This window comes from Nocardia sp. NPDC052001 (assembly GCF_040680615.1).
Lineage (GTDB): Bacteria > Actinomycetota > Actinomycetes > Mycobacteriales > Mycobacteriaceae > Nocardia.
In genome coordinates this window covers 1-115,343 of sequence record NZ_JBFAXC010000006.1, presented here as the reverse complement: position 1 = coordinate 115,343, position 115,343 = coordinate 1, and the positions used below count along the sequence as shown (strand labels likewise).

The window sequence follows — 115,343 nt, the reverse complement described above, 5'->3', positions numbered from 1 at the left end:
GATGCAGGTGCCCTCACCGCTGTGCGCCCGTTCGACCAAGCCGCCCAGCAGTTCCCGGGATTCGATGGTCGACATGGGCAGCGCCTCGGTGGAGCCGTATCCGGCGTGCACCTCGGAGTCCTCGGACAGCACCTGCCGCAATCCGGCGATGCACCAGTCCGGGACCGGTGCGCCACCGGAGTAAATGCTGTGCAGCGTGGGGATTTTCGTCCCGGTGCGCTCCAGATACCGCAGCAGCGGGATCAATACGGCGGGCGAGGCGAACATGGTCCGCACCCCGAACCGGTTCACCGCATCGGCCACGAACGCCGGATCGGTGGAACCGACCTGACTCGGCACCAGCGGCGGCAGTACGCACCGCGCGCCCAGCAGCATGTCCAGAATGCCCACCAGCGGCAGAGTGATCAGCGAGGTGTCCGGGGCCACCCGGCCGCGCGCCGCGTGCACCTGCTCGATCATGGACGACAGATTCCCGTGCGTCATCTCCACGGCCTTGGCGGGACCGGTGCTACCCGTGGTGTACGCGATCAGCAGCAGCTCGTCGGCGGGCGCGGGCACCCGATCCGCCAGTAGCGCCGAAGGGGCCACGGCGGCAACGGATCCTCCGGCGACCTGTTCCCAGCGCGCCCGTGCGCCCACGGTGGTGTCCCGCAGCGTGCGCAACCGCGCACCCACCACCGGCCGCAGCCGATCAGCGGTAGCGGCCGCCCGCGCGACGGCAACCCCGGGCTTGGACTCCGAATTCTCCAGCGAGACAAGCAATTCGCGCACCCGTGCATTGATCGGCCCGGCTACTCGCGGGGTTCGGCCCGCGCCACCGGACCCATCGCGCGCGGCGGCCGCGGCCGGGGTCGGAATGCCGGTGGGATCGGTGCCCACACTCGACGCTTCAGCGCTATCACCATGGGCGGCAACGGCTTCCGTGCTCGCGGGTGCACCCCAGCTCTGTAGCGTCTGCCCGCCCCAGAGCCAGCGCGGGCCGACGGTGATCTTCACCCGCACATCGCGGAAGTACTTGCGGAACAGCACGCGGGCGGCGTGCGCCTGCGGAATGCCGATGAAGGCCTCGGCATCGGCGGCGCGCAGGCAGTTGAGCATTTTGCGCAGGCCCATACCCGGGTCGATGACCACCGGGACCGCGCCGATCTTCAAGAGCCCCAGCATGATCGCGTAGAGCTCCGGGCTGGGCAGCACCAGCACGATGGTGCGGGTGCCGCGGCCGACCCCGGCCGCGGCCAGATGCGCGGCGATGGTGTCGGACCAGGCGTCGAGTTCGCGATAGGTGAGCTGCCGGTACTCCGGGAGGCCGGTGGCGGTCTGCCCCTGCGGGAAGATCACCGCCTCCCGGTCCGGCTGGTCGGCCACGACCGCGCGGAAGCGGTCGATGGCCTGCCAGTAGGTCGCGATGGTCACGCCGCGGCTCCGACGGCGGCCGGGAGCCGGTAGAGCACCGCCGCGGCGGACGGTCCGGCGCCGGCGGCGACGAACAGTACATGGCTGAAGGCGTCCAGGGAACGGTTCGCCACGGCCGCGTCGTACGCCAGCGGCAGCGCCGCGGTGTGCGGATCGCCCTGGGACAGATCGGGGGTGAAGACCGCGTTCGGCGCGATGCCGAGCTCGGCGGCCAGCAGCTCCGGGAATCCGGCGGTCGGGGTGGAGGCGATGAGCGCGGTGCTCGCCTGCTCCGGATCCGACTCGGACAGCGCGAGCCGGGCGGCGTCGGCGGCGAGCGCCAGCAGGCGCGCCTCGGCGTCGGGCTCGCGGACGACGGTCATGAGCTCACGACCGTTGGTGCCCATGGTCGCCACATCCACGTACGACTCGATGCCGGGGGTGCCGCCGCCGGAGACGGTGTGCACGCGGCCGAAGCCCTCTTCGTCCTCGCTGCGCGCCAGCAGCAGCGCCGCACCCGCTGTGGCATAGGGGAATTCGTCATCCGCCGCGCCCCGCTTCAGCGAGGGGTGGGTGTCGCCCGACACGATGAGCACGTGCTCGGCGCTGCCGGTCTCCAGGATGGACTGCGCCACCTGCACCGCGTTGAGCACGCCGACACCGGCGTTCATGAGATCGAAGGAGAACGACCGCGGATCGTCCTTGGTGTAGTCCAGCCCGATCCCGGCTTCCTTCTGAATCAGCGCCGACACAGCGGGTTCCACGGTGTTGGTATCGCGGAAGATGCCCGCGTTGATGAGCACGCCGACCTGATCGGGGCGAACCCCGGCCCGCTCCATGCTCTGGCGCGCGGCCGCGCCGCTGTGCTCGACAATGCTGAAAGTGCTTTCGGCCCGGCTGATTCCGGTGGATTTGATGCGCACGCCCATGATCAGACCTTCAGGGATGAAATCGTGGTGGACAGGAAGCCCCCGACGACGCCGGAGGCGGCCGGGACCATCAGGATCTTGGATCCCGCGGCGATGTTCTGCTGGCTGAGCTGATCGTGCAGCACGATGAAATGCGAAGTGGTGGAAGTGTTTCCGTACTTCTCGATGACGTTCAGATCCGGCGGCATCGGCGCGCCGAACTCGCGCTCGGCGATCGCGTTCATGAACGGGATCGCGGCGGCGCCGAACTGGTGGTGGATCATGTAGTCGAAGCCCTCGTCCGCGAAGGTCTTTCCCTGGCCCGCCATGAAGTTGCCCTGGGTGTCGGTCCACAGCAGGAAGCGGGATTCGTTGTGCATCTTGCGGTTATCGGTGTACAGCGACACACCCTGTGACTTCTCACTGGGCATGCCCAGGCACAGGTGCGAGAACTCCGACGCGGTGGCGAGTTCGATGTAGTGGATCTTGTCGTTGTCATCGACGGCCTCGTCGAGAACAATGGCCGCACCCGAATCGCCGACCGTCAGCGATGCGAATTGCAGATCGTATTTCTCGGTGATCTCGTTGACGGCCGTTTCGGCAATGGGCGTAATTGCCTCGCCGCTGACCACCATGCCGCGTTTCACCGCACCCGAGCGAATCATTCGATCGAGAATGTAGGTGCCGGTCATCATTCCGGCGCAGGCATTGGAAAGGTCGAAAGAAATGGTGTCCGGGCGCGCGCCGAGTTCACGGGCGAGGGAACCGGCGAATGACGGCTCCATATACATCCGGGTGCCCTTACTCCGCGTGATCGAGGTGGAGATGATCACGTCGAGATCCGAGGCCGCATACTGTGACCTGGAAAGACAGTCCTGCGCGGCATTCATCGCGAGAATGTAGGAGTCTTCGGCGTTTTCGGGGGTAGTATCGCGGAAGCGTCGTTCCTTGACGCCCGTGATTTTTTCGAGATCGAAACCCGGCGCCGTCTTCAATCGGGCGACGAGATCCTCGGTGGTTACACGATTTGATGGCAGATAAGCGCCTATCGACTCGAATCGAGAATGCGACACGGGGACTCCTGAAAGTACGAAGAAATGCAATCTGAATCGGTGACGGGCAAGACGCTACCCGACGGTAACTATCGCGGCGACCGGACACAGTGGCACGAAACTGTCTGAGACATTGTGGTTGGCAACAGTTTTCGCCGGTGAGAGCATCGTCCTATGAATAGCCGCGAATGCGCGCTGTGAGGGACTTCACGCGCCACACTGCGCGCTTGTGATGTAACTCGAAGTTACACATACTTCCAAGTGAAACTGTCTGGGCGACAGTGGATTTCGTATGCGGAGTACGGCATGGTTGTGCCCATGCGCATACGGAAAGCCCTGGTAGGTGGCCTGGTGGCCGCGCAACTCGGCGCGGGATTCACGCTCGGCGTGCCCGGAATGGCAACTGCCGCACCGGAATCCACGGTCTGCGGCACTTGGGCGGCCGCGACCGTCGCCTCCGGCTTCGGCAGCCTGGAGAACCTCGCCTTCGATGGCGGCGGCGGCCTGCTGCTCTCGGAGATCTCCCTCACCGGTAGTGGCGGCGGCCTGTATCGGCTCACCTCCGACGGCACGCATACGCTCGCCGCGGCGGTGGAATCGCCCGGTGGCATCGTCGTCAATGCGGGCAAAGCGTATGTGAACTCCGGTAATACATTCGCCAGCGGCGTCACCAACAGCCCGGACGGCAAGATTGTCTCGGTCGATCTGGCCACCGGGACCGTGACCACCGTCGCCACCGGCCTGCATATGCCCAATGGCCTGGCCCAATTGCCGGACGGCGGTTTCGCCGTGAGTCGCGATCTGGGCCCGGATGCGGTAATTACCCGGGTCGCCGCCGACGGTTCCGGGGCGCACGCGCTGGCCCCCGGACTGAATTCCACAAATGGCCTGGCCTACGACCCGGTGCGGCGCGAATTATTCGTGTCCACCACGTTCGATGCCGTCACCGCAATCGCCGCCATCGATATCGATCGTCCCGACGCCGCGCCGCGGCGAATTACCCTGCCCGGTTTCGGTCCGCTCAATTCCGCGGACGATTTGACCGTCGGCCCGGACGGCGCGGTGTATGTCGCGCTGAATGCCGCCGGTCAGGTGGTGCGAGTGGATCCGGACGCCGGAACCTTCTGCACCATCGCGACCGGCCTGCCGTTCGCCTCCTCGGTGCGTTTCGGTTCGGGTCCCGGCTGGGACCCGAACTCGTTGTACGCCACCGGTTTTCTCGGCACCGTCACCCGGTTGACGCGTTAGTTCCTGGGCTCCACGTACTTCGGGAACACCACTTCCGGATCCGGCAGGGCGGTGCCCGGCTGGATCGGGGTGGCGATATCGGCGAAGTCGCGGCCGGTCTGACCCAGCAGATCCAGGATCTTGGCGGCCGAACCCGGAATCACCGGCTGCGTCAGCAGCGTGACGATGCGGACGACCTCCATGGTCACGTAGAGGATGGTGCCCTCGCGCGCGATGTCCTCGGGCGTACCGGCTTTGGCCAGCGTCCACGGCGCCTGCGCGGAGAAGTACCGATTCGCTTCGCGCAGTGTGTTCCACAGGTGCTCGAGCCCCAAATGGATTTGCTGCTGGTCGAATTCGGCGCGCACCTGACCGAGCAGTTCACCCGCGAGCGCCAGCATGGCGTTGTCCTCATCGGTGAATTCGCCGGGGGCCGGGACCACACCGCCGAAGTCGCGAGCCACCATCTTCAGGCAGCGCTGGGCCAGATTGCCGTACTCGTTGGCCAGATCGGTATTGATCCGGCTCACGATGCTGTCGTGGCTGTACGCCCCGTCCTGCCCGTAGGAGATCTCGCGCAGCAGGAAGAACCGCACGGCGTCGAGCCCGTAGGTGTCCACCAGATCGGTCGGCGACACCACATTGCCGGTCGACTTGGACATCTTCTCGCCCTTGTGGAAGACGAACCCGTGCGCGAAAACCCGCTTGGGCAGCTCGATTCCGGCGGACATCAGGAAGGCGGGCCAGTACACCGCGTGGAAGCGCGTGATGTCCTTGCCGATGATGTGCACATCCGCGGGCCAGAACTTCCCGAAGGCGGCCGAATCCGTATCGGGGAAGCCCACACCGGTGAGGTAGTTGGTGAGCGCGTCCACCCACACGTACATGACGTGCGCCGGATCGCCCGGCACCGGCACACCCCAGTCGAAGGTGGTGCGCGAGATGGACAGATCCTTCAGCCCGGCCTTGACGTACGAGACGATCTCGTTGCGCCGGGTCGCGGGACCGATGAATTCCGGCTTGGTCTCGTACAGTTCGAGCAGCTTGTCCTGGTAGTTGGACAGCCGGAAGAAGTAGTTCGACTCCTCGGTCCACTCGACGGGGGTCTTGGTGTCGGTGGAGACGCGGGTGCCGTCCTCGAGCAGGGTGGTCTCGTCCTCGTTGTAGAACGCCTCATCGCGCACCGAGTACCAGCCCGCGTAGGTGTCGAGGTAGACGTCACCGCGCTCGGCCATCCGCTCCCAGATGGCGATGGAGGCGGCCTGATGGTCCGCGTCGGTGGTCCGGATGAACCGATCGAACGAGACATCGAGTGCCTTGTCCATGGTCTCGAACACGTCCGAATTGCGCGCCGCGTACTCCGCCTCGGATTCCCCGGCGGCCTTGGCGGCCTGCTGCACTTTCTGACCGTGTTCATCGGTTCCGGTCATGAAGAACACGTCGAATCCGTCGAGCCGCTTGAAGCGGGCCAGCGCATCGGTGGAGATGTACTCGTAGGCGTGCCCGATGTGCGGGGCGCCATTCGGGTACGCGATGGCCGTGGTGACATAGAAGGCGGGGCGTTCGGATGCGCTCATGGTGTGTCTACTCTAATCTGCGTGCCCGTAGTCGCTCGCGTGAATATCCCCGTGGCAGGTGTCGCCCATGCGTAACAGCCGACCCGCTCCCGAACCGCCGGAGCCGCTGTTCCCGCTCATCGACGCGCATACCCATCTGGACGCGTGCGGTGCCACCGACGCCGAATCGGTTGCGGCCATTGTGGATCGGGCGCAAAAGGTGGGCGTGCGCGAGGTCGTGACGGTCGCCGACGATCTCGACGCGGCGCGTTTCGCGGTACAGGCCGCGAACTGGGATCACCGGGTATTCGCGGCGGTGGCGTTGCATCCGACCCGCGCCAATGCCCTCCACGAGGCCGCCAAAGCCGAGCTCGAGCGCCTGGCCGCGGATCCGCGCGTGGTCGCGGTCGGTGAGACGGGTCTGGATTACTACTGGCCCGGCAAGCTGGAGGGCTGCGCCGATATCGAGGATCAGGTGGAGGGTTTCCGCTGGCATATCGATCTCGCCAAGCGCCTGGGCAAACCGCTCATGATTCACAATCGCGAGGCCGATCACGATCTGCTGACCGTGCTGCTGGATGAGGGCGCGCCGGAAACCGTTATCTTCCACTGCTTTTCGTCCGATGCGAATATGGCGCAGGCGTGCGTCGACGAAGGCTATGTGCTGAGTTTCTCCGGAACGGTGAGCTTCAAGAATGCTCATGAATTGCGGGAGGCCGCGAAAATCGTTCCGGAAGATCAGATTCTGGTCGAAACGGACGCGCCGTTCCTGACTCCGCATCCGTTCCGCGGTGCGCCGAACGAGTCGTACATGCTGCCGTACACCTTGCGCGCGCTGGCCGAGATTCGGGAACAGGATCCGGTCACACTGGCCAAGGTCACCACCGCGAATGCGCGCCGGGTCTACGGAATCTGAGAATCCGACCGCCCCGCTTTGCGGATGTGGTCCCGCTCACTATGATCCAGTGCGATCGTGATTTACCTGCGACTCGATATCGGTTCGTGATTTCGGTATCCGCCGGTCCGGGTGAAACGGTTGTCAATCCCTGACCGCCTCGTTATCGTACTGTGACCATGCCGGGATTTCCGATGAAAGCCATGACGAAGATCAACTCGTCGCGGTCGCCGATGCTGTACGGCGCCATCGCGGCGATGCTTGTCACGCTCATCGTCGGCGCGGGCCTGGCCATTGTGAACAAGAAGACCATCACGGTCGTGGTGGACGGGCAGGCCACCGTGCACGACACCATGTACCTGAATGTGCGCGGCATTCTCAAGGACGCCGGGTACGCCATCGACGCGCGTGATGACGTATCCCCTTCGCCCGGTTCACGAATCGGCGACGGCGCGACCATCCGGCTCAATCGCGCGCGCGAGGTCTCGCTCATCGTCGACGGCACCCGATCCAAGGCGTGGACCACCGCGCTCACCGTGGCCGAGGCCATCGTGAAGCTGAATCTGCCCCGCGACGTGTTCAGTTCGCCCTCGCGGCCCACCCCGCTGCCGCTCGAGGGCGCGCAATTGCTCATCACCAATCCGCGCACCGTGGAGCTCGCCGATAACGGCAGCGCGCCGTCGCTGGTGCGATTGGCCGCGCCGACCGTCGGGCAGCTGCTGGAGGTGCAGGGGCGTCCGCTGGTCAATCAGGATTCGGTCGAACCGTCTCCGACCACACCGCTCACCGACGGTATGAAGATCGTGGTCACCCGCAAGGTGATCGAAAAGCGCACCGAGCGGGTGCCTTTGGATCCGCCGGAGAGCATCATCCAGGATCCGACGCTCAATATGAGCCGCACTATCGTCGAGAATCCGGGCGTACCGGGCACCCAGGACGTCACCTTCGCCGTCTCCATCGTGAACGGCAAAGAGGCGGGCAAGGATCCGGTGCAATCCACCGTGGTCGTCCCCGCCGCACCCAAGACCATTCGCAAGGGCGCGAAACCCGGCACCGAGGTGCCCGAGGTCAAGGACGGCCCCATCTGGGACGCCCTCGCCAAATGCGAATCCACCGGCAACTGGGCCATCAACACCGGTAACGGCTACTACGGCGGCATCCAGTTCGACCAGAGCACCTGGGAACGCCAGGGCGGCACCCGCTACGCCCCGCGCGCCGACCTCGCCACCCGCGAAGAACAGATCGCCATCGCGGAGGTAACCCGCGCCCGCCAGGGCTGGGGCGCCTGGCCCGCCTGCACCAGCCGCCTCGGCATCAGTTAGCGCACGAGATATGGGTAAGCGCCCGAACCGAATTCGGGCGCGACCTTCGGGGGTTCGGGGGCTACATCAACGCGCCGCCGTCGACGCGCAGTTCGGTGCCGGTCATATAGCGACCGTCATCCGACGCCACCATGGCGACCGCGCCCGCGACATCCTCGGGCTTGCCCAGCGCGCCGCCCTCGATCCATCCGGGCAGTCGCGCCAGCAGCGACCAATCCGAATCGGCGGGCAGGTCCAGTCCTGCGGTGAGGCTGGTGCCGATGCCGCCGGGCACGATATTCACCGCGCGCAGACCCTTTTTCACGTATTCGAGCGCGATGGCGTGGGTGAAGGCGTTCACGCCCGCCTTGGACGCGGCGTACGCGGCCATGTACGGCACCGAGCCGAACGCGGAGGTGGAGGAGAAGTTCACCACCACACCGCCGTGCGGTGATTCGAGCAGCGTCGGCAGCGCGGCCTGGGTCATCAGGAAGGTGCCGGTGAGGTTGACCGTGAGCACCTGATTCCAGGTCTCCAGGGGCAGTTCGTGGGTGTGCCCGGCGCGCATGATGCCCGCGCCGTTCACCAATACGTCCAGCCCGCCGAGGAATTCGACGGCCTGCCCGAGTACCGCGCGCACGGATTCGGGATCGGCGACATTCAGATTCAGGGTGTGCAGCCGGTCCCGGGAATCGGCCGGGGTGGCGTCGATGGTGGCCTGCAGGCCGCTGTCATTGATATCGGCGGCGACCAGCTGGGCGCCTTCGGAGAGCAGGCGCAGGGCGATGCCCTGGCCGATTCCGGAGCCTGCTCCGGTGACGAGTACTCGACGTCCGTCGTATCTGCGCAACATGGCGCGAAATTAGAACAAGTTTCACTACGCGTCAATGGTTGGCCGAAATCGCCGATCACAGAGTTTTCTCATACTGGACGGTTGATCTAATAGCTAAGCTCAATCCCGCTGTCGAATTGTTCCAGGGTCGGGCCTGATGGAGGATTAATGCGGTTGTTCGGTTGGCGCGCGCGGATTTTCACCGCCGCCATGGCCTCGGCGGGTTCGCTGCTCATGATCCCGGGAGCCCCCGCGCACGCCGCGACGGCGGGCACCGTGATCGATACGACCGCACATCCCGACGGCTGGCGCGGTATGTCCAACGGCTCCAGCGTGGACTACTGGACCACCCGCTCCAACGGTGAACCCGTGCAGGCCAGCGGCGCGCTCATCATTCCGCCCGGCCCGGCCCCCGCCAACGGCTGGCCGATCATGGCCTACGACCACGGCACCTCCGGCCTCGGTTCCGGCTGCGGCGGGCAGAGCGATGTGAGCCGCTTCAGCCGCCCCAAGGAGGACGCGATCCTCCAGTACTTCGTGAACAAGGGCTTCGCGGTGGTCGCCCCCGACTTCCTCGGACTCGGCAAATTCGATACCGGCCCGCACCCCTATCTGGAGACCCGCACCGAGGCCACCGCCACCATCGATCTGGTGCGCGCCGCCCGCGAAGCGCATCCGGAACTGTCGAAAACCTGGGCGCTGACCGGATTCTCGCAGGGCGGGCACGCGGCGCTGGGCGCGGCGAACCTGCAGGCGAGCTATGCCCCCGAGCTGGATTTCCGCGGCACCATCGCCTCGGACCCGGCCTCGGATGTGGAGAAGTTCGTACCCCTGGCCGGTCCGTACGTGCCGGAGATTCCGGGCCAGAACGGTAATGCCATCGACGGATTCGTCGTCAGCATGCTCGCCGGATTGCGCGCCACCCATCCCGAACTCGATCTGAACAGCTATTTGACCCCGCGCGGTCAGGACGTGCTGGATCGCGCCGGGAGCCTGTGCTTCAACGACATCATGAAGGTTGTGGACGGCACCTCGGTCGGTGATCTGCTCGCCCGCCCGCTCGGCGACGATCGTTTCCGCGCCGCCATCAACGAGTACATGACCCTGCCGACCTCCGGCTACAACGCGCCGATCCTGTTGCTGATCAACGTGACCGACATGGTGGTGCCCTCACCGCTGCACGCCGCGCTGATCGCACAGCTCGCCGCGAACGGCCAGGACTTCGGCCTGGTCACCGGCACCGGCGGTCATACCGAACTCAATCCGGCCATGTGGTCGGCCATCGACGCCTTCACCGCGCGCGTACTCGCCACACCCACCGAATCCTGACCGCCGGATCCGGGCCACCGCGCAGCCCGGGACCCGCGGTCCGCCGGACGCCCGCCCGCCTCCCCTCGGCAGGCGGGCGTTCTCCATTCCGCCCGAATTTGTCCAGCAACTGCCAAGCAAATAGTTTGTCTGGTGAACACCTCGGAAGGGCAATCCCGCTTCCGAGGCGCAACCGGTGGAGGATTTGTGAGATTTACCAGCACTTTTGCTCGAAGGCTTACGATGACCGCCGTGGCGTTCAGCGCGCTGCTGATGCTGCCGGTGACCCCGGCGCAGGCGGACGCACCCGGGTCACTGATCTCGGCAACCCGTCAGCCCGATAGCTATCACGGCATCGCGAACGGCTCCCTGGTGGAGTACTGGACCACCCGATCCAATGGCGAACAGGTCCGGGCCAGCGGGGCCATGTTCGTCCCGGCGGGTCCGGCTCCCGCGGGCGGCTGGCCGATCATGGCCTACAACCACGGCACCACCGGCCTCGGCGCGAACTGCGGCGGCCAGTCCGATCCGGCGACCGCGCCGATGCCGGACGCGCTAGCGGCCGACGAGACGCTGATGCGGTACTTCGTCTCCAGGGGATTCGCCGTCGTCGCCCCCGACCATCTGGGCCTCGGCGTATTCGATACCGGCCCGCACCCGTATCTCGAACTGCGCACCGAGGCGACCGCCACCATCGATATGGTGCGCGCCGCGCGTGCCGCGAATCCCGGGCTGTCGCGCACCTGGGCGGTGACCGGTATGTCGCAGGGCGGTCATGCCTCACTGGGCACCGCGCACCTGCAGTCGTCGGCCGCACCGGATCTCGATTTCCGCGGCACCATCGCCATCGATCCGGCCTCGGATGTGGAGAAGGCGCTGCCCATCGCCGGTCCCTGGGTGCCGCGGCTGCCCGGTGAAATCGGCAGTGGCGTAGGCGCTTTCAGCACCAGCATCCTGGCGGGTATGCGCGCCGCCCGCCCCGACGCACAGGTCGACAGCTATCTGACCGAGCGCGGCCGACGACTGCTCGATGACATCGGGACCCAATGCCTGCCCGCCATCTCCAAGCGCATGTCGCAGGTGTCGATGGGCGAGCTGCTCGCGCGCCCGCTGTCCGAGGGCCCGTTCCCGGCGGTGCTACGGGACTATATGACCGTTCCGGTCCGGGGCTATGACGCGCCGATCCTGCTGCTGCTCAATGCCACCGACACCACCGTCCCGTCCCCGCTGCACGGTGCGCTCGCCGCACAGTTCGCGGCCAATGGCGTCGACTTCGACACGGTCGTCGGCACCGGTACGCACTGCCAGTTGAATCCGGCGATGTGGGCCGCCATCGAGGACTTCGGCAACCGGGTGCTGGCCACTCCGGTCCAGTCCTGACCGCCGCCCGCCCGATGCGGCCTGGAGGGGATCGCATCGGGCGGGCGCGTGTCGGCCGCGGGGCGAGGCCGGAGCGGCGCACGCGGGTTGATAGGTTTCGCAGGGTGTCCGAACCCGAAATCGCCGCTCGTGGAAAAGCCGCCCTGCTAGGTCCCGCCGAGGTGCGGGCGATGGCCGAGCGATTCGGTGTGCGCCCGACCAAGCAGCTCGGACAGAACTTCGTGCACGATGCCAACACCATGCGGCGCATCGTGTCGGCGGCCGGGGTCACCGGCGATGACGTGGCCCTCGAGGTCGGTCCCGGACTCGGCTCGCTCACCCTGGCCCTGCTCGATGTCGCGGATCGGGTGATCGCCGTCGAGATCGATCCGGTGCTGGCCGGACACCTTCCCGGCACCGTCGCCGACCGCGCCCCGGAACTCGCCGACCGGCTCACGGTTGTGGAGAAGGACGCCCTGCGGGTGCAGGCCGCCGATCTGCCCGCCGCACCCACGGCGCTGGTCGCGAACCTGCCCTACAACGTGGCCGTTCCGGTCCTGCTGCATCTGCTGGCCGAATTCCCCAGCATCCGAACCACTCTCATCATGGTGCAGCTCGAGGTCGCCGACCGCCTCGCCGCCATCCCCGGCGGCCGCATCTACGGCGTGCCCAGCGTGAAGGCGGGCTTCTTCGGCACCGTCCGCCGCTCCGGCACGGTCGGCCGCCAAATCTTCTGGCCGGTACCGCAGGTCGAATCCGGTCTGGTGCGCATCGACCGCTACGCCGAGGCGCCCTGGCCGATGGACGAGGATCACCGCAAGAAGGTCTTCGAGGTCATCGACGCCGCCTTCGCGCAGCGGCGCAAGACCCTGCGCGCCGCGCTCGCCGGTTGGGCGGGCTCTCCCGCCGAGGCCGAAAGGCGTTTGGTGGCAGCGGGAATCGCCCCCACCGCCCGCGGTGAGACCCTCGACACCGCGGCCTTCGTCCGCCTGGCCGCGCAGGCGTGAACCGAGTCGCTACACCTGGATTCGCAGGGCATCGAGCAGCCCGTCTTCGATTCCGTCGCCGTCGGCGCGCGCGGTCACGGTGAGCTGCACCAGGTATTCGTAATTGCCAACGGGGACAATCACATAGCGGGTGTGCACCCACAGGACGAGGGCGTCCACGGAATAGGTGCCGCTCACCGCCGCTGACGGAAAGCCTTGGTAGTCGGCGATTTCCGCGCCGAGCTCACGCCAGTCCGGCAGTTGGCGGGCATCGGCGAACGCCGACTCCAGCAGTTCGGCCGGGTTCGACGGCTTGGACAGCCGGCCCACCAGCAGCACGACATTGTCGGCCCAGCCGTTCTCCGGCGGGCGGGTGAAGACGCCGTACGCGCCCGGGAACATGGCGGCGTCCACGGCCTGCCAGCTGTCGGCGAGCGGCAACTCGACCCGCGGTGTCCCGGCCTCGCCCGGCTGCACCGGCGCGATCTCGATCTCCGCTGCGGCCAGGTACTCGGCAATAGTCGTCACGAACTCTGCTCCTCGGCATCGCGGGCGAGGCGGTCCCCACCGCGTTCGCCAGCCATTGAACACGAACCATTCCAGGCGCACACCACCCGCCCGCTACCGGTCACGATCGAAGGCGCTCCCGCCCCTCCGCGACGCGGAGCGACCGCTCCCCGTCATCCCGGCATGCTTTTGGCCGGGATCCACACCGTCCGTACCGCGACGGTTGCGGTGGATCCCGGCCATAGCGCCGGTGAGCCCGGATGCGCTCAGCCGCGGAAGCGGCGCAGGCGCAGGCTGTTGCTGACCACGAAGACGCTGGACAGCGCCATGGCGGCACCGGCGAGCATGGGGTTCAGCAGGCCGGCGGCGGCCAGCGGGATGGCTGCCACGTTGTAGCCGAAGGCCCAGAACAGATTGCCCTTGATGGTGCGCAGGGTGGCCCGGGACAGTTTGATCGCGGTCGGGACCGCGAGCAGATCGTCGCGCACCAGGGTCAGGTCGGCCGCCTGGATGGCGACGTCGGTGCCGGTGCCCATGGCCAGGCCGAGGTCGGCCTGCGCGAGCGCGGCCGCGTCATTGACGCCGTCGCCGACCATGGCGACCACCTTGCCCTGCTCCTGCAGCCGTTTCACCACGGCGAGCTTGTCGCTGGGCAGCACCTCGGCGATGACCTCGTCGATGCCGACCTGATCGGCGACGGTGCGGGCGGTGGCGGCATTGTCACCGGTGAGCAGCACCGGGGTGAGGCCGAGCGCCCGCATGTCCGAGATCGCCTGCGCACTGGTCGGTTTCACGGCGTCGGAGATGACCAGTACGCCGCGAGCGATACCGTCCCAGGCCACCGCGATGGCGGTCTTCCCGGCCTGTTCGGCCCGAGTCTTGGCGTCCGCCAGCATCTCCGGCAGCGTGATCGACCAGTCCTCGAGCAGTTCGGTGCGGCCGATGACGACCGCCCGCTCGCCGACCAGACCCTGTACGCCCTTACCGCCGTGACTGACGAACTGTTCGACGGTCTCGGCGTCGAGCCCGCGCTCGGCCGCGCCCTTCACCACGGCCTTGGCGACCGGATGTTCGGAGCCGTGCTCGACCGCCGCGGCGACCGCCAGCAGTTCGTCCGCGTCCACAGTCGCCGCCGGAATCGCTTCCGCCAGCGTCATTTTGCCGGTGGTCACGGTGCCGGTCTTGTCCAGCACCACGGTGTCGATGCGCCGGGTCGACTCCAGCACCTGCGGACCCTTGATCAGGATGCCCAGTTGCGCGCCGCGACCGGTGCCCACCAATAGCGCCGTGGGGGTGGCCAATCCGAGTGCGCACGGGCAGGCGATGATCAGCACCGCGACGGCCGCGCCGAAGGCGGTCGAGACGGCCGCGCCGGTGCCGAGCCAGAAGCCCAGGGCCGCGACGGCGATCCCGATGACGATCGGCACGAACACCCCGGCCACCCGATCGGCGAGCCGCTGTACGGGAGCCTTACCGTTCTGCGCCTCCTCGACCAGCGAGGCCATCTGCGCCAGTTGGGTATCCGCGCCGACCCGGGTGGCGCGCACGGTCAGCAGACCGCCCGCGTTCACCGTCGCGCCGACCACGGCATCGCCCGGACCGACCTCCACCGGCACCGATTCACCGGTGAGCATGCTCATATCGAGGGCCGAATTGCCTTTGACCACGGTGCCGTCGGTGGCGATCTTCTCGCCGGGCCGCACCAGGAACTCCTCGCCGACCCGCAAATCGCCCACGGGGATACGGGTTTCGACGCCGCCGCGTACGACCGCGACATCCTTCGCGCCCAATTCCAGCAGCGCGCGCAGCGCGGATCCGGCCTTCTCCTTGGATCGGGTCTCGAAATACCGGCCCGCCAGAATCGCGGTGATCAGCGTCGCCGCCACTTCGAAGTACAGCGCCGAGGACGAGTCGCCGCGGGTGATGGCCAGGCTGAAGGGATGTTTCATGCCCGCCATGCCCGCATCACCGAAGAACAGCGCGTACACCGACCAGCCGAAGGCGGCCAGGGTGCCCAGTGAGATGAGCGTATCCATGGTGGCCGCACCGTGTTTGGCGTTCACCCACGCGGCGCGATGGAATTGCGCGCCGCCCCACACCACGATGGGTGCGGTCAGCGTCAGCGAAAGCCATTGCCAGTTGGTGAATTGCAATGCCGGGATCATGGCCATGGCGACCACGGGGATGGCCAGCGCCAGCGTCACCAGCAGCCGATGGCGCAGCCGCTGTGTCGCACCGGGGGCCGAATCACCCTCGCTATCAGCGGGTTTCACCGGTTCGGTGCTGTGCACGGCGGCGGTGTATCCGGTGTCGACGACCTTCGCGATCAGATCATCGGCGGTCACCGACTCCGGGAAGCTGACCTTCGCCTTCTCGGTGGCGTAGTTCACCGTGGCGGTGACGCCGTCGATCCGGTTGAGCTTCTTCTCGATGCGGGACGCGCAGGAGGCGCAGGTCATACCGCCGATTTCCAGCTCGATGGACCGCTCCTGGGCTGGGGCGCTCATCAGTGACCTCCTCCGTGCTGTGAATGCGCGTCCGAAGCGGATGCGGCGGTGATTGTCTCGTTGGTGAATTCGGCGGTGTGCACCGTCCCGCCGTGCTGGAAGTCCAGGTACAGGCGGTACGTGCCATCGCTCGGCGCTTGTGCGTGGAAGGCGACTTCCGGTCCGGGAGCGGTCTTTCCGACCTCGCCCTCGGGGTGCACGTGCAGGTAGGCGAGATCGCTCGCCCGCAGTGCGACCAGGTGCGCGTACGCGCCCAGGTAGGGCTGCAAATCGGTGACCGGTTTACCGTCGCGGGTGACGGTGAACTTCACTTCGCTTCCGGCGGTGGACAGATCGCCGTTCAGGGTGACCTGGTAACCGTCCACCTGCGCGGTCTTGGCCGCGGGAGGCAGCGGTTTGGCGACCGCGTCCCCGGCGACGTTCACGGTCCGGCTGAGCGTCAGCTCGCCCGGGCCGCCCGCGGGGGAGAAGTCGGTGAAGACCCGATAGGTGCCGGGTTCGGCCCACTTCCAGTCGATGGACCAGGTGCCGTCGGCGGCGAGTTCGGGATGCACGTGCCGGAATTGGCTCGCATCCGAACGGACCACGATCAGGTGCAGGTTCTTCTCGTGCAGACTGTTGTATTTCGTGACGGCCCCCTGCGGTCCGGTGATCCGGAAGCGCAGTGCCCCTTGCTGATTGGCGGCGGTCGGGGCGGTGACATCGGTGAGGGCGTACCCCTGCTCGCTGTCGGCGAGCCCCGGAGCGGCCGCGGTGGAATGCGCGGAGGTCGTGCCGGAGGCCGACTCGGCCGGATCGCCCACCAGGGCGCCGATGCCGAGTGCGGCCCCGAACAGTACGACCAGTCCGCCACCGAACGCGGCGAACCGCAGTCGATCGTTCATTCAGCTCGCCACCTCGTACCCGGCTTCGTCGACGGCGGCCGTGACATCGGCGTCGGCGATCGGAGCGGTGGACTCGACCTTGACCAGCCCGGTGGCGAGATCGACATCGACGCTGGTGACACCGTCGATCTTGCCGATCTCCTTCCGGACCGATCCGACGCAGTGGCCGCAGGTCATGCCGGTGACGGTGTAGGTGCTGGTGGCCATTTCGACTCCTCGACTCGCGCTATACGGTGCGGGGGTATCCCCGACACTTCGAAAACATACCCCCCATGGGTACCTGGCGCAAGCGGTTCGGCGTGGAAATTCAGCTCTTCGCGGCCTCGGATTCCGGCCACACCCGTAGTGCCAGCTCAGCGACCTGTGCCAATTCCGCGCGGCTCGCCCCATCGCGGGCGGACTGTGACATGCCCTGCATGATCGCGCCGACATAGCGGGCCAGCGCGTCCGCATCGGTGTCCGCGGGCAGCAGCCCGGCGGCGATATCGACGCGGATCCTATCGGCGAATGCGTGCACATTGGCGGTGCGCATGCCCTCCAGCATGGTCGCGACCTCGGTATTGGTGGTGTTGATTCCGGCGCTGATCACCATGCAGCCGTTCGGGAGTCCGGGCACGGTGTATTCCAGCGCCGCCTCGCGCAGGGTGCGGGCCACCGCGTCCCAGGCGGTCGGTTCCTCGGCGAGCGCGCGGGCCGCGAAACCCGCGTAGTGGTTCGTGTACACGCCGACGGACTCATTGAACAGCTGCTGTTTATCGCCGAAGGCGGCGTACAGGCTGGGCGCGCCGATGCCGAGCTCGCCGGTGAGGTCGCTGATCGAGGTGGCCTCGTACCCCTGTCGCCAGAACAGTCGTAAAGCCTTGTCCAGGGCGGCATCTCGGTCGAATTTCCGGGGTCGGCCCCGGGTGGGTGTGGCCATGCCTCTCATTTTATAGCGTTCGCTAGATAATGTGCTACGGTCCCTTTCTGTAACGATCGCTAGATAAAGGGAGCACCGCTCATGAGCGCACTCGCAGGTAAGACAGCACTGGTCACCGGCAGCGGCCGCGGCATCGGCCGCGCCATCGCACTGCGCCTGGCACAGGACGGCGCACGGGTCGCGGTGCACTACAACCGCGATACCGCCGCCGCCAAGGAGACCGTCGCCGCCATCGAGGCCGCGGGCGGTTCGGCCTTCGCCCTTCAGGCCCGGCTCGGCGTGCCCGGTGATGCCGAAGCCCTGTGGACCGCCTTCGACGCACACGCCGACGGGCTCGACATCCTGGTCAACAACGCCGGGACCGACGGCATCCGCGAACCCATCGGCGGCACCGATGAGGAATCGTTCGACCGCGTGTTCGCGATCAACACCAAATCCCCGTTCTTCGTGACGAAACTCGGGATCGAACGCCTGCGTGACAATGGCCGCATCGTCAGCGTCTCGACCGGTCTCACCCGCGGCGCGTATCAACCGCAGCTGCTCGCCTACACCATGACCAAGGCCGCCATCGACGCGCTGACCAGCATCCTCGCCAAAGAGCTTGGGCCGCGCGGCATTACGGTCAACGCGGTGGCTCCCGGAGCCATCGACACCGATATGAACGCCAGTTGGCTGCGCACCCCCGAGGGGCAGGCCGATACCGCCGCCCGCTCCCCGCTGAACCGGGTCGGCCAGCCCGCCGACGTCGCCGATATCGTCGGTTTTCTCGCCTCCGACGCCTCCCGTTGGGTTACCGGTCAGTGGATCGACGCCACCGGTGGCGCACTCCTGTAGGTAACTGCAACTAGGCTGTGCGCGTGCTGTCTGTTGTGCCCAGCCCCGTCGTCGTGCGCGCGCCCTCGAAGGTGAACCTGCACCTCGGGGTGGGTGATCTTCGTGAGGACGGATACCACGACCTCACCACCGTTTTCCAGGCGCTCTCGCTGAGCGACGATCTGGAGATCGCCCCCGCGGCCGCCCTCACCGTGCAGGTCACCGGTGAGGGCGCCGATGAGGTGCCCACCGATCGCGGAAATCTGGTGTGGCAGGCCGCGGTCCGGCTCGCACATCTGGGCGGGCGCGCACCGCTGGTGGAATTCGCCATCGCCAAGGGCATCCCGGTGGCGGGCGGTATGGCGGGCGGCAGCGCCGATGCCGCGGCCGCCCTGCTCGGTCTGAACGAACTGTGGGAACTCGGCCTGTCCCGCGTCGAATTGTCCGATATCGCAGCCGAACTCGGCAGTGACGTCCCCTTCGCCCTGCACGGCCAGACCGCCCTGGGCCGCGGCCGCGGCGAGGAACTGCTCCCGGTGCTGTGCCGCAACACCTTCCACTGGGTGCTCGCCCTCGCCAAGGGCGGCCTGTCCACCCCCGCGGTGTTCCACGAACTCGACCGCCTCCGCGAAATCGGCGACCCGCCGCGCCTGGGCAGCCCCGAAGCCCTGCTGCAAGCCCTCGCCTCCGGCGACCCGCACCAGCTCGCCCCCCTGCTCGGCAACGACCTGCAAATCGCCGCCCTCTCCCTGAAACCGGAACTCCGCCGCACCCTGCGCGCGGGCGTCACCGCGGGCGCGCTGGCCGGCATAGTCTCCGGCTCCGGCCCCACCTGCGCCTTCCTCTGCGAATCCGAGGAAGCCGCGATCGCGGTCGCCGCCGAACTCTCCGGCGCGGGCGTCTCCCGCAGCGTCCGCACCGCCCACGGCCCGGTCCCCGGCGCGCGCATCCTCAGCGGTTCGCCGGAATCAGCCCGGCGCTGAGCCGAAACAGCGCGGGGCTGAGCTGGAAACAGCGCGGTCGCCGAGGCTGTCGGATGTGGCGGCCTCAGCGGAGGCGAATTGTCAGCCGACGATCTCGGCCAGGCGCTCCACCTGGTCGGCGTCGCGCCCGTAGCAGTAGAACATCATCTCGTCCGCGCCCAGATCATCGAATTGCTTTATGGCGGTGCGGATCTGGTCGGGCGTGGTGAGCATGCCCGCGAGCATGTGATCGGCCCGTCCGGAGAATTCGTAATAGCCGCCCATGGAGGTGCGGGCGTCCTCGATCAACTCCGGGGAGCCGAGCGCGACGTTCACCTGGGCGACGATGCGAGGAGAACCGGTGCGGCCGTGCGCGTTCCACGAAGCGCGCGCGGTGTCGAACAGGCCACCGGCCCAGGACGGCGCGGCCGCGGCGAGGAAACCGCCGCCCCAGCGACCGACCCGATCGATGGCGGCGGGCTGGAATCCGCCGAACAGGATTTCCGGACCTTCGGGTCGCAGCGGCGCGGGCCCGATCGGCCCGCAGCGCTCGCCGAAGGGTGCTCCGGCCCAGAGTCGGCGCATGATCTCGAGCTGTTCGTCGAGCCGTCGCCCGCGCGTGCGCAAATCGGTGCCCGAGGCGATGTGGTCGTCCTCACGACCGCCCACCCCGAGCCCGAGCACCAGCCGCCCGCCGGACATGACATCGAGCGTCGCGGCCTGTTTGGCCAGCAGCGACGGTTCGCGCAGCGGCGCGATGAGCACCTCGGTCTGCAACCGCACTCGCTCGGTGGCGCCCGCGAGCACGGACAGCGCGATCAGCGGCTCAGGATTGTCCCAAACAAGCCGGTCCAGCAGCCCGAGACTGTCGAACGGCCCCGCTTCGGCGCGTCGAGCCCAGTCGAGCAGGGCGGCGGGAGTGGAAATGGGCAGACCGATACCGAACTGCATGTGAATTACCTCCGTCAAAGGGTCAGCGAAAAATGCCGCCCCTCCGTCGCCTCACCAAAGCGGCGGGGGCTCCCATTCTGCGACGTACTTCTGGGGAGCGCCTATCCGAAGTGCTTACGACTCAACCACATTCGGTTACCGCCCACAACCTTTTCGCCGATTCGGCCACCCCTTCCACCGCTGTCACGCGGGCGGGACCGGCGCCGGCCTCGGCTGTGCGCCGACAGGCGCGGCAACCGCGACCAGTAGGCTTTTGGGGTTCGGCAGAAGGCGTGGAGAGGCGGAACGGATCCAGCATGGCCAACCTGATCAACCTGGAACAGGTCAACAAGAGCTTCGGTGTCGCACCGTTGCTCGAGAACATCTCCCTCGGTGTGCAGGAGGGGGAGCGGATCGGGGTCGTGGGTCTCAATGGTGGCGGTAAGACGACACTGTTGGAGGTGCTGACCGGGCTCGAAGAGCCGGACAGCGGCCGGGTCAGTCGGGTCGGCGGACTGCGCATGGCCGTGGTGACCCAGCGCGGGGTGCTGCCGGACGGCGCGACCGTCGGTGAGGTGGTGCTCGCCGGACTCGCCGAGGATCAGATGACCGATGGTGTGGCCGAGCACGAATGGGCCTCCAATCACCGCATTCGCAATGTGGTCGAGGGCATCGGCATCGCCGACCTCGGCATGGATTCGCTGGTGGCCAACCTCTCCGGTGGTGAGCGCCGGCGTACCGCGCTGGCCGCCGCGCTGGTGCGCGATCTGGACCTGCTGGTACTGGACGAGCCCACCAACCACCTCGATGTCGAGGGCGTGCAGTGGCTGGCCGAACATCTGCTGTCCCGCCGCAGCGCGCTGGTGGTCGTGACCCACGATCGCTGGTTCCTGGATACCGTCGCCACCCGCACCTGGGAGGTGCAGGGCGGCAAGGTGGAAACCTACGAGGGCGGTTACAACGACTGGATCTTCGCGCGCGCCGAGCGGTCCCGGCAGGCCGATGCCAGCGAGCAGCGCCGCCAGAACCTGGCGCGCAAGGAGCTGGCCTGGTTGCGGCGCGGTGCGCCCGCGCGTACCTCCAAGCCGCGCTATCGGATCGAGGCCGCGGAGGCGTTGATCGCCAATGTGCCCGCGCCCCGCGACAAGGTGGAATTGGCCTCGTTCGCGCGTAAACGCCTGGGCCGCGTGGTGATCGAGCTCGAGGACGCCACCCTGGCCACCCCCGACGGCCGCGAATTGGTCGGGGATCTGACCTGGCGGCTGGCCCCGGGCGAGCGCGTCGGCCTGGTCGGGGTGAACGGTTCGGGCAAGACCACGCTGTTGCGCGCGCTCGCCGGTGATACGGAATTGCGGGCCGGTAAGCGCATCGAGGGCAAGACCATCAAGATCGGCTGGCTGCGCCAGGAACTCGATGATCTGCCGCTGGATATGCGTGTGCTGGAAGCGGTTCAGGATGTCGCCATGCGAACCATGCTGGGCGATAAGGAGATCAGCGCCGGACAGCTGGCCGAGCGACTCGGTTTCACCCCCGCCAAACAGCGCACCCCCGTCGGTGATCTGTCCGGTGGTGAACGCCGCCGCCTGCAGCTGACCCGAATCCTGATGAGCGAACCCAACGTACTGCTGTTGGACGAGCCCACCAACGACCTGGATATCGACACCCTCCAGCAGCTGGAAGACCTGCTCGACAATTGGGCGGGCACCATGGTCGTCATCTCGCACGACCGGTACCTGGTCGAGCGCATCTGCGACACCACCTGGGCGCTGTTCGGCGACGGCAAGCTCACCAACCTGCCCGGCGGCATCACCGAATACCTGAAGAAGCGGTCCGCCATGGTGGCCGCGAAATCCGGTGCGGCGGCGGCGAATACGAATTCCGGCGCGACCACCACCACCGATGCGGCCGCGCACCGCGCCGCCCGCAAGGAACTGTCCAAGCTGGAGCGCTCCATCCAGAAGCTCGATGAGCGGGAGTCGAAACTGCATGCCGCCCTGGCGGATGCGGCCACGACGCCGGACAAGCTCATCGCCCTGGGCACCGAACTCAAGCAGGTGCAGACGGAGAAGGAAGCGGCCGAGGAGCGCTGGCTGGAACTCGCCGACATCTGATCCGGCGGCCTCGAACAATCGAAAGCCCGTGTCCGACAGGGGCACGGGCTTTTCGTTCGGCCGATATCAGCCGTGTTGTTCGAGGGGCGCGGCCTGATCCAGTGCCGGGACCGGCAGGCAGGTGCGGACGAATCCGGCGCCGAACGAGGTGAGTTCGATGGTGCGGTACAGGACTTTGGTGCCGAAGCCGGCGCGCTTGAGCAGCCGCCGCACCTCCGGCTGTGCTTCCAGCAGCTGATAGCGGTTCGGATTGCCGAGCGGCTCGCGCGTCACATCGACCAGGCCGAGCCGATCCAGGTTGACGAGGTACTCCTCGACCCGGTTCGGGTAGCGCAGTCCGGCGTCCTCGCCGAGCAGATTGAATTCGCCGCCACCGGAATTGCGCCCGGTGCGCACCGCGAGCAGCGGCTGCGGGCCGTCCAGGTAGAGGTACCGGATGACGCGCGCCTCATCGGGCGCGAGCTCGCCCAGAATCCGCGCGTACGCCGGATGTCGTTGCGCGTCATCGTCATCGTGGAATTCGGCTGAGCGGCGGAGCAATTCGGCTCCGCGCGCGCGGAGCACGGTGGGGGAGCAGGGTTCGGCGGAGGCCACCTCGACCGCTTCCGGTGCGGGCACGCCGAGGGCCTGCCGCACCGAATGCCGCACCTGCGCACCGGCATCGGAGAGTATGTCGCGCGGCGCCTGCCCGGCCATACTGCCGCGCAGTACCACCGAGGTGACGCCGAGCGCGGTGCTCAAGCCCCACACCCCGGCCTCGACGGCGGCCGAAACCGCCACGCGCACCACGCCGCCAGCGGCGCGCACCGGCCCGGCCGAGGCGGTGGCCGTCACCGGAACCGGCAGCGGCGCGGCGGGCCGCACCACCAGCGTGGTGGAGCTATCGGCGGGATCCCCTTCGCCCGAGTCGGTTTCGGTCATATCCATGAGGTAGCAACTCCTGTTCCGAAGATCAGGAGGTGAGCGTAACCGGCCAGGAGCCCCAGCACACCGCCATGGACAAACAAGAGCCATTCATCTTGTTTGATGGCCGAACGGAGCATGTCCACGAACTCCGGCGGTGGCAGCGCCGACATTTGTTTGGCGATGTACTCCTGCACCTGCTTGCCCTGCTGCACGTTGAACGCCGGATCCGCGAAGGCGATCGGGGCGATCTTCATGGACTCGGCGGTGAAACTGTCCTGCAGCGAGTCGTATTCGCGATTGCCCAGGAAGAACTTCACCGCCCCGCGCGCCGGGCCGAGCGCCTGATCGGCGGCGGGTTTGAGGGTGTCCGCCAGCATCTGCATGGTGCGGTCCGAGCGCGGCCCGTTGAGCAGTTCGTCGCCGATATTGGCGACGGTCATGATCTGGCTGGCCACCATATCGGCGTAGCCCTCGGTGATCTCGGGCTGCCGCTTGACCAGCAGCCCCTGCCGCCACGGGCACCACCACTTCGGGTAGGCGGGCGCGAAGATCATATTGATGCCGACCCAGTTCACCACCCAGCCGATCACGATGCCGCCGATCGGCAGCACCGCCAGCGCCGACCAGCCGGTCCAGTGCAGGATGCCGACCAGCAGCAGACCCATGGGCGCGCCGAAGTAGAAGCCGAAGTTCTGCATGAATCGCAGTTCTTTCGCCCCGAGCACCTGGAACAGGCTGTTGAGCAACTGCGGTCGCGCCTGGAAGTACCGAATGACCATCTGCTTGACGTCGAGCAGTTGGTCGATGTTGTTGCCGAGTTCGTCGGTGAGTTCGCGCAGAATTGTCGGGAGCTGTTCGGCTACCCGGTTGTGCACCATCTCGCGGACGCCATTGGGCAGGTTATACCAGAGTTGTGGATGTTCGCGCCGCAGAATGTCTTCCACGATGTCACGAATCTGGAGTTCTGCTATTTCAGTCAGGTGTTCCGCGAGCTTGTCGGGTTCGAGTTCGCGATAGAAGTCCGCGACGTTTCCGAGTTTCGCCAGCCCTTTGTCGACGGCAATGCTCGCCATCTTGTCCGCGCGCGACGGAACGATCCCCTGCCAGCCCATCCGCCCGTCGTACTGCAGCAGCGGCAGCACCTGAATCCGCTTGGGCAGGAACGGAAACAACGCCGCCAGCCCGGGCATGCGGAATCCGTGGAAGCTCACCGGTTTGAACAGCATGAGCACGCCGGTCCAGTTGGTGATGTATCCGATGACGCCGGTGAACAATGGAATCGTGATCAATTCCAGCAAAATTGTCGGGTGTACTCCGAAGACACTCTCTAGCAACGTCACCCTCCTGCCGACCCACACCGGTACCCGCCGCCGGCATCAACCCCATCGGCGTCTCGGACCTTACTGTGGATTCAGGAAGTGAGTCCAGTGACGCAGTGTCTGGGTCGGAGATCTCGGTCACAGTGTTCCACCCCGGTGTTCCACTGTTTCGACTTCACCGCGAGAATGGCGGGGACTGCGGGTGGGTCTAGCGGCATAATCTGTGGACGATCTAGTTCACCTGGCAATATTCGGAGATGGACGTGACAGACGACAGGACCTCGCAGTCGCAGGGGGGTGCAGGCGAGGTGGTCCGTCCGGGTCCCCGTGCTGTGGAACGCAGCTCGGACGTCGAGCAGCGCCAGATCAGCAATGAGGCCCGGATGATCCGCGGGGTCTTCCGCGCGGCCGGACTCGCCGTCGGCACCGCGGCGCGCGGTAGCCAGTGGGCGGTCGGCACCGGCTTCGATATCACCAAACAATTGACGCAGGCGGCCCTGGACGGCGAATCCTCGGCGGATATCGCCGAGCGCACCGGCGCGGCACTGCGTTCCATCGCGCGCAGCGCACTGGGCGTCACCGAGGGTTCGGTGCGCGAAATCGTCAGTTACGTACCGACTCCCGTGAACGGGCCGAATCAGCACGCCATCGGTGCGGGCGCGCTGTTGCGCTCGGCCACCAGCGAGGAACTGCGCCGCCGCGGTGACGCGCTGCTCGCGCGGTCGGCCGATGTCTACTTCACCGAGGACGTGCATCCGGCCTACGACCGGATTCTCGATCAGCTCGCGCCCGATGAGGCGCGCATCCTGCGCTTCATGGCCCTGAACGGCCCGCAGCCGACCGTGGATGTGCGCACCAACCGGCCGCTCGGCATCGGTTCGGAGCTGGTGCAGGGCGATCTGACCTCGGTGCCCGAACAGGCGGGCGTCCGCTATCCCGATCGCGCCCGGCACTACCTGATCAACCTGAATCGGCTGGGCCTGACCACCACCTCCGACGATCCGGTGGTGCTCTCGCGCTACATGGTGCTCGAAGTGCAGCCGGTGGTGGAGTCCGCGCTGAAGAAGGCGGGCCGCGTACCCAAGATCGTCCGAAAGAGCCTGCGGCTGACCGAGTTCGGCGAGGACTTCTGCACCACCTGCTTCAGCATCAGCCACTGACCAACCCGCACCGCATGAGATCAGCTGTTGCGTCGCGATAGCGATCTGGTACAGATCTGCGCTAATACACCAGTATCCCCATGTCTGATGGGATTGTGGGTGTTATGGATTCCGATGCGGTCGCCGCGATCAGCCGGTTGAAGTTCCGGTATCTGCGTGCCCTCGACACCAAGTCGTGGGAGGAGTTCGCCGACACCATGATCCCGGAGGCGACCGCCACCTACAGCGAGTACCTACAGTTCGAGTCCCGGGACGCGTTCCTGGCGTTCATGCGCAATACGCTCGGCCCGCACGTCATCACCGAACACCGCTGCGACCACCCGGAAATCGATGTCACCGGCGATAAGGCGGTCGGCACCTGGTACCTCGCCGATACGGTCCTGATCCCGGGGCACAATATGCTGCTGCGCGGCGCGGCCTTCTACTCCGACCAGTACGTGAAATGCGATGACGGCAACTGGCGCATCGCGCACACCGGCTACGAGCGCACCTACGAAGTGGTCATGTCCCTCTCGGATCTGCCGAGCCTGCGCCTGACCTCCAGCCGCTGGGGCCTGATCGCCCGCGATCCGGCCGACACCCCGCGCACCGATCCCGCGCCGCCCGACGCGACGGGGACCATGGGCTGACTCAGGTCATTCCGGCCGGCGAGCGGATGCTCAGTCGGCGGTCGCGACCAGCGGTTCGAGCGTCAGGTTCGGGTGTTCCTTCTGCACGTAGGCCAGCTTCCACTTGTCACCGAAGAGCGCGAGCATCACACCGTCGGTGCGGGTGAACACTTCCACGCCACGCTGGCGGCCGAGTTCGACCGCCGATTCGGCATCGGTGCGGCGGGCCAGCTGATACGGCAGCGAGTCGAGATTGGTCTCGACGTTGTACTCACCGAGCATGCGCGCGGTCACGACCTCGAACTGCATCGGGCCGACGGCGGCCAGCACGGGGGAGGCGTCACCGCGAATATCGTTGCGCAGCACCTGAACCACGCCCTCGGAGTCGAGCTGGTCGATGGCCTTGCGGAACTGCTTGTACTTGCCCGCGCTCTGCGCGCGCAGGGTGGCGAAATGCTCCGGCGCGAACGACGGGATCGGCGGGAACTGCACCTTCTTGTCCGCGAACAGGGTGTGCCCCGGGGCCAGCGCGGTCGCGTTGACCAAACCCACCACATCACCCGGATACGCGGTATCGACGGTGGTGCGCTCGCGGCCGAAAATGGTGAGCGCGTACTTGGTGGCGAACGGGCGACCGGTCTGCGCGTGCGTCACCACCATGCCGCGCTCGAATTCACCGGACACGATGCGCATGAAGGCGAGGCGGTCGCGGTGCGCGGTATCCATACCGGCCTGCACCTTGAAGATGACCGCGCTGAACGGATCGCTCGTCTCGCGCGGCCGATCATTGATGTCGATGCGGGCGCGCGGTGCGGGCGCGAGTTCGATGAGCGTCTCGAGCAGTTGGCGCACACCGAAATTCAGCATGGCGGAGCCGTAGATGACCGGTGAGGTGTGCCCGGCCAGGAACAGTTCCTGATCGTGGTCCTGTCCGGCGGCGGACAGCAGTTCACTCTCCTCGACGGCGGTGATCCAGGCCTCGCCCTCGCGTTCGGCGGCCTGTTCGGGTGTCAGATGCTCCTCGGGCGCGATGGTCGCGCCGCCCGCGGTGCGGGTGAAGTGGATGTATTCGGCGGGTGCGCCTTCCGCGCCGCGGCGCAGCAGCCCGCGGAAATCACCGGCGATGCCGACGGGCAGGAACAGCGGGGTGGGGGTGAGCCCGATGCGGTCGATGATCTCGTCGAGCAGTTCCAGCGGCGCCTGGCCCGGCCGGTCCCACTTGTTGATGACGGTGATGACGGGGATGCCGCGATCGCGTGCCACCTGAAAGAGCTTGAGCGTCTGCGGTTCCAGGCCCTTGGCCGCGTCGATGAGCATGACCGCCGCGTCGACCGCGGTGAGCACGCGGTAGGTGTCCTCGGAGAAGTCGGAGTGACCGGGCGTATCCACGAGGTTGATCACACAGTCGCCGTATTCGAACTGCAGCGCCGTGGAGCTGACGGAGATACCGCGCGCCTTCTCCATTTCCATCCAGTCGGAGACGGTGGACTTGCGCCCCGCCTTGCCGTGGATGGCGCCGGCCTCGGAGATGACCTTCGCGTGCAGCGCCAGCGCTTCGGTGAGCGTCGACTTACCGGCGTCCGGATGGGAGATCACCGCGAAGGTGCGCCGCCGGGCCACCTCGTCGGCCAACCGCCCGGAACTGGGTGCGGTGGTCGCGCTGGCAGTCGGGGAACTCACGGGGGACTCCTTCGCAGACGAGGCAACCGAACCAGGGTACGCGACGAGGCCCGTCAGCCGAGATGGCGGGTGATGGCGTTGGCGACCAGGCGGGCCGGATCCGCGCCGGGCGCGATGGCTTCGATGCTGCGGTTGGCGACCACGGTGGCGATGCCGTGCAGGCTGGTCCACAGGCTCAGCGCGATTTCGGCGGCGTCGAGGGGGGTTTCGCCGGGTGCGGGCGCGGGGATGTTCGAGGCGACGAGCTCGCGCCAGCGGCGGAACAGTGGGAGCGTGACGTTCACGCGCAGGTTCTCGCCCGCACCCTCCAGCAGGTCGTGGCGGAACATGAGGGTGAACATCTCGGGGCGGAGCGCGGCGAATTCCATATAGGCGAGCGCTGTGCGCTCGAGTCGATCGCGGGGCGCGGAGACCGGGGCGGCGGGGGATCGCGGTGTATCCGCCTGTATCGCTTCGAGTCTCGCGCCGAGGTCGGCATAACCGCGTGCGGCGATGGCGGCCAGCAGCGCGTTGTGGGTGGGGAACCAGCGGCGCGGCGCACCGTGTGACACCCCCGCTTCGCGGGCGATGGCGCGCAGGCCGAGCTGTCCCGCGCCGACCTCCTCGAGCATCTCGACCCCGGCGCTCACCAGCCGTTCCCGCAGCGGCTCAACCACACTCATGCCGCACATCCTCCCAAGTCGTGTGTGCGATTCATCGTAGACACTGTCTACTCGCATGGTGTAGACCTGATTACGACCGCGTAGACGATGTCTACGCATTTGGCTTCCGGGGAGGTTCTCGTGTGGTACTGGCTGTTGAAACATGTGTTCGTCGGACCCTTGCTCAGGCTGATGGGCAGACCGGAAGTCGAAGGGCTGCACCATGTTCCGGCTGACGGCCCGGTGATCATCGCCGCCAACCATCTGGCCGTGGTGGATTCGCTCTACCTGTGCCTGGTGCTGAACCGCCCGGTCACCTTCATCGCGAAGCAGGAGTACTTCACCACCGGCGGCTTCCGGGGCCGGGTGAACCGCTGGGTCATGAAGGCCACCGGACAGGTCCCCGTCGATCGCACCGGCGGGCAGGCCGGGGGCGATTCCCTCGCCGCGGCCGTGCGAATTCTGGAAGAGGGCGGCATCTGGGGCATCCATCCCGAGGGCACCCGCTCACCCGACGGCCGCATCTATCGCGGCCGCACCGGCGTCATTCGGGTCGCCATGCAGACCGGCGCGCCCGTGGTCCCCGTGGTGCTGTCCGGCACCGATCGGGTCAATCCGCGCAATCGCCGCTTCCTGCGCCCGGCCAAGGTGCGCATCTCCATCGGCCGCCCGCGCTACTTCGTCCCCGCCGATCGCAATGGCGTGCGGCGGGCCACCGATGAACTGATGGCGGATCTGGTGCGCCGTTCGGGTCGCCCCTATGTCGATTGCTACGCAGCCACATTCAAGGATCGGGCCGAGGCCGCGTAGCCGAAGGGCGACACCTTACCTCGCGGAGGTGGGGGTGGTGCGGAGCATCTATCACCGCGTGTTAAAGTCTTCAGGTTGTCTCGGCGAGGGTGCGACACCCCAAAAATGTCCACCGTGATCGACGGGCTCGGCTTCCGGCCGTCCCTGTTGGTCTTCGCCCGACGAATAGACCAACATCGCGCCAGGGCGGCAATATCCCCTGGCCAGCACGCTGACATCAGCCCGGACGAGCCCGTAGGAGTAGACAGTCATGTCCGACGCCAACCTTCTCGAAGCCACTGTACGCACCGAGTTCGGCAAGGGTGCCGCGCGTCGTACCCGCCGCGACGGCAATGTGCCCGCCGTGCTGTACGGCCACAACACCGAGCCGCAGCACCTCGCCGTGAACGCGCGTGAATTCGCCGCCATCCTGCGTGAGCACGGCACCAACGCCGTGCTGAACCTGGACATCGCGGGCAAGAAGCACCTGGCGCTGACCAAGTCCGTGGTCGTGCACCCGATCCGTCGCTACATCGAGCACGCCGACCTGCTGGTCATCCGTCGCGGTGAGCGCGTCGTCGCCGATGTGCACGTGAACCTGGTCGGCGAGGCCGCCTCCGGCACCCTGGTCACCTCCGATGTCACCGTGCTCTCCATCGAGGCCGATGTCATGAGCCTGCCCGACGCCATCGACGTCTCCATCGAGGGCGTCGAGGCCGGCACCCAGATCAACGCGGGCGACATCACCCTGCCCGAGGGTGTCACCCTGGCCGGCGACGCCGACGCGCTGATCGTCAACATCATCGCCGCCCCGGCCTCCGCGCAGGAGACCGAAGAGGCTGCCGAGGCTGCCGCCGCCGGCGACTCCGCCGCCGAGTAATACTGCCCCACAAGGGTTCTCGTGACCGAGGCGACGGCCGGGCCCGCGCTCGTGGTCGGACTGGGTAATCCCGGTTCCGAATACGAGCGCACCCGGCACAATGTCGGATTCATGGTCGCCGATGTGCTCGCGGAGCGCGTCGGCGGCCGTTTCACCGTGCACAAGAAGTCCGGCGCGGACCTGCTCGAGGCGCGCCTGGACGGGCGCAAGGTGCTGATCGCCAAACCGCGCAGCTATATGAACCTGTCCGGTCGCCCGGTCGCGGCACTGGCGAAATTCTTCTCGGTGCCCGCCACCGAGGTGATCGCCATCCACGATGAACTCGATCTGCCGTTCGGCGTGATCCGGTTGAAGCAGGGCGGCGGCGAGGGCGGGCACAATGGCCTGCGCTCCATGTCGCAGGCGCTGACCACGAAGGATTACCTGCGGGTCCGGTTCGGCATCGGGCGTCCGCCCGGCCGCCAGGATCCCGCCGACTATGTGCTCAAGCCGTTCTCGGCTGCCGAGCGCAAGGAGGTGCCGGTGATCGTGGAGCAGGCCGCCGACGCGGTGGAGCTACTGCTTCGAGTCGGGCTCGAGCCCGCACAGAACCAGTTGCACTGAGCTGTAAAGACTTTCGCACCCCCGTCCGGATTCCGGACGGGGGTGTTCGCTTTGTCAGCCGAGTTGGGCGGTGGTGGCCGAGCGGCGCAGCTTGCCGGAGGAGGTCTTCGGAAGCGCGCCCGGGCCGAGGATGGTGACGCTGCGCGGGCGCACGCCCACCTCGGAGAAGACCGCGTGCACGATATCGTGTTCGATGCGCTTGACCTCGCCGGGATTCTGAAAGTCGTTGCTCTCCACCACGACCGCGAAACTCTCGCGCTTCTGGCCCGCGTCCAGGCGTACCGCCACCGCATTGCCGGGGCGAACTCCCTTGATGCGCAAGGCCGCTCGTTCGATATCGGTGGGGAAGATATTGCGCCCGCCCATGATGATGACGTCCTTGATGCGGCCGCACACCACGACCAGGCCGTTCTCGGTGATGTAGCCGATATCGCCGGTGTCCAGCCAGCCGTCGGCGTCCTGTGCGGGGCGGAAGCCCTCGGTGGTGACGTAGCCGGAAGTGACGGCGGGCCCGCGCAATTCGATCACGCCGACGCTGCGCGTCGGCAGCGGCTGCCGGTCGGCGTCGACGACCCGGCCCTCCAGGTTGTCGACCAGATAGCCGAGTGTGGGCAGGCGGCGCACCGCGCCGTGGTGGTGTTCGGGATCGCGCACCGGCACCGCCTTGCCGATCGCCTCCAGCAGATCGGCGTCGACGACGTCGAGCACCTGTCCGAGGCCGGGATCCGGAATCGATACCGCGAGGGTGGTTTCGGCCATTCCGTAGACCGGGGTGAGCGCCATCGGGTTGAGCCCGAAGCGTTTTCCCGCTGCGGCGAGGGTGTCCATGGTGTCGGCGTCCACGGGTTCCGCGCCATTCCACATATATCGGACGCTGCTCAGATCGAACGCGCCGTCCTCGGCGTTGCGAAGTCTGCGTGCCAGCAGTGAATACGCGAAATTCGGTGCGGCGGTGACCGTTCCGCGATACTTCGAGATCAGTTCGGCCCACAGGATGGGCCGCACCAGGAAGTCCAGCGGCGTCACGCACACCACCTCCGCGCCGAACTGCATTGGCACGCTGAGGAATCCGACCATGCCCATATCGTGGAACAGCGGCAGCCAGCTGATCATCACATCGTCGTCGAGCTGGAATTTCACCCGATCGAACATGGCGTAGGCGTTCACGAAGAAGTTGCCGTGCGTGATCCGCACCGCCTTCGGCGAGCCGGTGGAGCCGGATGTCAACTGCTGTAAGGCGATATCGTTCTCACCCGTCGGCAGCGGATCGATCGGCTCGCCCGCGCGCATCTGGTCGATGGTCACCACCGTGATGCCGCGCTCGGCCAGCAGCGGAGCCGCGGCCTCGAACGGTGCGCCCAGAATCACCGCGCGGGCCTCGATCATGCCGAGCACGGTTTCGGTGTCCTGTGCCCACACCATCAGATCGGTGCGCGGAGTCGGCTGATGCAGCATGGTGATCGAGGCCCCGCGCATCCAAACCGCCTGGCAGGCTGGGGCGATATCGACGGGCATGCCCGCGAGCACGCCCACGGCGTCACCGTGCCCGATGCCCGCGGCGGCGAGCCCTCCGGCCATTTGTCTTGCGATGCGGTGGATCTCGCCCCACGACTGCCGCAGCGGAGCATCCGGTTCCCCGGTCACCAGTCCATGTGTGGAGGTGTCCGCGGTGGCATACATTTCCTCGGTGAAGCGGCTCACGATCGACTCCTCAAACGCTGGCCGGACTCACCTCAACTATCCCGCCGGAACCCCTGTCCTGTTAACAGTTTCGGAATAGTTGCCAGCGCGCACAAGCTTCGCAACAAGATCGACGACTCACTCCAATGCGGCGACCGCCGCCACGAACCGGTCGAGGTCCTCGAAACTCACGAAGGCGTGCGGGGAGGCGCGCACCACCGAATCGAGATCGCGGGCGGTCATATCGAGCAGGGTGGAGGAACGGTGGCTCACGGTCACCGTGATGCGCTCGGGAGCCAGCCGATCGCGCACCCGCACCGGTGCGAGCCCGTCGACGGTGAACGACACGATGCCCGCGTGCCGGACACCCTGATCGCGCACGGTCACGCGGGGGAGCTCGCGCAGGGCCGCGCGCAGGAGTTCCGCGCGTTCGGCGATGGCCGCGTAGATCTCGGCCGGGCCCTGGTCGAGCAGGTATCGGACCGCCGCGCCCAATCCCAGCCGGGCCGCGATATCGCACTCCCAGAATTCGAAGCGGCTCGCGTCGGCGGCGAGGGTGTACTTGTCCGGACCGGTCCATTCGGCGCTGTGCAGATCCAGCCGGGTGGGTTCCATGGTGGTGGCGAGTTCGGGGCGCACGTACAGGAACCCGGTCCCGCGCGGTCCGCGCAGCCATTTGCGCCCGGTCGCGGACAGCGCGTCCACATCGAGTTCGGCCACATCCAGGGGTAGCTGACCCGCCGATTGGCAGGCGTCCAGCAGCACCAGCGCACCGGCGCGGCGGGCGATGCGGGCGGCCTCGGCGACCGGATTCGCCAGGCCGCCATTGGTCGGAACATGAACCAGCGAAACCAGTTTCACCCGTTCGTCCACCATGGTTTCCAGCGCCGCGAGATCGATCTGCCCATTGCCGTCGCTCGGGATGGTCTGCACCACGGCCCCGCTCTGCCGCGCGCGTTGCAGGGCGGCGATGGCATTGCTGGCGTAGTCCGCGCCGGAGATGAGAATGCGGTCGCCGGGCCGCAGCGGGACCGAGTAGAAGAAATCGCTCCAGGATCGGCTGGCGCTGTCGCTGAGCGCGATGGCCGCGGCGGGGGCATTGATGAGCTGCCCGATCGCGGTCTTGACGCCGTGCAGATCGTCCAGGCGTTCGGTGGCGGCGCGATAGCCACCGATCTCCGCCTCGCGGCGCAGATGTGCGATCTGGGTGTCCACGACCACCTGCGGCGGCAGTGAGGAGCCCGCGCTGTCGAGAAAAATCTGGCCTTCGCAACCGGGTGTATCGGCGCGCAACCGGGCAATGTTCACCATGAATCGACCATATCGGTTGGTGTGTTCCTCATTTCGTAAGTTTTGTTGTCGGTGTTCATCGCTACTCTGGATTGATCGCCCGGTATGCCGGGCAGGGTTGGTTTGATCGAGTGGAGGTCGACATGGCTGTTTCTGCGTCCCTCTCCGATTTGCCGCGAGTTGCCGGGCATGCGGCGCAGGACGCCGACGTGCAGACGGGACGGGTTGCGCAGGCGCCCGGGAGCGCGTTCTCCACCCGTGCCGCAGCCGAGGCGTATGTCGGAAAGGTCTGTTTCAAGCAGGGGCCACCCGCGCTCATCGGCGCCGAATTGGAATGGCTCACCGCTCAGGGGGAGCCCTCGGCGTCGGCCCCGCGCCCGCGATTGACTGCGATCGCAGACGCACTGGGGCCCTATGCGCCGCAGTCCATTTCGCCAGAATCTCCGGCACATCCGCTGCCGGGAGGCAGCCGGGTCACCATCGAACCCGGTGGTCAGATCGAACTCTCCAGTGCCCCGTTCGGCACCGCCGCCGAACTGTGTGAGCGCCTGCGCACCGATACGGTCCGCCTACGAGAACTCCTCGCCTCCCATGGCATCCACACCTTCTCCGCCTCCGCCGATCCGGCTCGCGATCCGCAACGCCTGCTCCAGCTCCCGCGCTATCGCGCCATGGAGCGCACCTTCGCCGGTATCGGCCCCTTCGGCGCACTCATGATGTGCAATACCGCCGCCACCCAGGTGAGCGTCGACGCGGGTGCGGACCCCGCCGATATCACCGCCCGCGTGACGGCCCTCTACGCCATCGGCCCGGCCCTGCTGGCCGCCTTCGCCTGCTCCCCGACCCTGAGCGGAGCCCCGCCCGGCGACTGGGCCTCCCAGCGCATGCGCACCTGGCTCCGCCTCGACCACCTCCGCACCCGCCCACCCGTGCACCACTGGACCGATCCGGTGGCGGGCTACGCCCGCTGGGCCCTGGACGTCCCCCTGCTCTGTGTCCGACCGACGAGTGCGGCGGATACGGATTCCGGCGATACGGCCGCTCCGGATTGGTCCGCCCCGCCGGGGGCGACCTTCGCGGATTGGCTGTGCGGCGCTCTCGACGAGGAGATCGGCCGCCGCCCCGACCAGACCGACCTCGACTATCACCTGACCACCGTCTTCCCCCAGGTCCGCGCCTCCGGCCACCTCGAGGTCCGCTATCTGGACGCCCAACCCGGCGACACCTGGACCGTCCCGGTGCACGCCATCGACGCCCTGGTCTCCAGCCCAGCGGTGGTCGCGGAAGCCACCGCGCTCGCCCAGTCGACCGCCGATCTCTGGTCGGAGGCCGCGCGCTACGGCCTCGCCGACCTCGAAATCCGCGCCACGGCAGTGGCTCTCCTCGAATTGGCCACCGCGCACGCCGCGACATCCGCCGCCGCGGCGGAATTGGCCGCCGCCGCGGAGCGATGTCGCCTGGGACACGCGCCCACGGCGGATCCCACCGGAACCGGCGCATGACCGCGCCCTGTCACAGACCACACACCGGCACCGCGAATCGCGGTTCCGGCCGGATTGCTCGGCGGATCAGTTCGATTCGCGCGAGTAGTCCGGACTTGCGGTCTGCGCTGCGGGCGCTATCCATTCTCGAATCGAATTCGGAGTTTTGTCATGACTATTCAGCTGCCGGGGACTGATCGGGGCGAGACGGAGCGGCTGCGGGAGCGGATCGCGCAGGTGCTGGAGCGGGCTCGGGGGCGGACCGCCGGATTGACCGATTGCCTGGATGAGGCGGAGTTGGTGGCGCAGCATTCGCGGATCATGAGTCCGCTGGTGTGGGATCTGGCGCATATCGGCAATCAGGAAGAACTGTGGCTGGTTCGGGATGTCGGCGGGCGGGAAGCCGTGCGGTCCGATATCGACGAGCTGTACGACGCGTTCAAGCACGCTCGGGCGAATCGGCCGTCGCTGCCGCTGCTGAATCCGGGACAGGCCCGCGAATATGTCGGGCAGGTGCGCGGCAAGGTGTGGGATGTGCTGGAGCGCAACCCATTACGCGGGGAAGCGCTGGTCGACAACGGCTTCGCGTTCGGAATGATCGCCCAGCACGAGCAGCAGCATGACGAGACCATGCTCGCGACACATCAACTGCGGCAGGGCGAAGCGGTGCTGAGCGCACCTGCCGCGCCGACCGTGGCGACACCGCCGCGCGGTGAAGTCGTCATTGCCGCGGGCGAATTCACCATGGGCACCGATACCGATCCGTGGGCGCTGGACAATGAACGGCCCGCACATCCCGTGCACGTGCCGGGCTTCGCCATCGATATCGCGCCGATCACCAATGAGCAGTACCTGGAATTCATGGCCGACGGCGGCTACGACCGCCCGGAACTGTGGTCCGAGGCCGGTTGGGCGCATCGCGTCGAGGCCGGGCTGGTGTCACCCCAGTTCTGGGAGCGGGACGGCGGCGGCCGTTGGTGGCGCAGGGTTTTCGGCGTCATGCAGTCGCTGCGCCCGCATCAGCCGGTGCTGCACGTCTGCTATTTCGAGGCCGAGGCATACGCCGCTTGGGCGGGCAAGCGCCTTCCGACGGAAGCGGAATGGGAGAAGGCCGCGCGCTTCGATCCGGCCACCGGCCGCTCCCGCCGCTACCCGTGGGGCGATGCCGATCCCACCCCGGAGACCGCGAATCTCGGTCAGCGCCACCTGGAACCGGCGGACGCGGGCGCGTATCCCGCGGGCGTCTCCCCGCATGGCGTGCACCAGCTGATCGGTGACGTCTGGGAGTGGACCTCCTCCGGCTTCACCCCCTACCCGGGCTTCCGTCCCTTCCCCTACGCCGAGTACTCCGACGTCTTCTTCGGCGGCGACTACCGCGTGCTGCGCGGCGGTTCCTTCGGCGCGGACGAGGTGGCCGTGCGCGGCACCTTCCGCAACTGGGATCACCCCATTCGCCGCCAGATCTTCTCCGGCTTCCGCCTGGCCCGCGACCTCACCCCGGAGGACGCCTGATGTGCCGCCACCTCGCCTATCTCGGCCCACCGGCCGCGGTAGGCGAACTCCTCACCCGAGGCCCCAATTCACTGCGCACCCAATCCTGGGCACCCCGCGATATGCGCGGCGGCGGCACCATCAACGCCGACGGTTTCGGCGTCGCCTGGTGGACCCCCGCGCCCCCAACCCATTCCGAGGGCGTCATCTGGCACGGCGGCACCCGCCAGGACCTCGCGGCCCCGCCGCAGGCCGCGACGGGCGCGCCGACGGCGACCCGCTATCGCAATGCCGCGCCCATCTGGACCGATCCGGCGGTGGATGAGGTGCTGCCGCAATTGCGTTCACCGGCGGTGCTGGCCGCGGTCCGTTCGGCGACGGTGGGGCTGCCGGTGGAGCAGGCGGCGTGTGCCCCATTCACCCACGGCCGCTGGGCTTTCAGCCATAACGGGGCGATTCCGGACTGGCGGGCGGCGCTGACCGCCGTTGCCGCGCAATTCGATTCGCCCTCGCTGCTGGAGGCCGAGTCGCTCACGGATTCGGCGGTGCTGTGGGTGATCCTGCGCGGCTTGCTGGACGGCGGGCGACTGGGGCCGGAGGCGGCATTGCGGGCGGTGACCCAGGCCGTGCTGCAGCGGTCGCCGAACGCTCGGCTGAATCTGCTGCTGGGGGACGGTGATTCGGTGTGGGCGACGACGTGGCGGCACGCGCTGGCGGTGCTGCCGGGGGATGAGTTCACGGTGGTCGCCTCGGAGGCGTACGACGAGGATCCGCGCTGGCGTGCCATCGCGGATGGGCAGCTCGTGGTGGCGCGGCCGGGGTGGCTGTCGGTGGAAGACCTGAATATCGAGATCGGAAGGGCTGATTCATGAGTGCGGCTGCGCTGGACATCCATTTGACCGACGAGGATCTGACCGCCGCGCTGCGGTCGGACGTGCGCGCGGGGCTGACCGCCGACCCGAAGTGGTTGCCGCCCAAGTGGTTCTATGACGCGCGGGGCAGTGAGCTGTTCGAGCTGATCACCGAACTGCCGGAGTACTACCCGACCCGCACCGAGCGGGCCCTGCTGGAGCGCGTGGTAGGCGAGATCGCGAAGCTGGCGCAGGCCGAGGTGCTGGTGGAGCTGGGTGCGGGATCGGCGGCCAAGACCCGGCTGCTGCTGGAGGCGCTCACCGCCGAGGGCCCGCTGAAAACATATGTGCCGCAGGACGTATCGGTGTCCGCGCTGAGCGCCGCCGCCGATCAGGTGTCGGCGGAGTTCCCCGGACTGAGCGTGCACGGCGTGGTCAGCGATTTCACCGCCACGCTGGACAATCTGCCGCGCGGCGGCCGCCGCATGATCGCCTTCCTGGGCGGCACCATCGGTAATCTGGTGCCGAGCGAGCGCGCGGCCTTCCTCGCGGGCGTGCACGATGTACTGGAGCCCGGTGAGCAACTGCTGCTCGGCGCGGGTCTGGTCATCGATCCGGCGATCCTGGTGCCCGCCTACGATGACGCGGCCGGTGTGACCGCCGAATTCAATCGCAATGTGCTGCATGTGCTCAACGGCCGCCTGCACGCGAACTTCGATCCGGATCACTTCGCGCACGTCGCGCTGTGGGACGCCGATAACGAGTGGATCGAAATGCTTTTGGAGGCAACCGAAGCCGCCATCGTCCGAATCGAAGATCTGGACCTGACGGTCGAATTCGCCAAGGGCGAGCAGCTCCGCACCGAGATCTCGGCCAAATTCCGCCGCGAGGGCCTCGAAAGTGAGCTGGCCGCAGCCGGTTTCGCCACCGAGCGCATCTGGACCGATCCGGATGACCGCTTCGCCCTGGTGCTCGCCGAACGGCGCTAGCTCCCGGACCGCGAGATGAGGGAGGCGGCGAGGGTTCGGGCCTCGCCGCCATCCACTGTCAACCGGTTACGGCCGCGAGCCATTCCATCGCGGGCCGCATGGTTTCCCACGACTTGCGGACCTCCTTGGCCGCGCGCGGCGTATCGAGCCAGGCGGGCGCGCCGAAATCCTTGCTGATGACCAGCGATTTATGCCGCAGCAACTCGATCCGCGGATGGTCGGCCGCGTACCCCTTGGGCTTGGTGCGGAGTTTGTCGCCGCCGATCGTGTACCCCGCCTTGGTCAATGCGGCGAGCAGGTGCTCCAGCTCGGCTCCGCGCACCTCGTTGTCGATGGTGCTGCGCAGCTGTGCGAGCTGACTCGGGGACGGCGCGTACACCCCGGCGGCGACGAACAGCCCGGCCGCGCCGATCTGCACGTACCACCCGCCACCGGAGGTGGCGTGCACCGTCGCGCCCTGATGATCCTTGTACGGCGACTTGTCCTTGGAGAATCGAACGTCCCGGTACGGCCGGAAGAATTTGGCCGTGCCGAAATCCGGTTCCAGCTCGGCGAGCAAGGCCTGCATGGGATCCCGCACCGCGGTCTCCCACACCTTCTTGTTCGCCGTCCAGAACGCTTTGGAATTGTCGGCCTCGAGATCCTCGTAGAAGTCGAGGCCGGTGAGCGGAAATCCGGTGAACGCGGTCATATGTCAGCGGGTCAGACTCGAACCGTAGATGGCGATTCCGATGATCACGCCGAGCACCAGGGTCACACCGGACGCGACGGCCGCCCACTTGCCCAGCGGTTCACCCTTGTTATTGCCGATGACGCCGAGCACGATGCCCGCGATGCCGAAGACCGGCGGGCAGAACAGCAAAGCGATTCCGGCGCAGATGAATCCGATGATGGAGAAGATCTGCGTCCCGCCCGGCTGCGGCACACCGTAGGGCTGCGCGCCGTAGGGCTGCTGCGGGAACGGCTGATACCCGGGCTGTCCCGGCTGCCCGTACGGCTGCTGTCCGTACGACTGCTGCGGATACGACGGATACCCGCCCTGCGGCGCGCCCTGGGGCTGGCCGCCCATCGGCGGATAGTTGTACACCCCGCCCGCCGGATATCCACCGGGCTGCTGCCCGGCCGCGCCGGGGTTGTACTGCGTGGTCTGCTGGTCCTGCCACTGTCCGGGCTGCGGGTACCCCGGCTGCGATGATGCGGCGGGATCGCTCTGCCACTGTCCGGCTGCGGGCTGTCCGGAAGCCGGTTCCCCCCACTGTCCCGCCGTGCCCGCGTCCTGCGGCTGACCCGCGGCCGGGGTCTGCGGTGCGTTCGCGTCGGAGTCCTTCTTGAACATGTCGCCCGGGTTGGACTGGGGTTCGTTCGGCGGCGTGCTCATCTCGCACCCTCCTCGCTGGTGGTGTGAATGCTTTCCATGGGTATCACGCTGCGGAGCTGTTCGTTAATCGTCCGGTTCGTCGACGATTTCCATGGCGGCGAGTTCGGCGGGCCGATCGTCCTCGGACTTGTTCTCATCGCGCTGACGGCGGCGAGTCCACTCCTGATCGAGTTCGGCCTCGATACCGAGTCGGCCGTTGTCATCGTTCTCGCGGTTGCGGATGACGAGCTCGTCCGGTGGGTCGGCGATATAGCGCTCGTACTCGCGCACCTCGTCGGCCTGATCGTCATCGCCCATGTCGTAGTCCAGGTCTTCGACGTCCTCTTTGTCGAGTACCTCGTCGATGAGCTGATCCTCGTCGTCATTGCGCCGGTCGTCCATACGGAACCACACCTTTCCGCGCGTCAGCGCACCTCGAGCAACCGCGTGAATATCGGTCCAACGCTACCGCCGGGAGCGGGAGGGGTCACCTATGAAACCCCGTAAATGCCGAACGCGCCCCTTCCCGATGGGAGGGGGCGCGTCGCGGAAGAACTATCGGTCTACGCGTTGCCGTTGAAAAGTCCTGTTACGGAGCCGTTTTCGAAGACCTCGCGGATGGTCTGCGCCAGCAGCGGTGCGATGGAGAGCACAGTCAGCGTGGGGAACTTCTTGTCCTCGTCGATGGGCAGCGTATTGGTGACCACGACCTCCTTGGCCCCGCAGTTCGCCAGGCGTTCGGCGGCCGGATGGCTCAGGATGCCGTGCGTGGCGGCGATGACGACATCGCCCGCGCCCGCCTCCTTGAGCACCTTGACCGCGCCGGCGATGGTGCCACCGGTGTCGATCATGTCGTCGATCAGGATGCAGGTGCGGCCCTCGACCTCACCGACCACGCGGTTGGCCACAACCTGATTGGCCACCAGCGGATCACGGGTCTTGTGGATGAACGCCAGCGGCGCGTCGGACAGCGAGTTGGCCCACTTCTCGGCGACCTTCACGCGGCCCGCGTCCGGGGAGACCACGGCGATATTGTCGAGCGCGTAGTTGTTCCGAATGTGCTCGGCCAGCTGCACCTGCGCGTGCATGTGATCGACCGGGCCGTCGAAGAAGCCCTGGATCTGATCGGTGTGCAGGTCGACGGTGATGATGCGATCCACGCCCGCGGTCTTGAGCAGATCCGCGATGAGGCGAGCCGAGATGGGCTCGCGACCGCGGTGCTTCTTGTCCTGACGGGCGTACGGGTAGAACGGCAGCACCGAGGTGATGCGCTTGGCCGAACCGCGCTTGAGCGCGTCGATCATGATCAGGTGCTCCATGACCCACTGGTTCAGCGGGGCCGGGAAGCTCTGCAGTACGAACGCGTCGGAGCCGCGCACCGATTCCTCGAACCGGACGAAGGTCTCGCCGTTCGCGAAGTCACGCGCGGTCTGCGGCGTGACATGGACGTTGAGTTCCTTGGCCACTGCCTCGGCGAGCTCTGGATGAGCGCGTCCCGAGAACAGCATCAGGTTCTTGTGGTTTTCGGTAGAGAACGCGGTCACGGACGTTCGCCATCCTTTTGCTCGTCGGATATATCGTTGGCCGCGATGGCCAGTTCGGCCGCCTTGGCGGCCTCGGTGCCGGGGCGATTGCGCTGCACCCAACCCTCGATATTGCGTTGCGCTCCACCCGACACCGCCAGTGCGCCCGGAGGAACACTTCTGCGCAGTACAGTACCTGCTGCCGAATACGCGCCGTCACCCACGGTGATGGGTGCGACGAACATCGTGTCACTCCCCGTCCGCACATGTGACCCAACCACGGTGTGGTGTTTGCGAACCCCGTCGTAGTTGACGAAGACGCTGGAAGCGCCGATGTTGCTGTGCTCGCCGATGGTGGCGTCGCCGACATAGGTCAGATGCGGCACCTTGGAATGCGCGCCGATGGTGGCGTTCTTGGTTTCGACGAAGGCGCCGAGTTTGCCCTCTTCGCCGATCGAACTGCCGGGTCGCAGATAGGTGAACGGGCCGACGGTCGCGCCCGGCCCGATGGTGGCCTTCTCGCCGTGTGCGCGTACCACTTTCGCGCCGTTGCCGACCTGGACGTCGGTGAGCGTGGAGTCCGGTCCGATCTCGGCGTCCTCCCCGATCACGGTGTCGCCCAGCAGTTGTACGCCCGGGCGGATGACCGCGTCCCGCCCGATGGTCACGCTGCCGTCGATCCAGGTGGTGGCCGGATCGATGATGGTGACCCCGGCGCGCATATGCCGTTCCACGATGTACCGGTTCAGGGTGCGCGCGGCATCGGCCAGCTGCACCCGGTCATTGACCCCGGTTACCTTGGCGGAGTCCAGAAGTCGCGCACCGTGCACCGGATGTCCGGCCTCGCGAGCGAGTTTCAGCACATCGGTGAGGTACAGCTCGTAGCGCGCGTTGGCGGTGTCGATCCGGGTGATCATCACCCGCAGTACGGCGGCGTCGAAAACGTATACGCCGGAATTGACCTCGCCGATGGCGGCCTGCGCCGGGGTGGCGTCGGCGTGTTCGACGATCTCCAGCAGTCGCCCGTCCGCATCGCGGACGATGCGGCCGTAGCCGTTCGGATCATCGGGTGCGAAGGTCAGCACCGTGACCGCCGAACCCTCGGTGTAACTGCGATGCTCGTCGAGCAGCGCGTGCAGGGTGTGCCCGTCCAGCAGTGGCACATCCGCGTAGGTCACCAGCACGTCACCGGTGAAATCGTCGGGCAGTGCGGTGAGTGCGCACTGCACGGCGTGTCCGGTGCCGCGCTGTTCTTCCTGTACCGCCAGGATGATCTGGCGGCCGAGCTCCGCCCCCACTTTGCCCACCGCGTCGCCGACCTGTTCGCGGTCATGGCCGATCACGGTGATGAGGTACGTCGGGTCGATCTCGTTCGCCGCATGCAGCGCGTGCGCGAGCATGCTGCGGCCGGCCATCGGGTGCAACACCTTGGGGGTCTTGGACCGCATTCGGGTTCCGGCTCCGGCGGCGAGAACGACGACGGCGGTCTGCTGTGGCATGGATCTCCCTCGGCTGCGCGTCATCGTGCTGAGTTCTTTGGTGCGCTGGGCCACAGTTGTGCTGCGTCAGCGATGTGCGGGGCCAACCATAGTGACCCCGTTCGCGAGCTCCGCCGCCAGGACTCGAACCTGAACTAACTGAACCAAAATCAGTGGTGCTGCCATTACACTACGGCGGATTGCATCCCGGCGGACCGTTCGGTTCGCCGACTCTGCTTGCTATGGCATGCGCGTGTAGATACTCGCACATGGATCCGTCTCCCCGAAACTTTTAACGATCACCGGTGGTCAGAGTTTCGCGCCGCGGTTGTGAGGGTGTTCCAGCCGACAGGTCTCGGTGGGGCGCTCTGAGACAGTTCGCTCGGTGTCTGAGAGAGTTGTAGGACGTTCGTACGGCATACAGGGAGGCGGGGCGATGACTACGGGTGATGGCAGCCGGGTGTCGCGTCCGCGTATGACGGGAACCCAACGGCGACAGCAACTCATCGAGATCGGGCGGACCCTGTTCGCCGAGCGCGGCTACGACGCCACCTCGGTGGAGGAGATCGCGCAGCGCGCGCAAGTCTCGAAACCCGTGGTGTACGAACACTTCGGCGGCAAGGAGGGTTTGTATGCCGTCGTGGTGGATCGGGAGATGTCCGCGCTGCTGGAGATGATCACCGCATCGCTGTCGCAGAACCGGTCGCGGGTACGGCTGGAACAGGTGGCGCTGGCGTTGCTCACCTATATGGAGGAACGGACCGATGGGTTTCGCATCCTCATGCGTGATCAACCGGCGTCGGCGGCCGAGGGCACCTACTCCAGTCTGCTGAACGAAGCGGTGAATCAGGTGGCGCACATACTCGCCGGGGATTTCGAACGCCGCGGCTTCGATACGAGTTTGGCGACGCTGTACGCACAAGCGCTGGTGGGCATGGTCGCGACGGCGGCGACCTGGTGGCTGGACGAGCGGTCACCGTCCAAGGAAGTGGTTGCGGCGCATCTGGTGAATCTGTGCTGGAACGGTCTCACCCATCTCGAGGCCGAGCCCAAGCTGGCGTCGGAATGGCCCAGCGGCAAAGGCGTACGAGACCTATAGGTCTGAAAATGGTGTGGCACAGCGGCGGAACTGGACAGTTAACCAGCGAATTGCGAAGGAGGACGGGTCGAATGCTCGAATCGACTGGCATACGGCAGCCGGGTGGTACGGTTCACCCATCCTTCGAGTGCTGTTCGAACTGTGATGTCGGTCAACTTCAGGATGTCGGTCTACTTCAGGATGGCTGGTTTGATGACAGGCGGATCTGATGGCTAGGCAAGCGCGTGCGGAGATCACTCGCGATTCCGTGCTCGCGGGCGCGGCCGATGTCTTTCTGCGACTGGGTTACGCGAACGCGTCCCTGTCCGAGATCATCGCACAATCGAATGTGACCAAGGGCGCCTTGTACTTTCACTTCGGCTCCAAGGAGGAGCTGGCGCGCGCCGTGGTCGATCAGGGCAATGAGCGACTGATCAGCGCCTGTCAGGGCTTCTTCGATCCGCGCGTGCCCGCGCTGGAGGCGTGCATCGGAATCACCTACGTGGTGGCCGATCTGACCATGAACGATCCGATGGTCGGCGCGATGCTCAAGCTGACCCACCAGATCGGCGACTACCGCGGCGCGACGGGCGAGAACATCGCCAAGACCTGGGGTGAGACGCACCGGCTGCTCGCCGAACGCGCTATCGCACAGGGTGATCTGGAGCCCGACCTGGATCCGGAGACCATCGGCCTGCTGCTGCAGGAGGTGACGACCGGCGTGCACATGGTCGCGGTCAGCACCGAGACCATCGATCAGATGGCGACCCGCATGGAACGGGCCTGGTACTTCCTGCTCCCGTCCATCGTTCCGGACGAAAAGGTCGCGTACTTCAGGGAATTCGCGGCCCGCCGCCTCCGCCGCTACGTGCAGTAACCGCCTCCCCGGGACTTTGGCGCACGGCTTGGGAGCCGTGGACCATTGGGGACGCGTGGTGCGGGTGGGTGCCGTTGGCCATTTCGGGGGTACCCCGGGAGTTACCCCGATCCTTGCGAGATCAGTTGTCGCGTTGGGAAGTTGGCGTGATTACCGGGGCATGTCCGGGTTCTCGCGTTTCAATCTGCGCCAGCCGCCCGCTCGGTTGTTGGCGATGATCTGTTTGAACATGGTGAGAAGGGCTGGGGCGTTGAGGGTTTCGCCCTCGTGTACGGCGATCATGCGCGCGGTCTTGTTGTCGTGGCCGCCGGTGATGATGCCGTGCGGGTCGGGCACGATGCCGCCGTCGTAGAGGAAGATGTCCACGGCCTTCTTGGTGCCGAGCAGGGCGCAGATATTGCCGTCGAGGACGAAGTACGGCTGCACCGTCCGCTTGATCGTCTCCTGGACCGCGGGGTCCGCCGCGTGCACGATGTCACGCACCTGCCGGCAGATCTTTTGCTGCCATTCGGGTAGTCCGTCGATATAGGCATCCACCCGTGGATCGACCACATAGGACATATAGACATCAAAGCACGAATCGCCCCGCACCCTTCCGGGATCGCACGCAGGCCAGTGAGGCGGAGCCACCGCTGTCGGTCCGGGTGATTAGACTCGTTGAGCTGTCCTACCCGCTCTCTGCGCGCCCAGGAGTCTGCCTCATGTCGAGCCAACGTCCACCTCTCGCGGGACTGGCTGCGGTGGCCGGTGCCGATACCTCCTTGCAGCAGGTGAAAGAGCTGATCGGACGGGCCTCGGCAATGCTCGTCGCGCCCTCGGCGGCGCGGCCCTTCGTGGCCGCGACCATCGCCGGGGAGCGACCGCTGGTGGTGGTGACCGCCACCGGGCGCGAGGCCGACGATCTGACCGCCGAGCTCACCGAGATGCTCGGTGCGGGGGTCGCGATATTCCCATCCTGGGAGACGCTGCCGCATGAGCGGCTGTCCCCGGGCGCGGACACCGTCGGCAAGCGGCTGCAGGTGCTGCGGCGGCTGGTGCATCCCGAGGACACCATCTACGGCGAACCGCTGCGCGTGGTGGTGACCACGGTGCGTTCGCTCATGCAGCCGATGGCGCGCGGGCTCGGCGATCTCGAACCCATCGTGCTGCGGGTCGGCGCGGAGTTCGATTTCGACGAATTGCTCGCCCGGCTGGTGGAATTCGCGTACGAACGCGTCGATATGGTCGGCAAGCGCGGTGAGTTCGCGGTGCGCGGCGGCATTCTCGATCTCTTCCCGCCGACGGCGGATCATCCGGTGCGCGTGGAGTTCTGGGGCGATGAGATCAGCGAGCTGCGCGCCTTCTCGGTCGCCGATCAGCGCTCCATCCACGATGTGCCGATCGAACTGGCGATAGCCCAGCCCTGCCGGGAACTGCTGCTCACCCCCGCGCTTCGTGAGCGCGCCGCCGAGGTGGCCGCCGAGAATCCGGCCGACGCGGCCCTGGTGGAGATGCTGGAGAAGATCTCCCAGGGCATTCCGGTGGAGGGTATGGAGGCGCTGCTGCCGGTGCTGCAACCGGGCGAGCTGCAACTGCTCACCGAGGTGCTGCCCGCGGATACCCATGTGCTGCTGTGTGATCCGGAGAAGGTGCGCACCCGCGCCGCCGATCTGGTGCGCACCGGACAGGAATTCCTGGAGGCGTCCTGGACCGCGGCCTCGTTCGGCGGCGCGGCCCCGCTGGGCGCGCACGGTCTGGATCTGGCGGCCTCGGCCTATCGCGGTCTGGACGTGGTGCACGCCGACGCCGATAAGCGCGGTCTGCCGTGGTGGACGCTGAGCCCGCTGGTCGCCGACCATCCGGACGAGATCGTGCTGCCGGTGCAGTCCGCGCCCTCGGCGCGCGGTTCGGACGAATTGGTCGCCACCATCTTCGCCTCGCTGCGCGCGCACGTCTCCACCGGCGGCCGCGCGGTCATCGTGGTCGCGGGACACGGTACGGCGCAACGCATTCTGGAGCGACTCGGCGAGGCCGAGGTGCCCGCCGCCGCCCTCGCGGCCGGGGCCGAACCGGTGCGCGGGCTGGTCGGGGTGCTCTGCGGTTCACTGCACGACGGCGTCATCTTCGAGGACGCGAAGCTGGTGGTGGTCGCCGAATCCGATCTCACCGGCAACCGGGTCACCGCGCCCGGCGAGGGGAAGAAGCTCGCGGCCAAGCGCCGCAATCAGGTCGATCCGCTGGCGCTGCGGGCCGGGGATATGGTCGTGCACGATCAGCACGGCATCGGCCGGTTCGTGGAGATGATCGAGCGCACGGTCGGCGGCGCGCGGCGTGAGTACCTGGTCATCGAATACGCGCCGAGCAAGCGCGGCCAGCCGGGGGACCGGCTCTTCGTGCCGATGGATTCGCTGGATCAGCTGTCCCGCTATGTCGGCGGTGAACTCCCCAGCCTGTCCAAGATGGGCGGTTCGGATTGGCAGAACACCAAACGCAAGGCGCGCAAGGCCGTTCGCGAGATCGCCACCGAACTCGTTCAGCTCTATGCCGCCCGCCAGGCCGCGCCCGGGCACGCCTTCGGCCCGGATACGCCGTGGCAGGTGGAGATGGAGGACGCGTTCGCCTTCACCGAGACCGTCGATCAGCTCACCGCCATCGCCGAGGTGAAGGCCGATATGGAGAAGGCGGTCCCGATGGACCGCGTCATCTGCGGTGACGTCGGCTACGGCAAGACCGAGATCGCGGTGCGCGCGGCGTTCAAGGCGGTGCAGGACGGTAAGCAGGTCGCCGTGCTGGTGCCGACCACCCTGCTGGCGCAACAGCATCTGCAGACCTTCCACGATCGGCTGGCCGGATTCCCGGTGACAGTGAAGGGCCTGTCCCGCTTCACCGATGCCGCCGAATCGCGCGAGATCACCGAGGGCATGGCCTCCGGCGACGTCGATATCGTGGTCGGCACGCACCGGCTGTTGCAGACCGGTATTCGCTGGAAAGACCTGGGCCTCACCATTATCGACGAGGAACAGCGTTTCGGCGTCGAGCACAAGGAGCACATCAAGGCACTGCGCACGCACGTGGACATGCTCACCATGTCCGCGACGCCGATTCCGCGCACCCTGGAAATGAGCCTGGCCGGTATTCGCGAGATGTCGACCATTCTCACCCCGCCCGAGGAGCGGCATCCGGTACTCACCTATGTGGGCGCGTACAACGATAAGCAGGTGGCCGCCGCCATTCGCCGTGAGCTGCTGCGTGACGGCCAGGTTTTCTATGTCCACAATCGGGTGTCCTCGATCGAGAAGGCCGCCAAGCGGATTCGCGATCTGGTGCCGGAGGCGCGGGTGGCGATCGCGCACGGGCAGATGAACGAGGACACGCTCGAGAAGACCGTGCAGGGTTTCTGGGAGCGCGAATACGATGTGCTGGTCTCGACCACCATTATCGAAACCGGTCTGGATATCTCCAATGCCAATACGCTGATCGTGGAACGCGCTGACGCACTGGGGCTTTCGCAGCTGCACCAGTTGCGCGGGCGGGTGGGCCGCAGTCGGGAGCGCGGCTACGCGTACTTCCTGTACCCGCCGGAGAAGCCGTTGACCGAGACGGCGTACGACCGCCTGGCCACCATTTCGCAGAATTCGGATCTGGGCGCGGGTATGGCGGTCGCCATGAAGGACTTGGAGATTCGCGGTGCGGGCAATGTGCTCGGCGCGGAACAGTCCGGACATGTGGCGGGCGTCGGCTTCGACCTGTACGTGCGCCTGGTGGGGGAGGCGGTGGAGGCGTATCGCGCCGCCGCAGACGGCCGCCCGATCACCGTCGACGAGGAGATCCGCGAGGTGCGGATCGACCTACCCGTGGACGCCCACATCCCGCCGGATTACATCGCCTCGGACCGCCTGCGGCTCGAGGGTTACCGCAAACTGGCCGCCGCCCAGGACGATTCGGGTCTGGCCGCGGTGGTGGAGGAACTCGTCGACCGCTACGGCCCGCTGCCGGTGGAGGTCGGCCGCCTGGTGTCGGTGGCCAAACTGCGGCTGCTGGCGCGGGAGTACAAGATCGCCGAGATCGGTGTCACCGGCACCACCCTGAAGGTCGCGCCGCTGCAACTGCCGGACTCGAAACAGTTGCGGCTCAAGCGCCTTTACCCGAACGCGACCTACCGCCCGGCCACCGGCATCGTGCAGTTGCCGCTGCCCCGGGTGGAAGACAGCGTCGGCGCGGCCCGGGTCCGCGATGTGCAGGTGCTCCAGTTCGTCGCCGACCTGCTGCTCGCCCTCGACGGTAAAGCCCCCGGCGCGGTGGATGTGCGCATCGCTCCGGAGGCGGCCACCGCCCGATGACCTCCGCGCGTGACGATGAGGCGGCCGCGGCTGTGGCGCAGGGACTTTCGGCGCACGCGGCGTCCGCGGCGGAGTTGACGGCCGATACCGCGCGCATGACCGAGGCGCTCGGCGAGGCCGTGCACGTCATGGATCGGCTGTGGAATTTCGGCGGCTGGGAGGTCACCCAGACCCATGATTCGCTGCGGCCGTACCTGCTGGAGGAGACCTATGAACTCCTCGACGCCATTCAGGACGCCGATGCCGAGACCATCAAGGAGGAGCTGGGCGATCTGCTGTTGCAGGTGCTGTTCCACTCCCGAATCGCCGAGGCCGCAGGGGAATTCACGGTCGCCGAGGTGGCGGCCGCACTGGTCGCCAAGCTGACCCATCGCAGTCCGCACCTGCTCGACAACGGCATCGATCCGGACGCCGATATGGCGTCCAAGATCGCCGCGCAGGAGGCGGCATGGGAGGAGCGCAAGACCGCGGAGAAGTCGCGGCGCTCCTGTCTGGACGGAATCGCCATGGCCCAACCGGCTTTGGCGCTGGCGGAGAAGGTGCGCTCACGCAGCGGTAAGGCGGGACTGCCGGAGGACCTGATTCCGCTGGAGCTGCGGATGGTCCGGCTCGGCGGTCCGGACAGCGCCGAGGAACGTCTGCGCAAGGCCACGCTCGCGTTCGCCGCCGCCATTCGCGCGGCCGAGGATGCGGCGGAAGCCGCTCGCGGCGAACGACTTTCCCTCACGCCCGAGCAGTGGCGCGCCTACTGGCCGGTGTGATGCCGGACGCGGGTCGGCTGTGACCTGATCGCCGCATTCACGCCGGGCGGGTCGTTGCGCCCGACCGCTATGCTTCTGCTGTTTTCGGGTGTGGAGGAGGGCCGATGCAGGGGCGAATGGTCGCGGTGTGCCTGGCGCTGCTGTTCGCGGTGACGGGGTGCGGCAAGGTGGTCAGCGGTGTCGCCGCCCCCGATCCGGCGGTGGTGAAAATGGCCCGCCTGAGCGCCGATCGCATTCCCGATGTGCTGCTCTCCACCGATGACGCCGGCAAGATCGTGGCCTCCACCGCCCTGGTGCAGAAGTTCGAGAACACCGTCCCCACCACCCCGAACCTCACCTATCAGCCCGCCGAATGCGGGCCCATGGAGTACACCGCCGATCTGGATGTCTACGCGGACAAATGGACCGGCTTCCGCCTGCGTTCGCTGCGCGAGGCCGATGACAGTCCGCAGCACACCATCTACGAGACCGTCTCCACCTACAAGAATTTCCTGGTGGCCGAGGCCCTGGTGAACCAGTACCGGGCCGTCCTGTCCGGTTGCAATGGCAAGCAATTGACCGCCACCCCCAAAACCGGCAACGGCGCCCCCAGCGTCATGCGCATCACCGCGATTCCGCACAACACCGACCCGTCCGCCGTCTCCGCCGACTGGACCCTCACCTTCACCGGCAGCACCCGGGTCTGCTCGGACACCATCCGCACCCAGGGCAACGCCGTCATAGAAGTCTCCAGCTGCGCCTACGCCGACGCCCGCACCTCGGCCCCCATCGCCGACCGCATAGCCGCCAAAATCCGCCAGCTCAACTGATTCCCGACTCCGGACAATGAAAAACGCCACCCGGCCGAGTCGTTCGGCGGGGTAGCGTTTTCGGTGCGACGCTCGGTCAGACGTTGACGCCGTAGTCGCGGGCGATACCGGCGAGGCCGGAGGCGTAGCCCTGGCCGATGGCGCGGAACTTCCATTCCGGGCCGTTGCGGTAGAGCTCGCCGAAGACCATGGCGGTCTCGGTGGAGGCGTCCTCGGTGAGATCGAAGCGGGCCAGCTCGGAGCTGGTGGCCGCGTCGACAACGCGAATGTAGGCGTTGCGGACCTGTCCGAAGGACTGGCGGCGAGCGTCGGCGTCGTGGATCGATACCGGGAAGAAGATATTGGTGATCGTCGGGGGCATTGCTGCCAGATCGACATTGATCACCTCGTCGTCACCGTCGCCGGCGCCGGTGAGGTTGTCACCGGTGTGCTCGATGGTGCCTTCCGGCGAGCGCAGATTGTTGTAGAACACGAAATGCGCATCCGACAGCACCCGCTGGTTCGGTCCGCAGGCCATCGCGCTGGCATCCAGGTCGTAGTCCGCGCCGGTGGTCGTGCGAACGTCCCAACCCAGGCAGACGGCGACCTTGGTGAGGTTCGGGGCCTGTTTGGAGAGCGAAACGTTTCCACCCTTGGCCAAGCTGACAGACATGATCTCCTTCCCCGCGGCGCATTCACACCGCATCCCTTCCCGATTATGGTCGATCCGGGGACCCACTGTGCGCGTTCATTTTTGCGCTGGGGTTTCGGTTGGGACGCTATGTCTGGAATGTCCGAATTAATCGACGGGCGGCACCGTTCAGTTGCCTTCGGACGCCATGGATTTCAGCGTGGCCACGCGTTTCTCCAAGTAGCGCAATTCCGTTGGATCGATCACGTTGCGCTGGATTCCGGCCGCCACGGCGAACGCCGACTGCCGATGATCATCGATCACCGACACCTCGATCGCGACCGCCGTGTAATCGTCCGCGCCCGGCATCGGATCCGCCACGATCTCGGCGCGACCGCGGGCGCACAGCGCCACATTGCCGCCGCCCAGGATCAGTAGCGCCACCTCGGGGCGTTCGCGTAGCCGCGCCAGCGATCCGCGATCGGACTTGAGGCTCAGCAGAATCCGACTGTCGCCCGCGCGCACCGGCCAGGAGACCGGAATGGCGTGCGGGGCGGGATCGGTGGTCACCAGCACCCCGATGGTGTCCAATGGCCACTCGGGTAGGATGGGCAGTTCCGGGTGTTCCGTTTCCGGGCCTTCCGTCGAGGACTCTTGTCGCGCCCGCGCTCCGGCTACCATCTTCGTCACCTCACGATCGGGTAAAGCACAGTGGGCTGGACTGTGCTGAGACAAGTGTATGCCGTTGCCGCCGTTGCCCGCTGGCCTCCGCGAGCGCGGCTCGGAACGCCCGGGACGTCCCACTTGTCCGTTACGTGTGTGAAAACACCATCGGACCTGCGTGGCAATAGATTGACTAGCGGCGATAACGAATGCATCATTCGTTACAGTCCCCCGTACAAACGGGGTCATGCGAGTAACCGGCCGATGACCGCCCGGTGAAGCCGTCCGCCACTCGGCGTAGACGAACGCAGCAGCATCGAAAGTATGGCGCGCAACGGTTTTCGCGCTCCCGGCAACGGCTGGGCGGCTGCTGCGGTGCAGGTGAGGCGTGTGAGGTGAGAACACGAAGAGAGCGGAGACCGGTGATGGATATGGGTTCGGGGCAGCAGCCGGACATGGGGACATGGACGCCAGGCGCGAGCGTGGCGAATCTGGGTACGTCGAGCGCGGTGCTCGACGATCTGCGCCATCTGCGCGCGGAGATGATAGCGGCGGAGGTGCCGTACCTGCTGGTGCGCGACTCCGACCATCGGCTGGTGCTGGCGGTCGACGCCGCGCACAGAGCCGCGCTCAGACGGGTGCTGGGCGCCGCCATGGTGGCCGGGTTCATCTGCAATGAGAAGCAGCACAATGTGTTCCGGCTGGGCCGGGACCTGGACACCGCGCACCACGTGGATATCGAGCTGTGGGAGTACCACGGCGATACCGTGGAATGCCCGCGCCCGAACGCGCTGACCCGCAATGTGTTCGACCTCGCCGATGTGGAGCAGAGCACCGTCCTGCTCTACGACACCAGCTGGCCCACCCTGACCGGCATGTTCGCCCCGCATCCGGGCGATGTCGGCTTCGATATCGATATCGTCTTCTCCTGGGTGGACGGCACCGATCCCGAATTCCGCGCGCGCCGTGCGGGAATGCTGGCGCAGGTGGTGGTCGGCGAGGGTGACGCCGCCGACGCCCGCATCCGGCAGATCGACGAGCTGCGGTACGCGCTGCGCTCGGTGCACAAGAACGCGCCGTGGATCCGCCGCATCTTCATCGCCACCGATTCCAAGGTGCCGGAGTGGCTGGGCGACGATCCCAAGGTGACGGTCGTGCGCGCCGTCGACCATTTCCCGGATGTCAGCGGGCTGCCGGTCTTCAATTCCCATGCGGTGGAATGCCAATTGCAGCATATCGAGGGTTTGTCGGAGCATTTCCTGTACTCCAATGACGATATGTTCTTCGCGCGCCCGGTGCGCCCGTCCATGTTCTTCACCCCGGGCGGGATCAGCCGCTATATCGAGGCGGGCACGCGTATCGGCCCGGGCGCCAACAATGAACGCCGCAGCGGTTTCGAGAATGCCGCCCGCATGAATCGGCAGTTATTGCAGGCCCGCTTCGGGCATATGATCACCAGGCATCTGGAGCACACCCCGGTGCCCTTGCGCCGCAGCGTGCTGCACGAGATGGAGCAGGCGTTCCCGGAGGATTTCGCCCGCACCCGCACCAGCCGGTTCCGCGCCGCCACCGATATCTCGGTGACCAATTCGCTGTACCACTACTACGCCCTGCTGACCGGCCGCGCGGTACCGCAGGAGGCGGCCAAGATGCGCTACGTGGACACCACCATGTACACCGGCCTGGCCCTGCTGGAGGGTCTGGCCAAGCGGCGCAATGTGGACTTCTTCTGCCTCAACGACGGCAGTTTCCCGGAGGTCCCGGAGGCCGAACGGGTGCGCGCGGTCTCGGAATTCCTGGAGACCTATTTCCCGGAGCCCGCGCCCTGGGAGAAGCCCGATTCGATCACGGGATCGCTCGCCGCGTTCGAATCGGGCGCCGCCTGAACCGAATTCGGTTCAGCCGGCCTCGGTGGCCTTGTCCCGCCGGCGCAGCACGTGCGGGATGCCCGCGGCCGGTGGAATCACGATCCCGGCGTCGGCGAGCCGCTGGGCCGCCTGCTCCGGGGTCTGTGGTTCGCCGACGGTGCCGCCCGCGCCGATCGGCACCACCGAGTTCACCACGGTGTCCGGGTAGATGTGCACGTAGTTGAAGGCCTGCGCGCCGTCACGCCCGCGAATACCGCCCTGCCGCACGGCCAGATCCTGGCTGTAGCAGGTGGCCGAGGCGACCGAGACCGGAATCCCGGCGAAGGTCGCACTGGTCGAGAAGTGCAGGTGCCCGGCCAGAATCGCGCGCACATCGGTGCCGTCCAGCACATCGGCGAGGCGGCGCTGATCGCGCAGCTCCACCGAGACGGCCGGGTCCAGTACGCAGGGGATGGGCGGATGGTGCATGGCCAGAATGGTTCCGAACGGCGCGGGCTCGGCCAATACCGTACGCAGCCAGGCCAATTGGCCGTCGGTGATCTCACCGTAGTGGTGCCCGGGCACGGTGGTGTCGAGGGCGATCACGCGTAGCCCGTCGAACATGTGCACCGCGTCCAGTGGTGCGCCCGAACCCTTTTCGTCGAGCATGTGCACGCGTAGTGCGGCTCGATCGTCATGGTTTCCGGCCACCCACACCAGTGGTGCGCCGATGCGGTCGGCCCAGGGCTGCACCAGTGCGCGCAATTTGCGGTACGCGCCCGGTTCGCCCTGATCGGTGAGATCGCCGGTGAAGACGATCGCGGTGGGTTTGATATGGCTCGCCGCGGCCTCGCCGAGCAGTTGGCCGAGTCGGGCCTCCGCGTCGACGTCCCCGTAGAGATCGGCGTCTGCGGCGATCAGGTGGGTGTCGCTGAAATGGAACAGCACATGGTCTGCCCTCGGATATTCAGCGACTCTCGCGATGTACACGGACATCCTCCCCGGATGGTGTGTGCCCTCGGCTTGCCGATTCCGTCAGCCAGAATAGCGAAGCCTTTTACACCAGATTGCCCATGCCCAGTGACGGCATGCTTGCGGGAAGGTGAGGTTTGCGTGACGGCTCAATGTCCGAGGCTACCGGCCAGCACTCGGGGATGTTCCTGTTCACGCGCGTGCAGCAGCGTGAAGTAGCGCCGCAGCATCAGGGCAGCTGTGGTGGCGAGTCCGGCGGTCAGGCCCCACCACACACCCGCGGCCCCCAGATGCAAGGGGAATGCCAGTAGCAATGCGGTGGGTAATCCCACAATCCAATACCCCACCAGGGACAGCCGGAAACCCGCCTTGGTGTCCTTGAGACCGCGCAGCAGTCCGACACCGATGTTCTGCGCCGAATCGAAGAATTGCAGCACGATCGCTATCAGCAGCAGGGTGTGCGCGAGCGTGACGGTGGCGGCATCGGTGTCGTCCAGGAAAGGCAGCAGCACCCAATCCGGTGCGGCCACATAGACGATGCCGGTCAGCGCGGTGATGATCGCCGCGTAGCGCAGCGCGAGCCAGGCCACCGCGCGCGCGTGCGAGTACCGCTCGCGCGCGACGGCCTTGCTCACCAGGATCGACGCGCCGTGCGAGAGCCCGATCGCCACCTGGAACACGATGTACACGATCTGATAGACGACATTGTGCGCCGCCAGCGCCGCGGCTCCCAGACTGCCCATGACCAGCGCCAGCACCGAGAACATGCCCGCCTCGGACCCGTAGGTGAGCGCGATCGGCGTACCCAGTTTCAGTTCGTCGCGCACCGTGGCCCAGTGCACCGGCCACATGCGAACGGGCAGTGTCGCACCGAGTTTCGCGTCCCGGCGCACCATGGCCCAGAACACCCCGAAGGTGATCAGGAAGACCAGCGAGGTGGCCACGCCGATTCCGGTCAGCCCGAGTTCGGGCAGGAACAGCCAGCCGTGCATGAACGCCAGCGCCAGCGCCACGTTCAGCGCCACCGAGCCGAGCGTCACCAGCAGCAGCGCCTGCGGTCGCTGCATACCGACCGAGTACTGGCGCAGCACCTGGAACCACAGGCAGGGCAGCAGTCCCGGCGCGAGCGCGACCATCATGGGCCGCGCCTCGGCGAGCACCGCCGCGTCCTGTCCGAGCCATTGCAGCGCCCAGCCGAGCCCGATCAGCAGTGCGCCGCCGAGCAATCCGGCCAGGGTGGCGATCAGGAAACTGGACCGCACCACCTCCCGCACCTCGCGTTCGACGGCGCGACTGCCCTTCTCGCCCCGGCTCACCACCGTCGCCACCTGATTGCCGGTACCGGTGATCAACCCGACGCACATGGTGCGAATCTGGTTGAACAGCACCAGCGCGAGGCCACCGGCGGCCACCTGCCGCACCCCGAGCGTGCCCATCAGCGCGATATTGGTGGTGGAGACCGCCACCTGGGCGAGTTGCGTCAGCGCGATCGGCGTGGCCAGCGCGGTGAGCTGACGTCCGTCGGACTGCCGAGGGCCGAAATTCATTTGCCCGCAGCCCCGTTCGCGGATGCGACGGCCACCGATCCCGCGCCCTGCGGCAGCAGGATCGCATGGGTGTCCGCGGTGTGCCGAGTCGCGGCGCGCGACCGCTGATCGCGCGCTGGCGCGTAGCTGTCCAGCATTTTCGCGACCTTACCTTCGGTCTCGGAATCCAGTAGATCGCGGTCGCTCATCCAGTCGTCGTCGAAGACGGTGTCCAGATACTTCTCGCCGCCGTCGCAGACGATGCTGACCACGACCGACCCGGCCGGGAACTCGTCCATCCGCTCCAGGGCCGCGAAGACCGATCCACCCGCCGATCCGCCGATCATCAGGCCCAGTTTGCGCGCGACCACCCGGGCGGTCGCGAACGCCTCCACATCGGAAACCTTCACGCCCTCCTGCAACAGGCTCAGATCCTCGGCGACGATCTTGCCCGGATCCGCGCCCTCCGGGGTGCCGGTGCCGGACTGCCAGTACGGCCCGGCCGGACCGCCGAAGGCGATGGACCCCACCGGTTCCACCCCGTACAGCAGCGGTTCGTGCCCGAGATCGCGCAGCCGCCGCGCGGTGCCGAACATGGAACCGCCGGTGCCGACCGCCGAGATCAGCGCGTCCACCCGGCCGAGATCGGCCAGCAGTTCCTCGGCGAGCTCGTAGTAGCCGACCGGATTGGCGTCATTGTTGTGCTGTTCGGTGAAGTACACATTCGGGACTTCGCCCGCCGCCACCGCGGCGGCGTGCTCCTCCAGCGCCAGTCGCTCGGCGAGTTCCTCACGCGCCGAGGTGGAGAGATTGTCGTCATCGCCGTCGGAGACGAATACCAGTTCCGCGCCCATCGCCTTCATCGTTCGCAGTTTGTCGCGGCAGGCGTGGTGATCGACCACCGCGGTGAAGCGATACCCGCGTTCGGCCGCGATAACGGCCAGGCCCAAACCGGTATTGCCGGAGGTGGATTCGACGATATGCCCGCCGGGGCGCAGCAGCCCGCGCGCTTCGGCGTCGTCGACCATGGCGCTGGCCATCCGAATCTTCGCGGCCCCCGTGGGATTCATGTTCTCGAGTTTGAGGAACAGCCGGGTGCCGGTATCGGTGACGGCCAATTCGAAGAGCGGCGTATGCCCGATGAGGTCTGTCACGCGCGTGGTGACAACAGGCATGAAGGTATCTCCTTGCGATCGGTGTGAATGCGGATAAATGCTGTTCGACGCTATCGATCGAAACGCCATCCGAACTGTGCGTTCCCGTCGGAGGCGGACAATTCAACCTTCGGTGGAATCGGCAGATCGTGGAAGGCCGATTCATTGCTGTCCATTTGATAACCCGCGGTATTGGGGTAGATCAGCAGGTCCCCGATTTCGGCCGGGCGAGGCAGCGGAATCCGCCGCCGACTGAGCATATCGTCTTCGAGACAGGTGGCGCCGCCTACGCAGGCGGGTGTCATATCCCCGGTGTGTCGCGGCCAAAGCGCCGGATCGGGGAGGTATTCGGTGTTGAACCATTGTTCGGACAGGCTCAGGCTGGTGCCGTTCACCGTGAGTATCTGATAGTCCCGGCCATGTGCGGTACGGGTTTTGCGGCCCTGCACGGTGAAAACGGTGCTGCCCGCGCGGTCCAGCAGCGCCCGGCCGGGTTCGATGGCCAGGGTGATTCCCGCGGTGCGCAGCCGGTCGCCCAGATCGTCGTGCCGCAGGATCGCCGCGAGCATGTCCGGACCGGGTTCGGGGCAGTGGTACGGGTAATACGAATCGGGCGCGGGCGCTCGATCACCGTGGAACCAGGCGGGATTGACGCCGTCGATGAATGCGCGCCAGGCGGCCTCGGGGACGTAGTCCACCCCGAATCCGCCGCCGATGGAGAGGGTGTCGGCCCGATGACCCAGGCCCCGCGCCTCGAGGCAGCGCGGGATCAGCGCGGCGGCGAGTTCGGCGCGCGCGATCGACCGGTAGCCCGAGAGGTGAAAGCTGAAGCCTTCCAGGGAAATCGAATTCGGGTCGACGCGTTTCACGGCCAGGTCGAGTTCCTCGCCGGTCAGGCCGAATCGGCTGTGCGATCCGGGCGGCAGTACACGCAGCAGAATTCGCGCGGTGAGTTCGTGCCCGGCGGCCGTGATGGTGGCGACGATGGCATGCAGATGGTCGAGTTCGTCCAGCCCGTCGATCGCGATGAGCGCGCCCTCGCGGACCGCGAGGGCCAGCAGCGCATCGGATTTCGCGGGTCCGGTGACCACCAGATCGGTCCCGGCGATACCGGCGCCGAGCGCGGCCTGGAATTCGCCGACACTGGCCACGTCCACCCCGGCTCCGGCGGTGCGGCAGGCCCGCACGACGCTCGCGCCCTTATTGGCCTTCTTGCCGTAGTAGATCCGCCCGGTCACCCCGTATCGGACGAAGGTGTCCTGAAACGCCTTGATGTTCTGCACAATTCGCGCCGGGAACAGCACATGGAACGCGCCGTCGATCGTACCCGCGATGCGGCCGAGCAATTCGGTGTCCGCGAGCAGCAGTTCTTCCCATTCGGCCCGGTGCGCGGGCATCGGCGTGGCGGTTATCTCGGTGAGCTCGGCGGGATCGGTGATATCCATCTGCCGGGCTGTCCCCTTTCTACTGTTTCGGCGCGGTTCAATCCCACAGCGCCACTTCCGTGCCACGACCCTCGGCGATGGCGCGGGTCGCGAGTGCGTGCGCGACCGCGATATCGGTGAGCACCAGGCCGCTGTTGTAGACGAATATTCGTTCCTCATCGGAGGTCCGGCCGACGCTGCGGTGATTGAGCACCTGGGGTAGCTCAGCGTCGACCCCGCGTAGTCGCCCGTCCGGTCCGGCCATATCGGTGCCGGTGAGCGCCATCTGCTCGGCGCTGGTGGCGATCACCCGATCGGCCTCGGTGAGCGTGGACGGGGCCAGGCCGTAGCCGACCAGCACCACGGTCGCGCCCGGGGCCAGATCCTTGGCCTCGATGGCGACCTGGGTGCCTGGCCCGGCGGTGGCCAGGATGACATCGGCGGTGCGGGCGGCGGCGTGCGGATCGCTCACCAGCTCCAGTTCGGCGTGCGGATTATGGTGCAGCAGTTGCTGATACACCGATTCGATGCCCTCGGGGTGGGTGCCGTACAGCATCAGGCGGTTCAGCTGCGGATTCGCGGCCAGCAGGTGCGGCAGCGCGTTGCGGCCCTGGGTGCCGGTGCCGATGAGCAGTACCGAACGCGCACCCGGCCGGGCTGTCTCGCGCACCAGCAGCGCCGAGACCGCGGGCGTGCGCAGCGCCCCGACCCGTGCGCAGTCCATCATCGCCAGCGGCATACCGGTGGCATCGTCGTACAGCGTGATGGTGGTGTAGTACCGCTTGGTGGAGCGGTCGTGATGCGGATCGAATTTGTACGAGGTCTTCATGGCCACCACCCGGCGGCGGCCGTCGCGGCCGAGCATGGCGTAGGCCACCGACCAGCCGTCCGGATGTGCGACGCTGAGCTTGCGTGGATTATCCGAATCTCCCGCCGCGAAGGCGAGATACGCGTCCTCCACGGCGCGCACCACCTCGGCGGGACTGATCGGGACATCGGCTAGATCGCTGCGACTGAGTACACGCAGCGGGGTGGGTCGGCTGTTCACGTGCGGTTACCTCGGATCATGCGGAATGGCGCCACCACCCGCTGGCCGTATCCGGTCTCGGCGGCTTCGGACGCATCACGGCGGCGCTGGGGCAGCCTGATGTTCACTCGCTTGAGCCAGCGGTCGGTGCCGTCGTAGCGGGGGGTGAACGGCACCCGTCCGTGCACCACCACGTCATTGTCCACCAGCAACAGTTCCCCCGGGGTCAAAGCGGCGGTGATGCAGACCCTTTCGAGTTCGGTCGCCAGATGCTCGTAGGCGGAGCGGAATTCGTCATCGGCGTCCGCGAGCGGGGTGTACGCCGGGTCGTAGCGCAGTGTCAGCCGCCCGTCGTCGGTGCCGAGCGTGGCGATGGCCGGGGTCTCGTGCTCCGGGAAATCGGTGCCGTAGGACACATCGGGCAGAATCGGCAGCTCCCGGTGTGAGAGCCGATCCCGTTGCGCCGCAGACAGTTCCACCCGCCGCACCGAGGACACCGTGGTGCCGACCCGATCCGGATTGCGCAGGCAGCCCAGCATGAGCAGATTGGCGCGGCGCGGATGGAAGGCGTCCTCGGTATGCGGGCTCAGCAGTGTGGTGCTGCTGGCCCCGGACTGCTCCTGTTCGTGTCCGGGCGTGGGCAGGATGTTGTTGACCAGGCGCCCGCCCTGCTGGCCCTGCCAGCCGAAAGGCTCACCGGCGCAGCGCGCCAGCAGCAACATGGTGAGGTCCAGCGCGAAGGAGGAATGGGCGCGCTCGGGCTCTCCAGCCCATGCGGCGGCCTGTCGCCAGTCGATCGGGGTCTGTCCGAGTTCATCGTCGCTGAGCGGTAACCGGCTGATGATCGTGACGCCCGCGGAGGTGGCGGGGGCGCGCATCGCGCGGTGCACTTCCTCGGGTAATTCGGAGAAGCGGGTGTCGATGTGGTGCAGCAGGTCCGGGTTGCCGAGCGTGGTGGCAATCGCCGGGCTCATCCCGACTGTGGCGGCGATCTCATCCGCCAGCGCGCGCACAGCGTGTCCGGCGGCCTCCGGCAGTTCGCGTCGTTCGAGTTCCGATGGGTGAAGCGTCTTACGTTCGAAGAGAACGCTTTTCGCCAAGGGGGTTACCTTCCTGGCCTCGGAGGTGACAAGCGGATTTCGGTACCCGAGCGAAGGTATCGGGCAGCGCCAAATTTGGCAAGGCTTACCTAAAAGCGTGTCGAGAAGATAGCTGGAAGGTATCAAAGCACGGGTGCGAACGGTAACCGAAGCGCATCGATCCGGACGACTCCCGCCACTGGGCGTTCACGTTCGTGGTTGAACGGGCGAACTATCTGGATGATGAGAAGAGTGCGTTTCGAGAAAGCCGCCGCCGGCGCCATATCGTCCCGCGTCGGCCTGTTGGGCTCGGCGCTCGCTCTCGTACTGCTGACGGGTTGCGGTACAACGAATCTCACCCCGGTACCGGATTCCATGCCGCCCGGTATCGGGACGCCGCTGCCGGTGATCGATCTGGATGCCCCGGGCCGCAGCGCGATTCAATTGCGCGGCTGGGCGCAGGAGCAGTCCGATGCCCTCGGCATCTCCGAGGTGGCGCTGGAGGCGTATGGCTATGCCGCCGCGGTCATGGCCAGATCCCGGCCGGACTGCGGTATCGGCTGGACCACCATCGCCGGAATCGCGAGTGTGGAGAGTCGGCACGGCACCTATCACGGCGCGAAAGTGGCCCAGGACGGCAAGGTTTCGCCGCCCATCCGCGGCGTGGCCCTCGACGGCGGACCGGATGTCGCGCACATTCCGGACACCGACGGCGGCAAGATGGACGGCGATCCGGTCTACGACCGCGCCATGGGCCCGTTCCAATTCATCCCGGAAACCTGGCAGCACTGGGGCGTCGACGCCAATGGCGACGGTATCGCCGATCCGGACAATATCGACGACGCCGCTCTCACCGCCGCGCGCTATCTCTGCGCCAGCGGCGGCAACCTCGGCGAAGCGCCCGGCTGGCAGCAGGCCCTGATGACCTACAACCAATCCACCGCCTATATGAACAAGGTCCGCTATCGCGCCGCCGCCTACAGCGTGGGCCGTTCCGCCTGATAGTCCTCGCGGTTTCGGCGTGCATTAGGCTCGGCTCAGCACGGGACTGCCGTGCGACCTGCCGAGTCAGCAGCCGAAGGAGTGTCGTTTCGTGGCCATCATCGAACAGGTCGGAGCTCGCGAGATCCTGGATTCGCGTGGCAACCCCACCGTCGAGGTCGAGATCGCTCTCGACGACGGCACCCTCACTCGCGCGGCCGTGCCGTCCGGCGCGTCCACCGGCGAGCATGAGGCCGTCGAGCTGCGCGATGGCGGCGACCGCTACAACGGCAAGGGTGTGCAGAAGGCCGTCGAGGCCGTCCTCGACGAGATCGCGCCCGCCGTGATCGGCCTGGACGCCGTCGAACAGCGCACCGTCGATCAGACCCTGCTGGATCTGGACGGCACCCCGGACAAGTCGCGTCTGGGCGCCAATGCGCTGCTGGGTGTTTCGCTCGCCGTGGCGCGCGCCGCCGCCGAATCCTCGGGCCTGGAGCTGTTCCGCTACATCGGCGGACCGAACGCCCATGTGCTGCCCGTTCCCATGATGAACATCCTCAATGGTGGCGCGCACGCCGATACCGGCGTCGACGTCCAGGAGTTCATGATCGCCCCCATCGGCGCGCCCACCTTCAAGGAGGCGCTGCGCTGGGGCACCGAGGTCTACCACTCGCTCAAGTCGGTGCTCAAGGCCCAGGGCCTCTCCACCGGTCTCGGCGATGAGGGCGGTTTCGCGCCGGACGTCGCGGGCACCCGCGCCGCGCTGGACCTGATCGCCATCGCCATCGACAAGGCGGGCTACAAGCTCGGCACCGATGTCGCGCTCGCGCTCGATGTCGCGGCCACCGAGTTCTACACCGCCGGTTCGGGTTACAAGTTCGAGGGCTCGGTGCGCACCGCCGCCGAGATGAACGACTTCTACGCCGAGCTGATCACCCAGTTCCCGATCGTCTCGATCGAGGATCCGCTGTCCGAGGACGACTGGGACGGCTGGGTCGCGCTCACCGACGCCATCGGCGACAAGGTGCAGCTGGTCGGCGACGACCTGTTCGTCACCAACCCGGAGCGTCTGGAAGAGGGCATCGCCAAGGGCGCGGCCAACGCGCTGCTGGTGAAGGTCAACCAGATCGGCACCCTGACCGAGACCCTGGACGCGGTGGATCTGGCGCACCGCAACGGGTACAAGACGATGATGAGCCACCGGTCCGGCGAGACCGAGGACACCACCATCGCCGATCTCGCGGTGGCCGTTGGCTCGGGTCAGATCAAGACCGGCGCCCCGGCGCGCTCGGAGCGGGTCGCCAAGTACAACCAGCTGCTGCGCATCGAGGACGCCCTCGGTGACTCGGCGCGCTACGCCGGTGACGTCGCCTTCCCGCGTTTCGCGTTCGAAGGCTGAATAATCGAGCGGTGACTCGGCACCTGCCGGGCGTACGGGGTTGCGGGACCTGGTTCGGACAACCCCCGGAAGTTGGGCAAATCCGCTGAGTTTCGAGGTGTGAGATGACGGAGCGACGGGCGCGCGGTACCAGTCCGGCAGGACGCGGTGACCGCCGCCCGTCGCGTTCGGCCAAGCCCCGATCCGGTGCGGCCAAACCACGCTCCGGCGCGGCGGCCAAGCGCACCGCATCGGGTTCGGCGAGCGGCAGCGGTGTGAGCAAGCGCCGTTCGGCCGCGAAATCGGCCACCGCGCGACGGGCCTCGCGGGCCAAATCCGAACGGCACGAACATAAGATCCTCGGCCTGTCCACGGGCCGCGCGATTCTGCTCGCCGCGGTGCTGTGCGGGCTGGCGCTCACCCTCGCGGTGCCGCTGCGCACCTATTTCACCCAGCGCGCCGAGGCCGTTTCGCTCGCCGCCCAGCGCGAGCAACTACAGGACGATGTCGCCAAACTGCGGGATCGCCGTGCGCAGCAACAGGATCCGGCCTATATCCGGGCCGAGGCCCGGGATCGGCTGCGCCTGGTGCTGCCCGGTGAGACGCCGTACATCGTCCAGGTGCCCGGGATAGAACAGCCCGCGGTACCCGTCCCGCCCGCCAAGACGCGCGAGCCGGACCCCTGGTACACGGAACTGTGGCGCAGTATTTCGCAGCCGCAGCCCAGTGCCGCCCCAGCCGCGAATCCGGCGCCGCCCGCGCCGAATCCGCCCGCCCCCATTCAGGAAGGACAACCGAGGTGACCGCATCCGAGAGCCACCGCACACCCAGCGAGCGGGATCTCGAGATCGTCGCCAAGCAATTGGGGCGCGAGCCGCGCGGCGTACTGGAGATCGCCTATCACACCCCGGACGGTCTGCCCGCCGTGGTGAAGACACAGCCGAAACTGCCGGACGGTACGCCGTTTCCGACGCTGTACTACCTGACCGATCCGCGGCTGACCGCCGAGGCCAGCCGGTTGGAGACCACCGGCATCATGCGCGAGATGACCGAACGGCTCACGCACGACACCGAATTGGCGGCCGGATATCGCGCCGCGTACGACAGCTACCTTGCCGAGCGCAATGCCATCGAGGATCTGGGCACCGATTTCGCCGGTGGCGGTATGCCGGATCGGGTGAAATGTCTGCATGTGCTGATCGCGCATTCGCTGGCCAAGGGCCCGGGCGTGAACCCGCTTGGCGACGAGGCAGTCGCGCTTGCGGCAGCGCATGGTTTGCGCGGCACCGCGATTCCGGCAGACTGGCCCAAGTACGAAAATCCTGCGGCAGAGGGCGAATAGATGCGCGACCGGATCGCCGCGATCGACTGCGGTACCAACTCCATCCGACTACTGATCGCGGATGTGATCCGGGATGGCGCTTCGCCCAAGCTCACCGATGTGCATCGTGAGATGCGCATCGTCCGCCTCGGCCAGGGCGTGGACGCGACCGGTTCCCTGAATCCCGAGGCCATCGAGCGCACCCGGGTGGCGCTGCACGATTACGTGGATCTCATGGTCGAGCACGGGGTGACCCGGGTCCGCATGACCGCGACCTCCGCCACCCGCGATGCGAGCAATCGCGAGGATTTCTTCGCCATGACCGCCGCCGAACTCGGCCGTGTGGTCGAGGGCGCGCAGGCCGAGGTCATCACCGGTGACGAGGAAGCGCGTCTGTCCTTCGCCGGTGCGGTCGGTGAATTGTCCAGCGAGGCCGGACCTTTCGTGGTCGTCGATCTCGGTGGCGGTTCCACCGAGGTGGTGCTGGGTGATGCCGACGGCGTGCAGTCCGCCTACTCCGCCGATATCGGCTGCGTGCGCATTACCGAGCGCTGCCTGCACGGCAATCCGCCCACCCGCGAGGAGGTGGCGGCCGCGCGCTTCTTCGCCTCCGAGCGTTTGGCGCAGGCGTTCGGCGTGGTGCCGGTGGAGCGCGCGCACACCTGGGTCGGTGTCGCCGGAACCATGACCACGCTCGCCGCGGTCGCCCTGGACCTGCCCGAATACGATTCGGAGCGGGTGCATCTCACCCGCCTCTCGCTGGGCGAGCTGCGCAAGGTGTGCGATCGGCTGATCGGCATGAACCACGATGAGCGCGCCGCGCTCGGCCCGATGCATCCGGGCCGGGTCGATGTGATCGGCGGCGGCGCGGTGATTGCTGAAGTCCTCGCCGATGAGCTGGCGCGGCGCGCGGGCATCGGCGAACTGATCATCAGCGAGCACGACATTCTGGACGGTATAGCGCTGTCGATCGCCTGATTCGGGGCGTCCGCGGCGTGCCGGGGACGCTCTTACCGACTCGGACACGCGCTGGCAAACCGAACTCCTGCTGCTTCACGCCTGTTACCAGGGCTTTCGCCATATGGTTGTGACTCAGGTTAACAACTGAGGTTGCTGTCAGATTGCCCAATATGGGAGGGTCTGAGCTATGTCTGGAGTAGCGCATCACGCGAAACCGGTCTCCGAACGCACCCTGTTCGGACATCCCATCGGTCTCGCGAATCTGTTCGGCGTCGAGCTGTGGGAACGATTCTCGTTCTACGGCATGGTCACGATCCTGGGCTACTACCTCTACTACTCCACGACCGACGGCGGCCTGGCGCTGGAGAAGTCCACGGCGACCGGCATTGTCGGCGCGTACGGCGGGCTCGTCTATCTCTCGACGGTGCTCGGCGGCTGGATCGCGGACCGGGTGCTGGGGATGGAGCGCACCGTCTTCTACGGCGGTGTGGTCGTCATGGCCGGACATATCGCCCTGGCCGTACTGCCCGGATTGACCGGTGTCGGTGTGGGTCTGGTGCTGGTGGCGCTGGGTTCGGGTGCGCTCAAGGCCAATGCGTCCTCACTGCTGGGCACGCTCTACGACAAGAACGACGCGCGGGCGGACGGCGGTTTCACGCTGTTCTACCTCGGTATCAACCTGGGCGCTTTCGCGGGACCGCTGATCACCGGCGTACTCCAGGACCATGTCGGCTTCCACTACGGCTTCGGTGCGGCCGCCATCGGTATGGCGCTGGGCCTGACCCAGTACGTGGTGTTCCGCCGCAATCTCGGCACGCACGGCCGCGAGGTGCCGAATCCGCTGCCGCGCACCGAGATTCCGCGCACCCTACTGGTGGTGGCGGTACTCGCGGTGATCGTCGCGGTGGCCGCGCTGACCGGTGTGCTGACGCTGTCGAACCTGCCGGATATGACCACCGGCGTGATCGCGCTGGCCTCGATCGTGTACTTCGCGATCATGCTGACCAGCCCGAAAGTCGATGCGGTGGAACGTACCCGGGTGCGCGCCTTCATTCCGCTGTTCATCGCGAACGCGGTGTTCTGGTCGCTGTTCCAGCAGATCTTCACCGTGCTCGCGGTCTACTCCGATGAGCGCATCAATTGGAATGTGTTCGGCTGGACCGCGCCGTCCAACTGGATCGGTTCCATGGAGCCGGTGTGGATCATCGCGCTGTCCCCGCTGTTCGCGATCCTGTGGACCCGGCTGGGCAATCGCGCCCCGAGCACCCCGCGCAAATTCGCGCTCGGCGTGCTCGGCATGGGTGCGGCGTTCATGCTGTTCGCGCTGTACTCCGGCACCGAGGGCAAGACGGTGCCGATCCTGTTCGTGTTCGCGGTGCTGGCCGGTTTCGCCATCTCCGAACTGCTGCTCTCGCCGATCGGCCTGGCGGTCACCACCAAGCTGGCCCCCAATGCCTTCCGCGCGCAGATGATGGCGCTGTACTTCTTCTCGGTCGGCATCGGCACCTCGATGTCGGGCGTGCTCTCCAAGTTCTACGATCCCTCGCACGAACTCGCGTACTTCGGCATCACCGGCCTGGTGACGATCGCGGTCGGCGCGGTGGTCTGGGCGATCGCACCGTGGGTGAGTCGCCATATGGAGGGCGTGCACTAGTCACGATTGGTCTCGGGCACCGGGTAGCCGTACGTGAACGGGTAATCGTCGAAGATGTCGTATTCCCAGTTGGCGCGCGGCAATTCGCCGAGCTGAAATTGACGTTCGACTCCTAGAACGCGTTGTGCGCGATAGGCATCGCGCGGACCGCTTCCCCGTTCGCCCGGCTTGATGACCGAACCCGCCGTCACCCAATTCACGCGGGCGATTCGCGAGTTATCCAGCGGCTAAATCGCGCCCGCCACTTTCGCGACCCTCATTCACCCCCGACCCCGATCCGACACGCACACACCTCACCCTCGAGGTCCCTGCAAGACGGCACCGGAGTGGCCACCGCCACATTACTTCCGGCCCCACCCCACCTGTCCCTTGAATACCGACCCCGGACATTTTCGACAACCCCCCGAAATTCACCCCCGGTTGATTACGACTCAACCGTACGGCTCGGTACGCTGACCCCCACGCCCCCGTAGCCCAATTGGCAGAGGCAGCGGACTTAAAATCCGCACAGTGTCGGTTCGAACCCGACCGGGGGCACTATAAAACCGCTGGCAGAGCAGTGAATTGCGCCCACTCGGGAGCCTTTCCGCCGGGGCATCCGCAATTCTTCCGCTGTACGCAACGAACCTGCGGGCCGGTATCTTGCGCGCACCGAAAGGGGCGGGATCAGTGGTTACGCTCCGCGATAGTCTCGTTTTCGGACGGTCAGTCGGCCAGCCAGGGTGGGAGTTCGGCGCCGCTGGAGTATTGGTCCCAGAGGGCGGGGAGGTCGGGGCGGTGGGGGATACCGTCGCGGCCGCCTACCGTGCCGGAGGCGGCGAGGGCCATGACGTGGGCCAGGTTGACGGCTTCGATCGGGGTGCCGCCGTTGAGGAGGGTGAGCATTACGCCTGCTACGCAGGCGTCGCCCGCGCCGGTGGTGTCGGTGAGACGGTGGCTGTCGACGTCTACTACGCCGTCGGGGTAGTAGGTCTTCATGCGGTTGCCGGGTTCGCTGACGGTGATCGCCACCGAGCGGGTTCGGGTAATTCCCGTGGAGAGTTTGAGGACCGTCACCGATGGTTGCGGGCGGGAGAGGCGGGCGCGCATATCGCGAATCTTGTCCTCTACCGGTCGTTCCTGGATGGTTCGGTGTCCGAGTAGTAGGTCCAGTTGCTGTTCGTGGACGAACACCACATCGGTGAGGCTCAGTAGCGATTCCATGCGCGCCGTGCCGAGGGCGGCGTAGATCGCTCCGGGGTTGAGGGTGATGAGCGTTCGATCGGCGACGGTCGCGGCGATTTCCTGTTGCAGCACATGCTGGCCGTGGCCCGCCATGGAGGTCAGGTGCAGAATGCGGCAATGTCGCGCGGTGTCGATCAGGGCCTCGACTCTGCCCAGGCGGCGCAGGCGGGCCGCCAATTCCGCGTTGATGCCCGGTGATACGACAATCATCCGGCCACCGGACTGATCCGCGAGCACGATGGTGCTACCGGTGGGAAGGCGTGAATTCGATACGGACAGTACCGAATTCACGTCCACGTCATCGGATTTCAACTGTGCCAGCAGATTTCGTCCCGCACTGTCATCGGCGACGATTCCGGCGACCGCCGCGCAGCCGCCGATCCGGGACAGCGCGACCGCGGTATTGGCCCCGGAACCGCCCGGCGCGTGCTGGCTCCAACGGCTCACGACCTCGTGGTCCCGCTGAATGCGGTCGACCAGATGCACCGCATCGGCATTCATGGCGGTAATGGTCAGCAGATCGGTCCGGCAGTCCCGCCGCACCTTCTCGACGGCATGCGTCCAGCCGTCCGCGGGTCGCGGCGCCGCGCTACCGCAATCCCGGTGCAGATCGGCCCACCGGTCGAAATCGCGCCACTCCGGCCTGATTCGCCGCCCGGTCCGATCGGCCAGCTCGAGGCAGGCGCGTACGAACCCCTCCACCGTCGACCAGGCCGGAGCGCGGGTATCGGTCGGCGAATCCAACCGGCCGTAGAGGTCGTAGAGCGTATTGCGGCCCATCGAAATACCCAGTATCTCGATGCGCCGGAACACATCCGCCGCCTTCGGTGAGCCGACCGCCGCCCGCAGCGCACGAAGCGCCGTGAACAGATCCGTTTCGGCCGGCACCGCGATCACCCCACCCCAGGACGAAATCCGGTCCCCCACGCCGGATCCGGTCCGGACATCGGGGCCCGTGTACTCGGCGAAAGTATCTCATGGCAACTATTCCCAAGGGGCACAACGACAATGCCGCCCGCCCACCGGCACTACGCGGCTCGGTCATCGGAATCATCGCCCGGCATCCCGAACCGATCACCATGGTCGCACCGCAACCCCTGTGGTTCGTGCTTCCCGCCCTGCTACTGCTGACCGAGCAGGCGCTCGCACCGCCCAGCCTGCTCCCCACCGTGGGCGGGTTCATTCTCGCCGCGGGACTGCACAGGCGAGCCGCCCGTAGTCCTGCGATGCGAATCCTCGCCCGCTGCGGCCCGCTGCAACAGCGCCCGGGCCTGCTGCTCCACCTGGTCGACGACACCGGCCGCAGATGGAACGTCCGCTTCCTCCCGGTTACCCCGATGGAATTGCGCATCGGCGACCCGGTCTTCACCGACGGCCGCATCGACCGGCACGGTCAACTGCGAATTCGCGCGCTCACGAATATCCGCACCGGTGTGCGCCGCCGCAGCCGCGCCGTCATGGTCTGGCCGATTGTGTTGGGCAGCACCGCGATAATGCTCCTCACCGTCATCTCATCCGCCGGCTTCGGTTCGGGGGTTGCTCGCGCATGGATTAATAGTTCATTATGGTGAATGATTCATCGTGAAGAACTAAAGGATGGCCATGCGTGCAGGAAAAGCGTTGCTGATCAAGAGTTTTGCGTCGACGGCACTGGTTGCGGTCGGGTTATCGGTCTGTTCGGCCACCGCCACCGCGACGCCGGATGAGGCGGTCGCGGTGACGGCGAGTCAGGTGGGGGATACCGCGGTGATCACGCTCCCGAACGGGGCGATCGAGCTGCGGGACGGGGTGCTCGAATTGGAGGCGGCGAATCACACGGTGCTCGCCTCGGCTGAAATGTCCTTCCGGGTGGACGATTTCGTGTTCCCGATCGAGGCGAACATTGCCGACCACAGTGTGACGCTCACTCCCCGACTGGACGTGGAGCATGCGACCTACGCGCCGGTCGCATTGCCGTTCGAGGACACCGCTGATTTCCATACGCCCTATCAGCGGGAACAGGCTGCGTGGAATCGGATGAGCAGCACCATCGGCATGGGGCTGACCATCGGGACCGTGGTCGGCGGACTCGGCGGCGCCGCCGTCGGCTGCGTGCTCGGCGCGGTGGTGGGCGGCACGGTGGCGGCCGCCACCGTCGCCGGATTATTCGGGCCTTTCCTGCCCGCCGCGGCGCTCGGCTGTCTCGGCGGGGTGGCCTCGATCGGGGCGCTGGGGACCATCGCTGGGCAGTTGCTGGTGACAGCGCCGGTCGCGATTCTCGCCGCGGTGCAGTACTTCACCACGATCACCGCGCCGATGCCGTAGGGCCCTGGTGGCTGGTGCGTTCCCCTCCAACGCACCAGCCCCTGACGAGCACGAAGGGGCGAATGGCGCGCGCAGGTTCCAGGACTCGTCAAGCCTGTTTTCGCGCCGTGAGAAAGTCAATGCGCGGATGTCGCACCAGGGGTGAGACTTCAGCCCGTTTCCGGTGTGACTCGTACGACAGAGCAAGGGTGAGGTGAATGGCAAAGGGGCAGTTGGCGGTCTTCGTGCGGGCGCGGCGTGACGCGCTCGGCATGACGCAGGCGCAGTTGGCGGGCACGACCGGTTGGTCCAAATCCGCGATCGAGAAGGTCGAAGCCGGAACCCTGGTACCCAGCCTCGAGTTCGCGGGCGCGCTGTTCGACGCGCTGTGGATTCCCTACCTCTTCCGGGAGCGGATCATCGCCTCCCTCTACCCGGGCACCCTGGATCGCATTCTGGGCCGCACCGTGGCCAAGCCCGATGCCGAGGACCTCGACGATCTCGAGCAGTTCCCCTATCCGGCCGCCTACCTGATGCTGCCCGAGGGGGACATGGTGGGCCTCAATGCCGCCTGGCGCGCGGCCTTCCCGGAAACCGCGGCGAAACCGAACCTGTTCACCTACCTGTACACCGAGCCCGCCGCCGCCCGGGTGCTGCTGGACTGGGAATCCCTGACCCACGGCTTCACCTACGGTCTGCGCATGATGGGCCCGATCGTGCTGTCCGAGGACACCATCGCCGATATCATCGACCGCTGCCGAGTGCACCCCGACTTCGATCGCATGTACGCCACCGACCCGGATGTCCACACGGCCCTGCGAACCGAGTTGCGCATCGCCGATCCGGACACCGGCGTGATCCGCCGGGTGCGCCTGCGCATCGACAAACCCCATCTCCCGCACAGCCCCTGGCTCACCTACCGTCTGGTCCCGATCGAGGAATCGGGACCGGACGGTGCGGGCATGGCGCGTTAGCGGGCCAGCAGCCCCTTGGCGATATGGGTGACCTGGATTTCATTGCTGCCCGCGTAGATCATCAGTGATTTCGCGTCGCGGGCAAGCTGTTCCACCTTGTACTCGGCCATATAGCCGTTGCCGCCGAACAATTGGACCGCCTCCATGGCGACCTCGGTGGCAGCGCGCGAGGAATACAGCTTCATCGCGGAAGCCTCTGCGAGAGAGACCTTTTCGCCAGCAGCGGTGCGCTCGATGGCATTGAAGACCATATTCTGCACATTGATGCGGGCGATCTCCATCTCGGCCAGCTTGAGCTGGATGAGCTGGAACTGCGCGATCTCCTTACCCCACAGCTTGCGCGATTTCGCGTAATCCACACAGAGCCGGTGGCATTCGTTGATGATGCCCAGCGCCAGCGAGGCGATGCCGATGCGCTCGGCGGCGAAAGACTCCTTGGCACTGTCCTTTCCATCGCCCTTGGCCGGATTCTCGGTCTCGCCGAGCAGCCGATCCGGGGTGATGCGGACATTGTCGAAGAACAGCTCACCGGTGGGGGAGGAGTTCATGCCCATCTTCTTGAACGGCGGGCTCTGCACGAAACCCGGCATGCCCCTGTCCAATACGAAGGTGAGCACCTTGCGATCGCGGCGATCGACGCCGTCCTCTTCGTCCAGCTTGGCGTAGACCACGGTGACATCGGCATACGGGCCATTGGTGATGAAGGTCTTGCGCCCGTTCAGGATGTAGTCCGCACCATCGCGCCGCACATAGGACTTCATACCACCGAAAGCGTCCGAGCCCGAATCGGGTTCGGTGATCGCCCACGCGCCGACCTTCTCCATGGTGACCAGTTCGGGCAGCCAGCGCTTCTTCTGCGCCAGCGTGCCGCGGCTGCGAATGGTGCCGACGGTGAGCCCGAGACTGACGCCCATGGAGGCGACCAGACCCAGGCTGATTCCGGCGAGCTCGCTATTGAGGATGACCCCCATGCTGCCCGCCCCGCTGAATCCGCCGCCCGGCTTGCCGGTGGTTCCGGCCTCCTCGCGCGCGAGCGACTTCTCCAGCCCCTCCTTCGCCATCTCGTCCAGCCCGAAAGCGGCGTACAGCTTGCGGATGATGTCGAACGGCGGCAGCGCGCCGCTCTCCAGCTGGTCGACGTGCGGCTTCAGTTCCTTCTCCATGAATCCGCGCAGTGCGTCGCGGAACATCAGGTCTTCGTCGGACCACTGGTACATACGGTGAACTCCCGAGAAATCGCAGAATCGATCCCTCGAATATAGAACACGTTCTAATAAGCGAACGGGTTCAGTGCTCGTGATCGTCCTCGCCGTGCGGGTGGCCGTGCGCCAGCTCCTCGTCGGTGGCATCGCGGATATCGACGACCTTGACCTGGAAGTGCAGGCGCTGACCGGCGAGCGGATGGTTGGCGTCGATGGTCACGTCATTGCCGTCGATCGCGCGCACGGTGACGATCTGTGAATCGCCGTCCGGGGCCTCGGCGTGGAACTCCATCCCGGGCTCGAGCTCGTCGACACCCTCGAACATATCCTTGTCCACCGTGCTGATCAGCTCGGCCAGGTATTCGCCGTACCCGTCGACGGGCTCGACCACCACCAGCAGTTCGTCCCCGGTGCCCTTACCCTCGAGCGCCTGCTCCAGCCCGGGCACGATGTTCTCCGCGCCGTGCAGGTAGACCAACGGGTCCTCCCCGACGGAGGTGTCCAGCACATCCCCGTCGTCATCGGTCAGGGTGTACTCGATGGAGACGACCTTGTCAGCGGTAATCGACATGGTGATGGCCCTTTCACAGAGGAATTCCGAACGAGCAAATGTATCCCGATTCCCCGGCGGTCATGACGCCGCGCGCCGCACGGGTCGCGCACACTCGCGAGTGGGCCCGCGTGAGCGGGGTGCCACCGGCAGTGGTTGCCGCGCACCGGGCTCCTCCACCCAGTGGTTGTCCGGTCCCGGAGAGGTTGTGACCGGGGCAGCCGAGCGGTTGCCGGAGGCGGGGCCGGGTTCGATATTTGGCTGGTGAACTCGATGGACGTGGTGGCGGCGCTCCGGCTGAACATGACCAATACCGATGATCCGGGCGCTCGGCACGAACAGCGCTACCGGGCGGCGATCGAGATGGCCGAGTACGCCGATCGGCACGGCTTCGCGGCAGTCAGTTGCGAGGAACACCATCTGTCCGGAACCGGTTGGCTGCCTTCGCCATTGGTGCTCGCCGGGGCGGTGGCGGCGCGCACAGAACGGGTCGCGGTGACGATCAGCGCGCTGCTGATCCCGCTCTACGATCCGATCCGGCTGGCCGCCGATATCGCTGTGCTGGACAACCTTTCGGGCGGACGGGTGGTCATCGTCGCCGGAATGGGTTACCGGCCCGAGGAATACGCCGCCATGGGCCGGGATTGGGCTCGGCGCGGCGAACTCATGGACACCGCGCTGGAGACCCTGCTCGCGGCCTGGCGGGATGTGCCGTTCGAGCATGCGGGCGCGCTGGTCGACGTCACCCCGAAACCCTGTACGCGGCCGCATCCGGTGGTGTTCGTCGGCGGTATGACCCGGGCCGCGGCCCGGCGCGCGGCCCGCTTCGGCCTGCCGTTCTCACCGCCGATGTCCATGCCCGAGCTGGAGGAGTACTACCTGGCCGAGCTGGAGCGACTCGGCAAATTCGGGTTCGTGCACCGCCCCGAACCCGGTAACAAGCTCACCCTGCTGCACGAGGATCCGGAGGCCGGATGGCGGGACTACGGGCCCTACATCCTCAACGAGGCGCGCGAATACGGGTCCTGGCGGCGGACCGGACTGCGACGGCCCAACGAGGCCGAGGTGAGCACCGTCGCTGATGTGCGGGCACAGGGCTACGCCGAAATCCTGACCCCGGATGAGCTGTTCGCCCAAATCGCCGGTGGCAGAACCGAGATCGTGATGAATCCGCTCATCGGCGGACTTCCGGCCGAGGCCGGATGGGCCAGTCTGCGCCTACTCGGCGATGCGGTGCTCGCGCGCCTCGACGCGCCCGCAGCTCACGAGGCCGTCTAGTGCTTGACCGGTCCGCCGAGACGCGTTGTGCGGGCAGCCAGGCCGCGCCTCGCGCCGCTATGAGACCGGCAGGCATGCCGCCGAACTCCCTGCCTACGAAAGGTATTCACGAATGATCTCCGAACTCATGGCCTATCGGGAGGGGCTGGCCGTGGACGGCCTGCGCATCCGCCGGGCGCGCGAGGATGATTGGGCCGCGCTGCGCGACTGCTACGACCGTGCCTTCGGCGGTGTGCACGCCACGGATTTCGAGAGCTGGAAGCTACAGTTCCGGCTCACCGATATCATTGTGGCCGAGGATGTCTCGGATCCGGACGCCCCCTTCGTGGCGGGGACCGGATCGGTGATCCGCATGCGGGTCGCGGTCCCCGGCGGCGCGGAGCTGGAGGTCGCGGCATGCGCGCAGGGAATGGTCGCCACCACCCATCAGAATCGCGGCCTCTACTCCAAGATCCAGGCCGAGATGATGTACATCGCGCTGGAGACCGGCGCGGACGTCTTCGCCGCCATGCCCGGTCCGGGCGGAAATTACGGTGCGGTCGGGATCGCGAGCCACACCCGGCGGCTGCGCATCGACCGCCGCCGCGCGAAACTCCGTGCCGGTGCGGATGATCCGGCTCCCGCGCGCGAACTGCGGCCCAGCGCCGCCCGCGCCCAGCTGCGCGAGATCTACGACCGCTGGCAGCGGATCACCCCGGGTGCGCTGAGCCGCAGCGAATTCTATTGGCCCGCAACCTATGACGATTCCTCCTGCGTGATCACACATCCGGACGGCTACGTCATCTACGACCTGATCGGCGATACCGTCCGGGTGCGCGATTTCTGCGCGATCACCCTGTCCGCGCATCGCGAACTGCTGCGCTGCCTGCTCGGGCACGGCGAATACAACGACATCCTGCTGGACACCGCCGTCGACGATCCCACCCCGCTGCTGCTCGGCGATCCGCGCGTGGCCGCCACGATCGGCGTGGACACCGGCGTCTGGATGTGGATTCTCAACTCGCCCAGGGCTTTCGAAGCGCGCACCTACCGCGCCGACTTCCACGGCGTGATCGAGATCGACGATCCCTACGGTATGAGCCCCGGCCGCTTCACCCTCGATGTCACCGCGGGCCGCGGCAGCTGGCAGCCCGCGCCCGAGGACGCGGCGGCCGATCTACGGCTGAGCCCCGCCGAACTCGCCAGCGTGTACTTCGGTGCGCTCACCCCGCTGGAACTGCACCGCGCCGGGCGCATCACCGAATCTGCACCGGGCACGGTCGAGGCACTGGACCGGGCACTGGCCCCGCCGCGGCGGCCCTTCAACATCACCCCCTTCTGACCCTAGGACACCATGACCACCCTGCGCCCGGGGCGGCTCACCGCCGCCGCCAAGAAGTTCCTCATGTGGGATCCGAATCCGGCCGTCTTCGGAATCACCATTCCCTGCCCGGTTCCGGTCGCGATGGGGCTCGATGACGCGCGCGCACTGGTCAACGCGCTCATCGACAATCATGAATCGCTGCGCAGCCGGTACAGCTACGGTATGGACGCGCAATGCCTCATCGAACCGGTATCCGGCGGTGAAATCGATACGGCCAGAATCGATGTGCGTGCCGCCGATATCGAACATGTATCCGGTGAAGCCATTCCGCAGGTGATCGAGGACGAGACCGCCAAGAGCAATCTCCGGCTCGACCCGACCACCGGGAAGATCGTCACCGCCGCCCTGCTCACCCGCTCGGCCGATGTCAATATCCTGCTGCTCACCATCCATCACATCGCCATCGACGGCGTCGCCATGTGGGTGATGTGGGATGACGTGGCCACCTACGCCCGGCAATGGGAAGCGGGAGAGGAGATCTCGCTGCAACCGGAGCTGATCACGGGCTCCGAGTGGGCGGAGTTCCTCGACGAGTACGCGGTGACCCGGACGGGCGAGCTGGACTACTGGTCCGCGGCCTCGGATATCGAACCACACGTCGACAAGCGGCCCGACACACCGGAATCCGCGTACCTCGACGGTGTGATCGAAGGCGACCTCGCACTGCGACTGCTCGATGAACTGCCCGCCGCGCTCGATGCCTCCTACACTCGAATCCTGCTCATCGCACTGGGTTTGGCCATCGAGGACGTCACCGGCGTGGCCCGCCCCATCCAGGTGCAGAAGCACGGCCGCTACAGCCGCCTGCGGCCCGGCACCGATCTCAGCCGCACCGTCGCCTGGCTGTCGGACGATTATCCGTGGCTGGTGCGCTCGGTGACCGGCGGGCACGGCGAGCGCATGCGCGATGCGGTGGCCAACTATCCGGCGCATCCGGAGGATTACACGGTGCTGTTCTGGCATCACCCCGAAGGGTGGTCGCGGCTGGTGGAATTCAATGTCCCGAAGTTCTATTTCAACTTCCTCGGCGATGTCGGGGTGTGGATTCCGGGCGCGCACTCCCGCGAACAGGCCCGCTTGACGGTCTTCGACCTGAGCATGTTCCTGGGCGCGTCCGAGAACGACGGCATTCGCCGCGTGCACTATTCGGTGCACTCGCCCACCGGCGGCATCGGCCTCGATCGCGTGCGCGAGATTGTGGCGCAGTGGCTTTCGATCATCGAGACGGTGGACATCGCATGAGCAGAATGATCATCACGGGCATCGGCAGTCGCGGCGATATCGCGCCGCTCACCGGCCTCGGCCTGCGCCTGCGGGAAGCCGGGCACGAGGTGCTGGTCGCCGCGCATTCGGTCTTCGCGGATTTGATCACCGGCTGCGGAATCGAATTCCGGTTGATGGAAACCAATATCGACATCGATATGACCGACCCGAATGTCGACAAGCGCAAGGCCGCATGGCAATTCGGCTCACCGGCCGGGGTGCGCGCCACCGGTATGGGCATGATCGAGGCGCTGCGCGATGAACCGGCCGATGTGATGTTGCTGGCGCAGCTCACCGAGGGCCCGGGCTTCCCGCTGGCCGAGGCCAAGGGAATTCCGGTGATCGGCCTGCGCTTCCAGCCGATGTGCGCCACCGCCGCGTATCCGCCAGCGTCCATGGGGCCGCGCTCATTCGGTCCGTTCGGCAATCGGCTGGCCGCCGAATTCGGCGGCTGGCTCGGCGATACCGTCTACCGCGGCGTCGTCGGCGACTTCCGCCGTGAGCTGGGACTGCCGGAGGTGTCGGTGCGCGAGCTGCGCCGTCGGCGCACGGCCGCCGAATGGCCCATCCTGCACGGTTATTCGCCCTATGTGCTGCCCCGGCCCGCCGATTGGCGGCCCGGACTCGATGTCACCGGGTACTGGTGGCCGCCGCGTCCCCTCGACTGGCAGCCGCCCGCCGAACTGGTGGACTTCCTGGCGGCCGGACCGCCGCCGGTATTCATCGGATTCGGCAGCGTGGTCGACTCCAGCGCGCACAGCGCTCGCGTTTCGGAGATTGTGCGTAAAGCATTGCGGCAGGCAGGTGTTCGCGGCGTGGTGCAGGCGGGCTGGCTGCAATTGGATGTCAGCGATGACGATGTGCTCACCATCGGCGAGGTTCCGCACGACTGGCTGTTCCCGCAGATGGCGGCCGTCGTGCATTCCTGCGGTGCGGGCACCACCGCCGCCGGGCTGCGCGCGGGAGTTCCGGCGATCGGTGTCCCCAGCTATTCGGACCAACCCTTCTGGGCGCGGCGGCTCACCGAACTCGGTGTCTGCGCCGCCACCATCCCGCACGCGAAACTCGGCGTCGACGCGCTGGCCACCGCGATTCGCACCGCGATCTCGGACTCGACCCTGCGCGCCAATGCCGCCGACGTCGCGGACCGGCTCGCCCGGGAAGACGGTGCGGGACAGGCGGTCAAGGCGATAGAGGCGCACCTGGCCACGTTGTGAACCGGGCGCACCAATCGCCACCGGGGACCGGTGCGGACCCGTTGATACGGAAAGTAGTGCGGGCGCACCCGATTCGGATGCGCCCGCACTGGATTCGGCTATCGCCGGATACTCAGTCCTTCACGAGAACCGGTGTGACGTCCTCGAGTTCGTCCACGGTCGGCTCCGCATGCTCCGGCTCCGGGGCGCGGCTGGGCAGCAGCACCGCCATGACGATCACCAGGACCGACAGCGCCGCCGAGACCGCGAAGGCCAGCCGCATACCGTTCAGATGCGCCTCCGGCACCGGGGTGCCGGAATCGATCAGCGAATTGGCGCGACCGGACATGATCGTCACCACCAGCGCGGTGCCGAACGCCGCCGCCACCTGCTGCAGGGTGCCCAGCATGGAGCTGCCGTGCGAGTAGAGATGCATGGGCAGCGCACCCAGGCCGAGCGTGAAGACCGGCGTGAACGCCGCGGCCAGCGAGGCCATCAGCAGAATGTGCAGGGCCAGCAGCTGCCAGTACGGCATGGTCTGCGAGATCTGGGTGAACCCGGCGAGCGCGGCGGTAATGCCGATCGCGGCCGGAATCACCAGCACCCGGCCGCCGAAGCGGTCGAAGATCTTGCCGACCGTCGGGCCGAGCAGGCCCATGGCCAGACCACCGGGCATGACCAGCAGACCGGTCTGCAACGGGGACAGCCCGCGCAGGGTCTGCAGGTACAGCGGCAGCAGGATCATCGAGCCCATCATGGCCAGGAAGGCGACCGCCATCAGGACCAGCGATTTGGTGTAGGTGGGTGCCAGCAGGACGCGCAGATCCAGCAGCGGGCCGCTGCCGCGCTGCAGCCGAATCTGACGCCAGGCGAACACGGCGATCAGCGCGATACCGGCGGCGATGATCAGCGCGGGCGTGGTGGCATCGCCACTGCCGAACTTGCTCAGACCGTAGACCAGGCTGCCGAAACCGAGGGCCGCCAGAATCACGCTCACCACATCGATCGCGCCGGTCTGCGGTTCGCCGATGTTCTCCAGTTTGCGCAGGCCCAGGAAGGTGACCACACCGGCGATCGGCAGCATCAGCACGAATAGCCAGCGCCACGAACCGATCTGGAGGATCAGGCCGGAGATGACCGGGCCCATGGCGGGCGCCACCGAAATGGCCAGCGTGACATTGCCCATTACGCGGCCGCGATCCTGCTCGTGCACGACCGTCATCAGCGTGGTCATCAACAGCGGCATCATGACCGCGGTGCCGCCGGCCTGGATGACCCGGCCGATCAGCAGAATCGCGAAGGACGGCGCCACCGAGGAGAGCGTGGTGCCGGCCAGGAACACGCCCATGGCCAGGGCGTACGCCCGGCGGGTGGTGACCCGCTGCAGGAACCAGCCGGTGGCCGGGATCAGCGCGGCCATGGTGAGCATGAACGCGGTGGAAACCCACTGCGCCGAACGATCACTGACCTTCAGATCCGTCATCAGGCGCGGGATCGCGTTGATCATGATGGTTTCGTTCAGAATCACCACGAAGGTCGCGAGCACCAGCAGCCGGATGACCGTCGGGGTTCCGCCTCCCGAGGGAGCCTGCGCTCCCGGGGGAGCGGATATATCGGCGTGCATTCGGGTACCTCCGGGGGCGTGAGCTCTGAAACAGACGTGTGGCCCGATGGCGAGTCACCGACTCCCCTATCCCGGCGCCACACGAGAACAGACGGGAACGGGTCGCTCAACTCATCGGTCGCGCGTCAGTATTCCGGGCGGCACCGACGGGAATCCTCTGATTTTCGCCTCCCCGCGCTGTGATGTGCCGCCGGATTCAACCGCTCACCAGCGACTTTCCAGCATCGCGAAAGTCGGCAGTGACCCTGGTCACCCGACCCGGTGCGGGATCGGACAGGTCCGGGGGCCGTGCGAGGCGGTGGGCTGTCAATCCGCGCGGGTCGCCCAACTTGGGTGGGTCATGGCCGATGTGCGGTGAACGCCGCTGCTGCACAATCGAATCAGCTGGTGATTTCGACCGGGTCTACTTGGCGTGCTCTTAAGGCGAAAGGCGGAAGTGTCTTAAGTCACCGTAAATCCGCGTCTGCCACGCTTTCGCTCATGACGGCGGGCGCATCCGGCACACAGCGGGACTGTGAGGCATTGTGTATCGCCGTCGAACGACGCATGGCGATCCGGCTCACGGTGGGACCCGTTGCGGGAGAACTCTTTCGGGTGATCGATCTGCTCGGCGGGCTGCTGCGGCACAGTCGCACGGTCGCCGGGGTATGGGAGATGGATCCCACGCTGGCCGATGAGTTGCCCGGCACCCAGCGCATGCGCGAAATCGAGGACTTCCTCGCGCTGGCGCGGCGCATCGTGCGCGAATCCGATCAGATCTGCCCGGCCGAACCCACCGCGCCCGAACGGCGGCGGCGGGTATGGGGCGATCTCACCGATCTGCTCATTCGCGCCGAGGTGCTGGCCGAGCGCATCATTCGCGTGGTCCCGCGCCAGCACGACACCGTCGAGGGCTCGCGCGAGATCTCGCGGCTGCGGCTGGCAACCCACGCCGACACCCTCGTCGAGGCCGCGCTGCTGATCCGCTCGGCGGTGCGCGAGGCGTTGCGGGTGCCCTCACCCGATGCCGACGCGCTCCGCCTGGCCGCCACCGCCGACCTCGTCATACAGCTGGCCGCCGGACTGGACGCCGAATCGTGTATCACGGCGCGCCAAGTCAGTTGAACCGCGTCAGAACGAAAAAGCTAGGAGCACAATGCGCGCCGTTCCGGCCGAGAACCACGGCAGCGAACAGAAGATGCTTGGCAGCTATATGCAGCGCCAGCGTCTCGAACTCGGATTGACGCAGGCACAGGTCGCGGCATTGCTGTTCATGTCCAGCTCCGGCTTCGAGAAGTACGAGAACGGGCAGCGGGTGCCGACCGTCGCCGCCATCCGATCCTGGTGCACCGCATTGGATCTGCCGCGCTACAAGCGGCGCAAGGTGTGGTCCATGGTGATGGGGGAGGACCTCACCGTCGCCGCCGGGCAATTGGAGCGGGTGACCGCCGCCGAACTCAATCTGATGAATCACATGCCGGGACCGGCGTTCCTGCACCGGGTTCCGGAGTACTACGTGCTCGGCGCGAATGCCCGGGCGGTGGAGATGTTTCCGTGGCTGGATCCGGCGCTGGGCACCCCGGAACGACCGGTGAACGTGATCGTGCAGATGATGACCGATCCGCGGGCGCGCGAGGCGCTGGTCAACTGGGAAGCCATCGTGCACCGGCTGGTGTACATCCTCAAGGAGAACTCGCTCGGCATCGTGCCCGAGCTGGAGATCGCCGCGATTCGCCAAGCGTGTCAGTCGAATCCGAACTTCGACCGGATGTGGAACACCGCCATGCCGGTGACCGCGTACTACGACGACACCGTCATCGTGCGCGAACCCGAATTCGGCGAGGAGATCGTCTTCCAGATGGATTCGCTGCGCTGGGCGCATCCCTGGCGCGATATCGAGATGTTCAGTCTGACACCGCGAAACACCGATGACGGTCCGCCGCTGCACGAGACGATGCCGGGTATCTTCGCCTGGTGATTCGCGCCGATCGTACGCCCGGTTAACGACCTCGCCGCGCGGCTCGATGACCTGTATGGCGTCGGGGGCGATATCGAAATCGGGAGAAATACATGAAGGCATGGGTTTTGGCGTTCGCTGCCGTCGCCGCGATCGGCGGTATCGCCGGATGCAATGACGACGCCACCACCGGGGCGACCCCCGGTTCGAACGCGCCGATCACCACCCCGGCGGGCGGGGACGCCAACCCGGGCTCGCCCGGCACCGTCGCCGCATCCTCACCGGCCGCCGGACTGCCCACCCGCGATGACGCGAATGTGGACGCCCGCGATTTCCAGCAGGGGGATAAGTACTACTTCCAGTCGCCGACCGGAAACATCATGTGCGGCTTCGTCAATGAGGGCACCTTCGGCACCGGCTGCCAGCTCGCGCACGCCTCGGTGGTCCCCGCCGCGCTGCCCGACTGCGGCACCCGGCCCGACCGCGCGGTCGCGGCCTACATCACCGGTGCGAAATCCCAGTTCATCTGCCTGAACCAGGGCGTCTTCGTCGGCAGCCCGACCGGCCCCGTCACTCCCGGCAACAACAAGGGCGGCGGCAAAGTCCTCGAATACGGTCAGACCATCATCGTGCGGGGCACCGCCTGCACCTCCACCCAGGCGGGCGTCCGCTGCGATGCGGGCGGCCACGGCTTCTTCATCGCGGCCGACCAGCAGAGCCTGTTCTGACCGGGCTTCGGTCCGGTCCGGAACCGAAGCCGTTATCCCGGTGCGGGACATCGGCTGCTGTGCACGCCCGGAACGTCGTGCGGGAATTCTTCCTCGTCATCGCAGGGAGGACGAGGCGGGTTTGCGCACGTGCCTTCGTGGACGCGGCTCGGTGTGGGTGGCGTAGGCACGTCGTGATCGGGTGCCACGGGTGCGTGTGGTGCGGTGGGCGTAGCGGCGGGTCGCGGGGAAGGCAGACTGGGCGGCAATGAAACTGCCTGAACTGCCTGATTTGCCGGTGCGCGCGGCGCTCGACGAGATCGTCGGGACGCTCGGTGAGCGCGGGACGGCGGTGCTGGTCGCGCCGCCGGGGACCGGGAAGACGACGCTGGTGCCGTTGGCGCTGGCCGCCGGGACCGGCGGGCGGATCGTGGTCGCCGAGCCGCGGCGGCTGGCGGCGCGGGCGGCGGCCGGGCGGATGGCCGCGCTGCTGGGGGAGTCGGTCGGAGAGAGCGTCGGGTATTCGGTGCGCGGGGATCGGCGGGTGAGCGCGGGGACCCGGGTCGAGGTGGTGACCTCCGGACTGCTGGTGCGGCGGTTGCAGAATGATCCGGAGTTGAGCGGGGTCGACGTGGTGGTGCTCGACGAATGTCATGAGCGGCATCTGGACGCCGATCTGCTGCTGGCCCTGCTGCTCGACGCACGGGGTGGGCTGCGGCCGGATCTGCGGGTGCTGGCCACCTCCGCCACGGTCGCGGCGGATCGGCTGGCGGCGCTGCTCGGCGGTGCGCGGCCCGCGCCCGTGCTGGAGGTGCACGGGCGGGCGTATCCGGTTGAGCTGGAATATGTTTCGGCGCTGCCCAAGGAACGGGTCGAGGCGCACGTCGCGCGGACCGTGCGATCGGCGCTGACCGGATCCGCCGGGGACGTACTGGTCTTCCTGCCGGGTGCGGCCGAGATTCGCCGGGTGAGCGCACAACTCTCCGGTCTGCCGGATGTCGATGTCATGCCGTTGCACGGCAGGCTTTCCGGGGCCGCCCAGGATGCTGCCCTGCGGGCGGGGAGCCGCCGCCGCGTCGTATTGTCCACGGCCGTAGCCGAATCCAGCCTCACCGTGCCCGGTGTGCGCATCGTGGTGGATTCCGGTCTGGCCCGCATTCCGCGCGTCGACCATCGTCGCGGCCTGTCCGGCCTTGCGACAGTGCGGGTTTCGGCCGCCGTCGCCGAACAGCGCGCGGGCCGCGCCGGTCGTGAAGCGCCCGGCTGGGCTTGGCGCTGCTGGCCCGAATACGAGCACGCCACCCTGCCCGCCTACCCCGAACCGGAGATCCGCACCGCCGACCTCACCCGGCTCGCCCTGGAACTCGCATGCTGGGGCACCGCCGACGGTCAGGGTCTGGGCTGGTGGGATCCGCCGCCCCCGGGTGCCCTCGCCGCGGGCCGAGAAGTACTGCGCGCCTTGGGAGCCGAGGAGCCCGGTGGTGCGGTCACCGACCGCGGACGCCGCATGGCCGCGCTCGGCCTGCACCCCCGGCTGGCGCGTGCCCTGCTCGATGGCGCGGCCCAGGTGGGAGCCCGCCCCGCCGCCGAAGTGGTCGCCCTGCTCGACGATGACACCACCGTCGCCACCGTCGACCTGATCACCGCCATCCGCACCCTGCGCGCCGATCCGCCCCAGCGGTGGAAGCGTGAGGTGGACCGCCTCACCAGGCTTGTAGAAAATGCCGAGGGCTCGGACCGCGAGCGGTTCGGGAAGGCGGATGGCGCACGCCGGGAACGCGATTCACGGCAGTCGGCGAGTAATGCCGGGACCGCCGCAGGCGGACCGGAACGCGATCGGCGGCAGGGGCGGAGTTCGGATCCGCGGCCGCGCAATGCGGACGATCCGGCTCTCGTCGCGGCGCTTGCGTATCCGGAGCGGTTGGCGCGGCGGCGAGGGCCGGGATCGCCCAGCTATCTGATGGCGGGCGGCACCGCCGTATCGCTGCCGCCGGGTTCCGGGGTGGGGGAATCGGAATGGCTGGCGGTGGCGGGCGCGTCCCGGGATCCGGGGCGGGCGGAGGGGCGAATTCGGCTGGCCGCCACGGCCGATGAGCAATTGGCCCGGCAGGCGGCGCCGGATCTGCTGGTCCGGGCCGATGAGGTCGACTGGGTGGACGGGGATGTGGTCGCGCGGCGGGTCGAGCGATTGGGCGCGATCGTGCTGTCGGAGAAGCCTTTACGGAATCCGGACCGGGCGCTGGTGGAACGGGCGCTGCGGCGCGGGCTGAGTACGCAGGGATTGGACCTGTTGCGGTGGAGTGCCGATGCGGTCGGGCTGCGGCAGCGGCTGGAATTCCTGCACCGCACCCTCGGCGCGCCCTGGCCCGCGATGGATGATCAAGCGCTACTTGATGATTCGGAGAGCTGGCTCGGCCCCGAGCTGGCCACCGCCACTCGCCGCGCCGATCTCGAGCGCATCGATGCCGGTCAAGCGCTCCGCCGCCTGCTGCCCTGGCCGCAGGCGAGCCGCTTCGACGAACTGGCTCCCGAACGCCTGGAAGTGCCCTCCGGCAGCAGGATTCGTCTCGACTACTCGGGCGACACCCCGATTCTGGCCGTCAAAGTCCAGGAGATCTTCGGCTGGGCCGAGCTGCCTCGCCTGGCCGAGGGCCGAGTGCCGATTCTGCTGCACCTGCTCTCCCCGGCGCAGCGCCCCATCGCCGTCACCGCAGACCTGGCGTCGTTCTGGCAGAACGGCTGGCCCCAGGTGCGAGCAGAACTCCGCGGCCGCTACCCCAAACACGCCTGGCCGGAAGACCCCGCCGCCATGCCCGCCCACCGGGGCACCGCCCGCCGCGCGCGCGAATAGCGACCGCGCCGCACGGGTGATCGCACCCCGCCGAGGGGTGTACGGACTCGGCGGGGTGCGGCTCGCGCCTCAGTCGGCGCGAGGGATCGGGGTGTTGTGGCGGGCGATCGTCCACCAGCGGCCGTTCTCCTTGACCAGCACGTAGAGCGCGACCATGGCCGGATCCTGATCCACCAGCTCGCCCGTGGCGGTGGTCTCGCGGGCCAGCTTGTGCACCAGGGCGACATCCGGCCGGGGGAAGGTGATGTCGGCGATGTCGTAGCGCACGAACTGGTCCTTCAGGAATCCGGCGAGCCCGGCCTCCGAGGCCGCGCGCACGGTGTCCGCGCCGTGCATGACCATGCCGACGGCATTGCCCGCACTGGCATTGGCGGCGTAGTCCGCGGCCATGAGCTCCGCGTCATTGGTGTTGAACGCCCGCTGCGCATTCGCGATTACCTGCGTGATCGCGGCGATATCGGCGGTGTGATCGACCGTGGTGTCCTCGATGACCGGCGCGGTCGCGGCTGCTGTGCTCATGGTCAACATCCTGATACCTCAACCAATATTGAGGTCAAGTGCGACGATCCGGCGTGACCCACCTCACTCGCTCAGGGCTTGCCTACATACCCCCAGGGGGTATTAACTCTGATCCGGAACAGAGATCGAAGCCAGATGAGAGGGCCGGAGAAATGACCACTCACGCACACACCGCAGACCACACCGACCACACGGCACACGACCCCCACGCCGGGCACCATGTACAGGTGGACCACGGCGCGCATGACGCGCACGCCGGGCATGACGCGCACGCCGGGCACGATGCCGGACTGCCGGGCGGGTTGCAGGTCACGCAGGACGGGTACACGCTCGAACTGGCCGAAACCATCCTGCGCGCAGGCGAATTCGAGTTCCGGTTCCGGATTCTCGGTCCCGAGGGGGAGCCGGTCACCGACTACACGCCGCTGCACGATCGCGATCTGCACCTCATCGTGGTACAGCGGGAACTCACCGGATTCTGGCATGTACACCCGGAATTGGCCGCCGACGGCACCTGGGTCGTACGCCTGAACCTGCCCGCCGCCGGTGCGTACCGCGCGTTCACCGATATCGCCCCGACCGCGCTGGGCAAAACCATCACGCTCGGAGCCGATTTCGCCATCGCCGGTGAGTACGACCCGCAGCCCACCCCGGCGGCCACACGCACCGCGCTGGTCGACGGCTACGAGGTCACGCTCGACGGTGATCTCGTCCCCGGCGAGGGCCGCCTGCTCACCCTCACCGTGCGCGAGAACGGTGCACCGGTCACCGATCTGGAGCCCTATCTGGCCGCCTACGGCCACCTGGTCATCCTGCGCGCAGGCGACCTGGCCTACGTACACGTCCACCCCAATGGCGAACCCGGCGACGGCGTCACCGCCCCCGGACCCGACATCACCTTCCACACCGCCGTTCCCGGCCCGGGCACCTACCGCCTGTTCCTGGACTTCAAGCACAACGGCACCGTCCGCACCGCCCCCTTCACCCTCACCACCACCCGCGCCTGACCGGCCCCGCGGCTCCAGCGTCGCGCCCTGCTGCCCCGACCGCTGAGCACAGCGGTTGGGGCGCAGTGCGTTTCGGGCCCTGCCGCTTCGGTGCCACCGCCGTCGGATGCGGCGGTGCCGGGTTGATGCGGCGGACGCAGCGGGCTCACAGGGAACTCCCAGGCGAGCTGAAGCGCGGGCACACCGGGGGCTCATAGGCTGCGCGAGTCCGAGCAGGTGAAGAGCGGTTTTCGAGGAGGGTAGTGCGGGCATGACGGCGGCGATCAGCGTTGCGGACGGTGGGGTGCCGGTGCGGGACGAAACGTGGTGGAGGCCGGTGATATTCGGCCCACTCGGCAGTCCGCGCTGGGAACGGCCGGGGCTGCTGGCGCTACTCGCGGCTACCGCGGTGCTGTACCTGTGGGGACTCGGCGGGGCCGGGTGGACCAATGAGTACTACGCGGCCGCGGTGCAATCGGGGACCCAGAGCTGGAAGGCGCTGCTGTTCGCCTCGCTCGACCCGCAGAACTCCATCACGGTCGACAAACCGCCCGCCGCCATGTGGATCATGGGTCTGTCCGGGCGGGTCTTCGGCTTCAACTCGTGGTCCATGCTCGCGCCCGAGGCGCTCATGGGCGTGGCAGCGGTCGCACTGCTGGTGGCGACGGTGCGCCGCTGGGCGGGACCGGCCGCCGGACTCATCGCCGGCGCGGCGCTCGCGGTAACCCCGGTGGCGGCCTTGATGTTTCGCTACGACAACCCCGACGCCCTGCTGACGCTGCTGCTGGTCGCCGCCGCGTACTGCACGGTGCGATCGGTGGACGCGCCCGGGGAGAACTGGTGGTCGGCGAGCACCGCCTGGCTCGCCGGTGCGGGCGTCCTCATGGGCCTGGGCTTCCTGACCAAAATGATGCAGGCGTTCCTGGTGCTGCCCGGCCTCGCGCTGGTGGTGCTGGTCGCGGGCGCGGGCGGAATGCTCACGCGCATAAAGAAACTGGCGACCGCCGGACTTGCCGTGGTGGTGTCCTCCGGCTGGTACGTGGCCCTGGTGCCGCTGTGGCCCACCGGATCCCGCCCGTACATCGGCGGATCCACCGATAACAGCCTGTGGGAGTTGGCCGTCGACTACAACGGCCTCGGCCGCGTCTTCGGCAACCACGGCGGCGGTGGCGGCCACCCTGCCACGCCACGCCCCACCGCCGGTGCCGCCGCCCAACTCACCGGCGGTGCCACCAACACCCAAATCCCCACCACCGCAGGACAAATGCCGAGCGGTGCCGCGCAGATCCCCGGTGGAGCCGGTCAGATCACCGGGGGTGGTCAATTCCCCGGTGGTGGTGGCCAATTCGGTGGTGGTGCCGCGCAGATCCCCGGTGGGGGTGGTGGTGGGGGAGGCCAATTCCAGGGTGGTTTCGGGGGGTTCGGGAGTCAGCCCGGGGTTACTCGGCTCTTCAATGGTGAACTCGCTACGGAGTTCTCGTGGTTGTTGCCCGCCGCGCTCATCGCGCTGGTGGCGGGTGTGTGGATTACCCGCAGGGTGGCTCGCACCGATCGGGTGCGTGCCGGGCTCGTGCTCTGGGGCGGTTGGCTGCTGGTGAGTGCGGCGGTGCTCAGCTATATGAGCCGGTCGTTCCACTCGTACTACTCGGTCATGCTGGCTCCGCCGATCGCGGCGCTCATCGGTATCGGCGCGACGCAGCTGTGGCAGCGACGCGAGCATATCGCCGCGCGCGCAACGCTTTCCGTGATGAGCGTGGCCACCGGTGCGTGGACCTTCGTACTGTTGAGCCGGACCGCGTACTGGCTGCCGTGGTTGCGCTGGAGCATTCTGGTGCTCTCGATCGTGGCGGCGATACTGCTGCTCGGCATGCCGCGCGTGCGCCGCTTCAGCCTCGTAATCGGCACTGTCGCACTGGTTGTCGGCCTGGTCGGGCCGACGGCGTACGCGGTGGAGACCGTGGCGCAGGCGCATTCGGGCGGCAGCCCGATCGCCGGCCCGGAGCGGCCCTCACGCGGCGGGCAGTATCGCGGTGGCGGCAGTGGCGCGAACGACGATTCGGCCATCGACGGTCTCATCGCCTCGACGAATACCCGCTGGGCCGCCGCCGCGGTGGGCGCTTCCGAGGTGAGTTCGATCGAATTGCGCACCGGCGCACCGCTACTGGCGGTGGGCGGCTTCAGCGGCCGGGACGAAGCGCCGACGCTGGCGCAGTTCCAGGGCTACGTGGCGGACCATCAGGTCGGCTACTACCTGGTCCGGCAGCGCCAGAACCGCAACGGGCAGGACGAGAACGCACAGAACGAAGGCCAGAATCCGCAGGGCCCGGGCGATCAGGGTCGCGGCGGACGCGGTCAGAACGGCCAAGGTGGGCAGAACGGCCAGGGTGGCGGTCGCTCCGGATCCGACCAGTCGACCTCGGCGCAGATCACCGCCTGGGTCCGGGCGAACTACCCGGTGACCATGGTCGGCAATATGGAGGTCTACCACCTCGCTTGATGGTTCGGGCGGACGACCGCACGACGGTTTTCCGCCCACGCCCGGGCTATCTGCCGATCGATCGGTTCGCACGATGCGAGCCGATCGGTTGGTATTTGTCTTGCGAGGCCGGGTAACAGCCGCCCGCGACGGCGCGAAAAAGCTTAGAGTTGCGGTCGAAAGCCACGGGGGGCGGTCGTGAGGAGTTCGGCGATGGCCGAGGTGCGCGCACAGGTCGGGGTGCTGGGCCCGGTGCAGCTCACCATCGATGGTGTACCGCAGCAGCTCGGCGGGCCGAAACAGCGTGCGGTGCTGGCCTATCTGGCCATCAACGCCAATCGGCCGGTTTCCGTCGACGCGCTCGCCGCCGCCGTCTGGGAGGAGTATCCGCCACCGGACGCCCGGGTGAGCCTGCACGCCATCGTCTCCAACCTGCGAAAACCCCTGCGCGACGGCGGAATCGACGCGCGCACCGTGCTGCAGCATATGGGCACCGGCTATCGCATCGTGGTCGATGACGCCGCCTGCGATGTCTTCCGCTTCCGCACCCGTCGCGAGGTCGGTCTGCGCGCCCTGGCCGCGGGCCGCTTCGCCGCCGCCACCACGGCGCTGTCCGAAGCGCTCGCGCAATGGCGGGGTCCGGTCCTGTCCGATCTGCGCGGACTCGGTTTCGCCGACGCCTACGCCGTGGCCCTGGACGATGAGCGCATCGGCGTCATCGAGGCCCGCGCCGAAGCCGATATCGCCCAGGGCCGCGCCGAATCCGTCATCGCCGAACTCGCGCTGCTGGTGCGCGATCACGCACTGCGCGAATCACTCTGGGAACAGCTGATCACCGCGCTCTACCTGGCCGGACGGCAATCCGACGCACTCGATGCCGCCCGCCGCCTGCGCGCCACACTCGCCGAGGAACTCGGCATCGATCCCGGCCATCGCATTCGCGAACTCGAGGCGCGCATCCTGCGCCAGGACCAGCTCACCGCCGGGGTGGTCGGGGCCGCCTCCGCGACCCGCGCCACCACCATCGTGGATCGCAGCTGGCATGAACCGGAGGCGATCCTGCGCGACCGCGACGGCAATGTCTATCCGATCTCCGGCACCGCCACCCGCATCGGACGACTCTCGGACAATGACATTCCCCTCGCTGACGGTCGGGTGAGCAGGCATCACGCGCTCATCGTCGATAACGGCATGACGTATGTGCTCAAGGATCTGCACTCCTCGAACGGTGTGTTCGTCGACGGGGTGCGAGTGGTGGACAGCGCCATCCTGGCCGATGGCGTGCGCTTGCGGATCGGCGATACCGAGCTGACCTTCGTGCTCGTCCGGGCCACCAGAGGCGTGTCCGCCGTCGAGGAATGAAACCTGTTCTAGACAAATATTGCTATTTGTCTTACCGTCGAATCATGAGTTCAATGGCGTCTCAGGAAGTTCGATTCGAGCTGATGTCCGGTGAGACCTGGCGTGACCCCTGGCCCACCTACACGGCCCTGCGGGACAACGATCCGGTGCACCGGGTCATCCCCGAGGGGCGCGAGCACGACGACTTCTACGTGCTGTCCCGGCACGAGGATGTGTACGCCGCCGCGCGAGACCCCGAAACCTATTCCTCCGCAGCCGGATTGACCGTCGACTACATGAGCCTGGAAGCGGCCGGCATCCCCATCCGCCCGTTCGTGTTCATGGATCCGCCCGAGCACACCGACTTCCGCCGCCGCGTCGCGGGCGGATTCACACCGCGCCAGGTGAATTCGGTCGAACCGGCGGTCCGGGCGTTCGTGGTGGAGCGCCTGGAACGACTGCGCGCCAACGGATCCGGCGATATCGTCGCCGAACTCTTCAAACCGCTGCCGACCATGGTGGTCGCGCACTACCTCGGTGTCCCGGAAGCCGATCGGGACCGCTTCGACGAATGGACCTACGCCATCGTCGGCGGTGCCGTGGACGGTGCCAAGATCGCCGCGGGTGGTGAATTGCCCTCTGCCCTTGGCGAAATGGTCGGTTACTTCGCCGAACTCATCGCCCGCCGCCGCGCCGAACCCGGCGATGACACCATCTCGCACCTGCTCGCCTCCGGCCTCGGCGAGGACGGCGACAATGAGGGCATCCTGGCCATCCTCGGTTTCGCCTTCACCATGATCACCGGCGGAAACGACACCACCACCGGCAATCTCGGCGGCGCGGTACAGCTGCTGCACCGGTATCCGGAACAGCGGCGACTGCTCGCCGAACATCCCGAACTCATTCCCGAGGCGGTGGAGGAATTCCTGCGCATGACCTCACCGGTGCAGGGTCTGGCGCGCGCGACAACCCGCGATGTGGAACTGCACGACACCATCATTCCCGCCGGGCGCAAGGTGCTGCTGCTCTACGGTTCCGCAAATCGCGATGAACGCGAATTCGGCCCCACCGCAGCCGAACTCGACGTGCGCCGCAATCCCAAGCGCATCATGACCTTCAGCCACGGCCATCACCACTGCCTCGGCGCGGCCGCCGCCCGCATGCAGGCCCGGGTCGCGCTGGAGGAACTCCTCACCCGCTGCCCCGACTTCGCCGTCGACCTCGACAATGTCACCTGGTCCAACGGCAACTACGTGCGCTGGCCCATGAGCGTCCCCTTCCGGGCCGTCGCGTAGCTCGCGCCGGTAGGGTCGGGCGAACGTTCGAAGGCCGAAGGGAGACAGCATGAGCCGGGACTGGCTGTCCGACGATCGGGCCGACCTGGCCGCCGAACGCATTCTCGACGCGGCGGCGGATCTGTTCGCCGAACGCGGGGTGACTGCGGTCGGCATGGGGGATATCGCCAAGGCGGCCGGGTGTTCGCGGGCCACGCTGTACCGGTACTTCGAGAACCGGCAGGCGGTGCGGCTGGCCTTCGTGCACCGCGAAACCCGGCGTATCTCGGCGCGCGTGGTGGATCAGGTGCGGGGTATCGAGGATCCGGGCGAGCGGATCATCGCCGCCATGCTCGGGGCCGTGCACCAGGTGCGTGCCGAACCGCTGCTCATCGCCTGGTTCCGGCCCGGTGAGGCGGGGGCGGCCGGACGCATCAGCCAGGATTCCGAGGTCATCGAATCCATCGCGGCGAATCTGTTCACCCCGACCGGGCTCACCGATCCCGAACGCAGCCGCCTGGCCCGCTGGCTGACGCGCATCATCGTCTCGCTGCTGTCCGCCCCCGGGCGCGATGACGAGGACGAACGCACCATGCTCGAGGAGTTCGTCGTTCCGATCATCACGCGCGCCTTCGCCTGAGCTGTTCGGCGCTGCCGATGCGGGCCGCGCTGCCGTTCCGGTAGCCCGGCTAAGGTAGTCGACCGTGTCCGCTCCAGAATCGCTCGCCGAAGTCCGCACCCGCATCGACGCCCTCGACGGGGAGCTGACCCGATTGCTGGCCGAACGGCAGCAACTCGTGCGTGCCGCCGCCGGATTCAAGAAGGATGAGCAGGCCGTGCGCGCCCCCGATCGCGTGGAGCAGGTCGTCTCGCTCGCCAAGGAACGCGCCGCGGCCGCCGGACTGGAACCCGCCGTCGCGGAAGCCGTGTGGCGGGCCATGATCGGCGCGTTCATCAACCTCGAACTCGACACCCACGCCGAAATCGGCCGCGGCTGAACCGGTTTCGGTCAGTGCGTGGCGCGATAGCCGGTGCGGTGACCGTAGATGCCCTCCGCGAGCATGGCGGCCAGATCACTCACCGCCGCGCGCGCGGGCTTCATGGGCATGGCGTGAAAGACATGCCAGAGTTTGCGGTACTCCCGATGCCGCAGTGGCGCACCGACTTTCGCCGCCATATCGGCGAGGCGGCGGCCGTCGCCCGATAGCGGATCATCGGTCGCCGAGTGCAGGACCATCGGGGGCAGGCCGATGAGATCCCCGTATATCGGGGACAGGGCGCGGCGTCGCTCGGCCGGGACACCCGGCAGATAGCCGTCCAGGCATTTCGCGATCACCTCGGGGGTGAGCAGCGGTTCGCGGGTGGGACCGCAGTGGAAGGCCGCCGAATCCGGTGAGAAATCCATCAGCGGGCAGATCATGCCGAGCACCGCGGGTGCGGGCAATGCCTCGTCCCGAATGCGCAGGCCGAGTTCCAGGGTGAGACCGCCGCCCGCCGAATCACCCGCCACCGCAATGCGTTCGGACGGAATGCCCCGCGCCAGCAGAGCCCGGTAGGCAGCCATCGCGTCCTCGATGGGCGCGGGATGCGGATGCTCCGGGGCGAGCCGGTAGTCGAGGGCGTAGACGGTGGTGTTCATATCCACCGCTAGCGGTCCGGTCAGCGGCCGCATCATCTTGGGGCTGCCCATGACGAAGCCGCCACCGTGCAGGTAGAGCACCGCCGCATCGGCGGGAGCACGTGGGGGAGTGAGGATTTCGACCGGAAGGCCAGCCAGTCGCCCGGCCGTGACAGTCACCCCCTTGCCCGCGCTCGCCGATGTCGTGCTCACGGTGGCGCGACGGCGCACCTCCACCCAGTCCGGGGCCGCGCCGAACCACCACGCACCCACGGCGCGGGACATCAGGCGGGTCAGGGAAATCAGCACCGGGCACTCACTTCTCGCTCAGGGCCGGGCGGCCCAGGTGGTAGTCGACGGCATCGGGTTGCCGCCGGATTCGCTTCTCGTACTGGTTCGGACTCCACGGCCACAGCTCCGGCAGCCCGTCCTTGCCCAGGTACCAGCTCTGACAGCCGGTGGTCCACACCGTGCCGGGGGCGGCGGCGCGCATCATGGCGTTGTAGCGGTCGGTGGCGGCGGCGGTGGGTGCGACGGTCTCGAATTCGCCTGCGCGCCAGCGCTTCAGCCAGCCGACAATGCGAGAGGACTGTGCTTCGGCGACCGCGGTCAGAGGATGGTTGGCGAAAGGGCTGTGCGGGCCGACCAGCATGAACAGATTCGGGAAGTCCGGCATCATCACGCCCTCGAAGGCGCGGGGGCCATTCGCCCAGGCTTGATCCAGGGTGCGGCCTTCGGTTCCGGTGATCGCCATCGGCCGCATATACGCGTGCGAATCGAATCCCGTTGCCAGCACCAGGATATCGAGTTCGTGCAGCTCGCCGTCGGCGGTCACCACACCGCCGTCCTTCACGTGATCGATACCGCTGGTGACCAATTCGACGTCCGCGCGCTGCACCACGCTGTAGAACCGATCCGACACCACCAGTCGCTTGCACATGGCCTGATAGTCCGGTGTCAGCTTGCGCCGCAACTCGGGATCCTTGACCGACCGCAGATTTCGCGCCACCACCCATTGGATGAAGGAGCGAATCCGGCCCGGATGCACCAGGCCCTGCGAAAAGGCCGCGAAGAAGCCGCGATTCATCTGATACGCCGCGGTGCCCAGCAGCGGCAGCCGCTGATAGAGCCGCTTCGTCACATCCCGGTACCGCTTATTGACCGTCGGCAGAATCCACTGCGGAGTTCGCTGGAACATCACGACCTTCGGCACCTTGCCGCCGAGCTCGCTGACCAATTGCGTTCCGGTGGATCCGGACCCGATGACGCCGACTCTTTTGCCGGTCAGGTCGACCGTGTGATCCCAGCGCGAGGAATGCATGACGGTTCCGGCGAAATCATCCAGCCCCGCGATATCCGGCCGCTTCGGCCGATGCAGGAATCCCGTTGCGCACAGGACGAAGTCGAAGATCCGCTCCGCGCCGTCGGAGGTGCGCACCCGCCACGTGCTGCCCTCGAAACGCGCGCCGACCACTTCGACGCCGAACCTCGTATGCGCGGGCAGCCCGTGTTCGCGCGCCACCCCGGCGAGGTAGTCCCGAATCTCCGGCCCGGCCGAATACAGTTGGGACCATTCGGGATTCATGGCGAAGGTGAACTGGTAATAGCGTGAAGGCACATCGCACACCAGTCCGGGATAGGTATTGTCGCGCCAGGTGCCGCCGTAATCGGCCGCCTTCTCGAAGATCGTGAAATCGGTGAATCCGGCTCGCCGCAGGGCCACCCCCATACAGATGCCGGAGATTCCGGCACCCACCACGGCGATACGTGGTTCGTTCATGCGACCGCAGCCTAGGTTCCTGTTCCGGTCTTCGGGAGACTTTTCGAGATATCAGTAGACATCCCGTCATTCGTTAGACGCAGTGTATAGCGAGTGCTAGCGTGTGCGCCAGATCACCAGCGCCAGCCAAGGAACAAATATGCGAGCACTCCAGTGGACCGGCCCCGAAAAAGTCGCGGTCAACGACATCCCGGTCCCCGATATCGGACCCAATGATCTGCTGCTGCGGGTCGGCGCCGCCGGTGTCTGCCACTCGGATGTGACCCTGGTGAACTTCCCGTACCAAATACGCGAGGAACCGCTCACCATCGGCCACGAGATCGCGGGCACCATCGAGGCCATCGGCTCCCATGTGAACGGTCGTGAGGTCGGCGAACGCGGACTCGTGTACCTGTTCTGGACCTGCGGCGTCTGCCGCGAATGCGTCAGCGGCAATGAGAACGTCTGCATCGCCGCCGGCCGCGTCGCCATGCCGCCCACCCCCGGCCTCACCGTCGAAGGCGGCATGGCGGAGTACGTGCGCATTCCGGCCAGCGCCTTCGTGCCGATCGGGGACCTGGACTTTCTGCAGGCCGCACCCGTTGCCGATGCCGCGCTCACCGCGTACCACTCCATTCGCGGGGCGCGAGATGTATTGCGCCCCGGCGGAACCGCCGTCGCCATCGGCATCGGCGGGCTCGGTCACGTCGCCGTGCAGATTCTCCAGGCCATCACCGGCGTACGGGTCATCGCCGTCGACGTCAGCCAGGACAAACTGGATCTGGCCGCCAAATGCGGTGCGGACCTTGGCATTCTGTCCGGCGAGGACACCTCGAAGCAGATTCTGGAACTCACCGGCGGGCGCGGCGCGGAAGCGGTGTTCGACTTCGTCGGCATCGACGCCACCGCGAAGATGGCGGTCGAGAGCGTCGCGCCCAATGGCGCGTACCGCATGATCGGCATCGGCGGCGGCACCCCGCCGGAGATCAATGCCGGTCCGGCGGGCGGCCCGGGCCTGCCCTGGGGCGCGACGGTGCGAAAGTCGCTGGGCGGCACCAGGGGTGACCTCTACGACTGCGTCGGTCTCGCGCAGGCGGGCAAACTGCATATCGAGATCGAGCGCTTCGATCTCGCCGAAGGTGCGGAAGCATTGCGCCGCTTGGACAATGGCGAGATCAACGGCCGCGCGGTGCTGGTGCCCTGACCCGGATTCACCATCCCCGAATCACCGATTCGGAAAACGACGCTCGAGCCAGGCTCGGGTCCTGGCGCTCGACGCATGCGCCACGATGGCGCGCTGCGCGTCCGGCGTGAGATGCGCCGAAAGCGTTGGGAGCCGCTGCCGTCCGGGCCGGCTCGCCAGATAGCGGACCGCACCCGTCAGGGCGCGGTCCGCGGGTGTGTCCGCCCCCGTGCGCACCGCCGTGCTCGTCACCATGTGCTCGGTCGCGCCCGCCGGCGCGCGACCCTCCGCGTTCTCCACCGCCCGCGCGATATCCGCGGGCTCCTCCTGATCCAGCAATTGCGCCGGAACCGCCTCGTGCGTGGGATATCCCGAGGAGTTCGCGGTGCCCGAGCCGTACCAGATCAGCACTCGCAGGATTCGATCGATCGGATCTGGATAACCGGATAGCAGGCGGTCGCGCACCTGTGCCAATTCGGGCTCGAGCAGCGGTACGCCTCGATCGGTGGTTTCCAGGAACATGGCGGTGTAGTCGGTGATCAGCAGGGCTTCGCGCAGCGCCGGTACGGCAACCGGGTCGCGCTCCACCGGTAGCGAGCGGGCATCACCGCGCATTTCCCGAATCTGCACCGCGCGGGCATCGGCCGGCACGCGGTCCAGCGCCGCCCGATCACCCGTGGCGCGCCCACCCCCGTCCTGCGTAGCAAACCCCAACGGGACCGGCCGGTTCCGGGCGAGACGTCATTCGAACCGTATTCGGGCGAATGTTGTCCGTCCAGTTGCTGAACTGGTTCGTACCAGTGGGTGATACGGTTCGGTGTGACGCCGACAACTCAGATCTCGCCCCGAGATCGAGAGCACCGACCGGGGCAGGACCAGGGTTTCTGTCTGCCGGTCACATGCGAAGGCGAACGAATCAGGTGCCGGGCGTTGCACGTCCGACGCCAACTGCATTGTTGCCGAGAAGTCAGACCTAGGAGACACAGTGGCGATATCGGATCCCAAGTCGGGAGCGCCAGGAGAACTGTCCCCCCGTGACAGCGGGTTATTCCGCACCAAATCCGTCGAACAGTCCATGCGGGACACCGACGAACCCGATGCCAAACTCCGCAAGGACCTGACCTCCTGGGACCTCACCATCTTCGGCGTGGCCGTGGTGGTCGGCGCGGGCATCTTCACCCTCACCGCGCGCACCGCCGGCAACCTCGCCGGACCGGCGGTATCGCTGGCCTTCGTCTTCGCCGCCGTCGCCTGCGGCCTGGCCGCGCTCTGCTACGCCGAATTCGCCTCCACCGTGCCGGTCGCGGGCAGCGCGTACACCTTCTCCTACGCCACCTTCGGCGAGATCGTGGCCTGGATCATCGGCTGGGACCTCATCCTGGAATTCGCGCTCGGCACCTCGGTCGTGGCCAAGGGCTGGTCGCAATACCTCGGCGTGGTCATGGGCGGACGGCAGCCCATCTGGCACTTCGGCTCGATCAAATTCGATTGGGGCGCAGTACTTCTCATCGCCGTGCTGGCCGTACTGCTGGCCCTGGGCACCAAGCTCTCCTCCCGCGTCTCGGCCGTGGCGGTCGCCATCAAGCTGGCCGTCATCGCCCTGGTCGTCGTGGTCGGCGCGACCTACTTCAAGGCCAGCAATCTGAAGCCGTTCATCCCGGAATCGGTGCCCAATACCGATGACTCCACCGGCAAACTGCATCAGACCCTGTTCCAGCTCGTCACCGGCGGCGGGCACAGCAGTTTCGGCTGGTACGGCCTGCTCGCCGCGGCCAGCATCGTGTTCTTCGCCTTCATCGGCTTCGACGTGGTCGCCACCGCCGCCGAGGAGACCAAGAACCCGCAGCGCAATGTGCCGCGCGGCATTCTCGGCTCGCTCGCCATCGTCACCGTGCTGTACGTGGTGGTCTCGCTGGTGCTGACCGGCATGGTGTCCTACAAGGATCTGCAGGGCGATGACGCCACCCTGGCCACCGCGTTCGCCATCAACGGCGTCACCTGGGCCAAGAACCTCATCTCCATCGGCGCGCTGGCCGGTCTCACCACCGTCGTGATGGTGCTGTTCCTGGGCCAGACCCGAGTGCTGTTCGCCATGGCCCGCGACGGACTCATGCCGCGCAAGCTGGCCAAGACCGGGCCCAAGGGCACCCCGGTGCGGATCACCGCCATCGTCGGCGTCATCTGTGCGGTGCTGGCCGGATTCGTGGACTTCGGCACGCTCGAGGAAATGGTCAATATCGGCACGCTCTTCGCATTCGTGCTGGTGTCCATCGGTGTGGTCGTACTGCGCCGCAGCCGCCCCGACCTGCCGCGCGGCTTCCGCGTGCCGCTGGTACCGCTGGTGCCGATCCTGTCCGTGATCGCCTGCGCCTGGCTCATGTTCAACCTGTCCGTGGAGACCTGGCTGCGGTTCGTGATCTGGATGGCGATCGGTTTCGTCATCTACTTCGCCTACAGCCGCAAGCACTCCCTGCTCGGCAAAGCGAATGCCAAGCAATAACTGAACGGTCGCTCGAGTTCGCTGCCGGTGGTGTGTCGTCATGACTCGACCTGGCGGGATGAGGTTCAATTGCACTCACTAGTGAGAGTTGCGCCACAAGTTCCGCCCTGTCAGCACCACCTCAGCATTCGAGAGGAATCGATCGTGAGCATGCTCCTCGCCACCGTGCACGAGACCTACACGACCGTGGTCGCGCAGATAGGCAATCCGACACCGGAGACCCCGCCGGTCGCGGACAAGCTGATGAAACTCGTTCGCTACTTCACCTGGTTCACCATGCTCTCCGGCGTCACCGCCATCACCTACGGCGGCGGGCGCTTCGCCTGGGAGAAGTGGAGCGGCGGCGGGCTGGAATCGCCGAAGATGGTGGCGGGAGCCATGATCGGCGGCGCGACGGCCACCAGCGCCGGAACGATCATGAATACGGTCATCGGCAGCTGAATCGGCCCCACTACGAGCACTCGACGGGTGCACCGGATTCCGGTGCACCCGTTGCGCTTTCCGGGCTAGGACTTACCGAGCATGCGGTTCATCTCGTCGATCTCAGCCTGCTGACTCGTGACGATGGCCTGGGCCATGGCCTTGGACTCGGCGTTGCCGCCACCCGCGAGTTCGGTATTCGCCATATCGATCGCGCCCTTGTGATGCTCGATCATCATTCGCATCCACATGGTGTCGAAGTCCGGGCCGGAGAGCTTCTCCAGCGCGGTCATCTGATCGGCGGTCATCATTCCGGCCATACCCTCGTGGCCCATGGTGGCGCTCGGCGCGCCCTTGCCGAAAGCCTGCAGCAGCGTGGTGATCTGCCGCATCTCCGGGGACTGGGCCTGCTCCACATTCTTGGCGAGGGTGATCAACTGCGGATTCTGCGAGCGCGACGGCACCAGCTTCGCCATCTCCACCGCCTGCGCGTGATGCGGATACATCATCTGCAGGAAGGTGATGTCGGCGGCGTTGAAATCGGTGCGGGTGGCGGGCTGCGCGGAGGTTGCCGTGCCGCCGCCGTGATTCATGCCGGGCATGGAAGCGCCGGTGCTGCTGGTGGTTTCGGGGGCCGAACTCGACGAATCATTGCTGGAACAGCCCGCGGCGATGACCGCGACGGCGGCGGTACCGGCGATGACGGCGAGCTTGATACGGCTGATGGTGAACATGCTTGAACTCCTTGGCAATTGCGGAGGATGAGAAAAAGGGCATGTGAAAGCGCGTCCGCGTGGGGAGTACGCGGTCGCGGCGGCCCATCAGATCCGCAGAATCGCCAAATCGGCCAGGGATAGCACCGTCCACGGTGGGGGACGGGCGCGGTGCGGGGGTAGTTGGCGCACCTTGGTCGCGGTCGCTTCACGCTGCCGCAGACCGAACCAGCCCAGCAGGGCCAGTCCGAGAGCGAGCAGCAGGGCGGTCAATACGAAGACGCAGCCGTGCAATCCGGCATGTCCGTCGCAATCGCCGCCGCAGCCGGGCACGGTCTGCTCGTGTGCGGTGCTCATGGTGAGAGGCGTGCCGACGGTCATGGTGAGCGGCTCGGGCATGGCAGCCGGGAGCGGCGCGGTCGCATGCGAGTCCGAGCCCATATGGGTCATTTCGCCGGAACCGCCGCCCATGCCGATGACCACCGCGTGCATGATCGCGATTCCGGCGAGCAGGGTGAACAGGCCGAATGCCCGGGTCAACCGGGTTCCGAGGGCCTGCTGTTCCACCACGGGAGCCATTCTAGTGCCGGGCACTCCGGCCGCCGCGATACCCCCGCCTGGTATTGACGCGAGGCGCGCCCGGGAACGCGCCGCCCTGAGGAAGTCGCCCTCGCCCGGTAGCCTGACGCCCGTGTCACAGCGCGAACTGGTCATTTTGGGAACAGCCAGTCAGGTACCGACCAAACAGCGCAATCACAATGGCTATCTGCTGCGCTGGGATGGCGAGGGCATGCTTTTCGACCCGGGGGAGGGCACGCAGCGGCAGATGATCTACGCCGGGGTCTCGGCCACCGATCTCACCCGCATCGGCATCACGCACTTCCATGGCGATCACAGCCTCGGGCTCGCGGGCGTGGTGCAGCGGATCAGCCTGGACAGGGTGCCGCATCCGGTCGACGTGTACTACCCGGCCTCGGGGGAGGAGTATTTCCAGCGGCTGTGCACCTCCACCGCGTATCACCAGACCGGGGAGCTGCGACCGCATCCGATCGCGGCGGCGGGTGAATTGGACGCGCCCGGAGCGCCTTTCACACTGCGCACCGCACCGCTCTCCCATCCGGTGGAGGCATTCGGGTATCGGCTCACCGAGGCCGACGGACGGCGGATCGTGCCGGAACTGCTGCGCGAATTCGGGCTGTCCGGACCGGTGGTCGGCCGACTACAGCGTGATGGCGAGGTCGAGATCGACGGGCGCACCATCTATCTCGACGAGGTCAGCGAATTGCGCCGGGGGCAGAGCTTCGCGTTCATCATGGACACCCGCATATGCGATGGGGTGCACGAACTCGCGGCCGGGGTGGACATGCTGGTCATCGAGGCCACCTTCGTCGACGCCGATACCCATCTGGCCACCGAATTCGGCCATCTCACCGCAGGGCAGGCGGGCGAGGTCGCGGCCCGCGCCGGTGCGCGCACCCTGGTGCTCACCCACTTCTCACAGCGCTATCGCTCACTCGACGACCATCTGTCCGAGGCGCGCAAAGAGTTCGACGGCGAGATCGTGGTCGCCGAGGATCTCATGCGAATTCCGGTGCCGCCCCGGCATTGAGCGGTGTTCACCGGTTGCCGAGCGGGTGGCCGGAAGTCGCAGGGGTGCGAAGTCGGCCGGGCCGTTTCGGTCCGGTTGGCGCGCGTGCATGATGGATTCCATGGATGCGCACGAGGAACTCATCGCCCTTGCCGACCGGTACTGGGACACCATGCTGGAGTCCGCGCCCAGTGAGGCAACACTGTTGGGGGACAGGCGTTTCGACGATCGGATCGAGGATCTGTCCGAAGCCGCCGAGCAGCGGTTGCTCGGTGCGTGGCGCGAGTTGATCACCGAGGTCGACGCCCTCGATCCCGAGCTGTTGAACGCCGAGGACCGCGTCACCCGCAGTCTGCTGCGCACCGAATTGGTCTCCGCCGCCGCCCAGCTGGAATGGCGGCCGGTGGAACTGGCCTCGGATCAGATGACGGGTGTGCACGCGGGCCTGCTCACCATGGCCCCGCAGCTCAACGCGCCCGCACCGGAGAACGCACTGGCGCTGGTGCGGCGCTTCCGGCAGTTCGGCGCACTCGTGGACCAGGCCGTCGCGCGCTTTCGCGCCGGGCTCGCCGCCGGTCGCACGCCCGCGCGCATCACCATCGAGCGGTCGCTCAATCAGCTCGACGGATACCTGGCCTCCGATATCGACGCCGATCCGTTCGCCACATTCGCCGGTCCGGCGGACTGGGATGGTGAAAAGGCTTGGCGCGCAGAGCTGGCCGAGGTGGTGCGCGAGGTCATCCGTCCCGCCTTCGCCGAATACCGCCGGGTGCTCGCCGAGGAACTGCTGCCGGTGGCCCGCCCCGATGAACAGCCCGGCCTGTGCTGGCTCGGCGATGACGGTGCGGACATCTACGGCCGCCTGCTCCGGCTGCACACCACGCTGCCCGATCTGGGCGCGGAGGAGATCCATCAGCTCGGACTGGACGAATTGGCCGGGCTGCGCGCCGAATACGCCGAAATCGGCGAGCGGCTCTTCGGCCTGACCGAGCAGAGCGAGATCTTCGCCCGGCTGCGCGAGGATTCGGCGCTGCGCTACGGCGACCGCGAGGAGATCATGGTCGAGGCGCGCGCCTGCCTGGCCGCCGCCAATGTCGAGATGGGCAAGTGGTTCGGCCGGCTGCCCGTGCAGTCCTGCGATATCGTGCCCGTCCCGGATTTCCTCGCGCCCGACGCGCCCGCGGCCTACTACTTCCCGCCCGCGGCCGACGGGTCCCGGCCCGGCGCGTACTTCGTCAACCTGCATGATCCCAAGGGCCGCAACAGGTATGAGACCGCGGCGGTCGCGTACCACGAGGCCATTCCGGGTCACCATCTCCAGCTCACCATCGCCAATGAGCTGGACCATCTGCCGCGCTTCCAGCGCATGTCCTTCTCCAATACCGCGTTCGTGGAGGGCTGGGCCCTCTACACCGAACGCCTGGCCGACGAAATGGGTTTGTACCCGGACGATCTGGCCCGCATCGGCATGCTCGCCGCCGACTCCTGGCGCTCCTGCCGCCTGGTGGTCGATACCGGTCTGCATGCCAAGGGCTGGACCCGCCAGCAGGCCATCGATTTCATGGTTGCCAATGCCCCGGTCGGTGTGGACGAGATCCGCACCGAAGTGGACCGCTATATCGCCATGCCCGGTCAGGCCGTCGCCTACAAGGTCGGCCAGCTCGAAATCCGCCGCCAGCGCGCCGCCGCACAGGAACGCCTGGGCGCGGACTTCGATATCAAGACCTTCCATGACGTGGTGCTGGGTTCGGGCTCGGTGAGCCTGCCGGTGCTACGAGAGCTCGCCGGATCGCTCTGATCCGGCGCCGGCGCGAGCCGCTCCCGCAGACGCGGCTCGCGCTCCGGTCTTCCGCCGTGCCGGGTATCGGCCGCGCCCAGGGCATTTCACCGGGACGCGCCCCATCGTCCCGGGATACGGACTATTTCACCGAGAGCGGAATAGCCGGGCGGTTTCTGTGTTCGACTCAACTGTTGAGTTGAGCTAACGAAAGGGGTTGCCCGTGACGGCGACCGAATCCGTGTCGGGCATCGGGTTGCGATCCGAACGCGGGCCGGTACTGGCCGCGATCATGCTGGCGACCTCGCTGGTGGCGCTGGATTCGACGGTGATCGCCACCGCGGTGCTGACGATCACCGATCAGCTGGGCGGGTTCTCGCAGTTCCCTTGGCTTTTCAGTATCTATCTGCTGGCACAGGCCGTGACCGTGCCCATCTACGGCAAGCTCGCCGATATGGTGGGCCGGAAACCGGTGATGCTCTTCGGGATCGCGGTCTTCGCGATCGGATCGCTGCTGTGCGGGCTCGCCACCAGCATGATCGGGCTGATCATCTTCCGGGCCATTCAGGGCATCGGCGCGGGCGCGGTGGGGCCGATGGCCATCACCATCGCGGGCGATATCTACACCGTGCAGGAGCGCGCCAATGTGCAGGCGTACCTGGCCAGCGTATGGGCGGCGTCCTCGGTGCTCGGTCCGCTGCTGGGCGGGGTGTTCTCCGAATACATCAGCTGGCGCTGGATCTTCCTGATCAATCTGCCGCTATCGGTCGTGGCGGGCTGGATGATCCTGCGCAAGTTCACCGAAAGCGCTCCGCGCGAACACCATCGGATCGACTATCTGGGCGCGGGGCTGCTCACCATCGGCGCGGGCGGTCTCATGCTGGCGCTGCTGGAGGGCGGTCAGGCCTGGTCGTGGACCGCACCGGCGAGCCTCGGACTCTTCGCGGGCGGCACGCTGATGCTCATCCTGTTCGTGTTGGTCGAGCGCAAGGCCGCGAATCCGATTCTGCCGCTGTGGGTTTTCACCCGCCGCATCCTGGTGGCCAGTAGCCTGGTCTCACTGCTGGTGGGCGCGATATTGCTCGGACTCACCTCGTACGTGCCGACTTTCGCGCAGGGCGTGCTCGGCGCCGGAGCGCTGATCGCCGGACTCACCGCCGGTGCGCTCACCATGGGCTGGCCGCTCACCGCCTCCCAGGCCGGAAAGGTGTACCTGCGCATAGGTTTCCGTGCCACCTCGGTGATCGGCAGTGTGCTCGCCGCGCTGGGCGCGGCCACCTTGCTGCTGGTGAACGAGGATTCCAGCCTGCTACAGGTGGCGCTGGGCTGTTTCGTGGTCGGCGCGGGCATGGGCCTGGTGGCCAGTCCCACCCTGATCGCCGCGCAGTCCAGCGCCGAATGGTCCGAGCGCGGCGTGGTCACCTCCACCAATATGTTCGCGCGTTCGCTGGGCAGCGCGCTCGGCGTGGCGATGTTCGGCGCACTGGTGAATTCGCGCATCGGTAGTACCGATCATCCGGCCCCGCAAGACCTCTCACCCGCCATCCACCTCGTCTTCCTCGGTGTCGCGGCCATGGCGGTGGTCATGATCGCGGCCGCCGCGATAATGCCGAAAACCGAGCGCGCAACGCCCGGGCAACCGCTCATCAAGCCGGAAACACGGCCCGATGGGACGGTTCGGCAATGATCTAGCACACTGTAGGTGTGGTTGAGGTCGAGGACGTGCTGAGCCGATTGCGGCGATATCCGGATGTGGAGGCGGTGAACCTCTACGCGGTCGACGCCGCCGATCGACTACTACTCGATGAGGCGGCCGACGCGCTGGCCGCCGCGGGTGATGACCGGGTGGCGGTGATCGATGACGGTTACGGCGCACTCACCCTCGGCGCGGCGGCGGCACACGATCTGCGCGGCCTGCGCGTGCACCAGGATCTGCTGACCGGTGAACTGGCACTGGCCAATAATGCGCGGCAGGCCGGCCTCACCGATCGCTACACCGTGTGCGAACTCGGTGAGCGTCTGCTCGCCGATGTCCGAGTTGTGTTGTGGCGGTTGCCGCGTGCGCTGTCCGGTATCGCCGAGACCGCCGACGCGATCGCCCGTTACGCCGCGCCCGAGGTCCGGGTGTACGCGGGCGGCCGGGATAAATACCTGACCCCGGCCATGAACGCGGTGCTGGCCGAATCCTTCGGTGCGGTGCAGGCCAGTCGGGGTCGCCAGAAATCCCGGGTGCTGCTCGCCACCGACCCGAAACCGGTTGGCGAACTGCGCTTTCCGCTGCGCAACCGGCTCGACGACCATGGTCTGGAAGTGGTCGCGCACGGTGCCGCCTTCTCCGGTTCGCGCCTGGATATCGGCACCCGCTTCCTGCTCGACTACCTCAAGCGGATGAAGCCCGATGCCCGCGATGCCATCGATCTCGGTTGCGGCACCGGCATTCTCGCGGTCGCGCTGGCCAAGGCGCGGCCCTGCATCCGCGTCACCGCGACCGATCAGTCGGCGGCGGCGGTCGCCTCCACCCGGGCCACCGCGGCGGCGAACGACGTGGCGGACCGCATTACCGTGCTACGCGACGATGCCATGTCCAGCGCTCCCGACAACAGCGCGGATCTGGTGGTCTGCAATCCGCCCTTCCACGTCGGCGCGGCCGTGCACACCGGTTCGGCCATCAAGATGTTCTCCGAGACCGGCCGGGTGCTGCGCCCGGGCGGTGAACTCTGGACCGTCTACAACACCCACCTCAACTATCGGGGTGTGATGGAACGCCTGGTCGGCAAGACCGAGGTCATCGGCCGCAATCGCAAGTTCACGGTCACCCGTTCGGTGCGCGGCCTGCACACCTGAGGCCGCCTGGCCGGTACTCGGCGGCCGACAGCACAATGGGGTACATGGGACGAATTGATCTTCGTATCTTCACCGAACCCCAGCAGGGCGCCAGCTATGACACCCTGCTGAGCGTGGCCAAGGCCACCGAGGACCTGGGCTACGACGCCTTCTTCCGCTCCGATCATTACCTGGCCATGGGCTCGGCCGACGGCCTGCCCGGACCCACCGACGCCTGGATCACCCTGGCCGGTCTGGCCCGCGAGACCGAGCGGATCCGCCTCGGCACCCTGGTCACCGCCGCCACCTTCCGACTGCCCGGCGTGCTGGCCATCCAGGTCGCACAGGTCGACGCCATGTCCGGCGGCCGCGTCGAATTCGGTTTGGGCGCAGGCTGGTACGAGGGCGAGCACACCGCCTACGGCATTCCGTTCCCCGCCGACAAGTTCCCGCGCTACGAGGAGCAGCTGGCGATCATCACCGGGCTGTGGGGCACCCCGGCGGGGGAGACCTTCTGCTTCGACGGCGAGCACTACACGCTGCGGGACTCTCCGGCCCTGCCCAAGCCCGCGCAGTCCAAGATCCCCGTGGTCATCGGAGGTATGGGCGCCAAGCGCACCCCGCGCATCGCGGCGAAGTACGCCGATGAGTTCAATGTCCCCTTCCAATCCGCCGAGACCTGCGCCGAACAGTTCGAGCGGGTGCGCCGCGCGGCCAAGGAGGCCGGGCGCGATCCGCAGGAGATCACCTTCTCCAATGCCCTGGTCGCCTGTGTCGGCGCGACCGACGCCGAGGTGGAGCAGCGCGCGGCGGCCATCGGCCGGGATGTGGACGAATTGAAGGCCAACGGCCTCGCGGGCAGCCCGGAGGAAGTGGTCGACAAGATCGGCCGCTATGCCGAGATCGCCGGTACGACCCGCGTCTACCTGCAAATTCTGGATCTGAACGACCTCGATCACCTCGAATTGATCGCCGATCGAGTGATGAGCCGACTGGGCTGAGCCGACCGTCTCGAGTGCCGGGTTCGCATGCCGATCGGGCTCGGCCGGGTGACCGGATCGGGCGCATTTCCGGGCCGACCGGTCGGCATACAGGGTAAAGCTCGGGTAAAGTCCACTGTGTCCGATCCGTGGCGGTTCGGGAACTCGCCATAGCCACCTCACGTTGGACAGGTAGAACGAGGCCACGACATTCGTGGGCCGCGACTCCAGAAAGGGAAGCGCCTTGCGCACCACTTCCAACCCGGTCTTCCGGAACTTGTCGCCGCAGCAGAACGGCGGCTACGCCGGCTTCGGCTCGGCCCCCACTGGAGCCGGGCCGTCCGCACCTCAGTACGGTCAGCAGCCCCCGCAGTACGGGCAGACGCAGTACGGTTCGCAGCCGCCCATGTACCCGCCCACCGGTGGCGGCTACCAGCAGCCCTACCAGCCCGCGGTCCCGACCACCCGGCCCATGACCATCGACGATGTCGTCACCAAGACCGGCATCACGCTCGGCGTGGTCACCGTCGCGGCGATCATCTCGTACGCGCTCACCTCGGCCAACCACAGCCTCGCCGCACCGCTCGCCCTGGGCGGCGCGCTCATCGGCTTCGTGCTGGCCATGGTCGTCAGCTTCGGGCGTAAGTACAACCCGGCCCTGGTGCTCAGCTACGCGGCGTTCGAGGGCCTGTTCCTCGGCTCGCTGTCGTTCATGTTCACCAATATCTCGTTCGGCGGCGCGGGTGGCTCCGGGCTGATCGCGCAGGCCGTGCTCGGCACCTTCGGCGTGTTCTTCGGCATGCTGATCGTCTACAAGACCGGTGCGATCCGCGTCACCCCGCGCTTCACCCGCATGATGGTCGGCGCCATGATCGGCGTGCTGGTGCTCATGCTCGGCAACCTGATCGCCGGTTTCTTCACCCCGGGCGGCTTCGGTCTGCGCGACGGTGGCACCGTGGCGATCATCTTCAGCCTGGTCTGCATCGGCATCGCGGCCTTCAGCTTCCTGCTGGACTTCGACGCCGCCGATCAGATGATCCGTGCCGGTGCGCCCGAAAAGGCCGCGTGGGGTGTGGCATTCGGCCTGACCGTCACCCTGGTGTGGCTGTACGTCGAGATCCTGCGCCTGCTGTCGTACTTCAACAGCAATAACTAGCGCTCGAAACGCCAAGGGCGGGTACCGGTTTCCGGTACCCGCCCTTTCGTTTGCGCCGAGCTCAGCCTTCGAGCACATCGGTGGAGACGTGATCCTTACCGCAGTCCTCCGCGAGAATCGCTGTGCCACGGGCATTCCCGGTGCGCAGCGGCAGGATCGCCTGGTACGCCTCGGACCGGTACCAGTCCTGAACCGCCTGGTAGTCCGGGAATTCGATGACGACCGCCAACGCGTTCTCCGGCCCCTCCACCGAGAGCTGATTCCCGCCGTGCACGAGGAATTTCCCGCCGAATGGGGCCAGGGTCGAATCGATGCGCTCGAGGTACTCCACGATATCGGCGTTGATGTCGACGTCGTACAGATGGGCAATGGCGTAACCGGGCATCTCGCGCTCCTGGAGTGGTACTGCGTTGTTGCTCTTCAGTTTTCCGCTCCGAGGTAGCGAAGTCGATTACCTCATAGGTAATAACGAAGAACGGTCCCGCACCGAAGTGCGGGACCGTTCAACGAGTCTCGGGGGCTATCAGCTGAGGCGCTCGATGATCATCGCCATGCCCTGGCCGCCACCCACACACATGGTCTCCAGGCCGAACTGCTTGTCCTGGGTCTGCAGGTTGTTGATCAGGGTGGCGGTGATGCGGGCGCCGGTCATGCCGAACGGGTGGCCCAGCGCGATCGCGCCACCGGAGACGTTCAGCTTGTCGTGGTCCATGCCCAGCTCCCGCGCGGAGCCCAGCACCTGAACGGCGAACGCCTCGTTGATCTCGTACAGGTCGAGATCGCCGATGGTCATATTGGCGTTGTTCAGGGTCTTGCGCACGGCCTCGATCGGGCCCAGGCCCATGATCTCCGGCGACAGGCCGGAGACGCCGGTGGCCACGATGCGGGCCAGCGGGGTCAGGCCCAGCGCCTTGGCCTTGGTGTCGCTCATGACGACCAGCGCGGCGGCGCCGTCGTTCAGCGGGCAGGCGTTACCGGCGGTGACGGTGCCGTCGGCGCGGAAGACCGGCTTCAGCGTCGAGAGCTTCTCGTAGGTGGTGCCGGCGCGCGGGCCGTCATCGGCGGTGACGATGGTGCCGTCGGGCAGGGTCACCGGGGTGATCTCACGCTCGAAGAAACCGGACTTGATGGCGTCCTCGGCGCGGTTCTGCGAACGCACGGCCCAGTGGTCCTGATCCTCACGCGAGATGCCGGTGAAGGTGGCGACGTTCTCGGCGGTCTGGCCCATGGCGATGTACACGTCCGGGAGCAGGTCGTTCTCGCGCGGGTCGGTCCAGGTGGCGTTCGACTCGGCGGTGGCCTTGGTGCGGGCCTCGGCGTCGGCGAAGGTCAGGTTGTGGGTGTCCGGCCAGCCGTCGGCGGTGCCCTTCGGGAAGCGCGAAACCGTCTCGACGCCAGCGGAAATGAACACATCGCCCTCGCCCGCCTTGATGGCGTGGAAGGCCATCCGGGTGGTCTGCAGCGAGGAGGAGCAGTAGCGGTTCAGGGTGACACCGGGCAGGTAGTCGTAGCCCAGCTGCACCGCGACCGCGCGGGCCATATTGAAACCGGCCTCACCGGCGGGCTGGCCGCAGCCCAGGATGAGGTCTTCGACATCGCTCACGGCCAGGCCGGGGACCTTGTCGAGGGCGGCCTGCACCATCTGGGCGGCCAGGTCGTCCGGTCGCATACCCACGAGCGAACCCTTGCCTGCGCGGCCGATGGGCGAGCGGGCGTACGAAACGATAACGGCCTCAGCCATGAGGACTCCTTAAGTGCAGGGGGTTGAACCACTTCGAATCTACGACGGGTGTGTCGAGCATCAAACATCCGGTATGCCCGTATCCCAATGACTGAACGGTGAAATATCCCTCATTGCACGTCGAACTCGCCCCGCTGGGGGATGTTGGCCATGTCCGTGTAGGAGGTCACCACGATGTGCCCGGGGCCGGTGTCCTGGTACTGCGCGTACTGGATGCTGCCGTAGATGCCCGCGACGACGGTTACCCGGTATTCGCCGGTGGCCCCGGTGTTCATATTGCGCCAGGCGACCGTGGTCACGTTCTCGCACAGCGGCGCGAAGCTGTACTCGCCCGGGCCGTAGCCGACGATCGGGGTGGCGCGCACATTGAAGATCGCGCGCCCCGGCCAGTTCGGATCGGTATCGGTCCAGACCCGGACGCTGCCGCCGCAGAGTCCGTCCCGGAACATGGTCGGTACCTGGGGGAATTCGACGGTCCGGGCTTGCGCCGCGGGCGCGCAAACGATCATGGTCGCCCCGGTCAGGCAACCGAGCAGCAGGGCAGCGCGCACACGGGTCGGCGTCCTCATGCGGCGATGGTAATTTCCCGCGACCGTGAGATCGCCGACGTGCGCGCAAGCCCCCATCTCCTTTCTGCAACGATGAGGGGTATGCGCATTGCTGACTCCGTCGTCGATCTGATCGGAAACACCCCCCTCGTCCGGTTGAACTCCGTGGTGGGCCCGAACTCCGGACTGGTCGCGGCGAAGGTCGAGTACCTGAACCCCGGTGGCAGCTCCAAGGACCGCATCGCCGTCAAGATGATCGATGCCGCCGAAGAGGCCGGACTGTTGAAGCCCGGCGGCACCATCGTCGAGCCGACCTCCGGCAATACCGGCGTCGGCCTGGCCCTGGTGGCCCAGCAGCGCGGGTACAAGTGCGTATTCGTCTGCCCGGACAAGGTTTCCGAGGACAAGCGAAACGTGCTGCGCGCCTACGGCGCCGAGGTCGTGGTCTGCCCGACCGCGGTCGCGCCGGAGGATCCGGACAGCTACTACAACGTCTCCGATCGCCTGGTGCGCGAGATCGAGGGTGCCTGGAAGCCGAACCAGTACTCCAACCCGGGCGGTCCGGAATCGCATTACGAGACCACCGGTCCCGAGATCTGGGCCGATACCGAGGGCAAGGTCACGCACTTCGTGGCGGGCGTCGGCACCGGCGGCACCATCACCGGCACCGGCCGCTACCTGAAGGAGATCTCGGGCGGCAAGGTCAAGGTCATCGGCGCCGACCCCGAGGGCTCGGTGTACTCCGGCGGCACCGGCCGCCCGTACCTGGTCGAGGGTGTGGGCGAGGACTTCTGGCCGTCCGCCTACGACCCGGCCATCCCGGACGAGATCATCGCGGTCTCCGACGCCGACTCCTTCGAGATGACCCGCCGCCTCGCCCGCGAAGAGGGCCTGCTGGTCGGCGGCTCCTGCGGTATGGCCGTGGTCGCGGCGCTCAAGGTCGCCGAGCGCGATCCCGATGCCGTGGTCGTGGTGCTGCTCCCGGACGGTGGCCGCGGCTACCTGTCCAAGATCTTCAACGATCAGTGGATGAGCTCCTACGGGTTCCTGCGCTCGCGCCTGGACGGGTCCACCGCCGAGGTGCATGTGGGAGATGTGTTGCGCGGCAAGTCCGGTGAACTGCCGGACCTGGTGCACACGCATCCGCAGGAGACCGTGCGCGATGCCATCGAGATCCTGCGCGAATACGGCGTCTCGCAGATGCCGGTCGTCGGCGCGGAACCGCCGGTGATGGCGGGCGAGGTCGCGGGCAGCGTGACCGAGCGCGATCTGCTCTCGGATGTGTTCGAGGGTCGTGCCAAGCTCACCGATTCGGTGGCCCAGCACATGAGCGCGGCCTTCCCGCTCATCGGTGCGGGCGAACCGGTTTCGGCCGCGACCAAACTGCTCGAGCACACCGACGCCCTGATGGTCGTCGATGACGGCAAGCCGGTCGGCGTCATCACCCGCCACGATCTGCTGGGCTTCCTCAGCGACGGAGTGCTCAGCTAAGAGCGACAAGCACTTTGCGCCCGCCGCACCGGATCGGTGCGGCGGGCGTTGCTTATTCCGGTGTCTTCGCTGCGGGGATGCTGCTGGATCAGGCGCTTGGCGTGGGGCTTCTCCCGGTGAATTACTCCCGTGTGATTTGTGGCCTCGCACTTGGGGATTCGGTTATGCATCAGAACTCACAGCAGGGCTGCGGGCTAGGTAACTGATGCGTTACTGTCCGTTCATGGGCGGCGGGCAGGATCGGCTCGTATGAACTGGAGGCAGGCGCTCACCTGGGTGGCACTGGCGAGCGCGGTGCTCGCCGGTGCGGCACTGCTGGACCGGGTCGGGTTTCCCGCCCCGCAGATGATTCTGGCGATCGTGGCCGGCGCCGCGCTCGCGCTCAGCGGGCGGCTGCCGAAACCGCTTCCGGTGCAGGTAAATCTGGGTGTGCAGGGCATGCTCGGGGTGGTCATGGGCAGCTATCTGCAGATATCGCTGCTGACTTCGATCGGGTGGGATCTGCTGCCCGTGGCCGCGGTGACCGTGGCCACCATCTTCCTGAGTGTCGGGGTCGCGCTGGTGTTCGCGCGGGCCACCAAGGTGGATGTGCCGACCGCGACGCTGGGGATGCTGGCCGGTGGCTCGGCCGCGGTGGTGGCCGCCGCCGATGAACTCGACGCCGATCCGCGCCGGGTGGCGTTCATGCAGTATCTGCGGGTGGCGCTGGTCGCGCTGAGCGCACCGGCGGTCGCCGCACTGCTCGATGATCAAGAGGGAATCGCCTACAGCACAGCGACTCTCGGCGGTTCGGTGACGGATCCGGATCTGCCGTACTGGATGATCGTCGGCCGCGGTGATCAGGTCGCGGGCATCTCCACCGCGATCATGCTGTGCGTGCTGGGGATATGGGTCGGCCGCCGGATCGGCCTGCCCAATGCGGCGCTGCTGGGTCCGATGCTGCTCACCGCGGTGCTGACCGCGACCGGTATCAGCCACGGTTACGCGCCCACGCATCTGTTCAAGGATCTGCTGTTCGTGCTCATCGGTTTCGATGTCGGCACCCGCTTCACCCGCCGGGTGGTGCGCGAGATGGCGCGGATGATCCCGGCCATGACCGCCGCGGTGCTCGCGCTCTCGGTGCTGGTGGCCGGATTGGCTTTGGGCCTGGCCTATTTCGTCGATCTGGAGATGTCGGACCTGTACCTGGCCACCACGCCCGGCGGTATCAACGCGGTGCTGGCGACCGCCGACAAGATGAACGCGAACCTGCCGCTCATCACGAGTGTGCAGACCATCCGGCTGCTGCTCATGATGCTCATGCTCCCGCTGCTGATGCGCGCCCTGCGCAGATTCGGTTCGCCCGCGCCGGTGCCCGCCCCGGCATGGCAGCCCGGTTCGGACCGGGCCGCCTGAACCGCACGGGCGCAAGGCTCTGCTGACCTCACAGACGGATCGGAGGGCCGCTGGGGCGGTCGGGGGAGCTTCGGTAACGAAACGGTCTCGTAGCACCGTCTGGACGCCCGGAAGCCGGTCTCCGAATCGGCTCATCTGTCGTCGCCGCAGGACTCGGCATTCTCCTCGGCCGGGCCGGTGCGGGCGACCCTGATCAATTCGATGATCACCGTGATTGGCCCGTGATCGGTGGTTGCTGAATGCTCGCTAAGAGCATGCGAAACGCCGAAATAACGGCCAATACGGGTATATCGGCAATTAGGGTCTAAATTCTTCTGTGATCTAAAACACTAACTAGTTTGAATTGAATCACCAGGTCAGTGCTTGTATTAATGCAGGTCCTTGGGTTGCCAAGCTAGCCGGTTCATCTTCTGTTCAACTTTGGTTCAGGCTGTGTTAACTAAGCGCAATCAAGCTGTGACCTTGTTGGAAACAGACCACAAGTCTGGTTGACGCAAGGAGATGTCGACACACATGCGGAACGTGAACACGACAACGGTGCGATGAGGCGCCGCGGCCCGAAGCGGCCGGCACGTACTTCGCAAGTCTCCTAGAGCGTCGAGTTTCCCTGGCCCGCAATGGGTCTCACAACAGCAACGCGAAACAGCCCCAGCGCCACCGGTGCCCGTCGAGAGACGCCCGCTTGGTTCCGCGCTGCCTTTTCCAGGCCTGCGAGCCCAGAAACCGAACAGGAATCCAAATTCGCCATGCCCACGAACGCCATGACTGCTCTGCGTGACCCTGCTAGACGTAGCAAGGTGGTTGCCGCCGCCCGTACGGCCGGTACCGCCGCCCTTGCTCTCGGAGTCTTCGGCTCCATTATCACCGCCGCCGGCGCCGCGAACGGCGACGTGCACCCGGTCGCCCTGAAGCAGACCCTCGCCGCGGCCGCTCCCGCCGTGCACGTCCCGGCCAATGAGCAGCCCGCCGCGCCCGCCCCGGCCGCCGCC

At 67.0% G+C, this 115,343-nt stretch carries 103 protein-coding genes, 2 tRNA genes and 1 pseudogene (1 of these 106 running past the window's edge); 60 read left to right on the top strand and 46 right to left on the bottom strand.

From position 1 onward, the window contains the following. The 3 genes in view from AB0L82_RS27115 to AB0L82_RS27105 are tightly spaced (at most 2 nt apart) and all read right to left on the bottom strand, a layout consistent with a single transcriptional unit that may run on beyond the window. A protein-coding gene (locus tag AB0L82_RS27115; protein WP_364642110.1) for an AMP-binding protein crosses the window boundary here: on the bottom strand, positions 1–1,413 show its 5' portion. It extends 609 nt beyond the left edge of the window; the window shows 1,413 of its 2,022 coding nt (coding positions 1–1,413); its start codon is at positions 1,411–1,413; its stop codon lies beyond the left edge, outside the window. After that, on the bottom strand, positions 1,410–2,321 hold the full coding sequence (locus AB0L82_RS27110) for a hypothetical protein (RefSeq protein WP_364642107.1): 912 nt from the start codon (positions 2,319–2,321) through the stop codon (positions 1,410–1,412). The genes AB0L82_RS27115 and AB0L82_RS27110 overlap by 4 nt, the downstream gene beginning before the upstream one ends. 2 nt (positions 2,322–2,323) lie before the next feature. After that, positions 2,324–3,373 (bottom strand): 3-oxoacyl-[acyl-carrier-protein] synthase III C-terminal domain-containing protein, encoded by a 1,050-nt coding sequence (locus AB0L82_RS27105; RefSeq protein WP_364642104.1) that lies wholly within the window; start codon positions 3,371–3,373, stop codon positions 2,324–2,326. Between the two features lie 297 nt (positions 3,374–3,670). Here AB0L82_RS27105 and AB0L82_RS27100 point away from each other — a divergent pair, with 297 nt between their 5' ends. Continuing rightward, entirely contained in the window at positions 3,671–4,600 is a 930-nt protein-coding gene (locus tag AB0L82_RS27100; RefSeq protein WP_364642102.1) for an SMP-30/gluconolactonase/LRE family protein, read from the top strand. Here AB0L82_RS27100 and metG read toward each other — a convergent pair. After that, on the bottom strand, positions 4,597–6,156 hold the full coding sequence (gene metG, locus AB0L82_RS27095) for a methionine--tRNA ligase (protein WP_364642099.1): 1,560 nt from the start codon (positions 6,154–6,156) through the stop codon (positions 4,597–4,599). The two genes, AB0L82_RS27100 and metG, sit on opposite strands and share 4 nt — an antisense overlap. 67 nt (positions 6,157–6,223) lie before the next feature. Between metG and AB0L82_RS27090 the strand changes: the two genes are divergently transcribed. Together AB0L82_RS27090 and AB0L82_RS27085 are read left to right on the top strand one after the other, a co-directional pair. Beyond that, complete coding sequence (locus AB0L82_RS27090) at positions 6,224–7,051, top strand: TatD family hydrolase (protein WP_364642096.1); 828 nt, start codon at positions 6,224–6,226, stop codon at positions 7,049–7,051. Positions 7,052–7,224: 173 nt separating this feature from the next. Beyond that, on the top strand, positions 7,225–8,352 hold the full coding sequence (locus AB0L82_RS27085; protein WP_364642093.1) for a transglycosylase family protein: 1,128 nt from the start codon (positions 7,225–7,227) through the stop codon (positions 8,350–8,352). A gap of 61 nt (positions 8,353–8,413) precedes the next feature. On the opposite strand, the gene AB0L82_RS27080 is transcribed toward AB0L82_RS27085, so the two are convergent. After that, complete coding sequence (locus AB0L82_RS27080) at positions 8,414–9,181, bottom strand: SDR family oxidoreductase (protein WP_364642964.1); 768 nt, start codon at positions 9,179–9,181, stop codon at positions 8,414–8,416. Positions 9,182–9,331: 150 nt separating this feature from the next. On the opposite strand from AB0L82_RS27080, the gene AB0L82_RS27075 reads away from it, so the two are divergent. The 3 genes from AB0L82_RS27075 (at position 9,332) to rsmA (ending at position 12,837) form a co-directional block, all read left to right on the top strand. Next, on the top strand, positions 9,332–10,492 hold the full coding sequence (locus tag AB0L82_RS27075) for a lipase family protein (protein WP_364642090.1): 1,161 nt from the start codon (positions 9,332–9,334) through the stop codon (positions 10,490–10,492). A gap of 222 nt (positions 10,493–10,714) precedes the next feature. Continuing rightward, on the top strand, positions 10,715–11,851 hold the full coding sequence (locus AB0L82_RS27070) for a lipase family protein (protein ID WP_364642087.1): 1,137 nt from the start codon (positions 10,715–10,717) through the stop codon (positions 11,849–11,851). Positions 11,852–11,955: 104 nt separating this feature from the next. Beyond that, a complete protein-coding gene (gene rsmA / locus AB0L82_RS27065) occupies positions 11,956–12,837 on the top strand; it encodes a 16S rRNA (adenine(1518)-N(6)/adenine(1519)-N(6))-dimethyltransferase RsmA (protein ID WP_364642084.1) in 882 nt (293 codons plus the stop codon). A gap of 9 nt (positions 12,838–12,846) precedes the next feature. Here the strand turns inward: rsmA and AB0L82_RS27060 are convergent, their stop codons facing one another. From AB0L82_RS27060 to AB0L82_RS27040, 5 genes are all read right to left on the bottom strand, one after another. Beyond that, positions 12,847–13,344, bottom strand: a complete 498-nt coding sequence (locus AB0L82_RS27060) for an LpqN/LpqT family lipoprotein (protein WP_364642081.1) — start codon at positions 13,342–13,344, stop codon at positions 12,847–12,849. Positions 13,345–13,589: 245 nt separating this feature from the next. After that, a complete protein-coding gene (locus AB0L82_RS27055; protein WP_364642077.1) occupies positions 13,590–15,830 on the bottom strand; it encodes a heavy metal translocating P-type ATPase in 2,241 nt (746 codons plus the stop codon). Next, entirely contained in the window at positions 15,830–16,714 is an 885-nt protein-coding gene (locus tag AB0L82_RS27050) for a hypothetical protein (RefSeq protein ID WP_364642074.1), read from the bottom strand. Before AB0L82_RS27050 ends, AB0L82_RS27055 begins: the two co-directional genes overlap by 1 nt. After that, on the bottom strand, positions 16,715–16,921 hold the full coding sequence (locus AB0L82_RS27045) for a copper ion binding protein (RefSeq protein ID WP_364642071.1): 207 nt from the start codon (positions 16,919–16,921) through the stop codon (positions 16,715–16,717). A gap of 100 nt (positions 16,922–17,021) precedes the next feature. Then, positions 17,022–17,633, bottom strand: coding sequence for a TetR/AcrR family transcriptional regulator (locus tag AB0L82_RS27040; RefSeq protein WP_364642068.1), 612 nt, complete (start codon positions 17,631–17,633; stop codon positions 17,022–17,024). 81 nt (positions 17,634–17,714) lie between these two features. Here AB0L82_RS27040 and AB0L82_RS27035 point away from each other — a divergent pair, with 81 nt between their 5' ends. After that, positions 17,715–18,467, top strand: a complete 753-nt coding sequence (locus tag AB0L82_RS27035; RefSeq protein WP_364642064.1) for an SDR family oxidoreductase — start codon at positions 17,715–17,717, stop codon at positions 18,465–18,467. A 23-nt stretch (positions 18,468–18,490) separates the two neighbouring features. After that, the gene (locus AB0L82_RS27030) at positions 18,491–19,429 is read left to right on the top strand and encodes a 4-(cytidine 5'-diphospho)-2-C-methyl-D-erythritol kinase (RefSeq protein ID WP_364642062.1); all 939 of its coding nucleotides are present in this window, start codon (positions 18,491–18,493) and stop codon (positions 19,427–19,429) included. A gap of 81 nt (positions 19,430–19,510) precedes the next feature. On the opposite strand, the gene AB0L82_RS27025 is transcribed toward AB0L82_RS27030, so the two are convergent. After that, a complete protein-coding gene (locus AB0L82_RS27025; protein WP_364642059.1) occupies positions 19,511–20,359 on the bottom strand; it encodes an LLM class flavin-dependent oxidoreductase in 849 nt (282 codons plus the stop codon). 296 nt (positions 20,360–20,655) lie between these two features. Between AB0L82_RS27025 and AB0L82_RS27020 the strand changes: the two genes are divergently transcribed. After that, entirely contained in the window at positions 20,656–22,449 is a 1,794-nt protein-coding gene (locus tag AB0L82_RS27020) for an ABC-F family ATP-binding cassette domain-containing protein (protein WP_364642056.1), read from the top strand. A 66-nt stretch (positions 22,450–22,515) separates the two neighbouring features. Here AB0L82_RS27020 and AB0L82_RS27015 read toward each other — a convergent pair whose 3' ends face one another. After that, complete coding sequence (locus tag AB0L82_RS27015; RefSeq protein ID WP_364642053.1) at positions 22,516–23,376, bottom strand: Abi-alpha family protein; 861 nt, start codon at positions 23,374–23,376, stop codon at positions 22,516–22,518. Continuing rightward, the gene (locus AB0L82_RS27010) at positions 23,367–24,644 is read right to left on the bottom strand and encodes a hypothetical protein (RefSeq protein ID WP_364642050.1); all 1,278 of its coding nucleotides are present in this window, start codon (positions 24,642–24,644) and stop codon (positions 23,367–23,369) included. Before AB0L82_RS27010 ends, AB0L82_RS27015 begins: the two co-directional genes overlap by 10 nt. Before the next feature lie 362 nt (positions 24,645–25,006). On the opposite strand from AB0L82_RS27010, the gene AB0L82_RS27005 reads away from it, so the two are divergent. Both AB0L82_RS27005 and AB0L82_RS27000 read left to right on the top strand, forming a co-directional pair. Continuing rightward, positions 25,007–25,834 (top strand): DUF4393 domain-containing protein, encoded by an 828-nt coding sequence (locus AB0L82_RS27005; RefSeq protein ID WP_364642048.1) that lies wholly within the window; start codon positions 25,007–25,009, stop codon positions 25,832–25,834. 104 nt (positions 25,835–25,938) lie between these two features. After that, a complete protein-coding gene (locus AB0L82_RS27000) occupies positions 25,939–26,463 on the top strand; it encodes a nuclear transport factor 2 family protein (protein WP_364642045.1) in 525 nt (174 codons plus the stop codon). A gap of 30 nt (positions 26,464–26,493) precedes the next feature. Here AB0L82_RS27000 and AB0L82_RS26995 read toward each other — a convergent pair whose 3' ends face one another. Together AB0L82_RS26995 and AB0L82_RS26990 are read right to left on the bottom strand one after the other, a co-directional pair. Next, positions 26,494–28,074, bottom strand: coding sequence for a peptide chain release factor 3 (locus AB0L82_RS26995; protein WP_364642962.1), 1,581 nt, complete (start codon positions 28,072–28,074; stop codon positions 26,494–26,496). A gap of 101 nt (positions 28,075–28,175) precedes the next feature. Next, a complete protein-coding gene (locus AB0L82_RS26990; RefSeq protein WP_364642042.1) occupies positions 28,176–28,784 on the bottom strand; it encodes a TetR/AcrR family transcriptional regulator in 609 nt (202 codons plus the stop codon). Between the two features lie 120 nt (positions 28,785–28,904). Between AB0L82_RS26990 and AB0L82_RS26985 the strand changes: the two genes are divergently transcribed. The 3 genes from AB0L82_RS26985 to pth all read left to right on the top strand — a co-directional run bounded on the left by AB0L82_RS26985 (position 28,905) and on the right by pth (position 31,035). Beyond that, positions 28,905–29,573, top strand: coding sequence for a lysophospholipid acyltransferase family protein (locus AB0L82_RS26985; protein ID WP_364642039.1), 669 nt, complete (start codon positions 28,905–28,907; stop codon positions 29,571–29,573). A 250-nt stretch (positions 29,574–29,823) separates the two neighbouring features. Continuing rightward, on the top strand, positions 29,824–30,432 hold the full coding sequence (locus tag AB0L82_RS26980) for a 50S ribosomal protein L25/general stress protein Ctc (RefSeq protein ID WP_364642036.1): 609 nt from the start codon (positions 29,824–29,826) through the stop codon (positions 30,430–30,432). A 21-nt stretch (positions 30,433–30,453) separates the two neighbouring features. After that, positions 30,454–31,035, top strand: coding sequence for an aminoacyl-tRNA hydrolase (pth, locus tag AB0L82_RS26975; RefSeq protein WP_364642033.1), 582 nt, complete (start codon positions 30,454–30,456; stop codon positions 31,033–31,035). 54 nt (positions 31,036–31,089) lie between these two features. On the opposite strand, the gene AB0L82_RS26970 is transcribed toward pth, so the two are convergent. Both AB0L82_RS26970 and AB0L82_RS26965 read right to left on the bottom strand, forming a co-directional pair. Next, positions 31,090–32,736 (bottom strand): fatty acyl-AMP ligase, encoded by a 1,647-nt coding sequence (locus tag AB0L82_RS26970; protein WP_364642030.1) that lies wholly within the window; start codon positions 32,734–32,736, stop codon positions 31,090–31,092. A 117-nt stretch (positions 32,737–32,853) separates the two neighbouring features. Continuing rightward, entirely contained in the window at positions 32,854–34,026 is a 1,173-nt protein-coding gene (locus tag AB0L82_RS26965) for an aminotransferase class V-fold PLP-dependent enzyme (protein WP_364642028.1), read from the bottom strand. Between the two features lie 122 nt (positions 34,027–34,148). On the opposite strand from AB0L82_RS26965, the gene egtA reads away from it, so the two are divergent. From egtA to egtD, 4 genes are all read left to right on the top strand, one after another. Beyond that, positions 34,149–35,507, top strand: a complete 1,359-nt coding sequence (gene egtA / locus AB0L82_RS26960; RefSeq protein WP_364642025.1) for an ergothioneine biosynthesis glutamate--cysteine ligase EgtA — start codon at positions 34,149–34,151, stop codon at positions 35,505–35,507. A 150-nt stretch (positions 35,508–35,657) separates the two neighbouring features. After that, positions 35,658–36,998, top strand: a complete 1,341-nt coding sequence (gene egtB / locus AB0L82_RS26955; protein WP_364642022.1) for an ergothioneine biosynthesis protein EgtB — start codon at positions 35,658–35,660, stop codon at positions 36,996–36,998. Continuing rightward, positions 36,998–37,849, top strand: a complete 852-nt coding sequence (locus tag AB0L82_RS26950; RefSeq protein ID WP_364642019.1) for an ergothioneine biosynthesis protein EgtC — start codon at positions 36,998–37,000, stop codon at positions 37,847–37,849. The genes egtB and AB0L82_RS26950 overlap by 1 nt, the downstream gene beginning before the upstream one ends. After that, a complete protein-coding gene (egtD, locus tag AB0L82_RS26945) occupies positions 37,846–38,817 on the top strand; it encodes an L-histidine N(alpha)-methyltransferase (RefSeq protein WP_364642016.1) in 972 nt (323 codons plus the stop codon). Before AB0L82_RS26950 ends, egtD begins: the two co-directional genes overlap by 4 nt. 58 nt (positions 38,818–38,875) lie before the next feature. On the opposite strand, the gene AB0L82_RS26940 is transcribed toward egtD, so the two are convergent. From AB0L82_RS26940 to AB0L82_RS26915, 6 genes are all read right to left on the bottom strand, one after another. Further along, the gene (locus AB0L82_RS26940) at positions 38,876–39,508 is read right to left on the bottom strand and encodes a DUF2461 domain-containing protein (RefSeq protein ID WP_364642013.1); all 633 of its coding nucleotides are present in this window, start codon (positions 39,506–39,508) and stop codon (positions 38,876–38,878) included. Between the two features lie 3 nt (positions 39,509–39,511). Beyond that, on the bottom strand, positions 39,512–40,195 hold the full coding sequence (locus tag AB0L82_RS26935) for a hypothetical protein (RefSeq protein WP_364642010.1): 684 nt from the start codon (positions 40,193–40,195) through the stop codon (positions 39,512–39,514). A 63-nt stretch (positions 40,196–40,258) separates the two neighbouring features. Then, positions 40,259–40,576, bottom strand: coding sequence for a hypothetical protein (locus AB0L82_RS26930; protein WP_364642007.1), 318 nt, complete (start codon positions 40,574–40,576; stop codon positions 40,259–40,261). A 161-nt stretch (positions 40,577–40,737) separates the two neighbouring features. Continuing rightward, entirely contained in the window at positions 40,738–41,718 is a 981-nt protein-coding gene (locus tag AB0L82_RS26925) for a ribose-phosphate diphosphokinase (RefSeq protein ID WP_067570015.1), read from the bottom strand. Beyond that, on the bottom strand, positions 41,715–43,196 hold the full coding sequence (gene glmU, locus AB0L82_RS26920; protein WP_364642004.1) for a bifunctional UDP-N-acetylglucosamine diphosphorylase/glucosamine-1-phosphate N-acetyltransferase GlmU: 1,482 nt from the start codon (positions 43,194–43,196) through the stop codon (positions 41,715–41,717). The genes AB0L82_RS26925 and glmU overlap by 4 nt, the downstream gene beginning before the upstream one ends. 108 nt (positions 43,197–43,304) lie before the next feature. Next, a tRNA-Gln gene (locus AB0L82_RS26915) sits at positions 43,305–43,375 on the bottom strand. A gap of 275 nt (positions 43,376–43,650) precedes the next feature. On the opposite strand from AB0L82_RS26915, the gene AB0L82_RS26910 reads away from it, so the two are divergent. Together AB0L82_RS26910 and AB0L82_RS26905 are read left to right on the top strand one after the other, a co-directional pair. Continuing rightward, on the top strand, positions 43,651–44,274 hold the full coding sequence (locus AB0L82_RS26910) for a TetR/AcrR family transcriptional regulator (RefSeq protein WP_153803761.1): 624 nt from the start codon (positions 43,651–43,653) through the stop codon (positions 44,272–44,274). A 208-nt stretch (positions 44,275–44,482) separates the two neighbouring features. Beyond that, positions 44,483–45,130 carry a TetR/AcrR family transcriptional regulator gene (locus AB0L82_RS26905; protein ID WP_330184966.1) on the top strand — a complete coding sequence of 216 codons (648 nt, stop codon included), beginning with the start codon at positions 44,483–44,485 and terminating at the stop codon, positions 45,128–45,130. 150 nt (positions 45,131–45,280) lie between these two features. On the opposite strand, the gene AB0L82_RS26900 is transcribed toward AB0L82_RS26905, so the two are convergent. Continuing rightward, positions 45,281–45,691, bottom strand: a complete 411-nt coding sequence (locus AB0L82_RS26900) for a DUF1801 domain-containing protein (protein ID WP_364642001.1) — start codon at positions 45,689–45,691, stop codon at positions 45,281–45,283. Positions 45,692–45,831: 140 nt separating this feature from the next. Here AB0L82_RS26900 and mfd point away from each other — a divergent pair, with 140 nt between their 5' ends. The 3 genes from mfd (at position 45,832) to AB0L82_RS26885 (ending at position 51,019) form a co-directional block, all read left to right on the top strand. Further along, entirely contained in the window at positions 45,832–49,449 is a 3,618-nt protein-coding gene (gene mfd, locus AB0L82_RS26895; RefSeq protein ID WP_364641998.1) for a transcription-repair coupling factor, read from the top strand. Positions 49,450–49,544: 95 nt separating this feature from the next. Next, positions 49,545–50,210: a MazG family protein gene (locus tag AB0L82_RS26890; protein WP_364642960.1), complete on the top strand. Its 666-nt coding sequence runs from the start codon at positions 49,545–49,547 to the stop codon at positions 50,208–50,210. Positions 50,211–50,314: 104 nt separating this feature from the next. After that, complete coding sequence (locus AB0L82_RS26885) at positions 50,315–51,019, top strand: sensor domain-containing protein (protein ID WP_364641995.1); 705 nt, start codon at positions 50,315–50,317, stop codon at positions 51,017–51,019. 76 nt (positions 51,020–51,095) lie between these two features. Here AB0L82_RS26885 and AB0L82_RS26880 read toward each other — a convergent pair whose 3' ends face one another. Both AB0L82_RS26880 and AB0L82_RS26875 read right to left on the bottom strand, forming a co-directional pair. Beyond that, entirely contained in the window at positions 51,096–51,671 is a 576-nt protein-coding gene (locus tag AB0L82_RS26880; protein WP_364641992.1) for a TerD family protein, read from the bottom strand. Positions 51,672–51,818: 147 nt separating this feature from the next. Continuing rightward, on the bottom strand, positions 51,819–52,310 hold the full coding sequence (locus AB0L82_RS26875; RefSeq protein WP_364641989.1) for a hypothetical protein: 492 nt from the start codon (positions 52,308–52,310) through the stop codon (positions 51,819–51,821). A gap of 437 nt (positions 52,311–52,747) precedes the next feature. Between AB0L82_RS26875 and AB0L82_RS26870 the strand changes: the two genes are divergently transcribed. Then, positions 52,748–54,178 carry a stealth family protein gene (locus tag AB0L82_RS26870; protein WP_364642958.1) on the top strand — a complete coding sequence of 477 codons (1,431 nt, stop codon included), beginning with the start codon at positions 52,748–52,750 and terminating at the stop codon, positions 54,176–54,178. 12 nt (positions 54,179–54,190) lie between these two features. On the opposite strand, the gene AB0L82_RS26865 is transcribed toward AB0L82_RS26870, so the two are convergent. From AB0L82_RS26865 to AB0L82_RS26840, 6 genes are all read right to left on the bottom strand, one after another. Then, positions 54,191–55,129, bottom strand: coding sequence for a phosphodiesterase (locus tag AB0L82_RS26865; RefSeq protein ID WP_364641986.1), 939 nt, complete (start codon positions 55,127–55,129; stop codon positions 54,191–54,193). Between the two features lie 131 nt (positions 55,130–55,260). Next, entirely contained in the window at positions 55,261–56,658 is a 1,398-nt protein-coding gene (locus AB0L82_RS26860) for an MATE family efflux transporter (protein WP_364641983.1), read from the bottom strand. Further along, positions 56,655–57,812: a cysteine synthase family protein gene (locus AB0L82_RS26855; protein ID WP_364641980.1), complete on the bottom strand. Its 1,158-nt coding sequence runs from the start codon at positions 57,810–57,812 to the stop codon at positions 56,655–56,657. Before AB0L82_RS26855 ends, AB0L82_RS26860 begins: the two co-directional genes overlap by 4 nt. A gap of 50 nt (positions 57,813–57,862) precedes the next feature. After that, positions 57,863–59,236, bottom strand: coding sequence for a Y4yA family PLP-dependent enzyme (locus AB0L82_RS26850; protein WP_364641977.1), 1,374 nt, complete (start codon positions 59,234–59,236; stop codon positions 57,863–57,865). Positions 59,237–59,273: 37 nt separating this feature from the next. After that, positions 59,274–60,263 (bottom strand): ornithine cyclodeaminase family protein, encoded by a 990-nt coding sequence (locus tag AB0L82_RS26845; RefSeq protein ID WP_364641974.1) that lies wholly within the window; start codon positions 60,261–60,263, stop codon positions 59,274–59,276. Beyond that, positions 60,260–61,342, bottom strand: a complete 1,083-nt coding sequence (locus AB0L82_RS26840) for a TauD/TfdA family dioxygenase (RefSeq protein WP_364641971.1) — start codon at positions 61,340–61,342, stop codon at positions 60,260–60,262. The genes AB0L82_RS26845 and AB0L82_RS26840 overlap by 4 nt, the downstream gene beginning before the upstream one ends. Before the next feature lie 222 nt (positions 61,343–61,564). On the opposite strand from AB0L82_RS26840, the gene AB0L82_RS26835 reads away from it, so the two are divergent. The 6 genes from AB0L82_RS26835 (at position 61,565) to AB0L82_RS26810 (ending at position 67,615) form a co-directional block, all read left to right on the top strand. Further along, positions 61,565–62,323 (top strand): lytic murein transglycosylase, encoded by a 759-nt coding sequence (locus AB0L82_RS26835; RefSeq protein WP_364641968.1) that lies wholly within the window; start codon positions 61,565–61,567, stop codon positions 62,321–62,323. Between the two features lie 91 nt (positions 62,324–62,414). Then, on the top strand, positions 62,415–63,701 hold the full coding sequence (gene eno / locus AB0L82_RS26830; protein ID WP_364641965.1) for a phosphopyruvate hydratase: 1,287 nt from the start codon (positions 62,415–62,417) through the stop codon (positions 63,699–63,701). A gap of 104 nt (positions 63,702–63,805) precedes the next feature. After that, a complete protein-coding gene (locus tag AB0L82_RS26825) occupies positions 63,806–64,483 on the top strand; it encodes a septum formation initiator family protein (RefSeq protein WP_364641962.1) in 678 nt (225 codons plus the stop codon). After that, complete coding sequence (locus tag AB0L82_RS26820; protein WP_364641959.1) at positions 64,480–65,022, top strand: DUF501 domain-containing protein; 543 nt, start codon at positions 64,480–64,482, stop codon at positions 65,020–65,022. Before AB0L82_RS26825 ends, AB0L82_RS26820 begins: the two co-directional genes overlap by 4 nt. Next, on the top strand, positions 65,023–65,979 hold the full coding sequence (locus tag AB0L82_RS26815) for a Ppx/GppA phosphatase family protein (RefSeq protein WP_364641956.1): 957 nt from the start codon (positions 65,023–65,025) through the stop codon (positions 65,977–65,979). Positions 65,980–66,148: 169 nt separating this feature from the next. After that, on the top strand, positions 66,149–67,615 hold the full coding sequence (locus tag AB0L82_RS26810; protein WP_364641953.1) for a peptide MFS transporter: 1,467 nt from the start codon (positions 66,149–66,151) through the stop codon (positions 67,613–67,615). Here AB0L82_RS26810 and AB0L82_RS26805 read toward each other — a convergent pair. Continuing rightward, on the bottom strand, positions 67,612–67,815 hold the full coding sequence (locus AB0L82_RS26805) for a hypothetical protein (RefSeq protein WP_364641950.1): 204 nt from the start codon (positions 67,813–67,815) through the stop codon (positions 67,612–67,614). The two genes, AB0L82_RS26810 and AB0L82_RS26805, sit on opposite strands and share 4 nt — an antisense overlap. A 263-nt stretch (positions 67,816–68,078) precedes the next feature. Between AB0L82_RS26805 and AB0L82_RS26800 the strand changes: the two genes are divergently transcribed. Continuing rightward, positions 68,079–68,152, top strand: a tRNA-Leu gene (locus tag AB0L82_RS26800). 168 nt (positions 68,153–68,320) lie between these two features. Here the strand turns inward: AB0L82_RS26800 and AB0L82_RS26795 are convergent. Beyond that, positions 68,321–69,766, bottom strand: coding sequence for a carbohydrate kinase family protein (locus AB0L82_RS26795; protein ID WP_364641947.1), 1,446 nt, complete (start codon positions 69,764–69,766; stop codon positions 68,321–68,323). Between the two features lie 50 nt (positions 69,767–69,816). On the opposite strand from AB0L82_RS26795, the gene AB0L82_RS26790 reads away from it, so the two are divergent. From AB0L82_RS26790 to AB0L82_RS26780, 3 genes are all read left to right on the top strand, one after another. Then, positions 69,817–70,410: a hypothetical protein gene (locus AB0L82_RS26790; RefSeq protein ID WP_364641944.1), complete on the top strand. Its 594-nt coding sequence runs from the start codon at positions 69,817–69,819 to the stop codon at positions 70,408–70,410. Between the two features lie 31 nt (positions 70,411–70,441). Beyond that, complete coding sequence (locus tag AB0L82_RS26785; RefSeq protein WP_364641940.1) at positions 70,442–71,143, top strand: hypothetical protein; 702 nt, start codon at positions 70,442–70,444, stop codon at positions 71,141–71,143. 197 nt (positions 71,144–71,340) lie between these two features. Continuing rightward, positions 71,341–72,096, top strand: coding sequence for a helix-turn-helix domain-containing protein (locus tag AB0L82_RS26780; protein WP_364641937.1), 756 nt, complete (start codon positions 71,341–71,343; stop codon positions 72,094–72,096). On the opposite strand, the gene AB0L82_RS26775 is transcribed toward AB0L82_RS26780, so the two are convergent. Beyond that, the gene (locus tag AB0L82_RS26775) at positions 72,093–73,313 is read right to left on the bottom strand and encodes an acyl-CoA dehydrogenase family protein (RefSeq protein WP_364641934.1); all 1,221 of its coding nucleotides are present in this window, start codon (positions 73,311–73,313) and stop codon (positions 72,093–72,095) included. The two genes, AB0L82_RS26780 and AB0L82_RS26775, sit on opposite strands and share 4 nt — an antisense overlap. A 70-nt stretch (positions 73,314–73,383) precedes the next feature. After that, positions 73,384–73,869, bottom strand: a complete 486-nt coding sequence (locus tag AB0L82_RS26770) for a peptidylprolyl isomerase (RefSeq protein WP_364641931.1) — start codon at positions 73,867–73,869, stop codon at positions 73,384–73,386. Positions 73,870–74,121: 252 nt separating this feature from the next. Between AB0L82_RS26770 and AB0L82_RS26765 the strand changes: the two genes are divergently transcribed. From AB0L82_RS26765 to AB0L82_RS26750, 4 genes are all read left to right on the top strand, one after another. Then, a complete protein-coding gene (locus AB0L82_RS26765; RefSeq protein ID WP_364642956.1) occupies positions 74,122–75,126 on the top strand; it encodes an LLM class flavin-dependent oxidoreductase in 1,005 nt (334 codons plus the stop codon). 112 nt (positions 75,127–75,238) lie between these two features. Beyond that, positions 75,239–76,447, top strand: coding sequence for a GNAT family N-acetyltransferase (locus AB0L82_RS26760; protein WP_364641928.1), 1,209 nt, complete (start codon positions 75,239–75,241; stop codon positions 76,445–76,447). 12 nt (positions 76,448–76,459) lie between these two features. Then, positions 76,460–77,731 (top strand): condensation domain-containing protein, encoded by a 1,272-nt coding sequence (locus AB0L82_RS26755; RefSeq protein ID WP_364641925.1) that lies wholly within the window; start codon positions 76,460–76,462, stop codon positions 77,729–77,731. Then, positions 77,728–78,969 carry a glycosyltransferase gene (locus AB0L82_RS26750; RefSeq protein ID WP_364641922.1) on the top strand — a complete coding sequence of 414 codons (1,242 nt, stop codon included), beginning with the start codon at positions 77,728–77,730 and terminating at the stop codon, positions 78,967–78,969. Before AB0L82_RS26755 ends, AB0L82_RS26750 begins: the two co-directional genes overlap by 4 nt. Before the next feature lie 112 nt (positions 78,970–79,081). Here the strand turns inward: AB0L82_RS26750 and AB0L82_RS26745 are convergent, their stop codons facing one another. Beyond that, positions 79,082–80,572: an MDR family MFS transporter gene (locus AB0L82_RS26745; protein WP_364641919.1), complete on the bottom strand. Its 1,491-nt coding sequence runs from the start codon at positions 80,570–80,572 to the stop codon at positions 79,082–79,084. A 480-nt stretch (positions 80,573–81,052) separates the two neighbouring features. Between AB0L82_RS26745 and AB0L82_RS26740 the strand changes: the two genes are divergently transcribed. The 4 genes from AB0L82_RS26740 to hrpB all read left to right on the top strand — a co-directional run bounded on the left by AB0L82_RS26740 (position 81,053) and on the right by hrpB (position 86,066). Then, positions 81,053–81,676 (top strand): hypothetical protein, encoded by a 624-nt coding sequence (locus AB0L82_RS26740; protein ID WP_364641916.1) that lies wholly within the window; start codon positions 81,053–81,055, stop codon positions 81,674–81,676. A 31-nt stretch (positions 81,677–81,707) separates the two neighbouring features. After that, entirely contained in the window at positions 81,708–82,529 is an 822-nt protein-coding gene (locus AB0L82_RS26735) for a helix-turn-helix domain-containing protein (RefSeq protein WP_364641913.1), read from the top strand. Positions 82,530–82,621: 92 nt separating this feature from the next. Beyond that, positions 82,622–83,236, top strand: a complete 615-nt coding sequence (locus tag AB0L82_RS26730; RefSeq protein WP_364641910.1) for a DUF6636 domain-containing protein — start codon at positions 82,622–82,624, stop codon at positions 83,234–83,236. A gap of 247 nt (positions 83,237–83,483) precedes the next feature. Next, a complete protein-coding gene (hrpB, locus tag AB0L82_RS26725) occupies positions 83,484–86,066 on the top strand; it encodes an ATP-dependent helicase HrpB (protein ID WP_364641907.1) in 2,583 nt (860 codons plus the stop codon). Between the two features lie 69 nt (positions 86,067–86,135). Here hrpB and AB0L82_RS26720 read toward each other — a convergent pair whose 3' ends face one another. Continuing rightward, entirely contained in the window at positions 86,136–86,585 is a 450-nt protein-coding gene (locus AB0L82_RS26720; RefSeq protein WP_364641904.1) for an SgcJ/EcaC family oxidoreductase, read from the bottom strand. Positions 86,586–86,737: 152 nt separating this feature from the next. Here AB0L82_RS26720 and AB0L82_RS26715 point away from each other — a divergent pair, with 152 nt between their 5' ends. The 6 genes from AB0L82_RS26715 (at position 86,738) to AB0L82_RS26690 (ending at position 93,660) form a co-directional block, all read left to right on the top strand. Further along, entirely contained in the window at positions 86,738–87,592 is an 855-nt protein-coding gene (locus tag AB0L82_RS26715) for a hypothetical protein (protein WP_364641900.1), read from the top strand. 250 nt (positions 87,593–87,842) lie between these two features. Then, positions 87,843–90,068: a glycosyltransferase family 39 protein gene (locus tag AB0L82_RS26710; RefSeq protein ID WP_364641898.1), complete on the top strand. Its 2,226-nt coding sequence runs from the start codon at positions 87,843–87,845 to the stop codon at positions 90,066–90,068. A gap of 192 nt (positions 90,069–90,260) precedes the next feature. Next, positions 90,261–91,409: a BTAD domain-containing putative transcriptional regulator gene (locus AB0L82_RS26705; protein ID WP_364641895.1), complete on the top strand. Its 1,149-nt coding sequence runs from the start codon at positions 90,261–90,263 to the stop codon at positions 91,407–91,409. 44 nt (positions 91,410–91,453) lie between these two features. Further along, entirely contained in the window at positions 91,454–92,683 is a 1,230-nt protein-coding gene (locus AB0L82_RS26700; RefSeq protein WP_364641892.1) for a cytochrome P450, read from the top strand. A gap of 49 nt (positions 92,684–92,732) precedes the next feature. Then, positions 92,733–93,302 carry a helix-turn-helix domain-containing protein gene (locus tag AB0L82_RS26695; RefSeq protein ID WP_364641889.1) on the top strand — a complete coding sequence of 190 codons (570 nt, stop codon included), beginning with the start codon at positions 92,733–92,735 and terminating at the stop codon, positions 93,300–93,302. A 64-nt stretch (positions 93,303–93,366) separates the two neighbouring features. Further along, entirely contained in the window at positions 93,367–93,660 is a 294-nt protein-coding gene (locus AB0L82_RS26690; RefSeq protein ID WP_364641886.1) for a chorismate mutase, read from the top strand. An 11-nt stretch (positions 93,661–93,671) separates the two neighbouring features. Here AB0L82_RS26690 and AB0L82_RS26685 read toward each other — a convergent pair whose 3' ends face one another. Together AB0L82_RS26685 and AB0L82_RS26680 are read right to left on the bottom strand one after the other, a co-directional pair. Continuing rightward, a complete protein-coding gene (locus AB0L82_RS26685) occupies positions 93,672–94,589 on the bottom strand; it encodes an alpha/beta hydrolase (protein WP_364641883.1) in 918 nt (305 codons plus the stop codon). Between the two features lie 7 nt (positions 94,590–94,596). Beyond that, on the bottom strand, positions 94,597–96,060 hold the full coding sequence (locus AB0L82_RS26680; RefSeq protein ID WP_364641880.1) for an NAD(P)/FAD-dependent oxidoreductase: 1,464 nt from the start codon (positions 96,058–96,060) through the stop codon (positions 94,597–94,599). 139 nt (positions 96,061–96,199) lie between these two features. Here AB0L82_RS26680 and AB0L82_RS26675 point away from each other — a divergent pair, with 139 nt between their 5' ends. Beyond that, the gene (locus tag AB0L82_RS26675) at positions 96,200–97,243 is read left to right on the top strand and encodes an NAD(P)-dependent alcohol dehydrogenase (RefSeq protein ID WP_364641877.1); all 1,044 of its coding nucleotides are present in this window, start codon (positions 96,200–96,202) and stop codon (positions 97,241–97,243) included. Positions 97,244–97,264: 21 nt separating this feature from the next. On the opposite strand, the gene AB0L82_RS26670 is transcribed toward AB0L82_RS26675, so the two are convergent. Next, positions 97,265–97,873 carry a hypothetical protein gene (locus AB0L82_RS26670; protein ID WP_364641874.1) on the bottom strand — a complete coding sequence of 203 codons (609 nt, stop codon included), beginning with the start codon at positions 97,871–97,873 and terminating at the stop codon, positions 97,265–97,267. Between the two features lie 424 nt (positions 97,874–98,297). On the opposite strand from AB0L82_RS26670, the gene AB0L82_RS26665 reads away from it, so the two are divergent. Next, complete coding sequence (locus AB0L82_RS26665; protein ID WP_364642954.1) at positions 98,298–99,722, top strand: amino acid permease; 1,425 nt, start codon at positions 98,298–98,300, stop codon at positions 99,720–99,722. Positions 99,723–99,872: 150 nt separating this feature from the next. Next, complete coding sequence (locus AB0L82_RS26660) at positions 99,873–100,163, top strand: hypothetical protein (RefSeq protein WP_153804144.1); 291 nt, start codon at positions 99,873–99,875, stop codon at positions 100,161–100,163. A 65-nt stretch (positions 100,164–100,228) separates the two neighbouring features. Here the strand turns inward: AB0L82_RS26660 and AB0L82_RS26655 are convergent, their stop codons facing one another. Both AB0L82_RS26655 and AB0L82_RS26650 read right to left on the bottom strand, forming a co-directional pair. Beyond that, a complete protein-coding gene (locus tag AB0L82_RS26655) occupies positions 100,229–100,876 on the bottom strand; it encodes a DUF305 domain-containing protein (RefSeq protein WP_364641871.1) in 648 nt (215 codons plus the stop codon). A gap of 87 nt (positions 100,877–100,963) precedes the next feature. Next, entirely contained in the window at positions 100,964–101,425 is a 462-nt protein-coding gene (locus tag AB0L82_RS26650) for a DUF6153 family protein (RefSeq protein ID WP_364641868.1), read from the bottom strand. A 121-nt stretch (positions 101,426–101,546) separates the two neighbouring features. Between AB0L82_RS26650 and AB0L82_RS26645 the strand changes: the two genes are divergently transcribed. The 6 genes from AB0L82_RS26645 (at position 101,547) to AB0L82_RS26620 (ending at position 109,179) form a co-directional block, all read left to right on the top strand. Further along, complete coding sequence (locus AB0L82_RS26645; protein ID WP_364641865.1) at positions 101,547–102,464, top strand: ribonuclease Z; 918 nt, start codon at positions 101,547–101,549, stop codon at positions 102,462–102,464. Positions 102,465–102,564: 100 nt separating this feature from the next. After that, the gene (locus AB0L82_RS26640; RefSeq protein WP_364641862.1) at positions 102,565–104,241 is read left to right on the top strand and encodes a DUF885 domain-containing protein; all 1,677 of its coding nucleotides are present in this window, start codon (positions 102,565–102,567) and stop codon (positions 104,239–104,241) included. A 202-nt stretch (positions 104,242–104,443) separates the two neighbouring features. Beyond that, entirely contained in the window at positions 104,444–105,907 is a 1,464-nt protein-coding gene (locus AB0L82_RS26635) for an MDR family MFS transporter (protein WP_364641859.1), read from the top strand. A gap of 17 nt (positions 105,908–105,924) precedes the next feature. Beyond that, complete coding sequence (locus AB0L82_RS26630) at positions 105,925–107,064, top strand: class I SAM-dependent methyltransferase (protein WP_364641856.1); 1,140 nt, start codon at positions 105,925–105,927, stop codon at positions 107,062–107,064. A 53-nt stretch (positions 107,065–107,117) separates the two neighbouring features. Then, the gene (locus tag AB0L82_RS26625) at positions 107,118–108,044 is read left to right on the top strand and encodes an LLM class F420-dependent oxidoreductase (RefSeq protein WP_364642952.1); all 927 of its coding nucleotides are present in this window, start codon (positions 107,118–107,120) and stop codon (positions 108,042–108,044) included. 223 nt (positions 108,045–108,267) lie between these two features. After that, on the top strand, positions 108,268–109,179 hold the full coding sequence (locus tag AB0L82_RS26620; RefSeq protein WP_364641853.1) for a Bax inhibitor-1/YccA family protein: 912 nt from the start codon (positions 108,268–108,270) through the stop codon (positions 109,177–109,179). A gap of 61 nt (positions 109,180–109,240) precedes the next feature. Here AB0L82_RS26620 and AB0L82_RS26615 read toward each other — a convergent pair whose 3' ends face one another. The 3 genes from AB0L82_RS26615 to AB0L82_RS26605 form a co-directional block, all read right to left on the bottom strand. Further along, complete coding sequence (locus AB0L82_RS26615; protein WP_364641850.1) at positions 109,241–109,564, bottom strand: DUF1330 domain-containing protein; 324 nt, start codon at positions 109,562–109,564, stop codon at positions 109,241–109,243. 138 nt (positions 109,565–109,702) lie between these two features. After that, on the bottom strand, positions 109,703–110,920 hold the full coding sequence (locus tag AB0L82_RS26610; RefSeq protein WP_364641847.1) for an acetyl-CoA C-acetyltransferase: 1,218 nt from the start codon (positions 110,918–110,920) through the stop codon (positions 109,703–109,705). A gap of 110 nt (positions 110,921–111,030) precedes the next feature. Beyond that, complete coding sequence (locus AB0L82_RS26605) at positions 111,031–111,489, bottom strand: hypothetical protein (RefSeq protein ID WP_364641844.1); 459 nt, start codon at positions 111,487–111,489, stop codon at positions 111,031–111,033. Positions 111,490–111,570: 81 nt separating this feature from the next. Between AB0L82_RS26605 and AB0L82_RS26600 the strand changes: the two genes are divergently transcribed. From AB0L82_RS26600 to AB0L82_RS26590, 3 genes and pseudogenes are all read left to right on the top strand, one after another. Beyond that, the gene (locus AB0L82_RS26600) at positions 111,571–112,959 is read left to right on the top strand and encodes a cystathionine beta-synthase (protein WP_364641841.1); all 1,389 of its coding nucleotides are present in this window, start codon (positions 111,571–111,573) and stop codon (positions 112,957–112,959) included. Positions 112,960–113,208: 249 nt separating this feature from the next. Beyond that, a complete protein-coding gene (locus AB0L82_RS26595) occupies positions 113,209–114,354 on the top strand; it encodes an AbrB family transcriptional regulator (protein ID WP_364641838.1) in 1,146 nt (381 codons plus the stop codon). A gap of 797 nt (positions 114,355–115,151) precedes the next feature. Then, positions 115,152–115,343 (top strand): annotated as a pseudogene (locus tag AB0L82_RS26590) (hypothetical protein); the annotation flags it as partial.

What these genes read in the sequence shown, in the direction of transcription:
- AB0L82_RS27110 (WP_364642107.1), bottom strand. Translation starts at nt 2,321, where the DNA reads ATGGGCGTGCGCATCAAATCCACCGGAATCAGCCGGGCCGAAAGCACT.
- AB0L82_RS27100 (WP_364642102.1), top strand. Translation starts at nt 3,671, where the DNA reads ATGCGCATACGGAAAGCCCTGGTAGGTGGCCTGGTGGCCGCGCAACTC.
- metG (WP_364642099.1), bottom strand. Translation starts at nt 6,156, where the DNA reads ATGAGCGCATCCGAACGCCCCGCCTTCTATGTCACCACGGCCATCGCG.
- AB0L82_RS27090 (WP_364642096.1), top strand. Translation starts at nt 6,224, where the DNA reads ATGCGTAACAGCCGACCCGCTCCCGAACCGCCGGAGCCGCTGTTCCCG.
- AB0L82_RS27085 (WP_364642093.1), top strand. Translation starts at nt 7,225, where the DNA reads ATGAAAGCCATGACGAAGATCAACTCGTCGCGGTCGCCGATGCTGTAC.
- AB0L82_RS27075 (WP_364642090.1), top strand. Translation starts at nt 9,332, where the DNA reads ATGCGGTTGTTCGGTTGGCGCGCGCGGATTTTCACCGCCGCCATGGCC.
- AB0L82_RS27070 (WP_364642087.1), top strand. Translation starts at nt 10,715, where the DNA reads ATGACCGCCGTGGCGTTCAGCGCGCTGCTGATGCTGCCGGTGACCCCG.
- AB0L82_RS27055 (WP_364642077.1), bottom strand. Translation starts at nt 15,830, where the DNA reads ATGAGCGCCCCAGCCCAGGAGCGGTCCATCGAGCTGGAAATCGGCGGT.
- AB0L82_RS27050 (WP_364642074.1), bottom strand. Translation starts at nt 16,714, where the DNA reads ATGAACGATCGACTGCGGTTCGCCGCGTTCGGTGGCGGACTGGTCGTA.
- AB0L82_RS27045 (WP_364642071.1), bottom strand. Translation starts at nt 16,921, where the DNA reads ATGGCCACCAGCACCTACACCGTCACCGGCATGACCTGCGGCCACTGC.
- AB0L82_RS27040 (WP_364642068.1), bottom strand. Translation starts at nt 17,633, where the DNA reads ATGGCCACACCCACCCGGGGCCGACCCCGGAAATTCGACCGAGATGCC.
- AB0L82_RS27035 (WP_364642064.1), top strand. Translation starts at nt 17,715, where the DNA reads ATGAGCGCACTCGCAGGTAAGACAGCACTGGTCACCGGCAGCGGCCGC.
- AB0L82_RS27025 (WP_364642059.1), bottom strand. Translation starts at nt 20,359, where the DNA reads ATGCAGTTCGGTATCGGTCTGCCCATTTCCACTCCCGCCGCCCTGCTC.
- AB0L82_RS27020 (WP_364642056.1), top strand. Translation starts at nt 20,656, where the DNA reads ATGGCCAACCTGATCAACCTGGAACAGGTCAACAAGAGCTTCGGTGTC.
- AB0L82_RS27015 (WP_364642053.1), bottom strand. Translation starts at nt 23,376, where the DNA reads ATGGATATGACCGAAACCGACTCGGGCGAAGGGGATCCCGCCGATAGC.
- AB0L82_RS27000 (WP_364642045.1), top strand. Translation starts at nt 25,939, where the DNA reads ATGGATTCCGATGCGGTCGCCGCGATCAGCCGGTTGAAGTTCCGGTAT.
- AB0L82_RS26990 (WP_364642042.1), bottom strand. Translation starts at nt 28,784, where the DNA reads ATGAGTGTGGTTGAGCCGCTGCGGGAACGGCTGGTGAGCGCCGGGGTC.
- AB0L82_RS26980 (WP_364642036.1), top strand. Translation starts at nt 29,824, where the DNA reads ATGTCCGACGCCAACCTTCTCGAAGCCACTGTACGCACCGAGTTCGGC.
- AB0L82_RS26965 (WP_364642028.1), bottom strand. Translation starts at nt 34,026, where the DNA reads ATGGTGAACATTGCCCGGTTGCGCGCCGATACACCCGGTTGCGAAGGC.
- egtA (WP_364642025.1), top strand. Translation starts at nt 34,149, where the DNA reads ATGGCTGTTTCTGCGTCCCTCTCCGATTTGCCGCGAGTTGCCGGGCAT.
- egtB (WP_364642022.1), top strand. Translation starts at nt 35,658, where the DNA reads ATGACTATTCAGCTGCCGGGGACTGATCGGGGCGAGACGGAGCGGCTG.
- AB0L82_RS26950 (WP_364642019.1), top strand. Translation starts at nt 36,998, where the DNA reads ATGTGCCGCCACCTCGCCTATCTCGGCCCACCGGCCGCGGTAGGCGAA.
- egtD (WP_364642016.1), top strand. Translation starts at nt 37,846, where the DNA reads ATGAGTGCGGCTGCGCTGGACATCCATTTGACCGACGAGGATCTGACC.
- AB0L82_RS26940 (WP_364642013.1), bottom strand. Translation starts at nt 39,508, where the DNA reads ATGACCGCGTTCACCGGATTTCCGCTCACCGGCCTCGACTTCTACGAG.
- AB0L82_RS26935 (WP_364642010.1), bottom strand. Translation starts at nt 40,195, where the DNA reads ATGAGCACGCCGCCGAACGAACCCCAGTCCAACCCGGGCGACATGTTC.
- AB0L82_RS26930 (WP_364642007.1), bottom strand. Translation starts at nt 40,576, where the DNA reads ATGGACGACCGGCGCAATGACGACGAGGATCAGCTCATCGACGAGGTA.
- glmU (WP_364642004.1), bottom strand. Translation starts at nt 43,196, where the DNA reads ATGCCACAGCAGACCGCCGTCGTCGTTCTCGCCGCCGGAGCCGGAACC.
- AB0L82_RS26910 (WP_153803761.1), top strand. Translation starts at nt 43,651, where the DNA reads ATGACGGGAACCCAACGGCGACAGCAACTCATCGAGATCGGGCGGACC.
- AB0L82_RS26905 (WP_330184966.1), top strand. Translation starts at nt 44,483, where the DNA reads ATGGCTAGGCAAGCGCGTGCGGAGATCACTCGCGATTCCGTGCTCGCG.
- AB0L82_RS26900 (WP_364642001.1), bottom strand. Translation starts at nt 45,691, where the DNA reads ATGTCCTATGTGGTCGATCCACGGGTGGATGCCTATATCGACGGACTA.
- mfd (WP_364641998.1), top strand. Translation starts at nt 45,832, where the DNA reads ATGTCGAGCCAACGTCCACCTCTCGCGGGACTGGCTGCGGTGGCCGGT.
- AB0L82_RS26890 (WP_364642960.1), top strand. Translation starts at nt 49,545, where the DNA reads ATGACCGAGGCGCTCGGCGAGGCCGTGCACGTCATGGATCGGCTGTGG.
- AB0L82_RS26885 (WP_364641995.1), top strand. Translation starts at nt 50,315, where the DNA reads ATGCAGGGGCGAATGGTCGCGGTGTGCCTGGCGCTGCTGTTCGCGGTG.
- AB0L82_RS26880 (WP_364641992.1), bottom strand. Translation starts at nt 51,671, where the DNA reads ATGTCTGTCAGCTTGGCCAAGGGTGGAAACGTTTCGCTCTCCAAACAG.
- AB0L82_RS26875 (WP_364641989.1), bottom strand. Translation starts at nt 52,310, where the DNA reads ATGGTAGCCGGAGCGCGGGCGCGACAAGAGTCCTCGACGGAAGGCCCG.
- AB0L82_RS26870 (WP_364642958.1), top strand. Translation starts at nt 52,748, where the DNA reads ATGGGGACATGGACGCCAGGCGCGAGCGTGGCGAATCTGGGTACGTCG.
- AB0L82_RS26860 (WP_364641983.1), bottom strand. Translation starts at nt 56,658, where the DNA reads ATGAATTTCGGCCCTCGGCAGTCCGACGGACGTCAGCTCACCGCGCTG.
- AB0L82_RS26855 (WP_364641980.1), bottom strand. Translation starts at nt 57,812, where the DNA reads ATGCCTGTTGTCACCACGCGCGTGACAGACCTCATCGGGCATACGCCG.
- AB0L82_RS26850 (WP_364641977.1), bottom strand. Translation starts at nt 59,236, where the DNA reads ATGGATATCACCGATCCCGCCGAGCTCACCGAGATAACCGCCACGCCG.
- AB0L82_RS26835 (WP_364641968.1), top strand. Translation starts at nt 61,565, where the DNA reads ATGAGAAGAGTGCGTTTCGAGAAAGCCGCCGCCGGCGCCATATCGTCC.
- AB0L82_RS26825 (WP_364641962.1), top strand. Translation starts at nt 63,806, where the DNA reads ATGACGGAGCGACGGGCGCGCGGTACCAGTCCGGCAGGACGCGGTGAC.
- AB0L82_RS26815 (WP_364641956.1), top strand. Translation starts at nt 65,023, where the DNA reads ATGCGCGACCGGATCGCCGCGATCGACTGCGGTACCAACTCCATCCGA.
- AB0L82_RS26810 (WP_364641953.1), top strand. Translation starts at nt 66,149, where the DNA reads ATGTCTGGAGTAGCGCATCACGCGAAACCGGTCTCCGAACGCACCCTG.
- AB0L82_RS26790 (WP_364641944.1), top strand. Translation starts at nt 69,817, where the DNA reads ATGGCAACTATTCCCAAGGGGCACAACGACAATGCCGCCCGCCCACCG.
- AB0L82_RS26785 (WP_364641940.1), top strand. Translation starts at nt 70,442, where the DNA reads ATGCGTGCAGGAAAAGCGTTGCTGATCAAGAGTTTTGCGTCGACGGCA.
- AB0L82_RS26780 (WP_364641937.1), top strand. Translation starts at nt 71,341, where the DNA reads ATGGCAAAGGGGCAGTTGGCGGTCTTCGTGCGGGCGCGGCGTGACGCG.
- AB0L82_RS26775 (WP_364641934.1), bottom strand. Translation starts at nt 73,313, where the DNA reads ATGTACCAGTGGTCCGACGAAGACCTGATGTTCCGCGACGCACTGCGC.
- AB0L82_RS26770 (WP_364641931.1), bottom strand. Translation starts at nt 73,869, where the DNA reads ATGTCGATTACCGCTGACAAGGTCGTCTCCATCGAGTACACCCTGACC.
- AB0L82_RS26765 (WP_364642956.1), top strand. Translation starts at nt 74,122, where the DNA reads ATGGACGTGGTGGCGGCGCTCCGGCTGAACATGACCAATACCGATGAT.
- AB0L82_RS26760 (WP_364641928.1), top strand. Translation starts at nt 75,239, where the DNA reads ATGATCTCCGAACTCATGGCCTATCGGGAGGGGCTGGCCGTGGACGGC.
- AB0L82_RS26755 (WP_364641925.1), top strand. Translation starts at nt 76,460, where the DNA reads ATGACCACCCTGCGCCCGGGGCGGCTCACCGCCGCCGCCAAGAAGTTC.
- AB0L82_RS26750 (WP_364641922.1), top strand. Translation starts at nt 77,728, where the DNA reads ATGAGCAGAATGATCATCACGGGCATCGGCAGTCGCGGCGATATCGCG.
- AB0L82_RS26745 (WP_364641919.1), bottom strand. Translation starts at nt 80,572, where the DNA reads ATGCACGCCGATATATCCGCTCCCCCGGGAGCGCAGGCTCCCTCGGGA.
- AB0L82_RS26740 (WP_364641916.1), top strand. Translation starts at nt 81,053, where the DNA reads ATGACGGCGGGCGCATCCGGCACACAGCGGGACTGTGAGGCATTGTGT.
- AB0L82_RS26735 (WP_364641913.1), top strand. Translation starts at nt 81,708, where the DNA reads ATGCGCGCCGTTCCGGCCGAGAACCACGGCAGCGAACAGAAGATGCTT.
- AB0L82_RS26730 (WP_364641910.1), top strand. Translation starts at nt 82,622, where the DNA reads ATGAAGGCATGGGTTTTGGCGTTCGCTGCCGTCGCCGCGATCGGCGGT.
- hrpB (WP_364641907.1), top strand. Translation starts at nt 83,484, where the DNA reads ATGAAACTGCCTGAACTGCCTGATTTGCCGGTGCGCGCGGCGCTCGAC.
- AB0L82_RS26720 (WP_364641904.1), bottom strand. Translation starts at nt 86,585, where the DNA reads ATGAGCACAGCAGCCGCGACCGCGCCGGTCATCGAGGACACCACGGTC.
- AB0L82_RS26715 (WP_364641900.1), top strand. Translation starts at nt 86,738, where the DNA reads ATGACCACTCACGCACACACCGCAGACCACACCGACCACACGGCACAC.
- AB0L82_RS26710 (WP_364641898.1), top strand. Translation starts at nt 87,843, where the DNA reads ATGACGGCGGCGATCAGCGTTGCGGACGGTGGGGTGCCGGTGCGGGAC.
- AB0L82_RS26705 (WP_364641895.1), top strand. Translation starts at nt 90,261, where the DNA reads ATGGCCGAGGTGCGCGCACAGGTCGGGGTGCTGGGCCCGGTGCAGCTC.
- AB0L82_RS26700 (WP_364641892.1), top strand. Translation starts at nt 91,454, where the DNA reads ATGAGTTCAATGGCGTCTCAGGAAGTTCGATTCGAGCTGATGTCCGGT.
- AB0L82_RS26695 (WP_364641889.1), top strand. Translation starts at nt 92,733, where the DNA reads ATGAGCCGGGACTGGCTGTCCGACGATCGGGCCGACCTGGCCGCCGAA.
- AB0L82_RS26680 (WP_364641880.1), bottom strand. Translation starts at nt 96,060, where the DNA reads ATGAACGAACCACGTATCGCCGTGGTGGGTGCCGGAATCTCCGGCATC.
- AB0L82_RS26675 (WP_364641877.1), top strand. Translation starts at nt 96,200, where the DNA reads ATGCGAGCACTCCAGTGGACCGGCCCCGAAAAAGTCGCGGTCAACGAC.
- AB0L82_RS26665 (WP_364642954.1), top strand. Translation starts at nt 98,298, where the DNA reads ATGCGGGACACCGACGAACCCGATGCCAAACTCCGCAAGGACCTGACC.
- AB0L82_RS26660 (WP_153804144.1), top strand. Translation starts at nt 99,873, where the DNA reads ATGCTCCTCGCCACCGTGCACGAGACCTACACGACCGTGGTCGCGCAG.
- AB0L82_RS26655 (WP_364641871.1), bottom strand. Translation starts at nt 100,876, where the DNA reads ATGTTCACCATCAGCCGTATCAAGCTCGCCGTCATCGCCGGTACCGCC.
- AB0L82_RS26640 (WP_364641862.1), top strand. Translation starts at nt 102,565, where the DNA reads ATGGATGCGCACGAGGAACTCATCGCCCTTGCCGACCGGTACTGGGAC.
- AB0L82_RS26615 (WP_364641850.1), bottom strand. Translation starts at nt 109,564, where the DNA reads ATGCCCGGTTACGCCATTGCCCATCTGTACGACGTCGACATCAACGCC.
- AB0L82_RS26610 (WP_364641847.1), bottom strand. Translation starts at nt 110,920, where the DNA reads ATGGCTGAGGCCGTTATCGTTTCGTACGCCCGCTCGCCCATCGGCCGC.
- AB0L82_RS26605 (WP_364641844.1), bottom strand. Translation starts at nt 111,489, where the DNA reads ATGAGGACGCCGACCCGTGTGCGCGCTGCCCTGCTGCTCGGTTGCCTG.
- AB0L82_RS26600 (WP_364641841.1), top strand. Translation starts at nt 111,571, where the DNA reads ATGCGCATTGCTGACTCCGTCGTCGATCTGATCGGAAACACCCCCCTC.
- AB0L82_RS26595 (WP_364641838.1), top strand. Translation starts at nt 113,209, where the DNA reads ATGAACTGGAGGCAGGCGCTCACCTGGGTGGCACTGGCGAGCGCGGTG.